Below are 114073 nucleotides of genomic sequence, written 5' to 3' on the forward strand. Positions count from 1 at the left end.
TGCCAACTTCCTCGGCTTCGTCAAGCTTGCTGCCATCATGCTCTGGCTCAAATGATTAAATTGTCACTACAGCCTAGAGCGTTTCACCGTTTCACGGAAACGGCGAAACGCTCTATCTCTTTGTTTTACGCAATTCCGGACGGAAAACCGCTCACACTTTTCCTGGAATTGCTCTAGGCGCTAAGATATTCGACCAGTTCCCCGATAAGGGATGAAAGGTCCGCGGAACTGGTCCCGCTCCCGCCTGCGCCATGAAGCTCAGCCGCCGTCGAGCGACTTCAACAGATTGTCAATCGTGAACGGGTTGGCCTTCGGCTTCGCCGGCGCCGGGGTCGAACCGTCATTGACGCCGGGCAGCGACCCGTCGACCTTCCGTGCTTGCTCGGCCGCCTTGCGTGCGGCTTCCAGCTTCGCCTGCTCCGCCTTCTTGCGATCGGCCTCGACCTGCGCTTTGGCCGCCTGGTCCGCGGCCCGCTGCTCGGCCTCGGCCTTGGCCTGCGCATCAGCCTCCGCCTTGGCCTGCGCGTCGGCCTTCGCCTTCGCGTCCGCTTCGGCCTGCGCCTTGGCATCGGCTTCCGCTTTTGCCCTCGCCTCTTCGTCGGCCTTGGCTTTTGCCTCGGCTTCCGCCTGTGCCTGCGCTTCCGCTTCGGCCTTGGCCCTAGCTTCCGCCTCGGCCTTCTGCCGCGCCTCTTCCTCTTGCCGACGCAACTCCTCGGCCGCCTTGTCGCGCTCCGTCTGCAGCGCCGCGTAATAACGCACCTCGCGCCGCAGCCGCTGCTTTTCGAGCAGCGCCGCCTGCATCGCCTCGACCCGCTGCTGTTCCTTCTCCAGGGCACGCTGCGTCAGAAACTGCGCCAGCGGGCCGCTGTCGAATTGGGGCGCAGTCGCTCCGAGCGGGCCGGCCAGGCTGAAATTCACGGCAGGCTCCGAACCGACCAAAGCTTCGTCGCCGGGACGGTAGGTCAAGGCTCCCTTTGCGGTGACCGTGCCCGTGTTTAGATCGGCGGTCACGTCGGCGGACAAGGTCGCACCGGGATTGTCGAGACTGATCGGCGGCGCCCGCAGCGTGCCATTGGCGACGGTGAAGGCGACATCGGTGTCACCGGCGGCGAAGCTGCCGTCGCCTGCGATCTGCGGCGCGAACTCCGCCGTCTTGGCCGTGTCGATATCGCGTCCGATCGCATCGGCCTTGGCGATGATGGCGGCAAAGCCGTCCGGATTAATGCCGTCCACATGCAATCCCTTCAGCGCCGCCGTGCCGGATCCCGACAGAGCTGCGATCATGGCGTCGACCGATTTGCCGCTGGTCGACAGCGCTGCCGAAAGATCGCCGCGGCCGCCGATACCGGCGCCGGGCAGAGCCGAGGAAAGGTCGCCGTCGGCCAGCCTCATCTGGCCGGAGAACAGGCCGGTGCCCTCCGTGTTCTTCAGGTCGAACAGGCCGGTCAGATCGCCGCCATAGAGCTTCGCCTTGAGGTCGGAGACATGGATGCCTTCGCGATCGAGCTTCAGCGAGAAGGCGGCGTCATGCGCCGTCGCGAACGGCCCCACGGCGAGCGCCGAGGTGTTGAGATCGAGGTCGGCGGTGAACGGCAGCGTCGACTTCTGGCTGAACGGCGTCGTCGGCCATCCGCCCTTGGCGGGAGCGAAGGACTGGTCGCCGAACAGCGAGACCGCCAACGGATCGAGGTCGAGCTCGTCGAGCGCCAGCGCCCCTGCAAGATGCGGCAGCCCATCCTTGGCGTCGATGTTGATGTCGCCGGACACCGCAGCCTTGTTGATCGAACCGGTGAGGCCGCTCAGCACCAGGAGCCCGTTGCCGAAATCGGCATCGGCCGCCAGCGCCGTCGATGTCCCCGTTCCCATGCCGGGCAAGCCTACCCCCGTCGTCATCAGCCACGGCTCGATATCGGCGGCACTAAGATTGACCTTGCCCTTGGCGGTGACACCCTGCGCCGTCTCGGCGACGGTTCCGTCGAAGCTTGCCCTGAAGTCGTCGGCCGTCAGGTTGAAGCTGGTCGCGAGACCGCCGGCGACCGAGCCCTTCGCCGAGATGTCGGTGTTGGCGTGGCCGAGCATACCGAGCGGCAGCGCCGGCAGGCCGTAAAGCGCAAGCAGCGTGGTGGCGTTGTCGTTGCGGGCGTTCAAGGTGATCGACACCGGCGCCTCGGAAAGCTTGTCCGCGGTCCCCTTGCCGGAGAGCGAGGCCGAGAAGGCCGAGCCGCCCGCTTTACCCTGGGCTGAGAGCGCCAGGCCCGTGGTGCCGTCGCCATTGTCGGCGGCGCTGGTCAAGAAATCGATGCGCGCGTCCTGGAACAGTTCGGGATAGGCCGCCGCGCGGCTGGCCAGGCCTTTGAGCACGCCATTGTCGGGATAATGCTGAGCCGCGACATCGATCAGCGGCTTCAGATCCACCGCCACCACGGAAGCGTTGAGCTTGCCTGTCGGACTCTGCGGAAAATCCTTGATCCGGCCCGTGGCGCTGATCGAGGCGCCGGCCAGGCCGCCGATCGAAAGCCGATCGATCTCGAGCAGGCCCTCGCGCAGCCGCAGCGCCGTGTCGACGGTGTCGGCGCTCAAGCCGCCGGCGCTGACCGGACCTGCCTTGATCTGGAAATCGAGATCGCGGTCCGAAAAGCGGTTGGCGCCCTTGTCGCTGATAAAGATCGAGGCGAAGGCTGCGAGCCCGTCGACATCCATTTCGCCGCCCGTGAGCCGCATCAGCACCGAGGGTCGGGCGCCGTCCGGCTGGCTGGAATCGATGCTGCCCGAAAATTTCGCCTTGCCGAGGATGAGCTCGAGATCGCTGAAGGACTGCCGGTTCTCGCTGAGATCGACCTTGGCCTTGAAGCCTGCGGCGGGCAGCCGGCGGATGGCCTCGTCGACATCTTTGGACAGCCAGGCGGCGAAACCGGAAGGCTGTCCGACGGCGAGCAGCAACGAGCCGGTGAAGCCGAAATGGTCCTCGACGCTCAGCATGCCGTCGGCTTCGAGCGTCGTGCGGCCAGGCAGCGTCGCGGCAAGCGACTTGAGCGACCAGCCGCCCTCGACCGGCTCGGCCGACAGCCGCACGTCGCGCACCGTCGTGTCGCCCGCCACCACCGCCGGCAGCCTTACCTCGAGCGTGCCCGGTATCGTCGGCTTCGGCATATGCTGCAGCGTCTGCTCCAATGCCGCGATACGCTGGTCGAGCGTGAAACCAGAGCCGGCGGCTCCGCCGACGGCCTCGTCGAACTGCACCTGCGCCCCGCTGGCCTCGACCGAGAAATGCGGCTTCAGGCCGAGATCGACCGACGCTTTGCCGTCGGCAGTATAGGGATTGTCGAGCGGCCCGGTCTCGAAGCGGAACTCGTCGACATTGAGCTTCTGGTGATCGAGCGCGAACTTGCCGTTCAGCCGGAAGCCCGGATCGGGCTTGCCGGTGCTGACCTTGACCGGCTCGCCGTCGTTGCCGCGCAGCTCGACCGAATTCCTGTCGACACCGGTTTTGTCCGCGCCCGATATCTTGAACTGGCCGGAATAGACAGCGGCGCCCTTGACAATGCCGGCATTGCCGTCAGCCTCGATGATCAGCGGATAGGCATCGGGATCGGCTTTCAGCCTGAGCCGCATCTGGCCGTCCGGTTCCACCTTGCCGGTTGAAGCCGAGACGTCGGCGCGCAGGCCGTCGAAGCGCAGCGTTCCGTCCATCCGCCATGGACCGGTGAGCGCCTTGGCTGAAACGGTCGAGTTGATCTCCGAAATCAGGTGGCTGCGTCCGCCGGCGGCATGGCGCAGCTCGATCTGCCCCTCGGTTACCGACAGCTTCTCGATGGCGATCTGGCCGGGGTGGAAGGGTGTCGACGGCCGGAGCGCCCAGTCGACGGTGCCGTCGTCGGCGATATTGATGATCGCCCTGGGATGCACCAACCTCATGTCGAAGATCAGCACTTCGCCGCGCAGGAATGGCGCGAGCTCCGCATCCATGGAAAAGGTCTCGACCGTCATCGCCGGCTTGCCTTCCGGCCCGCCCGCGACCTCGACATTCGAGAAGGTCACTGACGGAAACGGCAGCAGCCGCGCGGTGGCATCGCCCTTCACCGTCACTTTGCGGCCGAGGACGGCGCTCGCCTCGCGCTCGAAATCGCCCCGGTAACCCGTCCAGTCGATGAAATACGGCACCACCAGCGCCGCGCACAGCACCAGCACGAATAGGCCACCGAAGATCACGAACAGGCGGGCGAGCATCTGTTTCCCGAGTTGAAAGACAGCCGCACTCTACCCGCATCCGCGTGTCGATAAAGAGGCAATTCAACGCCTGGCGCCGCCAATCTCTCCGGTTGCGCGACCGATCGCGCTCGCGATATCTCTTTTGCGGATTCCCGCCCTTCCGGTCACGTCCTTGGCCGCGACAATCTGAACCCAACACGGAGCGTTCCCGATGTCAGGCAAGAACTGGGACAGACTGCCCATCGACGCGCAGAGCGTCGACGCTCCATTGTCGACGGCTGCGATTTTCCTCGTCGTGGCTGTCGGCAGCGACGAGGCAGCGCTTTCGAATGTCGCACCGGTGCTGGGCGAGCTCGACGATCTCGTCAAGAATGTCGGCTTCCGCGACTTGTCGGGCCGGCTGTCCTGCATCGCCGGCATCGGCGCCGGGCTCTGGAACCGCCTATCGCCTGGCCGCCGGCCGCGCGAGTTGAAACCCTTCGCGCCGATCGAGGGAGCGGCGCATTCGGCGCCCTCGACGCCGGGCGATCTCCTGTTCCACATCCGCGCCGAGCGGCCCGACATGTGCTTCGAGCTCGAGCGGATCCTGCTGGACCGCCTGGCCGGCAGCGTGACCGTCGCTGACGAGGTGTCCGGCTTTCGCTATTTCGACGCGCGCGATCTCCTGGGCTTTGTCGACGGCACCGCCAATCCGACCGGCCTCGACCTGCCGGCCTCGGCCCAGGTCGGCGACGAGGACGGCGATTTTGCCGGCGGCAGCTATGTTGTCGTGCAGAAATACCTGCACAACATGGCCGCCTGGAAAGAGACGCCGACGCATGTCCAGGAAGAGATCATCGGCCGCACCAAGATCGACAACATCGAGATCGATGACGACGACAAGCCGCGCAAGTCGCACAAATCGCTGGCCACGATCGAGGACGACGCCGGCAATGAATACGACATCCTGCGCGACAACATGCCGTTCGGCCGCCCGGGCCAGAACGAGTTCGGAACGTATTTCATCGGCTACACGCGCTATCTGTGGGTGATCGAAAAGATGCTGCAGCGCATGTATGTCGGCGAGCCGCCCGGCGCCTATGACCGGCTGCTCGACTTCTCCGCCCCGCATACCGGCACGACCTTCTTCGCGCCGACGCGGCCCATGCTGCAGAAGCTGGTCGAAGGCGTGGGAGAATAGCTGCCGACCGGCGTATCAGCCCGCCGCCGGCAAGATCTTGCCAGGATTCATGATGTTGAGCGGATCGAGCGCCTGCTTGATCGTGCGCATGATATCGACGCCATGGCCGAGTTCATGGCGCAGGAAGCCGACCTTGCCCTGGCCGATTCCGTGCTCGCCGGTGCAGGTGCCTTCCATGGCGATGGCGCGCATGTTGAGCCGGGCGACGAATTTCTCGGCAAGCGCGATCTCGGCCGGGTTGTCGACATCCATCAGCACCAGCACATGGAAATTGCCGTCGCCGGCATGGCCGACGATCGGCGCGATAAGCCCCATCTCGGCAATGTCGGCCTCGGTCTCCGTGACGCATTCGGCAAGCCGCGAGATCGGCACGCAAACGTCCGTCGACAGCCCTTTGGCGCCGGGACGCAGCGTCAGCGACGACCAGTAGGCGTCATGCCGGGCCTTCCAGAGCTTCGTCCGCTCCTCCGCGACGCTGGTCCACAGGAACGGCCCGCCGCCATTCTCCTCAGCGATCATGCCGAAAGTCTCGGCCTGCTCGGCAACGCCGGCGTCGCTGCCGTGGAACTCGACGAACAGGCACGGGCTCTCCGGATAATCGAGCTTGGAATAGTTCTTCATCGCCCGCATCTGCAGCGCGTTGACTAGCTCGATGCGCGCCACCGGGATGCCCATCTGGATCGTCGCGATCACCGTGTTGCAGGCGGCCTCCAGGCTCGGAAACGGGCAGACGCCGCCGGAGATCGCTTGCGGAATGCCCTGCAGCCTCAGCGTCAGCGACGTGATGACGCCGAGCGTGCCTTCCGAGCCGACCAGAAGCCGCGTCAGGTCGTAGCCGGCCGAGCTCTTCTTCGCCCGCTTGCCGGTCGTCACCGTCTCGCCGTCGGCCATGACGGCGGTCAGCGACAGCACGTTCTCGCGCATTGTCCCGTAGCGCACTGCGTTGGTGCCGGAAGCCCTGGTCGCCGCCATGCCGCCGAGCGAGGCATTGGCGCCCGGATCGATCGGAAAGAACAGGCCGGTGTCGCGCAGGTGCCGGTTGAGGTCCTCGCGCGTCACGCCGGGCTCGACGGTGCAGTCGAGGTCCTGCGGGTTGACGGCGAGAATCCGGTTCATGCGCGACGTATCGATCGAAATGCCGCCGCCCGGCGCATTGGTATGGCCCTCGAGCGAGGAGCCGACGCCGAAGGCGATGACCGGCACGCGGTGCGCGGTGCAGACGCGCACGATCTCCTGCACGTCCGCCGCCGTCTCGACGAAAGCGACGCCGTCCGGCGCCTGGGTCGGGATATAGGTGGTGGTGTGCGCGTGCTGGCCGCGTATCGCCTCGCCGGTCTGGAAGCGCTCGCCGAAGCGCTGCTTGAGTATGCCGAGCACGGCAGCGATGCCTTCCTCGTTGCGTTCGACGGGGTTGAGGTCGCTCAAAGCCATGAATTCCTCCGCGAATGGACCAGCGGCCACTCTTGTTATGCAGCTATGGATGATGCCTAAAGCAATTCGAGGAAAAGTGCCAAGCGGTTAGGTTAGGCGACTTTTGCGCCAGAACGACGAGAATCTCAGCAGCCACGCCCTGTCCAGCGACGATCAAGGAAAGCAATGACGATCCCCGCACCCATCATATCCCGCCCATTGGCGATCGAGAAAGACTGGATCGACTATAACGGCCACCTCAACATGGCCTATTACAACGTGCTGTTCGACCGAGGCACCGACGAAGCGTTCGCCATGATGGGAGTGGACGCAAGCTATACGGAGGAGCGCCGCCTGAGCGTCTACACCGCGGAAGTCCATGTCTGCTACGTGCGTGAGCTGCATCTTCACGACACGGTCAAGGTGTCATTCCAGCTCATCGATCATGATGACAAGCGGTTGAGGACCTATCAGGAAATCCGCCATGTCGACGGCTGGCTCGCCGCCACGTCGGAAACGCTGTCGCTGCATGTCGACATGGAAGGACCGAAGGTCGCCCCTTTCCCCGCCGACGTGATGGCCAAGTTGGATGCCGTGCGCGCCGCCCATGCGGCGCTGCCGATGCCCGAGCGCGCCGGCCGCTCGATCGGCATCAAGCGCAAGAGCGCTTGAAAACCCGCGCGCCCGCGTTAACCTTACCAAGGTTTTAACGTGAACAAGTCGGTTGAGTCCGTTGAACGACTCACCGGCGCGTTCGACAAACCGCCCTACCGGGTTTGCGCACGGGGCGGCTGGCGGAATGCGGTGCGAGGACAGTGCATGAAAACCGACATCAAGGTCGAAGTGGAGCGCTTGGCGGCCGATCCACGCATCACCGACTATGATTTCTGGCGATCGCTGAAGAACGTCAACAACGAGATCTTCCACATCGCCAACAACAACGAACCTATCCCGTTCGACATGATCCGCTGGCGTGCGATTCTGAAACAGGCGCGCATGAAGCGTGGCCACGCTTAAGGCATGTCTCCCGAAAGTGCGAACCGGTTTCGGGACGAAGACATGCGTAAAATCAAAAACCTAAAGCGCATGGAGCGAACCTGAAGGATCGCGACGCGCTTTAGCCGTCACGTTTGTCTGAACCCGCCAAGCGGCGAGCGCGGCTCGACCGGTGACGACTGGATGATGGCGGTGTTGGTCATCGCATGGGGAATGACCCGGTCGATCACGCGCTCGAGCTCGCTCACCGAGCCGACATGGGCGAGCGCGATGAAGCAATCCTCGCCGGTCACCCGGTCGCATTGCGCGATTTCCGGCAGCTCGCGAATGATGTCCGCCACCACGGAAAGCTGTCCGGGCACCGGCCTGATTCTGAGCCATGCCGACAGCTTCATGCCGAGCGCGGCCGGATTGATCCTGACCGTATAGGCCTCGATCACGCCGTTTTCCTGCAGCTTGCGGATGCGCTCCGCCACGCTCGGCGCCGACAGCCCGACGGCGCGCGCCAGTTCCGCCGTGCTGATGCGCGCGTCCTTTTCCAGGAGCCGCAGGAGCTTCAGATCGATCGCGTCCAGATCGGCATTTTCACTTCGAAGGTTTTTCAAGCCGAACCTCTTCTATCACAAAGCGAAAGCGGCATATCGCCGTCTATTACGTATATAGTCGGCGAGTTTCGCCTGCGATAATGCGCAGATGAAAACGCAAACGCAAATTCCAGCTGCAAACCGGGCCAGCGGTGATACCGAAGCGCGCGCCGCCCTCGCCGGCCCCACCAAACTTGCCAGGACGGCGGACGCGTTGCCGCCGCATGTCTGGTTCTGCGTCAGCGCGGTGTTCCATTATCTCGGGCCGGCCTTCGCAGTCCTGCTTTTCGCTCAGGTCGGCGTGCTCGGCATGGCGTGGCTGCGCATCGCCACCGCCGCTCTCATCTTCGCCCCTTTGACCATGCCCTGGCGCGTTTTCGCGCGCGCCGATCGCGGTCGCCGGCTGCTGCTGCTGGCCTTCGGCGCCTGTCTGGCGGTGATGAACTGCTCGTTCTATCTGGCGCTCGACCGCCTGCCGATCTCGCTGGTGGCGGCGAGCGAATTCGTTGGCACGATCGCCGTGGCGCTGGTCGGCCTGCGCAGCCGGCGCAACTTCGCCGCGCTGGCCGTTGCAGTGGTCGGCATCTTGCTTCTCATCGACGTGAAATGGTCGAGCGATCCGATCGGCCTGTTCTGGGCGTTTTTGAATGGCGCCCTCTTCGTCGGCTATATCATGATCGGTCACCGCGTCGCGCAGGCAGGTTTCGGCATCGCCGGCCTCGGCGCCGCCATGGCGGTCGCATTCCTCATCGTGTTGCCGATCGGCTTCCGCCAGGCGCTGCCCGCTTTCTCATCGCCGCAACTGCTTGCCGCGGCGATCGGCGTCGGTGTCTGCTCCTCGGTCATCCCCTACATCTGCGACCAGCTCGCCATGGCCAGGCTGCCGCGCGCGAGCTTCGCGCTGATGCTGTCGCTCCTGCCGCTCACGGCGACGCTGATCGGCGTCATCGTGCTGCGCCAGGTGCCGGGCGGCACTGATTGCCTCGGCGTCACTCTGGTGATCGCCGGCGTTGCCATGCATAAGCCGGCGGCAAATACATGAATTGTTCGACTAGGCGAGCTTCTCTTTGAGAAATGCCACCGTGCGGGCCCAGGCGAGATCGGCAGCCTTCTTGTCGTAACGCGCGGCCGAGGTGTCGTTGTTGAAGGCGTGATTGGCGCCGTCATAGACATAGACCTTGTATTCGACATGCGCGGCGTCGAGCGCCTTCTTGTAGGCGTCGATGCCGGCATTGGTCCTGCTGTCCAGCCCGGCATAATGCAGAAGCAGGGGGGCCTTGATCTTGGCGGCGTCCTCGGCCTTGGGCTGCATGCCGTAATAGGCCACGCCGGCGTTGAGGTCGGGCGCGTGGACGGCAAGCTGGTTGGCCGCGCCGCCGCCCCAGCAGAACCCAACCGCCCCGACCTTGCCGTTGCCGTCCTTGAGGCTCTTGAGGTAGGCGACCGTCGCCACGCCGTCGGCCGCGACCTGGGCAGCATCGAGCTCGCTGAACATGTCGCGCGCCTTGTCCTCGTCGGACGGCGTGCCGCCAAGCGGCGACAGGAAGTCCGGCGCGAGCGCAACGAACCCTTCTAGCGCCACGCGCCGGGCGACATCGCGGATATGCGGGTTGAGGCCGCGGTTCTCATGAATGACGATGACGGCGCCGAGCTTGCCTGACTGGTTCGCCGGCTTGACCAGATAGCCCTTCATCTCGCCGCTCGAGCCGGGATAGGTGACGTCCTCGCCCTTAACGCGGCTGTCGTCCTCGGCGACGATCGCCGCCTTTGCGGAATTGGCTGCCAGCATCGGCGCGATCGCGGCCGCCGCGGCGCCCGAGCCCGCCAGCTTCGTCAACTGCTCCATGAAGCGGCGGCGGTCGAGCGTCAGGTGCGTGTATTCGTCATAGGCATCGATCATCGCCTGCGTGATGACAGGTTGCGTCGTGATGGCCGTAGCGGCGGGTTCGGTCATGGCTATCCTCGAGGATTGGCGGTGATCCGCAAGATAGGGTCGAGAATTAGACGGTCCAGTCACGTTCCGGATGACGATCCCCATGGGATTGAGACAGCCCGCCACACGCCGACAAGCCGGTTTGATTCATCACATTTTGGTTATTTCAAAAAGGCTTGACGATGCTGTCACATTAGGGCGCGAAGTTGCCGGAGCCGCCCTGCTGATACGAATGACGAAAAGGGGAATGCCATGAACGTCCAGGACATCATCAACACCGTTTCCTCGAAGGCTGGCCTCGACGAGCCCACCACCGAAAAGGTCGTCGGGACCATCTTTTCCGTTCTGGAGCACGAGGCGGAAGGCACCACCGTTTCGTCTTTCTTCGCCCAGATACCCGGCGCCGATGCTTTGGCCCAGAAATATGACGTGATGGCCGCCGGCGCGACCAATTCGGGCGGTGGCCTTTTGTCGTCGCTGCAAGGCGCGCTTGGCGGCGTGCTCGGCGAAAAGGCCGGCGCCCTGATCAACGGCGTCGCCGCCCTCAAGGCCTCCGGCCTCGACATGGCCCAAATCCGTCAGGCCGGCGAGACCTTGATCAAGCAGGCCGAGGCCGCCGCCGGCCCTGATCTGACCAACCAGGTACTAGACCAGGTGCCTAGCCTGCGGGGCCATCTCGGACTTTGAAGCTTGACGCCGTCCTGCCTTATTTGGGCAGCGTGTAGGCCATCACGTAGTCACCCGGCTTGGTGCCGACCGAGCCATGCCCGCCGGCGACGATGACGACGAACTGGCGGCCGTCGGCGACCGTGTAGGTCATCGGCGTGGCCTGCCCGCCCGCTGGCAGCCTCGCCTGCCAGAGCTGCCTGCCGGTGGTGAGGTCGTAGGCGCGCAGATAGTCGTCGACTGCCGCGCCCAGGAAAGCGACGCCGCCCGCCGTGATCATCGGCCCGCCAATGCCCGGAACGCCGACCTTGAGCGGCAGCGGCAGCGGCGTCATGTCGTAGACGGTGCCGTTGCGGTGCTTGTAGGCGATGTTGCCCGTCTTGAGGTCGACGCCGGCGACATAGCCCCAGGGCGGCGCCTGGCAGGGAATGCCGAGCGGCGACAGGAACGGCCCCATCACCACCGCGTAAGGCGCGCCTTCGTTGCGGTTCAGCCCCTGCTCGCTGCCCTTGGTATCGCCCGGCGGCGGCACGTCCGCGCGCGGGATAAGCTTGGACGTGAATGCCAGGTAGGTCGGCATGCCGAACATCACCTGCCGCACCGGATCGACCGCGACGCCGCCCCAGTTGAAGACGCCGAAATTGCCGGGATAGATCAGCGAGCCCTGCAGCGAGGGCGGCGTGTAACGACCCTCATAGCGCAATCGCTTCAGCTCGATCCGGCAAGCCAGCTGGTCGAACATGGTGATGCCCCACATGTCGGCGCCGGTCAGCGGCTTCGGATTGAAGGACAGGTCCGAGGCCGGCTGCGTCGGCGAGGCCTGGTCGCCCTCTATCGCGCCGCCGGGCGCCGGCACTTCCTTGACCGGAATGATCGGCTCGCCGGTGCGCCGGTCGAGCACGTAGAGGTCGCCCTGTTTGGTCGGCCCGACCAGCGCCGGCACGACGCCGTTAGCCGTCGTGATGTCCACCAGCGACGGCTGCGCCGGCACGTCCATGTCCCACAGGTCGTGATGCACGGTCTGCCGCACCCAGCGCAATTGCCCGGTGTTGAGGTCAAGCGCGGTGATCGAGGACGAGAACTTCTCGACATTGGCGCTGCGGCCCATGCCGAGCTGGTCCGGCGTCTGGTTGCCGAGCGGCACGTAAAGCAGTCCGAGCTTCTCGTCGGCGCTCGCCGTCGACCACATGTTGGGCGAGTTGTGGGTGTAGGTGTGCCCGGCGGGCAGCGGCGTCGTCACGTCCGGATTGCCGGAATCCCAGTTCCACAGCAGCGCGCCGGTTCCGACATCGAAGGCGCGGATGACGCCCGACGGCTCCTCGGTCGAGTAATTGTCGTTGACCGCGCCGCCGACGATGATCTTGCCGGCGACGATAAGCGGCGCCGAGGTCGAATAATAATAGCCCGACTTCGGATAAGGCATGTTGGCCATCAGGTTCAGCGTGCCGCCCTCGGCGAAGGACGGACACACCTGCCCGTTCGCGGCGTCGAGCGCGATCAGCCGGGCGTCCGACGTCGGCAGGTAGACGCGCTGCGCGCAGGGCTGGCCGGCGGCGATCTTGGGGTCGGCGTAATAGGACACGCCGCGGCAGGTCTGGTGCTGCCGATTGGGGTCGAGCTTGATCTTCGGGTCATATCGCCACTTTTCCTTGCCGGTCGCGGCATCGATGGCGATGGCGAAATTGTGCGGCGTGCAGATGAACAGCGTGTCGCCTACTTTCAGAGGCGTCACCTGATAGGTCGTCTCGCCGACATCTTCGGGGCCCTTCACGTCGCCGGTGCGGTAGGTCCAGGCCGGCTGCAGCTTGGCGACGTTGTCGGGCGTGATCTGGTCGAGCGGCGAATAGCGCTGGCCGAAAGGCGTGCGGCCGTAGAAGTGCCACTCGCCTGCCGGCATGTCGCCACCGAGATTGGCCGCCGCCGCGACCTTTTCGGTGCCGAGCGTGCCGCCGATGTCGTAAGGATCCGCGGTCATCGAATAACCGGCGACCGCAAGCGAGGCGAGCACGGCCAGGATCAGCGGCGCGCGCCCGTCTGGTCCCCGCAGGCCTCGCCTTGCCCATGGCGTCAAAAGCCACAGGGCGATGAGCACGATGACGCCGCCACGCGGGCCGAGCTGCCACCAGTCGAAGCCGATTTCCCAGACCGCCCAACATAAAGTGGCGAGCACGAACAGCGCGTAGAGCCAGAGCGAGATCGACCTGCGCCTGAAAAGCAGCCAGGCGGTGACCAGGAAGACCAGGCCGGCGACCAGGTAATACCAACTGCCGCCCAGCGCGACGAGCCAGATGCCGCCGCCGCCGAGAATGAGACCGATGAGGAAGAGGACGAGGGAGGTGATGGTGGTGGCCACGAAAGACTCCCGCAGTTATGCGCAGCAGAAAGATCCCCGCCGCAAACCTGGAACCAATATGCTTCCGATTCTGTTCCAACCGCAGCGGCAGTTTCGGTTGGCCCGTGCGCCATGTCAATTCATGGCGCCGGACCTCCCGCTGCGCAATCAGCGTTTCGATCCCGCTGGCGGTACATGGAGCGGGCACGGGCGCATGCCGGACGGTCTTTCGGAAATCGATCGGCCGGTGGTATGTCTAGTCGATGGACAGCGCTGCCACAATGCTCCGACGCGCCCGCGCGGCCTATGAGAGGCGGGCCTGGGCGGATGCGCTGGAATTGCTGCGGGCCGCGGACGCAGTCACCGCTTTGGAAACAGACGATCTGGAGCGCATGTTCTGGTCGGCTGGAATGCTTGATCGCGATCCCGATATCCTTGCCGCAGCCGAACGCCTGGTCAAAGCGCACAGCGATGCGGGGCGTGACGACAGGGCGGCATATTGGGCCTGCTTCCATGGTTCCCGGCTTCTGGCATTGGGTGAGCATGGCCGCGCAACCGCATGGCTGCAGCGCGCGCAGCGTCTTGTGGAGAGCTTTGGTCGCGAATGCTCGACACAAGGCTATCTGGCTTTGCAGGCGGCACAGAAAGATCTCAGGGCAGGCAGTGATGAAACATCCGCTGCGCATGCAAGGCAGGCGCTTGCGATAGGCGAGCGCTGTCGCGACATCGACCTGATCGCTTTCGCCAGATGCGTTCTGGGTCGCGCCTTGGTACGGCAAGGGCGCGTCGAGGAAGGCATCGCCTCTCTGGACGAAGCCATGTTGCCCGTCATCGGCGGCGAGCTCTCGCCGGTAGTCACCGGGCTGGTCTATTGCAATCTCATTGCCGAGTGCCGCCAGGTGTATGCGCTCGATCGCTCCCGCGAATGGACGGATGCGCTGTCGGCCTGGTGCGGAGCGCAGCCGCAACTGGTTCAGTTCAACGGTGCCTGCATGCTGCACCGGGCAGAAATCATGGAAATGAACGGCAATTGGCTGGAGGCGATCGCGGAGTCGCGCCGTGCGGCATCTTCTCCTGTTGCCAAGGCGGCTCGCGACAACACGATCGGGGGCGCCGCCTATCAAGAAGCCGAAATCCTCCGCCTGCGCGGTGAATTCGCCGCCGCCGAGGAGATGTACCGGAATGCCAGCCGGCTAGGACTCGAGCCGCAGCCGGGCATGGCCTTGCTGCGGCTGATGCAAGGGCGCACGGAGCGGGCGGCAGCGACCCTGCGCCGTGTGCTCGCCACCACTGAAGCGCCGCTCAGCCGTGCCCGCCTGCTTCCAGCGATGATCGAAATCGCAATGGCGGCGGGAGCGATCGAGGAGGCCCGCAACGCCTGCCGTGAGATGGAAGCGACCGCCAGCCGGTTCGCGACCGAGATACTGGGTGCGATCGCTTCTCAGGCAAAAGGCGAAATCGAGATGCACGACGGCAACGCCGCGGCTGCGCTCGGCCACTTCCGCGCGGCGCTCGCGATCTGGCAACGTGCCGGCGCTCCCTACCTGGAGGCGCGGCTGCGCGTGCTGGCCGGCCAGGCCTGCCGTATGCTCGCGGACGAGGATGGCGCGGGACTCGAATTCGACGCCGCGCGTTCGGTTTTTGTGGAACTCGGCGCCGCGCCCGATCTCGATCGGCTCAACGCATTGGCCAAGCCCGTCACGCCATCGGGGCACGGACTGACGCGGCGCGAGATAGAGGTGCTGACCCATATCACCACTGGAAAGACAAACAGGACGATAGCGGCCGAACTTGGCCTCAGCGAAAAGACCGTCGATCGCCACGTTTCCAACATCTTCGACAAGCTCGCGGTCAACTCGCGTGCCGCGGCGACCACCTACGCCTTCCAGCATGGCCTGCTCTAACGCATATCGTCCAGGTTGCGCAGTGTCTTGGGGCAACGACAGGTGTCGAAACAAACACTTTAGATCGTCGACCATTCGTCGCGACGCGCTCCGCGTCACTACTGGCGCCCGTGGGGAGAAATCCCCATCACTTTTCCTTTGCCGCATGGGGTCTATCCCCGAAGCGCGTCGACGGGCCGGTTCGCTACTCTTCTCCGATAGCTCACCAAGCCGATGGAGACAGAGATGAACGAACGAACGGAAGTGAAGTCAATTCACCAGGCAAATCCGCAAGGCACGGGCGTGATCGGCATAGCGGAGACCAAGGCGCGTGCAGGTGCGCTGCTCGAACTCGGAACAGCCTTCTTGAGACTTCAGGCTGACACCTCACAGTCGCAGCCGGGCGAAGTGAACATCGACAGCGAGCCGCGCCCCGCGCCACGAGAGGAGCATTTCGACGTCGTCATCGTCGGCGCAGGCCAGAGCGGCCTTTCCGTCGGTTACTATCTCGCCCGCAAGGGAATAAGGTTCGTCATCCTGGAAGCTCGCCAGCGCGTTGGGGATGTTTGGCGCGCGCGATGGGATTCGCTGCGTCTTTTTACGCCGGCGCGCTTCGACCGACTGGCGGGCATGCGTTTCCCGGCCCCCGTTCATTCCTTCCCGACCAAGGATGAAATGGGCGATTATCTGGAAGCCTATGCCGAGAAATTCGCCTTGCCGGTACGCACGGGCACCAGGGTTGACGAGGTTAGTCGCCACGGCGAGCGTTATGTCGTCACCGCGGGCGCGAGCCGTTTCACCGCCGATCATGTCGTCATTGCCGCCGCGAGCTACCAGAAGCCGAAGCTTCCGGATTTCGCCGCGCTGCTTGATCCGGCGATACGACAATTCCACTCATCCGCCTATCAAAACCCGTCGCAGCTCAGGCCGGGCGGGGTACTTCTGGTCGGGGCCGGCAATTCAGGGGCGGAGATTGCCATGGACCTGGCCGGCACGCACCGCGTCTGGCTGGCCGGCCGGCATCCAGGCCATATTCCCGTGGCCTACAATAGCGCCATCGCTCTCCGTTTGGTGATACCGTTCGTCTTTCGCGTCCTTCTCCACCGTCTGCTTTCCGTGGATACTCCGATCGGGCGCGGGGCAAGGCCAGGACATCTCATTCACGGCCTGCCGTTGATCCGGGTAAGGCCGCAACAAATGGACTCTGCCGGGATAAACCGGGTTGCGCGCATCGCCGCCGTCAAGGAGGGCAAGCCGGTGCTCGAGACCGGCGAGGCTCTCGATGTCGAGAACGTTATCTGGTGCACCGGCTTCCGGCCCGGACTGGATTGGATCAAACTGCCGATTTTCGATGAAAGCGGGCGGCCGGGGCAATATCGCGGGGCCGTTACCGGCGAACCTGGGCTCTATGTCTGCGGCCTGCCATTCCAGCACTCCCCCTCCTCGACAATGATTCACGGCGCGGAAAGGGACGCCGGCTACGTGGCGCATACGATAAGCGAGCGGATGCGGATCGCCAAAACCTAGAACAAAACGTAGACAGTTCTGGTCTTTCGCTCCCGAATCACTACATTCGGGGGCGATGTCGGGCTTTTCCGAAGACATGCCTTTTTTCGATGAACCGAATGCGCGGCCGGCGGCGGCCCCATCGGGCATAGCCGCGCGCGCCATGGCGGCGCGCAGCGGCCAGAACAGCGCGCCCGATTATCTGAAGGGCCTGAACCCCGAACAGCGGCTCGCGGTCGAGACGACCGAAGGCCCGGTTCTGGTGCTGGCCGGCGCCGGCACCGGCAAGACGCGGGTGCTGACGACGCGCATCGCCCACATCCTCGCCACAGGCAGGGCCTTCCCTTCGCAGATCCTGGCCGTCACCTTCACCAACAAGGCCGCGCGCGAGATGAAGCAGCGCATCGGCTTCCTGATCGGTGAAGGCAACGTCGAAGGCATGCCCTGGCTCGGCACGTTCCATTCGATCGGCGTCAAGCTCCTGCGCCGGCATGCCGAATTGGCCGGGCTGAAATCCGACTTCACCATCCTCGACACCGACGACGTGGTGCGGCTGATCAAGCAGCTGATCCAGGCCGAGGGGCTGGACGACAAGCGCTGGCCGGCCAAGACCTTCGCCCAGATGCTCGACAACTGGAAGAACAAGGGGCTTGGCCCCGACGAGATTCCGGAAGGTGATGCGCGCAGCTTCGGCAACGGCAAGGGCCGCCAGCTCTACAAGGCCTATCAGGAACGGCTGCAGACGCTGAATTCCTGCGACTTCGGCGACCTGCTCTACCATCCGATCCGCATCTTCCGCGCCTATCCGGACGTGCTGAAGGAGTATCACCGCAAGTTCAAATACATACTGGTCGACGAGTACCAGGACACCAACACCGCGCAGTACATGTGGCTAAGGCTGTTGGCGCAGCGGCCCAATTCTGGGCGCGGCCCATTGGCCGAAGGCCGCAAGCCCGACCGGGCGTCGGTCGGTCAGACCGCCCCCGCGGAGGCCAGCGAGCGAAGCGAGCGCGCGGCCGTGAGCGAGAACAAAGTCAACATCTGCTGCGTCGGCGACGACGACCAGTCGATCTATGGCTGGCGCGGCGCCGAAGTCGACAACATCCTGCGCTTCGACAAGGATTTTCCCGGCGCCACCATCATCCGGCTGGAGCGCAACTACCGCTCCACCGCCCATATTCTGGGCGCTGCCTCGCACCTCATCGCCCACAATGAGGGCCGCTTCGGCAAGACGCTGTTCACCGACCGCGACGACCCCGAGGACGATAAGGTGCATGTCCACGCCGCCTGGGACTCGGAGGAAGAGGCGAGGGCCATCGGCGACGCTATCGAGGCCTATCAGCGCCAGAAGCACAATCTCAACGACATGGCGATCCTGGTGCGCGCCTCCTTCCAGATGCGCGCCTTCGAAGACCGCTTCATTACGCTCGGCCTCAACTACCGCGTCATCGGCGGCCCGCGCTTCTACGAGCGCCTGGAAATCCGCGACGCGCTGGCCTTCTTCCGCGTTGTCGCCAATGGCGGCGACGACCTCGCTTTCGAGCGCATCGTCAACGTGCCGAAGCGGGGACTCGGCGAAGCCACCATCCGCCAGATCCACGACACGGCGCGCGCCATGCGCGTGCCGATGCTGGAAGCGGCCGCGACGCTTGCCGAAAGCGACGAGCTGAAGCCGAAGCCGCGCGCCGCACTGCGCGAGGTCGCCGCCAATTTTGAGCGCTGGCAAAAGGCGTTGGAAACCACCCCGCACACCGAACTCGCCGAGACCATCCTGGAGGAGAGCGGCTACACCGACTTGTGGAAGAACGACCGTTCGGCGGAGGCGCCCGGACGGCTGGAAAACCTCAAGGAGCTGATCCGCTCCATGGAGGAGTATGAATCGCTCCGTTCCTTCCTCGAGCACGTGGCGCTGGTCATGGATGCCGAGCAGAATGCCGAGCAGGACGCCGTCTCGATCATGACGCTGCATTCGGCCAAGGGGCTCGAATTCGAGACGGTTTTTCTCCCCGGCTGGGAGGAAGGCCTGTTTCCGCACCAACGCGCGCTGGACGAAGGCGGCCGTTCCGGCCTGGAGGAGGAACGCCGGCTCGCCTATGTCGGCCTGACGCGGGCGAAAAAGAACCTGCATATCTGGTTCGTCTCCAACCGCCAGATTCACGGCCTCTGGCAATCGACGATCCCGTCGCGCTTCGTCGACGAATTGCCCGAAACCCATGTCGATATCGCCGACGGCGGTAACAGCTACGGCGGCTACGGCAATCCCTATGGCGGCGGCACCTTCGCTTCCGGGCGCGGTGGCGGCCGGCAGAATCCCTACGGCGCCTCGCGCTTCGACAATGTCGGCGCCAAGGACCAGGGCAGTTTTTCCAACACCTATGCCACGCCCGGCTGGCAGCGCGCGCAGGCGAACCGCACCGAGGCGACCGACCGCAACTGGGGCACCCGCTCCGGCCACCAGGTCGAACGCATCGGCTATGGCGAGACCGATAGCGGCTACGGCGCCGGCCGCACCTCGGTGAAGGGCCGCACCATCGAGGGCGAGCTGGTCGCCAAATCCGTCGCCGACACGCCCTCCGCCTTCAATGTCGGCGACCGCGTCTTCCACCAGAAATTCGGCAACGGCAACATCGCCGCCATCGACGGCAACAAGCTCACCATCGACTTCGACAAGGCCGGGCAAAAGCGCGTGCTGGATGGGTTTGTCGCGCCGGTGTGATCGGCCTCCTCACCTGTACCTTGCCTGGTTCCATTTATGGCCGAGCAGCGACAGGATGATGATCAGCCCGTTCAAGAACTGCACGTAGAGCCGCTCAGGCCCGCCGCCGCTTGAGCCGTCTTTTTCCTTCTCCACTTGTGGGAGAAGGAAAGTGTCACGCAACCATCACGTTCACGTCCTAGACCGCTCGACGGCAAGGGCTGCCCGCATCGTCGATGCCGCGCCCTTTTCAGCCAATGGCCGCTCTGCTCGTCAAGAAGGGGATATCCATGAAACATCTCACCCGAATCGTCGCACTCGGCGCGGCACTCGCGCTGTTCAGCGCCATGACGCCGGCGCTCGCCGATGGCGTCGCCTGTGTCAACAAGGGGCTGGTCGGCGTCGGCCGCATTCCGGCGAGCCAGAAGGACAAGTTCGGCGAGACTTTCGGTTCGGGTTCCGGCATGTCGATCGACACCAAGTCCTGGGCCCGCGACGGCGCGGGCTACAAGGGTTCGCTCTGGCTGCTGCCGGACCGCGGCTACAATGTCGTCGGCACTACGGACTACCGCCCGCGACTCAACACCATTTCGATCGAGCTGACCCCGACCGCTCCCGGCGCGGCGCCCGCCGCCGGACAGGAACAGTCCGGCGTCAAGGCGACGCTCGCCGACACCATGCTCCTGACCGACGACAAGGGCGCCGACGCCACCGGCCTCGATCCGCTGAACGGCGTGCGCGAAGCCGCCGGCGGCATGCCGATCCTGCCGCAGGCCGACAACGGCAAGCTGGCACTGGATGACGAAGCGATCGTGCGCCTGCACGATGGCACCATGTTCATCTCCGACGAATACGGCCCCAATATCTACCGCTTCTCGGCCGACGGCCGCCTGATGTCCGCCACCCAGCCGCCCGCGGCACTGGTGCCGATGCGCCACGGGAAGCCGAACTTCGCTTCCGACAATCCTGGCCCGGGCGCGGTCGAGCCCGATCCGAAGGATCCCGAGACCGGCCGCCAGAACAACCAGGGCCTCGAAGGCATGTCGATGACGCCGGACGGCAAGTTTCTGATTGCTGTGCTGCAGTCGGCCGCCCGCCAGGACGGTGGCGATTCCGGCTCGACGCGCCAGAACACCCGCGCGCTGGTCTATGACGCCTCCGATCTCGCCCACCTCAAGCTGGCGCATGAATATGTCGTCCCGCTGCCGGTGTTCAAGGACGCCAAGGGCAAGACCAAGGTGGCCGCGCAGAGCGAGATCGTTGCGCTTTCCGACAAGAGCTTCCTGATGCTGGCGCGCGACTCGGGCAACGGCCAGGGCCGGAAGGGCGACGAGTCGCTCTACCGCAAGATCGAGATCGTCGACCTTTCCGCCGCCACCGACATCGCCAACGGACCGTTCGACGCCGCCGACAAGCCGGTCGCGCCGAAGGGCGTGCTCGACCCGTCGGTGACGCCGGCCAAGCTGACCTCCTTCATCGACATCAACGACAAGGGCGAGCTCGGCCGCTTCGGCCTGCACAACGGCGCGCCGAACGACAAGAACAACCTCTCGGAGAAGTGGGAGGCGATGTCGCTGGTCAGCATGCTCGATCCGAAGCTGCCCGACGACTATTTCCTGTTCGTCGCCAACGACAACGACTTCCTCACCCAGGACGGCTTCCAGGTCGGCGCGCCCTACAAGGCCGAGGACGGCGCCGATGTCGACACCACTTTCCTGGTCTATCAGGTCACCCTGCCTGGACTTTCCGGGAACAGCCTCGCCGCGAACTAGTTCTGCTTCGGTCGCATGCCGGGCGGCATGCGGCCGAGCGCGGAAGGGATGCATGAGCGTCAGGCCTGCGGTAGCATCGCGGGCCTGATTCATTTTCGGTGCTGCCATGGATGACAAAAAGCCCGCTCGCCGGCGGACCCACGACCTGACCAGCGGCCCTATCCCGCGCACGCTGCTTTTGTTCGCCCTGCCGGTGCTGGGCTCCAACGTGCTGCAATCGCTCAACGGCTCGATCAACGCGGTCTGGGTCGGCCGCTTCCTCGGCGAGGCGGCGCTGACGGCGACGTCCAACGCCAATCTGGTGCTGTTCCTCATTCTCGGCACCGTCTTCGGCATCGGCATGGCGGCGACCATCCTGGTGGCGCAGTCGGTCGGCGCCCGCGACCTGCCCGAGGCGAAGCGCATCGTCGGCACCAGCGCCACCTTCTTCTTCCTCGTCTCGGTCGTGTTCGCCGTCTGCGGCTGGATCTGGGTCGACGCCATCCTGACCGGGCTCGGCACGCCGGCCGATGCCTTGCCGCTGGCGCGCGCCTATCTGCGCATCATCTTCGTCGCCGTGCCGATGATGAACCTCTTGTCCTTCGTCATGACCGTGCTGCGCGGCGCCGGCGACTCGCGAACCCCGTTCGTCTTCATGGCGCTGGCGGTCGTGCTCGACGTCGTACTCAATCCGCTGCTGATCCGCGGCATCGGCCCCTTCCCCGCGCTCGGCATCGCCGGCTCGGCGACCTCGACACTCATTGGCCAGACGGTGAGCGTCATCGCCATCCTGATCGTGCTTTATGCGCGCAAACATCCGCTGCGGCTGGCAGGCGCCGATCTCGCGCTGCTTAGGCCAGACCCAGCCTTGTTGCGCATCGTGGTCTTCAAGGGCGTCCCGATGGGCCTGCAGATGATCGTCATCTCTGCCGCCGCGCTCACCGTGATGGGCATCGTCAATTCCTATGGCTCGCAGGTCGCCGCCGCTTACGGCATCGCAGCCCAGCTCTGGACCTATATCCAGATGCCGGCTCTGGCGATCGGCGCCGCCGTTTCCTCTATGGCGGCGCAGAATGTCGGCGCCGGCCGGTGGGACCGCATCGGCAAGGTCGCGGCATCCGGCGTCGGCTTCAACCTGGTGCTGACAGGCGCGCTGGTGGCGCTGCTTTTCGCTTTCGACCGCCCGGTGCTCAGCCTCTTCCTCAGCAACGACAGTGCGGCGATCGACATCGCCGCCCACATCAACAAGGTGGCGTCCTGGTCGTTCATCCTGTTCGGCGTCACGATCGTGCTGTTCGCCACGGTGCGCGCCACCGGCGCCGTCATGCCGCCGCTCATCATCCTGATCATCTCGGTGTTGATCATCCGCACCGGCTTTGCCTATTCCATGCGCAGCGTTATCGGCCAGGAGGCGCTGTGGTGGAGCTTTCCGGCCGGCTCGATCGCCTCGCTCGTGCTCGCCGCAGCCTATTACCGCTTCGGTCGCTGGCGCACGATGCATATGATCGAGGACCGGCCGGCCGCCGGCGAGCCGCCCGACACCGGCCTCGGCGTGCCGCGGCAGCGTGCGCAACTCCTGCCGGAAACCGAATAGCTAAAACCTACCGCGCGTATCTGGCGCCGAAGCCAAGCGCCACCAGCGAAAAGACGATGATCATGCCGGCAAAAGCCAGGCTTGCCACGGTGGCGCTCGCCAGGCTCGACAGGATGCCGATGCCGATCACCGGCAACGCGTTGCCGCAGAAACAGCAGATGAAGAAAGCCGAGACCACCTCGGCGCGGCGGTCGGCCGGCGCGATCTGATTCACCACCTGCAAGCCGCCGCGATAACCGAGCGCCGCCGCCACGCCGCACACCGCCGTCGCCGCGATCATCAAGGCCATCGAGGCATAAACCTGTGCCGCCACGACCAGCGCCACGGCCGGGATCATCATCGCCAGCGCGGCAAGCATGGTGGAGCGGGCGGACAACCGGGCGGTGCCGACAATCGTCGCCGCCGCCACGACTGACAATTCGAAGAACAGGCCACCGGCCTCCGCGTGATTGGTTGCATGGAGCTGCTGCGCCAGGATGCTCGGCGCCAGCGCCGCATAAAAACCGACCAGCGCCATGGCGCCGAAGCCGGTCACCGCCGGCGCCACGAATTGCGCGCGGATATCGTCGGGCACCGAGAGCCGTGGCCGCAGCGAAACGGCCGAGAACCGTCCGGGTCTGGAGACCGTTTCCCGCGTGCGCCAGATCAGCACGGTGACCAGCGCAAGCAGCACGAGATAGACGGCGAATGTCAGCCTCAGCGGCCAGGGCGCGTACTGGGCGAGCAGCCCCGCCATGAGTGCGCCGACCCCGAGACCGATGAAGTTGGTGCTGGTGGCGATGATGGCGGCGCGCGACTTGTCCTTGCCTTCGATCAGTTCGGCAAGCCAGGCGGTGCCCGCACCCGCGCCGACACCGATGCCAAGCCCGCTGAGGACGCGTGCGACATCGAGCCAGGCGAGGTTCTCGGCAAACAGGAAAAACAGCGCGCTGACCACGGCAACACCCATCGCGGCGAGCGCGGCGGGACGGCGGCCGACGACGTCGGAGACCCGTCCGAAAAACAGCAGCGCCGCCAGGTTGCCGACGACGTAGACGGCATAAACCAGCGTCAGCGTGATTTGCGAGAAACCGAAGGCCTGCTTGTAGATCACGTAAAGCGGGGTCAGCGCGGTGCTGCCGGCGAACAGCGCGGCGATCATGGCGGCGACGGCGGCCATCGCGGCGCGCCCGCCAAGTTCGTTGTCACGCGTCAGGGTTTGAGCGTAGCTGGTCATGGCGAGCTCCGAGGTTGCAAGCCCAACGCCGATATAATGGCGCCGTTCCAGCCGGCGAACGCCCTCCTGACAATTCCGGCAGGATGGTCAGGCGCGGCATCCTCTCGTAACGTCTACGCAGAGCGAGGAGGAATCATGGGCAAGGGACGGGTCGAGGCATTCACCGATGGCGTCGTCGCCATCATCATCACCATCATGGTGCTGGAGCTGAAGGTGCCGCACGGCGAGGATTTTTCCGCCCTTTTGCCGCAGTGGCCGATCTTCTTCTGCTATGTGCTCTCCTTTATCAATGTCGGCATCTACTGGAACAACCTGCACAACATGTTCCACACCGTGCAGCGTGTCGACGGACGCGTGCTCTGGGCTAATCTCAACCTTCTGTTCTGGCTGTCGCTGATGCCGGTGACCACCGCCTTCATGGGCGAAAATGAATTCGCACCGGCGCCCGTGGCGGTTTACGGCATCGACCTCGCGCTTTGCGCCGTCGCCTACACCATCCTGGTCATTAAACTGCGCCATCTGCACGGCGCCGACACACCCTTTGCCAAGGCGGTGGGCCACGACAACAAAGGCAAGATCTCGCTGGCGCTCTACATCGCCGCGGTCTTGCTCAGCTTCCTCAACCAGTGGATCAGCGTGGCGATCTACGTGCTTGTAGCGGCGATCTGGTTCGCACCAGACAAGCGCTTCGAGAGACTGATCGAAAAATAGAGCTTACTTGCGCATCGCCTTGAGCTTCTCGGCGGCCGAGGCGGCAAGGTCGGCATAGCGTTCCTCCAGCCGCTCGGCCGCCTTGATGATCGAAAAGTCATGGCCGAACTTCTCCAGCGCCAGCCGCAGCTTTTCGGCGAAATCCGCCTGCTTCTCCAGCGCCTCGAACAGTGTTTTCACCTGCGCCTCGCTGATATCGGGATTGGCGAGCATCTTCGGCACCTCGCGACTCATCTGGTCGCCGTCGGCGGTCTGCTCCTTCAGAATTTCGATCCAATCACTCAAATGCCGAGCTCCTTTTTCAGGACAGCATGCGCGGCAGGCGCAGCGATGGTCAACCCGTTGCGGCTGTCGCCGTCACCCGTTGCGGCTGTCGTCGTGAACCCGTTGCGGCAATCGCCGTCGCTGTCGGGACGAACCAGCCTTGCCTCTGCGGCGCCCGACGCTAAGTTCGGCCCGACCCGAGCAAGGATGGAAATCATGACCAGCGACGCCGAAATCCAGACCGTCCTTCCCGCCTTCGCTTCCGGCAACGTCGCAGTCGTCACCGGCGGCGCCAGCGGCATCGGCCTTGCCGCCGCGAAACGGTTCGCGGCGCTGGGCATGAAGGTGGTGCTTGCCGACATCGGCGGCGTGCGACTTGATCAGGCGAAACAGGCGATCGCCGCGATCGCCGGCGACGACGCCGTGCTGCCAATTCCCACCGACGTCTCCAAGGCGGGAGAGGTCGACCGGCTGGCGGAACTCGCTTACGGGGCCTTCGGCGCGGTGTCGGTGCTGATGAACAATGCCGGGGTCGGCAACAATCCAGGCAAGCCCTGGGAGAACCGCGACGCCTGGAAGCGGCTGCTCGACATCAATTTCTGGGGAGTCGTGCATGGCGTCGAGGCCTTCGCGCCGCGCATGCTCGCCGCCGGGAAACCAAGTCTCATCATCAACACCGGCTCCAAGCAGGGCATCACCACCCCACCCGGCAACCTCGCCTACAACGTCTCCAAGGCCGGCGTGAAGACTTTTACCGAAGGGCTGGCGCACGCGCTGCGCAACGAGCCTGGCGCGAAAGTGTCGGCGCATCTGCTGATCCCCGGTTTCACCTATACCGGCCTGACCGAGGGCGCGGCCGAAAAGCCCGCCGGCGCCTGGACTGGCGAGCAGGTGATCGACTTCATGCTGGAATCGCTGATCGACGACGATTTCTACATCCTGTGCCCCGACAACGAAGTCGCGCGGCCGACGGATGAAAAGCGCATGGCCTGGGCGATCGGCGACATCATCGAGAACCGCCCTGCGCTGTCGCGCTGGCATCCCGATCACAAGGACGCATTCGCGGCCTTCATGAACCGCTGACAGCCGCCTCAAGCCGCCGCTTTCTTCTTGGAGGCGTTCTTCCCGGCCGTCGCCTTCTTTGTGCCCGCGCCAGCGGTCTTGGACGGATGTTTGGAACCGTTCCTCCCGGCCACCGCCTTATCGGCCGCCTTTTCGGCGATCTCGCGATCATGGCGTTTTGCCGCCGTTTCGCATTTCGAGCGAATCTCCTCGACCTCGGATTCCGTCAGATGTTCGATGCCGATGAAGTGGTTATGGGCGCGGCTGACCCTGATCAGCTCGTCCAACTTCGCCTGGATCGCCGCGCCGTCGCGATTTTGCGTGTTCTGGATCAGGAACACCATCAGGAAGGTGATGATGGTGGTGCCGGTGTTGATGACCAGTTGCCAAGTGTCCGAGAAGCTGAAGAACGGTCCACTCAACGCCCATGCAACCACGATCGCCACGCAAATGGCGAAGGTGGACGGCAGACCCGCCAGATGTGCCACCTGGTTGGCTATCCGCGTAAAAACTTTCTCGATCATGCAACTCCCTCGAACCGTGAATGCGCAGGCATTTGCACAGAAACAAGCTGCCGCAAGTTCCGGTTCCGCGGGATCGAGTTTTCGTGCCCGCACGCTGCTGCAATCGGCTACACGCAGAAAGCGCAGGCACACTAAAAAACATCTTATCCGTTTGTTTGCAATAGTGCCGATGCAGGCCAGAAAGCCTGTTCCTTCCGCTTCACGGCGGTTTACCTCCAGCCCCTTCCGCTGCGCCACCCCCGCATGGCGGAAGGGGCACTCACGATCAGAGCGCGGAGCATGACCATCGAAACGCCCCGTCCTGTCACGCGCTATCTTTCCTCCCGATTGCTTGGCGGCGCCGCGTGTCTCGGCCTTCTGCTGGCCAGCGCTGGGGCAAAGGCCGATCCCGGAACGGATCCGAAGATCACCGGCAGCATAGAACAGCACTGGACCACCAACGCGCTGGACAGCGATCGCGCCGTCACCGACTGGTACACGCAGCTGCGCGGTTCGATCGACCAGCAATGGGGCGACGCCGACGCCAATGCCAGCGTCCATGCCGATTTCGAGGCATCCCGCTACAACAGGGCCTCGATCGAGGACGACCGCTCTCTGGCGCTGTCGGCGCAAGCCTTCCGTCGCCTGGAAGCAGGTTTCGAGTTGCGCGGAACGCTCGGCTATCGCGTGCTGAGCACCGGCGACGATCTCGAGATCGGCCCGCTCATCATCGGCACGCGCGAGCTGAAGCAGATCCTCAGCGCGCAAGGGCAGCTCGGCATCGATCTAGGCAACGCGACTTCGCTCACCATCGAGGCCATGGAAAGCATCGAAAAGGTCGGCGATACCCATTTCCAGGACGATCTCATTTCGCCGACCAAGCTTCACGCCGACCGCATCCTTTCCCAGATCGCGGCAAGATTGACGCGGACCTTCGGCGAATATGCCTTCGGCGGCTCTACATCGGCACTGCTCGCCTCGGTCGAACGCGTCGGCTTCCCGCCGCTCCAGCTTTCCTTCTTCCAGTACACCGCGCAGGCCGAGGCGGCTTTCAAAGGTAAGGACGGCTCGAGTTTCGGCCTGGCGCTAGGCGCGCAGTATTTGCGTGGCGCGGACGGCATCTATGAGCGCGTTTTGCCGGCCTGGCAGGCAAATTTCGTCCAACCGCTGCCGAAGGGATTCGAGCTGCGCGGCACCTGCTTTGGCCGCTACGAAACGTCCGACACCGACGATCCGCTCGCCTCATGGCTGCGCCGCGCCGAGCTCGAGCTTGGCTTGAAGCTGCGCGAAAATCTTGCCGTCGGCACCGGAATCTTTGCCCAGCTCAAGGACAATCTGCTGCTTGAGAATGTCGAGCGCAGCAAAGGCGTCTATGCCGAGGCGACGTGGGGCGCCACCAAGACGCTCAACATCGTGTTCCGTATCGATTACTCGCAGAAAGTAAAGACCATTCTCGACGAGCATGAAAACACGGTCGACGCCTTCGTCGGCGTGCGCACGAACATCTGACGTTGGCGGCCAAGGCCGCCAGTCAGCGATCAGAAATGACAGACAGGAGGGTGTGCGAGACCCTCCTGCCCGTTATTGCGGATGCTAGCTGTCCGCGCTTCTGCTCAGTGCTTCTTCAGCGAGTAGTTGTTGCTGCCGACGTTGACGCCGATCCCGCTGAGGATACCGGAAACGACATTGGTCTTGTTGCCGTTCAGAATGCCCGAAACGACGTTACCGTTGAGGATGTTGTTGCCGTTGAGCACGCCATTCAACGCGCCGAGATTGACGTTCGGCGACACGTTGATGAGGCTGCCCGAGCTACCACCCCAGCCACCGGCGTAGGCGCCGGCGGGCGAGAAGGAAACAACAACAGCTGCCGTGAGTGCAAATACGAACTTCTTCATGACTACTCTCCTTTGTTGCTTGCGGTGTTCCTTCAACTTCACCCCTGTATTACCTCCGAATTGATTTGTACATTTTGCGGAAATGCTTGCAACCGCAGAGTGGTGAATCCGATCTATACACGCCGTTTTACAATTTTTAACGCTAATCTTTTACGTTAAAAACCTTGGTTACGGACAATGGTAAATCGATGGGGTGCAGGTAGATCAGGGGGTATCGTGTTCCCAGCGATCGAGAAAGACTTCGATCGGCATGGCCTGCATGTCGGGAATTGCGCGCGCCAGTTTCTTGGGCGCCCAGTCCCACCAGGCGAGGGCTTCGATGCGTGCCGCGATTGTGGCGGAGAAACGCCGGCGCAGCGGCTTTGCCGGAACGCCGGCCGCGATCGTGTAAGGCGCGACGTCATGCGTCACAACGGCATTGGCGCCGATGACAGCGCCATTGCCGATCGCGACGCCCGGCATGATGACCGCGCCATGGCCGATCCAGACATCGTGGCCGACACTGACCGATTTTGCCTGCCGGCGCGCGCGGAATTCTGTGTCGACGCCCAGCCAGCGGAAATACTCGTTCGGCCGGTAGCTGACCTTGTGCTGCGTCAGCCGCTCGATCGGATGCTCGAGCGCGTTGATGCGGCTGTTGGCGGCGATCGAGCAGAACTTGCCGATCGTCGTGTAGATCGCCTCGCAATGGCGTTCGAAATAGGTAAAGTCGCCGACACTCACCTCGCGCAGGATCACCCGCTCGCCGATCGAGGCATAGCGGCCGAGCTTGCATCCCTTCAGCTCCGCGGTCGGGTGGATGCGCGGCTCAGGGTCCTTGAGGACGAGGTTTTCAGGACGGTCCATGAAGCGGCTTTACGCCGGCGGGGACCGCCCCGCAAGCGCGACCTGTCCCCGGATAAACCCTCGGAGCCTATTGCGGCTTGCCCTTGGTCCACACCACGTTCTGGCCGTAAAGCGGTACTGTCGTGACCGACATCTTCGCCGAGCCGTTCTGCACCTGGCGCGAATGCGACAGATAGATCAGCGTCTCGTTCTTCTTGTCGTAGATGCGGTTCACCACCTGCTTCTTCCATATCAGGCTGAGGCCCTGCTTGAACACCTCCTCGCCGCCCTCGCTCATGTCGATGTCGCCGACGGTGATCGGCCCGGTCTGGCGGCAGGAGATCGAGGAATCGGAAGGATCCTCGAACCAGTTGCCCTTGTGCAGCCGGTCGATGATGCTGCGGTCGAAATAGGCGACGTGGCAGGTGACGCCGTCGACTTTCGGGTCCTTGATGGCGTCGATCATGATGTCGTTGCCGACCCAGTCGACACCCACTTTACCCACCTCGTCAGCCATCGCAGCGCCGGCGCTGAGGGCAAGAGATGCGGCGAACAAGCTGATCAGTTTTCGCAATGGTTGCCTCCTCGGTTGGCATTTGCCGATGTCAGGTGGGACAGGATCGTGGCGTTTGCAAGCCGCCGATGACTTACAACGAGGCTATGCCTGCCGGAAGGCCAACATCTGCCGCAGCACGTTTGACTTCAGCACGAAGTGCTGGACGAGCGCGCCGACCACGTGGAGCAGCACAAGATAGAGCAGCGCATTCTTGCCGACGACATGCACGAGACCCGCGCCTGGCACCTGCAGGAACCACGCCGCGGCGCCGGAAAGCGGAACGATGAAGATGAGCGCGTAGATCACCAGATGCGTCGCCCTGGCGAGCAGCCGCAGCGCCGGATGCTCCATCCCCGACACCGGCGGGACGCCGCGCATTGCCCGCAGCCACAGCCGCCAGGCGGCGAGCACCAGCACCGCAAGGCCGAGCACGACATGCATATAGGCGAGCGGCCAATCGCTGGCGGCGGCTTCCTGCCCACGCCGCAGCGCGCGCCACACATGCTCCATGCCGTCATGGGCAACGAACTGGACCAGGATGAGCGCCGCGATGCTCCAATGCAGCCATATCTGGGTCTTCGAATAAGATATCGGCGCGCCGCCCATCGGGTTACTCCATCACCAACGTCTACGGAACATAGTTGGGAAGCCACACCGTTCAAATTAAGGATCGGTAAGGCTCCGCGCCGCGATCCGCCTGCCTGGCCGCTTGCGGCAACGCGACATCTTTGCGCCCACGGCGCCGACCCGTTAAGACTGTCGCCAAACTGGCTTTTAGCCTGAGCAATGGCGGCGGACATTCACTGATGATGCGTTCAATCCTGATCGGCATTCTCGTCCTGATGGCGGCGGGAATCGGCTGGCTGACATTCGACTGGTACCGGGGCCATTATGGCGGCGAGCCCTTCGGCGCGCCCTTCACCCTGGTCGACCAGAAAGGCGCGCCGATCACCGAGGCCGCCTTCAGGGGCCACCCAAGCGTCGTCTTCTTCGGGTTCACCCATTGCCCCGAGGTCTGCCCGACGACCCTGTTCGAGCTCGCCGGCTGGCTGAAGACGATGGGCGACAGCGGCAAGAACCTCAACGCCTATTTCGTCACCGTCGATCCGGAGCGTGACACGCCGGAGACGATGAACACCTATGTCAGCAACTTCTCCGACCGCATCACCGGCATCACCGGCGATCCGGACAAGGTGCATGCCATGGCCAAGGCCTTCGGCATCTATTGGAAGAAGGTCGACACCGGCGACGGCGACTACACGATGGATCACACGGCCTCGGTGCTGCTGCTCAACGCCAAGGGCGATTTCGCCGGAACCATCGCCTACGGCGAGAGCGCCGACACCGCCATCGCCAAGCTGAAGCGCCTGGCAGCCGGCGGCCAAACCTGATGGCGCAGACCAGGCTCCACCTCACCGCCAACAAGGTCGAGGCCGACCGCATCTTCGCGGCGCTTGAGGCCGCCTTCGAGGAGGACGGCCTGCCGCTCGCCGTGCTGGAGCTCGATGAGGAAAAAGACATCCACGAAGTGTCGCTCTATGCCGATGGCGACGTCGATCCCGTCGAGGCGCAGGTCAGGGATATCCTCGCCGGTCTCGGCCTGCCGAAGGCCGTCGAGCGCGAGGTCCTTCCCGATGTGGACTGGGTGTCGCGCTCGCTGGAAGGCCTGAAGCCGGTGCGCGCCGGCCGCTTCCTCGTCCATGGTTCGCATGACCGCGCCAAGCGCCACGCCGGCGACCTCGCCATCGAGATCGAGGCGGGCCTTGCCTTTGGCACCGGCCATCACGGCACCACCGCCGGATGCCTCGAAATGCTGGAGCAGGTTGTGCTGCGCGAACGGCCGCGCAACGCGCTCGACCTCGGCACCGGCAGCGCGGTGCTCGCCATCGCGCTGGCCAAGCTGGCGCATATCCCGGTGCTCGCGACCGACATCGATCCGGTCGCCGTCCGCGTCGCCGCGGCCAACGCCCGCCTCAACCATGTCAAGGCGCTGGTCGAGACGGTGACGGCGCCGGGCTTCCACAACCCGATCTTCGCCAGGCGCGCGCCTTTCGACCTCATCGTCGCCAACATCCTGGCCCGGCCGCTGATGCGGCTGGCGCCGGAAATGGCCAGGCACGTCAGGCTCGGCGGCTCGCTGGTGCTCTCCGGCATCCTCGACCGGCAGCGCGACGCGGTGATCTCGGCCTATGTCGGGCAGAGCTTCCGCCACGTCCGCACGCTCCACCGCGAAGGCTGGGTAGCCATCCACCTCAAGCGCTGAGGCCGGGTTGCATCCAGCCGATCTGGCCCTGCCGAAATCGATTCCGGTTTTCAAGATCATGCGCTACGGTCGCCGCAAGAGCATGATCCCGAAAAGTGGGAACCGGTTTTCGGAGAAAGATCATGCTCCAACAAAGAGTTAGATCGTGAAGGCGATTCAACGAAACGCCATCGCGATCTATCCACTCGAGGGAGCCAAAAATGTTCCAGACCTTTGATTCCGCTGGTGATCCGGCCGTCGGCAAGCCGCGCGTGGCGCTGCTGCGGCAATGGCTGGCCGAGAACGGCCTGGACGGCTTCATGGTGCCGCGTGCCGACGAGCACCAGGGCGAATATGTCGCCGACCGCTCGGCGCGGCTGAAATGGCTGACCGGCTTTTCCGGTTCGGCCGGCGTCGCGATCGTGCTGCGCGACCGCGCCTTCATCTTCGTCGACGGCCGCTACGCGCTGCAGGTGCGAAATGAGGTTGATCTCTCGATCTTCACCGTCGAAAGCCTCATCGACAATCCGCCGGCCAACTGGATCAAGGACAATCTCGGCAAGGGCGCAAGGATCGGCTTCGACCCGTGGCTGCACACGATCGGCGAGATCAAGGCGCTGAAGGCGTCGGCCGAGCAGTCCGGCGCGACATTGGTGCCGCTCGACAGGAACCCCATCGACATCATCTGGAAGGACCAGCCGGAACCGCCGCGCGCGCCGGTCGAGATCCACCCGCAGAACCTTGCCGGCGAACTCGCCAAGGATAAGCTGGCGCGGCTGGCGAGGGCGATCGAGAAGGATGGCGCCACCCATGCGGTGCTGACCGATCCCTCGTCGATCGCCTGGGCCTTCAACATCCGTGGCGGCGACGTGCCGCATACGCCGCTGGCGCTCGGCTTTGCCATCCTCGCCGCCGACGGCAAGCATCAGCTGTTCATGGACCAGCGCAAATTCTCGCGGCAGGTCGCGGCCTACCTCACCCAGCTTGCCGATCCGCACGATCCAGGCGAGTTCGAAGCCGCGATCATCGAGCTCGCCAAGGGTGGCGCCAAGATCGCGCTCGATCCCGTGCTGGCAGCGGAGAAGCTCCGCATGCTGGTCGAGGACAATGGCGGCAAGGTCGTGCTGGCCGCCGACCCGGCGCGCATTCCCCGCGCCACCAAGAACCAGGCCGAGATCGCCGGCAGCCGCGCCGCGCATCGCCGCGACGGCGCGGCTGTCGCCAAGCTGCTGTGCTGGCTCGACCGCCAACCGCCTGGCTCACTCGACGAGATCGCCGTCGTCACCAAGCTTGAGGAAGTGCGCCGCCAGACCGGCGAGGAAACGCAGATGCCGCTGCGCGACGTCTCCTTCGACACGATTTCCGGCGCCGGCCCGAACGGCGCCATCATGCATTACCGCGTCTCGCGCGCCACCAGCCGCAAGCTTGAGAGCGGCGAGCTGTTCCTGCTCGATTCGGGCGGCCAGTATCAGGACGGCACCACCGACATCACCCGCACCGTGCCGATCGGCGAGCCGACCGAGGAGATGCGCGAGCGCTTCACGCTGGTGCTGAAGGGCATGATCGGCATCTCGACGCTGCGCTTCCCCGCCGGTACGCGCGGCTCGGAAATCGACGCCGTTGCCCGCATAGCGCTGTGGAAGCATGGCTGCGACTTCGCCCATGGCACCGGTCACGGCGTCGGCTCCTATCTCGCCGTGCACGAGGGGCCGCAGCGCATCGCCCGCACTGGTACCGAAAAACTGCTGGCCGGCATGATGCTGTCCAACGAGCCCGGCTACTACAAGGAAGGTGCCTACGGCATCCGCATCGAGAACCTGATCCTGGTGACGCCGGCGGAGCCGGTCGAGGGCGGCGACATCGCCATGCACGGCTTCGAGACCCTGACGCTGGCGCCGATCGACAAGCGGCTCATCCGCACCGATCTTCTGACGCGCGATGAGTTGCACTGGCTCGACCAGTATCATGCATGGGTGCTTGCCGAGATCGGCCCGATGGTGGACGGCGAAACGCTGGCCTGGCTTGAGAAGGCCACGGCGCCGCTGCCGCACGACGCCAAGATTTGATTACGTCGAAGCTATGGCTCGCTATCTAGTTCTGCACGATCTGCGCTCGGATCAATACGGAGCCTACGACACGCTTATATACTGTGGAGTTACGGGATTCTTTACCTTAAAAATCGGCTCAAAGCAGAGAACACACCGATTCTTTCACTTGGAACACAAGGTCGGCGACGTTAGTCAGTCTAACGATACCATAATTTCAAATTACATAGCAAAGAAGGCAATACGAAACGCTTCCGCAGAACAGTTCAAGGTATCCGAGCTTTTGACGACTCCTGGGTATACAATCGGCCGCATTGTTAGACCAGCAAATGGATTCGGAGCGGTTTATGCGTATAAAACTGACGAGAAATCAACGAACGAGTACCTAGACCTTTACGCTCAAATAAATGCTTTCATGAATCGACTTTCGGAAATTTCAAGGGTCGTCCATCCAACGAAGGAAAATTTTTCGGCGCACGGATATGAGATACGAAGCTTGTTAATATTGGCATGCACTGAAGTTGAACTTCTATTCAAACGAATCCTTTTCGAAAGACCCAGCCGAAATAACCAAAATATGGCAAATTTTTTTAAGTTAACAAAATTGGCAAAATTGGATGAATACAGCGTGACTTTCAATTTCTTTCGAGAATTTGGAAATATAGAGCCGTTTTCCGATTGGTCAGGAATACCACATTATCAACCACTATGGTGGTATCAATCATACAACAAAACAAAGCATGACAGGCATTCTGAATTTACTGCCGCTAGTTTAAAATCTCTCATTTACTCTATTGCAGCTTGCGCCATATTATTGAAAGCACATTCCCCCCTCTCTGTTTTTGGGTCTAAAAGGCACCCCCTTGTCGAAAATTTCGAAACGAACTTTACCTTGAAATCCCCCAATTGGGCAAAAAATGAGCAATATTGGATGATACCAGGACGTCCATTGAAAATGATACCTGTTTCCGAGGCGAAAATAATCTGACTTTACGGGCCATGAAATCTACCCGACGAACTGCCGCGCGATTATCAGCACGGCCGCGCCGGCCAAGAACATCGCCATCAACCCGCCGCGCAGCGAGACCAAAGCAGTGACGATCAGTGCCGCCCATTCGGCCGGCCCGGCACCAAGGACGGCCGGCGCGACCAGCGTCGTCAGCACCGCGGCCGGCACGGCGTTGAGGCCGGCTTCGACGCGCGGGTGGATATTCTCGAAGCGCGATATGACGAGGTGGCCGCCGATGCGGGTCAGATAGGTGGCGATCGCGCCGGCGAGGATGATCCAGAAGGTCGTGCTCACGGCCGCTCCCCTATTCCGCTATGGTGCGGCGGCAGGATCACCGCCAGGAGGACGCCGGCAAGCGCGCCAATCGAGACATGCCAGGGAGAGCCGACGGTTCTGTAGGCGATGATCGATGCGGCCGCGCTTGCGGCGACGACTGGCAGCCACAGCGGCCGCTTGCGGAAACCGAGGACGAGGCCGAGGAAATAGATTGGCAACAGGAAATCGATGCCCAGCGCATGCGTATCCGGGATCATCTTGCCGAACACCGCGCCCAACCCGCTTTCGATCACCCAGAACACGTAGACTGGCAGGCCAAGCCCAAGATACCAGACAAACCCGACCGGTTTGCCCGATACGGCCCTCGCCTCCGCTACGGCGAATTGCGGGTCGGTCAGGATGAAATAGCCGGCGGCCTGCTGCAGCAGCGGCCAATGCGCGATGCGCCGGCCGATCCCGGCCGAATAGAGCACATGGCGGAAATTCACGGCGAAGATCGACAGCACGATCAGCCACGGCGCGACATGCTGGCCGAACAGCTCGATGCCGACCATTTGGCTCGCGCCGCCATAGATCATGGCGCTCATCAGGAATGCCTCGAGCACCGAGAAACCATTGTCGACGGCGATCGCGCCGAACAGGATCGCGAACGGCGCCGAGGCGACGACCACCGGCATCGACAAGCGCACACCGTCCCAGAAATCGCCGCCGGCCCTGCTCTCAGAGATTGCTTCCGCCGCCATCAAGCCGCTCCCAATGCATGTCGCCCAGAAGTGCGCAGCGGTTCTGGGACAACGACATGCATCAACAAAAAGACTTGAAGCGCATCGCCCGAATCCGTTCAGCGCGACGCGCTTCAAGTGCGGTTTGATTTAGGGAGCGTCGCCCTCAATGTCACACCAATTCGCTTGACCCAGCGATCAGCGGAACTGATCGCCGGGGGCTTGGGCCGCTCGACCGTGGCCTTGGGTCAGATCTTGACAGCTGTCCCCTGGATCGCCCTGCCCCAGTCGAGCAGCGGCTTGGCGCGAAGCGTGAAGCCGACGAGATCGTCGACCAGCGCCGGCGAATGGATCGTCGCCGGATCGATGTCGTGCCTGACCACGAAATGCCGGTTGCGCACCGCTTGGGCGAGATCCTCGTCGCCGACATCCTCGAAACCGCGCGGTGCCCGCTTCAGGCGGTCCTCCGCATCGAGCTCCAGGCCGGCCTTCTTGAGCGATGAGACCATGGCCCGGAACGCAGCCGGTTTGGTCACGATCGCCTTGCGCATCGCCTGCAGCAGTTCGGGCGCCGGCTGCCACCAGGCAACGCCGGCGAAGCAGCGCTCGAGCCCGATATGCACATAGAAGACGCCCTGCTCCATCTTGGTGCCGTCGGGCGAGAGGATCGCCGAGAGGTGCCGGTTGTAGGGCCGCTTGTCCTTGGAGAAGCGCACGTCGCGATTGATGCGGAACAGAGACCTCTTGCGGTCGCCGCGCAAGCCGAGCTTGGCCGCCTCGAAGCGTTCGCTGAGTGTCTCGACCAGATCGCAGAACGGCCCATGCAGCTCGCTGTCGAAGAGGTCGCGGTTCTCCTGGAACCATTCACGGCTCTGGTGGAAATCGAGCGCCTTCAGGAACGGGATGGCCTTTTGCCCGAAACCTTTGAACGCGCCCGTCATCAGCCGCCCCTGCCGATGCGCCGCAGCCAGGTATCCTCGTCGATGACCTCGATGCCGAGGTCGCTCGCAACTTTGAGCTTCGAGCCGGCGCCGGGACCCGCCACCACCAGGTCGGTCTTGGCCGAAACGGAGCCCGCCACCTTGGCGCCGAGCCGCTCCGCCATCGCCTTGGCTTCCGAACGTGTCATCTTTTCCAGCGAGCCGGTGAACACCACCGTCTTGCCTGAGACCTCGCTGCCGGCCGAGATTTCCATGACATAGGGTTTCGGGTGGACCTGCGCGAGCAACGCATCCAGCACGTCGTCATTGCGCTCATTGCCGAAGAAGTCGCGCAGCGCGTTGATCACCGTGTCGCCGATGCCGTTGATCGATGGGAAGACGGTATGCGGATCCTCTGCCTTTGCCGTCTCCTTGCCGATCCGGATGAGCTCCTCGATGGTCGAGAACTGGCGGGCAAGCACGGCCGCCGTCGTCTCGCCGATATGGCGGATGCCGAGCGCGAAGATGAAACGGTCGAGCTCCGGCTCGCGCCGCGCGTCGATGGCGGCGAAGAGTTTGTCGAGGCCTTGATAGTTGCGCTCCTCGACGCTGCGCACATTCTTGCGCGTCTTGCCTGAAGCTTCCTCGCGCAGCCGCGCCTGCTCTTCCCGCCGCTCGGCCAACGCCCTGGTGACCGCCGGACGGCGATCCTTCAGCGTAAAGATGTCGGCGGCGGTCTTCACCAGCCCCGCATTGAAGAAGAGGTCGATGTTCTCCGCGCCGAGGCCCTCGATGTCGAGCGCGCCGCGCGACACGAAATGGCGCAGCCTTTCCACGGCCTGCGCGGCGCAGATCAGCTCGCCTGTGCAGCGGCGGCGCGAATCCTCCTTGCCCGTCTTCTCGTTGATCTCGCGCGTCGCCGGCGAGCCACAGACCGGGCAGGTATGCGGGAATTCGTAAGGCACGGCATCGGCCGGCCGCTTGTCGATGACGACGCTGACGATCTGCGGGATGACATCCCCTGCCCGCTGGATCACCACCGTGTCGCCGATGCGCACGTCGATGCCGTCGCGGATTGGCTGGCCGTTGCTGTCGAAGCCTTTGATGTAGTCTTCATTGTGCAGCGTGACATTCTCGACCACCACGCCGCCGACGGTCACCGGCGCCAGCCGCGCGACCGGCGCCAGCGTGCCGGTGCGTCCGACCTGAATGTCGATCTTCTCGACCGTCGTCATCGCCTGCTCGGCCGGAAACTTATGCGCGACGGCCCAGCGCGGCTCGCCGGTGACGAACCCCCAGCGGCGCTGCAGGTCGAGCTGGTCGACCTTGTAGACGACGCCGTCTATGTCGTAGCCAAGCGAGGAACGCTGCTCCTCGATCCGGTGGTAATGCGCGATAAGTTCGTCGATCGACTTCGCCCGCACCATCAGCGGGCTGACCTTGAATCCCCACTCCTTGAACTTCTGCACGGAATCGTACTGGGTCGGAGCCGGATCGGCAGTGGTATAGCCCCAGGCATAGGCGAAGAATTTGAGATTGCGGCTTGCGGTGACCGACGGGTCCTTCTGGCGCAGCGATCCGGCCGCCGTGTTGCGCGGATTGACGTAATCCTGGCCGCCTGTAGCCGCCGAGCGCTGCTTCAGCGCCTCGAATTCGGCATAGGTCATGTAGACCTCGCCGCGGATTTCAATGACCTCCGGCCAGCCCGAGCCCTGCAGCTTCTTCGGGATGTCGGCAATGGTCTTGAGATTGGCGGTGATGTCCTCGCCGACCGTGCCGTCGCCGCGCGTCGCGCCCTGCACGAACACGCCGTTCTCGTAGCGCAGCGAGGCCGACAAACCGTCGATCTTCGGCTCGGCGGTGAAGGCGATGTCGAGGTCCTTGTCGCGGTCGAAGAAGCGTCTTCCGCGCTCGATGAAATCGGCGACGTCCTGGTCCGTATAGGCCTTGGCGAGGCTGAGCATCGGCACCGCGTGGCGGACCTTGGCAAAGCCTTCCGCCGGCGGCGCGCCGACCCGGCGCGACGGCGAATCCTCGCGCACGAGATCGGGGAAGCGCGCCTCGATCGCGAGATTGCGCCGCGCCAGCGCGTCATACTCGGCGTCGGAGATCGTCGGCGCGTCCTCGGTGTGATAACGCCGGTCGTGCTCCGCGATGTCCGCGGCGAGCCGCTTCAGCTCCTCCGCGGCCTCGCTTTCGCTCAGCGATTCGACTGGTTTTTCCGACATGGAACGCGGTCCTCGATCAATGCATGTCGCCCAAAAGTGTCGTGCGGTTTTGGGATAACGACATGCATAAAACAACAACCCAAGCGCAGCGCGCTTGGCGGCGGGCCACTATAAATCAGGATTCGCCGGCATGAAGTCGGCTTGCGCAAAAATCATTCCCGAACAGCAAGATGCAGCCATCTGCTGACTCAACCTGCAGGCTGGGAGGACCAAGCTCCAAGGATGTGTTGCGATTCAGGTCAGGCCGCGTCGAGAAGGCTGATTTCTGAGAACCGGAGCGGAGCGTACTTGAAGTACGTGAGCACCGGAAGCGCAGGAAACCACCGTTCGCAGACCGGCCTCACCGGAATATCAGCACATCCTAAGCTGCTGCCGTGTTCTCGCGTAGCAGCCGCTCCGCCGCCGCGCGCGCCTCGTCGGTGATGACGGCGCCGGCCAGCATGCGCGCGATCTCTTCCTGGCGCGCGGCGCGGTCCATTTCGGCGATGCCGGTGGCGACACGGTCCTTGCCGCCGGATTTCGAGATCAGGAAATGCGTCGCCGCGCGTGCCGCGACCTGCGGCGCATGCGTGACCGAGAGTACCTGCACCCTTTTCGACAGCCGCGCCAGTCGCTGACCGATGGCGTCTGCCACCGCGCCGCCGACGCCGGTGTCGATTTCGTCGAACACAAGCGTCGGCGCCGAGCCACGATCGGCAAGCGCCACCTTCAAAGCCAGCAGGAAGCGCGACAGCTCGCCGCCCGAGGCGACCTTCATCATTGGCCCCGGCCTGGTGCCCGGATTGGTCCGCACCCAGAATTCGACCTGGTCAATGCCTTCTTCCATGCGGCTTTCGGCATCGCTTCCCATTTCGACGATGAATTCGGCCCGTTCGAGCTTCAGCGCCGGCAATTCCGCCATGACAGCCTTGGTCAGGCCCGCAGCCGCCGCGTGGCGCAGCGACGAGAGCTGTGCGGCGGAAATATCGTAAGCCTCGCGCCCGGCAGCCGCCTGCTTCTCCAGCGCATGCAGCCGATCCTCGCCGGCATCGAGGTCGGCGAGATCGGCCATCATCGTGTCGCGCAGCTGCGCCAGGTCGTCGACCGCGACATTGTGTTTGCGCGAGGCGGCGCGCAGCGCGAAAAGCCGCTCCTCCGCCTTCTCCAAGCGCTGAGGATCATATTCGGTGGCGCGAAGCGCGGCCTCCACGCCGGACTGCGCGGCGTCGAGCGAGATCATCGCCTCGTCCAGCGACTTCACCACGTCTTCGAGCAGGCCCGGCGCTTCGCCCGACTTGCGCTGCAGCCGGCGCAACAAGCTGGCAAGCTGCGGCAGGGGCGAGGACGGCCCCGACAGCACATCCTGCGCGTCATGGATCTCGGCGGCGATCTTTTCCGCGCGCATCATCGTCGCGCGCAACTCGGCCAGATCGGTCTCTTCCCCAGGCTGCGGATCGAGTTTAGCGAGCTCGGCCACGGAAGCGCGCAGATAATCGGCCTCGCGCGCCGCCGCCTCGACCTTGGCGCGGTGCCGGGAAAGCTCCTGCTCGCAATTTCGCCAGTAGCGCCAGGCTTCGCTCGTGCCGCGCACGGCGCCCAGATGGCCACCGAAACTGTCCAGCAACTCGCGATGCGCGCCGGGATCGACCAGGGCGCGCTCGTCATGCTGGCCATGGATCTCGACCAGCGCGCGGCCGACATCGCGCATCAGCGTGACGCTGGAAGGCTGGTCGTTGACGAAGACGCGGGTGCGGCCGTCGGCCGTCTGCACGCGGCGCAGGATAATGTCGCCATCGTCCTCGATGTCGTTTTCGGCGAGCAGCGCGCGTGCCGGATGATTGCGCGGCACGTCGAACACGGCAATGACCTGGCCCTGCGCGGCGCCATGGCGGACGAGCGAAGCATCGCCGCGTGCGCCGAGCGCCAGCGATAACGCATCGAGCAGGATGGATTTGCCGGCGCCGGTTTCGCCGGTCAGCACCGAAAGCCCAGGCAGGAAGTCGATGTCCAGCTTCTCGATCAGGACGATATCGCGGATCGACAGTCTGGACAGCATCGCTAGCTTCAGGCGCCGGTGATCAGCTTCCCGGCCTTAGAGATCCACGAACCGGCATTTTCGCGCGGCTCAAGCCCGTTGCTCTGCAGGAGCTTGTAGGAATCCTTGTACCACGGGCTGTCCGGATAATTGTGACCAAGCACTGCCGCGGCCGTCTGCGCTTCCGAGGTCAGGCCCATCGCATAATAGGACTCGGTCAGGCGCGCGAGCGCCTCCTCGACATGGCGGGTGTTGGAATAGTTTTCGACCACGGTGCGGAACCGCTTCACGGCGGCGATGTATTCGCGGCGCTCGAGATAATAGCGGCCGATCTGCATCTCCTTGCCGGCAAGCTGGTCGTTGGCGAAGCGGATCTTGTCCTTGGCGTCCGGGACATATTCGGAGTTCGGCCAGCGCGTCACCAGATCCTGCATGGTCTGGATGGTCTGGCGCGCCTCCTTCTGGTCCTGGGTGACGTCCTTGATCTGCCGATAGTAGCTCAAGCCGATGATGTATTGCGCGTAAGCCGCGTCGTCGGTCGACGGATAGAGCGTCAGATAGCGCTTCGCGGTTCCGATCGCCTCGTCGTAATTGCCGGCGCGATAATCAGCGAAAGCGCCCATCACCATCGATTTGCGCGCGAATTCCGAATAGGGATGCTGGCGATCGACGGCGTCGAACTTCTTGCTGGCCTCATCGAGGCGGCCGGCATTCATGTTGGCCAGGCCTTGGTTGTAGAGAACGTCGGCCGGTTCGGTCTGGTCGACATAGGTCGCCAGGTTGACGTCCTTCTCGGAGGACATGCAGGCCGACAGCACGAGCGCGGGAGCAACCACCGACAGCGCCAGCAAAACACCCCGACGCGGCGCTACCGATTGACCAACTCGCGAAAAAAACATGTTTGGATTCCGCCCCTTCGGCGTCGTTTCGGTCCGGGCCGAAGCCTTAAACCATTATCCCCTTGCCCGGCAACGCTATGTCCGGCCAATCGCACATTTTTGTGGCGGGCTGACGCCACGCCGGAGGTTGTACAATTTCAGCGATTCGTGATGCAATCATGCAACACAAGCCGTCCTACGAAACCAGAAAACGGTTAAAAATCAGATCACCCAAGGTGCGTAGACCGGCCGGCTGACGGCAATCATCTCGGCGACGCGGCCGCGCTCGCGGCGCCGGGTCTCGACGATTTCGAAAGCCGTGTGGTCGGAAAGCAGCCGGCGCAACGCGGACGCGTTCATCCGGTGGCCACCGCGATAAGAGCGGAAGCAGCCGATGAAGCGCGCGCCGGCCAGCGCCAGGTCGCCCATGGCATCCAGCGTCTTGTGGCGGGCGAATTCATTGGGATAGCGCAACCCGCCGACATTGATGACGCGGTTGTCGTCGCCGATGACCAGCGAGTTCTCCAGCGACGAGCCGAGCGCATAGCCGGCGGCCCAAAGCCTCTCGACGTCCTTCATGAAGCCGAAGGTGCGGGCGCGGGCGATGTCGCGGCGGAAGATGTCAGGATTGATGTCGGAGGCGAATTGCTGGCGGCCGATCGCCGGGCTTTCGAAATCGATCTCGACCTCGAATCGCGTGCCGTCATAAGGGCGGAACTCCGCCCAGGAGGCGCCGGCTTCCACGCGCACCGGCTTGACGACGCGGATATAGCGGCGCTTAACCGTCAGCGTCTCGATGCCGGCCTGGTCGAAGGCTTCGACGAAAGCCATGGCGCTACCGTCGAGAATGGGGACTTCCGAACCGTCGATCTCGATGACGAGATTGTCGATGCCGAGGCCGAACACCGTGGCCATCAGATGCTCGACTGTGCCGATATGCTCGCCGGCCGGATCGCCAAGCATGGTGCAAAGATCGGTGGCACCGACTTCCGCGACCAGGGCACGGATCTCGCGGGTCTGGCCGCCGTTCGAAAGATGGAAGACGATGCCCGTATCGGCATCGGCGGGGAGGAAATGAACGGTGACGGTTTTGCCGCTATGGACGCCGATGCCAGCCAGCGTCGCGCGCGATTTCACTGTCGTCTGATAGTCGTGCAAGAGTAACCCCATAGCCCCAAATGCCTGCGTCCGCTCTATCGGCCTTGGGTATCTTGCAGCCAGGTGAACCTGGCGCTCGCATAGGATGCGGCAAAATAAGCAAGAGCATGCGGCTCTGTGTGATCGGCAGGCAGGGCTACTCCCCGAATCCCAGCGAACCGACTTTAGTCCGTGGGGAAGATAATGATCCGCCCTGGAGACTCCAAATCACGGTTTCTTACCCCGTGTAACTGCGGGGTGCTGTCAAAAATAGCCAATAAGCCATTGTTTTTAACCAGCTTTGCAAAAACAACAGGCAGACGATTTCTCGTCTGCCTGTTAACAACTGTTATATATCGTTAACGATCGGCGGTCGGCCGTATCGACGATAGTCGGTTCGCCGGATCACGATCGGCGATCCGCCGGATCGATCAGTTGGCCTGGCGGCGCAGGAAGGCCGGAATTTCCAGCTGGTCGTCCTCTTGGACCGTGCGGGCCTGCGGCGTCAGCCGGCCCTGATCGTCGAGCTGCCCGCGGCGCGGCGCGTAGAGCTGCGGATCCTGGCTGGCGAGACGGCGCATCTCGGGCGCGGCCTGGCGCAGCTTCGGTTCGCGCGGCTGCGCCGGCTGGAGACGGGCCGGTTCTTCCTCGCGGCGGGTAAGGCCGTTGGTCAGGCGCTTGATCAGCCCCATCGGACCGCTGTTCTCATGGTCCGCCGGCCGGGTCTTGGCTTCAACCTCAGCCCTCACCACCGGCGGAAAGTCTTCCACGCGCGGCATGCGTTGCGGCGCCGCGGCGACCGGCTGCGGCATCTCGCGCTGGGGCGCGGGCTGCTGCATGACCTGCGGCTGCATCATCGGCTGCGGCTGTGGCTGCGGCTGGGCCGGCGGAGCCTGGAAGATCTTGCTCTGCGGCCGGAAGTCGTCGACCGGCGCGGGGCGCGGCTGTGCCATGGCGGCGGCATTCGCCTCGGCAAGCTGGATAGCCTCTGCGACCGGATCGACCGGGCGCGGCTCATAGACCTGAGGCTGAACCGGAGCGGGACGGATCTCGGCGGCCGGAGCCGTCGCCGGACGGGCGGCCGGCTTCTGCGGCGCCCGGATCGAGATCGGCGCAGCCGCGATCTCGGCCGCCGACTTGTCGATGCCAGTGGCGACGACCGACACGCGGATCACGCCTTCCAGCTCCTCGTCGAAGGTGGCGCCCAGGATGATGTTGGCGTCCTGGTCGACCTCCTCGCGGATGCGGGTCGCTGCCTCGTCCACCTCGAACAGGGTAAGATCGCGGCCGCCGGTGATCGAGATCAGCAGGCCCTTGGCGCCCTTCATCGAGGTTTCGTCGAGCAGCGGGTTGGCGATCGCGGCTTCCGCGGCGGCCATCGCGCGGCCTTCGCCCGATGCCTCGCCCGTGCCCATCATCGCCTTGCCCATCTCGCGCATCACCGAGCGGACATCGGCGAAGTCGAGATTGATCAGACCTTCCTTGACCATCAGGTCGGTGATGCAGGCAACGCCCGAGTAGAGCACCTGGTCGGCCATGGCGAAGGCATCGGCGAAGGTGGTCTTGTCATTGGCCAGCCGGAACAGGTTCTGGTTCGGAATGACGATGAGGGTGTCGACGCATTTCTGCAGTTCCTCGATGCCCATGTCGGCCGTCTTCATGCGGCGCTGGCCCTCGAAATGGAACGGCTTGGTGACGACGCCGACAGTAAGGATGCCCTTCTCGCGCGCCGCGCGGGCAACCACCGGAGCCGCACCCGTGCCGGTGCCGCCGCCCATGCCGGCGGTGACGAAGCACATATGAGTGTTGGAGAGGTGATCGATGATCTCGTCGATGCACTCTTCCGCCGCCGCGCGGCCGACTTCCGGCTGCGAGCCGGCGCCGAGGCCTTCGGTGACATGCGCGCCGAGCTGGATCAGCCGCTCGGCCTTCGACATGGTCAATGCCTGTGCATCGGTGTTGGCCACCACGAACTCGACGCCGCGCAGGCCGGCTGTGATCATGTTGTTCACGGCATTGCCGCCGCCGCCGCCGACACCGAACACGGTGATGCGTGGCTTGAGCTCGGTGATGTCCGGCTTCTGCAGATTGATGGTCATTGTCTCCGTCCTTTGCCTTTCCCGCCGCCTCGCCGCTGCGGCCGCCTATGGGGCTGTCCCCGTCAAATTAAAAACTGTCTCTCAACCACTGACTCATGCGATGCAGTTTTCCGCCTGTTCCGGTCATCCTGAAACCGGAAAGTCCTTTCGCCGAATGGCTCTCGAAGCTCGCCATCTGCGGATAGATCATCAGTCCGACCGGGGTCGAGAACGCCGGCCCCTTGGCCGCCTCAGGCAGGCCTGCGACGCCAAGCGGACGACCGATGCGCACATTGCGCCCGAGAATGCGGCGCGCTGCTTCGGGCAGGCCGGCGAGCTGGCTGGCGCCGCCGGTGAGCACAACGCGCTTGCCGACGGCATTGCCGTAGCCGGACTTGTTCAGCCGGTCGCGCAGAAGCTCCAGCGTCTCGTCGATGCGGGCGCGGATGATGCGCGTCATCACCGAGCGCGGTATCTGCAGCGGCACATCGCCCTCCTCGCCGATCGGCTGGATCGAGACGAGGTCGCGGTCGTCGGCGCTGCCGGGCAGTGCCGAGCCATGCATCACCTTCAGCCGCTCCGCGGCATCGAGCGAGGTCGACAGCCCCTTGGCCATGTCGAGCGTCACATGGTTGCCGCCGATGGCGATGGCGTCGCCATGCACGAACTTGCCTTCCGAGAAGACCGAGATGGTCGTCGTGCCGCCGCCCATGTCGATGCAGGCGGCGCCCATTTCGAGCTCGTCATCGACCAGCGAGGCAAGCCCGCTGGCATAGGGCGTCGCCACCATGCGTTCGACCGACAGATGCGAGCGGTTGATACAGAGTTCGAGGTTGCGCATCGGCGCTGCGTCGCCCGTCAGCACATGCATGTCGACGCCGAGCGCATCGCCCACCATGCCGCGAGGGTCGCGCATGCCGCGCTCGCCATCGAGCGAGAAGCCGACGGGCAGCGAATGGATCACCTCGCGCTCGGCCCGAAGCGCCTGCTTGGCGCCGGCGGCGAGCACGCGCTTGATGTCGACTTCCTCGACCTGATGACCGCCGAGATTGATCGTCGCCGAGAAGGCTTCGCTCTTCAGCCGGCCGGCCGTCATGTTGACGATGAGGGAATCGACGGTGAGTCCGGCCATGCGCTCGGCCGCGTCGACGGCAAGCCGGATGGCATGCTCGGCGCGGTCGAGGTCGACCACCACGCCCGACTTCACGCCTTGCGACTTCTGATGGCCGATGCCGATCACCTGGATGCGGTGCGAACGCCCGCGCAGGAGCTTGCCGTCCTCGTTGGGCTTCAGCTTCGCCACCACGCAGCAAACCTTGCTGGAGCCGACATCGAGCACGGTGAGCGTGCCCGACCGGCGCGAAGATTGATCACCGCTGCCACCAAGCCAGCTCATATCTTCGTCTCCGCCTTGCGCTTGGCCAGGTTCTTCGGCTTGTCGCTGAGCGCGGCTTCGCGTTGCGTCGCCGCCTCCGGCGAGAGCTCCACCACAAGCCGGTCGGAGAGCCGCATGTCGACGGCAGCGATGTCGCGCGTCAGCAATCCGTTGTCATGATCGATCTTGACCAGCTCGGCGATCGCCTGGTCCTCATTGTCTTCCGGCAACTTGATCGTGATGCCGTTCTCCAACCTCAAGTCCCAGCGCCGCTCGCCGACCCGGATGTAGCCTTTGACCCGCGCCGCGATCTCGGGATAGCGCTTGATCTTGTCGAGAAAGGCCGGCGCCATCGCCGGTGCGCCTGCGCCGATGATCAACGGCAGCAGCGCCTGCTTGCCGCCCGAGAACGGCGCGATCACCTCGCCCGACCGCTCGATGACCGAAACCGAAGTGCCCTGTTGCCAGAGCGCGAAGGGCTCGCGCTCCTCGATGCGCACTTCCAGCGTATGCGGGTAGATCTTGCGCACTGCCGCGCCCTCGACCCAGGGCAGCGTCGCGATGCGCTCGCGCGCGGCCTCGGCATCGAAACCGATCAGCGAGGTCCAGCCATCGAGGCCGAGCCGGTCCAGCACGTCGATCTCGGAGGTCTGGCGATTGCCGACCACCTTGATCTGGTCGACGGCAAAGCCGGTGCGGGCCGTAATGCCCTGCACGATGCTGTCGGTGTAACCGCCGAGAAAGGCGCCGTAGGCGCTGCTCGATGCGATCAGCGCGGCGGAAAGGATCGCCGCAGAGAAGCGCGGCGCTTCGTACTCGCCGTCGCACAGGCGCGCCAGCACGCGCATCGGCCGGCGGAACTGACGCGGCAACACGAAACGGTCGAATGACAGCGACATGCCAAACAGCGCGGGCCGAGCCGCGCCGCCGCCATTACCCTGTCCCCACCTCAACGCAGACACGAAGCGTCCTCCACCATCCAACTCAACAAATCGCCGAACGAGTGTCCCGCTTGCGCGGCGATTTCAGGCACCAGAGACGTCGGCGTCATGCCCGGCTGAGTGTTGACCTCGAGCCAGACAACCTCGCCGTTTTCGGAGTGACGGTCGTCGTAACGGAAGTCCGATCGGGAAACGCCCCGGCAGCCAATGGCAAGATGAGCCTTGAGGGCCAGTGTCTGTATTTTTTGGTAAATATTCGGTGAAATTTTAGCAGGGATTTCGTGTTTTGATCCGCCGGGAACGTATTTTGAATCGTAATCGTAGAAGGAATGCCCGGTCGGGATGATCTCGCAGACGCCGAGCGCCACATCGCCCATCACCGCGCAGGTCAATTCGCGCCCATGGATGTAGCGCTCGACCATGACGGTCTCGCCATATTGCCATTCGGTCGAGCCGATCACCTGCGGCGGATGCGACTGCCCCTCATGTACGATGACCACGCCGAAGCTCGACCCCTCATTGACCGGCTTGACCACATAAGGCGGCTTCATCGGATGCTTGTTCTGGACGGCGAAGCGGTTGACCACCTTGGATTCCGCGACCGGGATGCCGGACGCCTTGGCGATCTTCTTGGCCTGCTCCTTGTTCATGGCGAGCGCCGAAGCGAGCACACCCGAATGAGTGTAGGGAATTGCGAGATATTCGAGAATTCCCTGAATGGTGCCGTCCTCGCCGAACGGACCGTGCAGCGCATTGAAGGCGACGTCGGGCTTGAGCTCGGCAAGCATAGCTCCGACATCGCGCGAAACATCGACACGGGTGACCTGATAGCCTTCACTCTCGAGCGCATCCGCACACGCCTTCCCCGAGGACAGAGACACGGGCCGCTCCGAGGAGAATCCACCCAGGAGGACAGCCACATGCTTCTTCTTCATTCCCGTCATCCCCTCTCACGCCGGGCCTGCAACCGATATTCCCGCACCGCATTTCGGCGCATTGAGTCCGAGTCTTCCGGCAGGTTGCCCCCCAGACGGAAAACGCGGCTGAACGCGTCGAACGACTCAAATCAGGAAACGCTTTAGGGCAGAGAATCAGAGAGTTGATTCGCTGGCAAGTACCTACGATTCCGAGAGATTCACTTTCCGCGAAAACGGCCGCAAAAAGTGATTTGTGAGTCTTTAAGGCAACGCTTTCGCGGCCTTTTCAAACCGCTGGAAGTTCAAGCATCACATGAACTTGAGCCTGGGCTCAAAGGAGTTGGCCAAGAAACTCCTGCACGGCGTGGCCGGGGCGGAAATTGCCGAGGCGCTTGATCTCCCAGTGCAGCCGGATGCCCGAATTCTCGAGCACGCGCGCCCGCACCGTCTCGCCGAGATATTCGAGGTCGTAGCCGGTGGCGGTGCCGGTGTTGATCATGAAGTTGCAATGCATCGGCGACATCTGCGCGCCCCCGATCATCAGACCGCGACAGCCCGCCTTGTCGATTTCCTTCCAGGCCGAGGTGCCTTCCGGATTCTTGAAGGTCGAGCCGCCGGTTTTTTCGCGGATCGGCTGCACCGTCTCGCGGTGGTTCTGCACCGCATCCATCGCAACCTTGATCGCCGCCTTGTCTTCGGAAAACCCTTCGAAAACGGCCGAGGTGAAGATCAGCCCGGAAGGCGCGGACGAGTGGCGATAGGCATAGCCCATATCGGCGTTGCTGAGCGTATGGAGATTGCCCTTACGGTCCAGCGCCCTCACCTCGACGATCCGCTCGCGGGTCTCGACACCGTTGGCGCCGGCATTCATCCTGAGCGCGCCGCCAACGGCGCCGGGGATGCCGTGGTAGAAGTGAAAGCCGCCGATGCCGGCTTCGTAAGCCACCGCGGCGACACGTTTGTCCGGCGTTGCCGCTCCCGCCTTGATCGTGGTCGGCCCGGTGGCCTCGGCCTCGCCAAAACCCTTGGCCGAGAGCCTGACGACGAAACCGGGAATGCCGCCGTCGCGCACCAGCAGATTCGATCCGACGCCGACCACCATGACTGGTATTTCTTCCGGCACGGCGCGCAGGAAGGCGGCGAGGTCGTCCTCGTCGGCCGGCTGGAACAGTGCCTCCGCCAGGCCGCCGGCCCGGAACCAGGTGATCTTGTCCATCTCGGCGTTCGGCGTGATGCGGCCGCGCAGGCCGGAAAGCTTGTCGCCGAGCTTGTCGATCAAGTCCTGGCCGCGCATCATGAGGGCGTCCCCCCAAGTTCCTTGGGCAGCGCATAGGCCCATTGCGTGATGTTGCCGGCGCCGAGGAAGACGACGAAATCGCCGGGCTTGGCAAGCTCGCGAATGGCGGGCGCGATCGCCGCCTGACCATCGATATAGCGTGCGTCGCGGTGGCCGCCAGAGCGGATGCGCGACACCAGCGCGTCGGAAGTCGCGCCTTCTATGGGCTCCTCTCCGGCCGCGTAGACCGGCGCGACCATGACCGTATCGGCATCGTTGAAGCAGACGGAGAACTCATTGAACAGATCGTGCAGCCGGGTGAAGCGATGCGGCTGCGCGATGGCGATGACACGTCCCTTGGTCGCGCTCCGCGCGGCCTTCAGCACCGCCGCGATCTCGACCGGATGGTGGCCGTAATCGTCGAACACCTCGACGCCGTTCCACGAGCCGGTATGGGTGAAGCGCCGCTTGACGCCGGCGAAGGACGACAGGCCCTTCTTGATCGCCTCGGCCGAAAGGCCAAGCTCATGCGCGACCGCGATTGCCGCCGTCGCGTTGGAGACGTTATGCCGGCCGGGCATCGGCAGGCGCAGATCCTGGATCGTCGAGGTACCGCGGCTCTTGCGGTCGCGGATGACTACATCGAACTCCGAGGTCGCGCCCTGCATGCGGTGGTTGGTGAAGCGGACATCGGCCTGCGCGTTCTCGCCATAGGTGATGACGCGCCGGTCCTCGATACGGCCGACCAGCGCCTGCACTTCCGGATGGTCGGTGCACATCACCCCGAAGCCGTAGAACGGCACGTTCTCGACGAACTGGCGGAAGGCTTCGCGCACCTTGTCGAAGCTGCCATAGTGGTCCAGATGCTCGGGATCGATGTTGGTGACGACGGCGATGTCCGCCGGCAGTTTCAGGAACGTGCCGTCGCTCTCGTCGGCTTCGACCACCATCCACTCGCCATCGCCCATGCGCGCATTGGTGCCGTAGGCGTTGATGATGCCGCCATTGATGACGGTCGGGTCGAGCCCGCCGGCCTCAAGCAGCGTCGCCACCATGGACGTGGTCGTCGTTTTGCCATGCGTGCCGCCGATGGCGATGGCCTGGCGGAAACGCATCAGCTCGGCCAGCATCTCGGCCCGGCGCACGATCGGCAAAAGCCTTTCGCGCGCGGCTTTCAGTTCCGGGTTGGACTTCTTGATTGCGGTCGAAACGACCACGACTTCGGCGTCGCCGAGATTCTCGGCCTTGTGGCCGACGAAACATTCGATGCCCTTGTCGCGCAGCCGCTGCACATTGGCGCCGTCGGCCTGGTCGGACCCCTGCACCTTGTAGCCGAGATTATGCAGCACCTCGGCGATGCCGCTCATGCCGATGCCGCCGATGCCGATGAAATGCACAAGGCCGATCGTCTGCGGCATCTTCATGGGCGCGTCCTCCTGTAGTCCGAAACCGTTTTGCCGGACGCAATAGCCTCTGTCAGATCGGCGAGCAACCGCGCCGCGTTCGGTTTCCCGGCCGAGCGGGCCGCGGCGGCCATGGTCGCCAGCCGGTTCGGATCCTTGATCAGCCCGCCGACCAGTTCGGCGATCCGTTCCGCCGACAGAGTCGACTGCGGATGGAGCTCGGCGCCGCCGGCGGCGGCGAGCGCCGCGGCATTCGCCGCCTGGTCGTGGTCGAGCGCGTGTGGGTAAGGCACCAGCAGCGCCGGCCGGCCGATGACGGAGATTTCCGAAACCGTCGAGGCGCCGGAGCGCGACATCACCAGATGCGCCGCCCCAATGCGCGCCGCCATGTCGGTGAAGAACGGCGAAACCTGGACGTCGACGCTGAGATCGGCATAGACCTCCTTCACCCGCGCCACATCCTCGGCGCGCGCTTGCTGCGTGATCACCAGCCGCTTGCGCTGGTCTTCGGGCAAAAGCGCGATCGCCGCGGGCACGGCATCGGAAAAGAACTGAGCGCCCTGGCTGCCGCCAAACACGAGCAAGCGGAACGGCTCGCCCTCGTTCGAAGCGACATACGGCGTCTTCGCCGCTTCGAGGACCTGGGGCCTGACCGGATTGCCGGTGGTCACGGTCTTTGCGCTGGCGGCGCTCTCCCCTTCCGGCAGGAAGCCGCCGGCTATCGCGTCGACGCGGCCGGCGAGCGCCTTGTTGGCGCGGCCCATGACGGCGTTCTGCTCGTGGATCAGCGTCGGCACTCTTCGCCTTGTCGCGGCATAGAGAGGCGGCAGCGTCGGATAGCCGCCGAAGCCGACGACCGCCTCCGGCTTGATTTTGGCGATCACCCGGCTGGCTTCCCGCACGCCCTGCCAGATTTTCCAGAAGGCCGAGAGCATCGCGACCGGGTTCTTGGAACCCAGCGTGGCCGAAGGGATCGTGTGCGTGTCGGCTGCCGGGAAATGGCGGGAATAGCGCTCGGCGCGGTGGTCGGTGGCAAGATGCACCTTCCAGCCGCGGTCGATCAATTCATGCGCGAGCGCCTCGGCCGGAAACAGATGTCCGCCCGTTCCACCGGCGGCAAGCAGGATGACACCCTTTGACATCCTGCCTCATTCCGCCGGCATTGCGCGCTGCGCGAGGACGAAGCCCATCTGCTTGCGCTTTTCCGGCCGCTTGCGCGTCAATGCGAGCACCATGCCCATTGAGACGGCGATGGCGATCTGCGAGGAGCCGCCATAGGAGATGAAAGGCAGCGTCATGCCCTTGGCCGGCATCAGTTGCAGGTTGACGCACATATTGATGGCCGATTGCAGGCCGAAGACGGTGACGAGGCCGCCGACCGCATAGCGGGTGAAATCATCGTGTTCCTTGAGCGCGATGCTCAAGCCGCGCAGCACGATGAAGGCGAAGATCGACATGATGAAGAAGCACATGATCAGCCCGAACTCCTCGCCGGCGACCGAGAAGACGAAGTCGGTATGAGCATCCGGAACAATGCGCTTGACGGTTCCCTCGCCTGGCCCGACGCCGAACCAGCTGCCGTTGATCAGCGCCTCGCGGCCCATGTCGACTTGGAACGTGTCGCCTTCGCCGGTCAGAAACTTGTCGATGCGCAAGGCGACGTGCGGGAACACCGAATAGGCAGCGAACAGCCCGCTTGCCCCAACGAGGCCGAGAGCCACGATCCACAGCCACGGCAGGCCAGCCATGAAGAACATCACACCCCAGGTGCCGGTTACCAGCATAGTCTGGCCGAGGTCGGGCTGCGCCACCAGAAGCGAGATGACCAGCGCAAGCAAAAGCATGGCGAACAGATTGCCGGGAATGTCGGGCTGGCGCTTGTGCTCGGCAAAGAGCCACGCGCAGATGATGACGAAGGCGGGTTTCAGGAATTCGGACGGCTGGATGGAAAGGCCGGCGAGCGACACCCAGCGCCGCGCGCCCTTCACCTCGACGCCGATGTAAAGCACCGCCACCATCAGCACCAGCATGATGCAGAGCATCACCAGCGACATGCGCCTTATCTGCCGCGCCTCCAGGAAGGAGACCGCAAGCATGACGAGGAGCGCCGGGATGGTGAAGATGACCTGTCTGGTGGCGAAGTGAAAGCTGTCGAGGCCGATACGCTCGGCCACCGCGGGGCTCGCCGCGAAGGATAAAATGATGCCCAGCCCCATCAGCGACAGGAACGCGGCCAGGAACCAGCGGTCGATCGTCCACCACCAGGTTGCAACAGGACTTTTGTCGAGACGGCTTTGCATCAACGTGGCCCTCCGATGGGTTTCACACCATCAATAGCAGTCGCAGCTTGCCTGAAGGCTTCGCCGCGAACTTCGAAATTCTTGAACTGGTCGAAACTGGCGCAGGCCGGCGACAGCAGCACCACCGCCTCGCCGCCGGCGTCGTTTGCCGCGTCATGGGCGGCATGCTCGACCGCCGCCGCCAGCGTTCCCGATATCTCGTAGGGCACCGCCTCGCCGAGCGTCGCGGCAAAAGCGGGCGCCGCTTCGCCGATCAGATAGGCCTTGGCGATGCGCGGGAAGAAGCCGCGCAGCGGCTCGATGCCGCCTTCCTTGGGCAGGCCGCCGGCGATCCAGTAGATGCGCTTGGCGAAGCTCGACAGCGCGGGTGCGGCCGCATCGGCATTGGTGGCCTTGGAATCGTTGACGAACAGCACATGGTCCTTGCGGCCGACCTGCTCCATGCGGTGCGCGAGCCCGGGGAAGCTTTCCAGCCCGGCCTGGATCTCGCCGAGATCGAGCCCGACTTTCAGGCACGCGACGACGGCGGCCAGCGCATTCTGCGCATTGTGCTGGCCGCGCAACGAGCCGATGCCTTCGAGGAAGGCGACGCGGCTATAGCGGCCATGCACCGCTTCCATCAGATTGGTGCCGTCGGCGAAATAGCCGTCGGTCAAAGGCAGGCGCTTGGAAATACGAACCACCGGCCGGCCGGCGCGTTCCAGCCGGTCGGCGATCTGGGCGCACCAGGAATCGTCGACGCCAATGATCGCGGTGTCCGAGCCGGCGACCAGCCGCTCCTTGATCGAGGCGTAATGCGCCATCGTGCCGTGCCGGTCGAGATGGTCGGGCGTGAGATTGAGCAGGATGCCGGCGGTCGGGTTGATCGAGGGCGCAAGGTCGATCTGGTAGGACGAGCACTCGACCACATAGTGCCGCCGGGGCTCGGGCGGATCGAGCGTCATGATGGCGCGGCCGATATTGCCGCCCATCTGCGTGTCGCGGCCTGCCGACTTCAGGATATGCGCCGTCAGCGCCGTTGTCGTCGACTTGCCGTTGGTGCCTGTGATCGCGATGAAAGGTGCCGCCGGGGCGCGGCTGATGCGCTCGCGGCAGAACAGCTCGATATCGCCGATCACCTCGACCCCGGCGCCGCGCGCCAGTTCCACGGTCCAATGCGGCTTCGGATGCGTCAGCGGCACGCCTGGCGACAGCACGAAGGCGGCGAAACGCGGCCAGTCGGCTGCACGCAGATCGCCGGTCGCAATGCCCGCGGCGGCCGCCTTGGCGACGCTGTCCGGATTGTCGTCCCAGGCCAGCACCTCGGCGCCCCCCGCGATCAGCGCATGCGCGGTGGCGATCCCCGAGCCGCCAAGCCCGAAGAGCGAAACGCGTTTGCCGGAAAAGGAAGCGGCCGGGATCAAGCAGCGAGTCCTATCTGAGCTTGAGGGTGGAGAGGCCGACCAGCGCCAGGATGACGGCGATGATCCAGAAGCGGATCACCACCTGGCTTTCGGTCCAGCCGAGCTTTTCGAAATGGTGATGGATCGGCGCCATCAGGAAGACGCGCTTGCCGGTCATCTTGAAGTAGCCGACCTGGATGATGACCGACAGGATCTCGACCACGAACAGGCCGCCGACGATGACCAGAACGATCTCATGCTTGGTGGCGACCGCGATGGTGCCGATCAGCCCGCCCATCGCCAGCGAGCCGGTGTCGCCCATGAAGATCGCGGCCGGCGGCGCGTTGAACCAGAGGAAGCCGAGACCCGCGCCGATCACCGCGCCGAGCACGACGGCGAGTTCACCGGTGCCGGGCACGAAATGGATCTGCAGATATTCGGCGAAGACCGCGTTGCCCGAGAGATAGGCGATGACGCCGAAGGACGCCGCCGCGATCATGATCGGCACGATCGCCAGCCCGTCGAGGCCGTCGGTCAGGTTCACCGCATTGCCCGCGCCGACGATGACGAAGCAGGAGAACGGCACGAAAAACCAGCCGAGGTTGATGAGGAATTCCTTGGCGAAGGGAAAGGTCAGCGACGACGAGAACGGCGCCTGGCCATTATGCATGATCACCCAGGCGGCGATCGCCGCAATGATGAACTCGATCGCCAGCCGGGCCTTGCCGGAGAAGCCCAGATGCGACTGCTTGGTGACCTTGAGGTAGTCGTCGTAGAAGCCGATCGAGCCGAAGCCGACGGTGACCAGAAGCACCACCCAGACATAGATCGAGGAAAGATTCGCCCACAAGAGCGACGAACCGATGATGCCGGACAGAATCATCAGGCCGCCCATGGTCGGCGTTCCCGCCTTCTTGAAATGCGTCTGCGGGCCGTCGGCGCGGATCGGCTGGCCCTTGCCTTGCCGCAGGCGCAGCGAATTGATGATCGTCGGCCCGAAGATGAAGACGATCAGCGCCGAGGTGATCAGCGCGCCGCCGGTACGGAAAGTGATGTAGCGGAAGACGTTGAAGAACGAGATCTTGTCCGCGAAATCGACGAGCAGTGTGAACATGGTCCTTCCGTCCCCCGGAATCCGACCTCAAGTCGGCTTAATGTTTGTGGCTTCCGCCGGAAATTTGCCGAGCAATGCCTCGACCAGCTTCGAAAGCCCGATGCCTTTCGACGATTTGACCATCACCACGTCGCCGGGCCTGAGCGCGGAGATCACGATCGGCTTCAGCTCCTCGGCTCCCGCCCGATACTCCGTCTGGACGTCGGACGGCAGAACCTTGGCCAGCGCCTGCATTTCCGGCCCGCCGAGAAAGACGTTGTGCGTGCCCGTCCCGACGATCAGCTCGGCGAGCGCCGCGTGCAGCTTGGCCGAATGGCTGCCGAGCTCCAGCATGTCGCCGAGCACCGCGATGCGCCGGCCCTCGCCCGAGACCGGCGTGGCGTTGAGCAGCGCCATCGCCGCCGCCATCGACGCCGGATTGGCGTTGTAGCTCTCGTCGATCAGCGTGATCGGCCCATCGGGATGATGCAGGACATGGCGCCGGCCCCGCCCGCGCTCGGCCGCAAGGTCCGCAAGCGCGGCCGCGATCTTGTCGATGTCCGCGCCGACCAGTTGCGCGGCGCCAAGCACGGCCAGAACGTTCTGCACGATGTGGCGGCCGGGCGCCCCGACACGGGCGGCCAGGTCCCTCTTGCCGATCTTGACGGCGATGTCGGAATGGTCGGCATAGAGTTCGCAGCCGACAAGGCGGAAGGCCGAGCGGGGATTTTCGCCGAAGCCGAAGACATGCTCGACGCCTGCGTCTTTCGCCATTTTCCCGAGCAGCTTCCAGCGTGGATCGTCGCGGTTGAGCAGCGCGGCGCCGCCGGGCTCGATCCCCTCGAAAATCTCGGCCTTGGCCATGGCGATCTCGTCGAGATTCTTGAAGAAGCCGAGATGGGCGGCGGCAATGATCGTGACGATGGCGACATGCGGCCTGACCATCTTGACCAGCGGCCTGATCTCGCCCGAATGGTTCATGCCGATCTCGAAGACCGCGTAGTCGCAGTCCTGCGGCATGCGCGCCAGCGTCAGCGGCACGCCCCAATGGTTGTTGAACGACTGCGCCGAGGCATGCACCCTGCCGACCGCCGACAGCACATGGCGCAGCGCTTCCTTGGTGGTCGTCTTGCCGGCCGAACCGGTGACCGCGATGATTCTGGCCTTCGAGCGGGCGCGGGCCGCGACGCCGAGCTTCTCCAGCGCCGCAAGCACATCCTGCACGACGATCATCGGCGCCGTCAGCCGACCGAGCGAGGGCAGCTTTCCCTCGGCGACGACCAGCACGGCCGCTCCGGCCTTGACCGCCGCCGTCGCGAAATCATGGCCGTCCATCGCCTCGCCCTTGATGGCGAAGAAGGCGTCTCCAGGCTCCAGGCTGCGGCTGTCGATCGAAATGCCGATGATGCCCTCCGGCAGCGAGCCGATCGGCCTGCCGCCCATCGCCTCGACCAGCGCTTCCGACGTCCACAGCAGGTTCATGCGGCGCGCTCCTTCAGCGCATCGCGCACTTCCTCATGGTCGGAGAAGTGGAAGGTTTCACTGCCGATGGTCTGGCCTTCCTCATGCCCCTTGCCGGCGACGATCAGCGTGTCGCCGGCGCGCAGCATCGCCACCGCCTCGTGGATTGCCTTGCGGCGGTCGCCGATCTCGATGGCGCCGGGCGCTGCGGCAAGAATCGCCGCCCGGATGGTTTCGGGCACCTCGCTGCGCGGATTGTCGTCGGTGACGATGACGATGTCGGCGAGCCGGGTCGCGATCTCGCCCATGATCGGCCTTTTTCCCCGATCGCGGTCGCCGCCGCAGCCGAACACCACGACGACGCGGCCCGTGGTGAAAGGCCGGACCGAGGTCAGCACGTTTTCCAGCGCATCGGGCTTGTGGGCATAGTCGACATAAACGGGAGCGCCGGCGGCTGTGGTGCCGACGAGGTCGAGCCGGCCAGGCGCCCCCTTCAATTTCTCCAATGCCGCCAAGGCCTTGGCCGCGGGCGTTCCAGTTGCGATGGCAAGGCCTGCCGAGACCAGCGCGTTGGCGATCTGGAAATCGCCTGCCAAAGGCAGGTCGATCTCGTGCAGCACGCCGTCAGCCATGATTTCGGCGCGCTGGCGATGGCGCTCATGCTCGACCCGCTTGAGCGTCAGGAAATCGCCATGGCGCCCGACGGTAAGCACTTTCAGCCCCGCCGCCTTCGCGGCCTTGATGGTCGGCTCCGACCACGGATCGTCGGCAAAGACGATCGCGGGCGCGCCCTTCGGCAGCAGCGTGTCGAACAGACGCAGCTTGGCGCGGTGATAATCCTCGACCGTCGGATGATAATCCATGTGGTCGCGGCCGAGATTGGTGAAGGCTCCGGCTGAGAGCTTCACGCCGTCGAGGCGGCGCTGGTCGAGGCCGTGGCTCGAGGCTTCCATCGAGGCGTGGGTGACGCCGGCATCCGCCAGTTCCTTGAGCAATCGGTGCAGCGCCACCGGATCGGGCGTCGTCAGCGAGCCATATTCGTTGCGGCCGGGCGCCACGACACCGGTCGTGCCGATCGAGGCGGCGGCAAAACCCGCCTGCTCCCAGATCTGGCGGGTGAAGGCGGCGACGGATGTCTTGCCGGCGGTGCCGGTGACGGCGACCATGGTTTCCGGCTGGCGGCCGAAGAAGCGCGCCGCGCTGAGCGCCAGCGCCAGGCGCGGATCATCGACGGCGAGAACCGGGATCGATATGCCGGAGACGGTCGTGCCCTTGCCGGTGACGATCGCAGCGGCGCCGCGGCTTGCGGCGTCGGCCGCAAAGACCGAGCCGTCGGCCTTGCTGCCGGCAAGCGCGAAGAAGACGACGCCGGTCTTGACCGCGCGGGAATCGGAGGAAAGTCCGGTCACCTCCAGATCGGGGAAAGCTGTTCCCTCGACAGGCAGGATACCGGCTAGATCTTTTAGATGCATTGAGTCCCGTTCACCGCAACAAAATAGCGCGCAGTTGCCGGCGCGCCCCAAGAATCACTGATAGGAAACCAGCGTTGCACCATTTTCATGGCTGAAATCTGGCTTCACGCCAAGCATGGCCGCTGAGCGCCTGATGATATTGCCGGCCATAACCCCCGCATTGTTGGCGGCGACGTCCGTCATCCCGGGTTTTTCCGGATGCGGAGCGTCGGCGATCGTGAACACCAGGAATTGCGGATCGTCCATCGGAAAGGCGGCGACGAAGGTGTTGAAATTCAACTCCTTGGAGTAACGACCGTTGATGACCTTCTCGGCCGTTCCGGTCTTTCCGCCGACCCGGTAGCCCGGGGCCCGAGCGTTTCTGGCCGAGCCCTTCTCGGCGTTGAGCGTATAGAGGTAGCGCATGCCTTCGACCGTCTTGTCGGTGACCACTCTCTTGGCCACCGCCACGGCCTCCTCCTCGCTGCGGACCAGGAATGTCGGCTCGATCAGATAACCCTGCATCAGCGCCGCGCAGCCGACAGCGGCCTGCAGAGGCGTCGTCGACACGCCGTGGCCGAACGCAATGGTGAACGAGTTGACCTGTTTCCAGACCTTGGGTTCAGTCGGGCGCGCGACCTCCGGCAATTCGGTCTGCATCCTGTCCAGGATGCCGAGGCGGTGCAGGAATTCGCGGTGCCCCTCGATGCCGACCAGCTCAGCCTCCCTGGCCGACCCGATATTGGACGAATAAAGGAACACCTCCGGCAAGGACAACACGCGGTTCTTGCCGTGGAAATCGTGGATGGCCTGATGGCCGACCCGGATCGGATGCGACGCGTCGAAGCGGCTGTTCATCGTCGCCTTGCCGGAATCGAGCGCCATGGCCGAGGTGAAGCTCTTGAAGGTCGAGCCCATCTCGTAGAGACCGGCCGACATGCGGTTCAGCCGGTCTTTTTCCTGTGCGTTGTACGGATTGTTCGGGTCGAAGTCCGGCACCGAGGCCATGGCCATCACTTCGCCAGTCTTGATGTTCAGCACGACCGCGCCGGCGCCCAGCGCGCGATAGCGCTCCAGGCCGGCGGCGATCTCGTCGCGCACCACATGCTGGACGCGCAGATCGATCGAAAGCTTGACCGGCTTGAGATCCTTGGCCACGGCCAGACCCGACGCCTGCAGGTCGCTCAACCCCTGCTCGTCGATATACTTCTCCATGCCGGAGATGCCCTGGTTATCGATGTTGGTCAGGCCGACGATATAGGACGAGGTCTCGCCGCTCGGATAGAAGCGCCGCTTCTCGGTGCGAAAGCCGAGGCCGGGAATGCCGAGCGCCAGGATGTCGGCCTGCTGTTTCGGCGTCAGTTGGCGCTGCAGCCAGACGAAGCCGGCGCCGCTCTTGAGCTTGCGGTAGGTCTGCTCGTAGTCGATCTCCGGCAGCACGGTCGACAATTTCTCGATGGCTTCGTCGGCGTCAACGATGCGGCGCGGCTCGGCAAACAGCGATGCCGTCTTGATGTCGGTCGCCAGCACCTCGCCGTTGCGGTCAACGATATCCGGACGCGATGCCGTGACCCGGCTCTCCGGACCGCCCGAAAGATCCGGGTCCTGCATGCCGAGATAGACGAGCCTGCCGGCAATGGTCGAATAGATCGTAAAGAACACCGCCATGGTCATGACGATGCGCGTCCTTGCCTTGCCGCCTGTCGCCTTGCGGGCGGCATCGACGACGATCGAGCCGTCTTCGGCCCGCTTCTTCCGGCGCTTCAGCAGGTCACCGATCCTTGGAAGCCTGCTGATCATCGAACGGTGCTCCCGGTGACCACTGGATCCTCGCCGTCCGCTGGCTCCTTCCCCGAATTGTCGGCCATGCCGCCAAGCCGCTGCGAGGAGAGGTCCTCGATGGTCACGGGTTTCACGGGAATGTCGTCGAGGCTGCCTATCTGGTGGGCGTTGACCGGCTCGAGTCCGAGCTGGCTCTTATAGACATCGGCAAGCTTCTGCAGCCGCGACGGCTGCGTGAGCAGGCTCCAGTCCGCCTTGAGGAGATCGATCGTTTCCTCCTCGTAGTGGATCTGCGCCTGGATTTTCTGCACCGCCGCCAGTTGCTCTTCGGCTTCCCGCTTCGTCTTGTAGGTCAGGGCCGCGGCCGAGACCATGACGGCGATCAGGACTATGTCGCTGGTACGAAACACGTGCTCACCTCTCCCCCGGCCGCTCGACGGCGGGAAGCTTTGGAAGGCCGAAAATCGAAAAATCGTCGGGGCGCGCCGGCGCATCGGTGCGGATCGCCGCGCGCAGCCTGGCCGAACGCGCGCGCGGGTTGGCGTCCAGCTCGGCCTCTCCCGGCGTCACGCCGCCGCCTGCCTTGCGGAAAGTCGCGACGCGCGCCGGCGCATCAGGCATATGCCGAGAGCCGCCGGCAACTTCGGAACGGTCGGCGATGAAGCGCTTGACGATGCGGTCCTCCAGGGAATGGAATGTCACCACGGCAAGCCGACCGCCGGGTTTCAGCACATGCTCGGCAGCCAGCAGCGCCCTTGCCAGTTCGCCAAGCTCGTCATTGACGAAGATGCGCAGCGCCTGGAAGACGCGCGTGGCCGGATGGATCTTGTCCTTCGGCCCGCGTCCGATATGCGTCTGGATGGCGTCGGCGAGATCGAGCGTGCGCTCGAAAGGCTTCTTCTCGCGCCGGCTCTCGATCATGCGCGCAATGCGCCCGGCGTGACGTTCCTCGCCGAGAAAGCCGAAGATGCGGGCAAGGTCGCCCGTCTTGAAGGTATTGACGACGTCGGCCGCGGAGAGACCCGCCTGCGCCATGCGCATATCGAGCGGCCCGTCGGCGCGAAAGGAAAAACCGCGCTCGGCCTGGTCGAGTTGCATGGACGAGACGCCGATGTCGAGCACGACGCCGTCGGCGCTTTCGACATGCTCGTCCAGCGTCGAGAACGGCGCCTGGACCAGCCTCAGCCGGCCACCGGCCTGCTCCTCGAGCGCCCTGCCTGCCGCGATCGCGTCCGGATCGCGGTCGATGGCGACGACTGAAGCGCTGCGAGCGAGAATGGCGCTGGTGTAGCCGCCGGCGCCGAATGTCCCGTCGATGATAGTGTCGCCCGCTTTCGGCGCGAGTGCCTCGATCACCTCGGCAAGGAGGACCGGAATGTGACGGGCCAGTCCGCCATCGGCGTGAGGGTCATCGCCGTGGCCAGCCATCATTCCGATCGCTCCCCGGGCTTCGTCCCCTGCCGAAGCTGCAAAAGCCTGGCCCGCGCCTGCGCCCCATAGGCGGCAAGCCGCCCCGGCTCCCAGACTTGAAAGAAATTGCCGCGGCCGACAAAGGCCACCTCGTTCGAGATGCCCGTATGCTCGCGGATGAAATCGGTCATGGTGATGCGGCCGTCCTGGTCCAATTTCAGAAACGTGCCGTCGCCATGGCAGAAGAACGACATGTCGTCCGCCGTCTGCAGGAACGGGTCCTCCAGCGCGATCCGCTGCTCGTACCGGTCGAGCAGATCGAGGCCGCCCACATCCATGGCCGGCAGGTCCAGGCAGCGCAGCGCGTAAAGTTCCGAATAGCCGCGCTTCTGCACCACGGCGCGGAAATGCGCCGGAACGGACACCCGCCCCTTCGCATCGATCCTGTTCACCGCGTTTGACAGAAATCGGTCCAATGAACGCTACAGCCGCTTCCGCCGCCGTACCCCTTCCCATGTTGTTCTCCGCGCCCCCGCCGTGCTTGCGGCAAATCGCTTCATTCACCGGGGAGAAAACGGGCAAACGCGCAGCCGCCTCGGCTGCCCGATTGGCGTACGCTTCACCCTGACGCGGAACGAAAGCTTGATCTGAATGGGATATCATGGGGTACTTTGGGCGTCAACGGGAACAGACATCACAAACATGCGTCCCACAACCAGAAAGCGCAGGCTGAAGGCGCGTCTCGTTTTATCCTCTATTAAGCCTAACGAAGCGTTTAGAGCCTCTGGCCCAAAAAGACGCAGCTTGCTGCGGACGGCCGGCGCGCATAGCGTCGGTTGAAGTTTTCTGCCCCGATCGAGGATCGAATTGATGTCCGACACTGCGAAGTCACGCGCCGCGACGCTTACCCATTTGCGCAGCGCCGGTTTCGCCAAGGGCGATCCCATCCCCTTGCCGCTGACCATGGCCTCCATCTTCCACGCGCCGGGCGACGCGACCGGCTTCGATCAATATGGCCGCTTCAGCAACCCGACCTGGCATGCCGTGGAGCATGCGCTCGGCCATCTGGAAGACGCGCAATGCGTTGCCTTCCCGTCGGGAATGGCGGCGATTTCCGCCGCTTTCTTCGCGCTCGTCAAATCGGGCGACAGCATCCTGTTGCCGTCGGACGGCTATCACACGACGCGGGCTCTGGCCGAGCGTTTCCTGAAACCGCTCGGCGTCGCCTATGAGGTGAGGCCGACGGCAAGCATGCTCGATGGCGGCTTCGCCGGCTACCGGGCGGTCTTCGTCGAAAGTCCGTCGAACCCGCGGCTCGACATCTGCGACATCACCGCCGTCGCCGAGGCCGTCCATGCGCAAGGAGGGCTCCTGATCGTCGACAACACGACGATGACGCCCTTCGGCCAGCGCCCGCTGGATCTCGGCGCCGACATCGTGGTCTCGGCCGACACCAAGGCGATCAACGGCCATTCGGACGTGCTCTTTGGCCATGTCGCCAGCCGTGATCCCGACATTGTCGCCAGGGTGAAGGATTGGCGCGAGACGGCCGGCGGTATCCCCGGTCCGTTCGAAGCGTGGCTCGTGCATCGCGGCCTCGAGACGCTCGAAGTGCGCTTCGACCGCATGTGCTCGTCGGCCGAGACCATCGCGCGACGCTTGAAGGACCATCGCGCCGTCAGCGGCTTGCGCTTTCCCGGGCTCGAGGGCGACGCCTCGCACAATCTGGCGCGCGCCCAGATGGATCGCTTCGGCTTTTTGATCTCGTTCGAGCTGGCTTCGGAACAGAAGGCCGAGGCGTTCATCGACAATTGCGCGCTGATTGAATCGGCAACCTCATTCGGCGGCGTGCACACGTCGGCCGAGCGGCGCTCGAAACGCGGCGACGCCGTGTCGCCGGGCTTCGTTCGCCTAGCGATCGGCTGCGAGCCGGTCGAGGAGCTTTGGCAGGCGATCGAGGCGTCGCTGGACAAGATCGGCCCCTAATCCCGCTATATCAGATCGTCAGCCTCGATCTTGCGCCGGCCATGAAGTACGCGGAGGATTTCGATCGCATCCTCGCGGACGCGGTAAAAGGTGAGATATTCGCCAACGACGTGCTCCTTATTCACCCTCAAGGTACGATTTAATCGCATCGGCTCCAAGAATTGACCACGTCGAAGAGGCCGCTTCGCGGAGAAATGCTTGAATCAGAGCTCTCGCCCGTCGGCGTAACCTCCTGATCCCGTTCAGCTATCGCTACGAGAAATTGCCAGCTGGCCTGTAAGCCGGGTTCTGTATGGCCCTCGCCTTGCGACGAGAACGTGGCGGCCATTCATCTTGGGCGCATGTTGCCACGCGCCTCACGCAACCTACCCGGACGGTGGGCCGGAAACAGCCCTCGAAGGTTTCCCTTCGCACCGCCCCTATTCGGTTTTGCTCCCGGTGGGGTTTGCCCTGCCGCTCCTGTTGCCAGTCGCGCGGTGGGCTCTTACCCCACCCTTTCACCCTTGCCCCGGCAATGCCGAGGCGGTTTGCTTTCTGTGGCACTTTCCCTAGGGTCGCCCCCGCCGGCCGTTAGCCGGCACCGTGTCTCCATGGAGCCCGGACTTTCCTCACCCGCAACCTTTCGGTTCTCGCGGGCGCGGCCGCCCGGCCAGCTGGCAAGGGCGTATAAAGGGATTCCCGCTTGAAAACGCAAATGAAAAAGCTGGCGCAGGCACCCGAGGCAGTGAATCTGGGGCAACGACATGCCTAGACAGCACGCGTTGCCCAAATCCACTTCGGCTTAAGCCGGCGAGCCCAATGCCGCCATCTGCACCTTCACCTTGCTGCAATAGGCGGCCGAAACCGGATTCATCCTCGTCGCGCCATGGCCGGCATTGTATTTCAGGATCGTGCCGCAGGTGGTGCCGCCACCGAGACCCTGCGCCATGGCGAGATATTTCATGCCGTATTTGATGTTGGTGTCGGGGTCGAACAGCCCGTTGGCCGAACCGGTATAGCCCATCATGCGCGCTGTGGCCGGCTTGATCTGCATCAGGCCGATCTCGCCGGCGCTGCCGACCATGTTCGGCCTGTAGTTGCTTTCGATCTTGATAACGGCCCTGGCCAGCGACACCGGCACGCCATAGCTCGCGGCATAGCGGGCAATGATCGCCGAATATTGGCCGCCGCCCGTCGCTGGCGACGACAACGCCGGCTTCTCAGGGCGGATGGAGGCTGTCGCGGTCAGGTCGACAGTCTGCCTGTTGCGCTTCGAATTGCGCGTTGCCGTTCTTTTCCCCGCCTTGGCTTCGGCAACCTTCTCCACCTTGGTCGGAGTGGTTCCCTTGATCCTGGAGCCCTTGGCTGTCGGGCTTGCCTTCGGTGCCGCGGGGGCAGCGGCGAAGCCATTGTTAGCCCGCAAGCTCAGAGGGGCACTGTTCGCTGGGTTAAAGGCAAGAGTCATCACTCCGGCAGCAACGGCTGCCGCTACAACGGTCAATCTTTGCATCTAGTCCTGTTCTGTTAGGGCCGCGCGAAGAACTTCGCGAGGTTGGGTCAACTCAACACCGGGCATATTTGGGGGGATAGACGCCCGACAACTTGCAGGGCGGGCATTTGAAGGTGAAATTGGCGGCAATGAAGGCGGCGCAATTCACTTTAAATGACAGATTGTAATTTAAGGAACCTGTCGAGATTGTCTGACGGTGACTGCCTATACGGCAGCCAGGAGCCGTTCCAGCGTGCGGATGGTCGATTTATCCGCCACGCCATCCACCAGCCGCCTCCGGAAATGTCGCTGGAACGCCGCCACCACGATCTCCGTCTGCCGGTCGTAGACACCCGATATCTCGACGCCGTAGCCGTAGAGCGCCAGCATAGACTGCAGCGCCTCGACGTCGGCGCCGGTGTCGCCGGCCTTCAGCGCGGCGCCCGGCTTTATCGGCGCCGCAGGCACGAGGTGGCCAACACCGGCCGCGAAGAGCGCCTTCCAGGGAAATTTTTCGCCGGGATCGACCTTGCGACCTGGAGCCACGTCCGAATGCGCGAGCACCCTTGCCGCGGGGATCGAATAACGGCCAACGATCCCCACGCACAAGCCGATCACGGCATCGACCTGCCGCCTCGGAAAAGCCTTGTAGCCCAGCGAATGCCCGGGATTGACGATCTCGATGCCGACGGAACAGGAGTTGATGTCGGTGCGGCCGAGCCAGGAACTCTTGCCGGCATGCCAGGCGCGGTCGCTCTCGCGCACCATCTGCACGATGCGGCCATCCTCGTGGACAAGATAATGCGAGGAAACTTCGCTCGCTGGATCGCACAGCCACGCCTCGGCGCCGGCGCCGCTTGCCATTCCGGTATAATGCAGCACGATCATGTCGGGCCGGAGCGTCTCGCGACGCGGACCGAAATTGGGCGACACCCGGACCTCGGCACCTGGCTGGTCGGGCAAAAAGCCGCTCATACGTGCCTGAGGCCCCGCTCGATCATCTCATAGGCGGCATTGATCGCGGCGACCCTGGTGGTGGCGATCTTGATGAATTCCTGCGGCAGGCCGCGCGCGATCAGCCTGTCCGGGTGATTGTCGGAAATCAGCTTGCGATAGCGTTTCCTGACTTCCTCGAACGGCTTGCCGCGCTCGATCCCCAGAACGACGTAAGGATCGGCGGCGCCGAGATTGACGTGCCTGGACAGGATCGCCTCGTAATGCACCTCGTCGATCCGAAAGATCTCGGCGATCCGGTGCAGGAACTGACCTTCCCGCTCATGGATGAGCCCGTCCGCCTTGGCGATGTGAAACAGTCCGTCGAGTATGTCTTCCAGCATCATGCAGTTGGCGTGGCCGGAACCGCAGAGTTGCGCCATGCGCTGGGCATAGGTCTCGAAGCCGGCGACGTCCTGCTTGGCGATATCGTAAAGCCGCGCCACGTTGCGCGTCTCGCTCGCCGGCACTTCGAAGATTTCCTGGAAGGCGCGCACCTCGTCCTGCGTGACAATGCCGTCGGCCTTGGCCATCTTGGCCGAAAGCGCGATCATCGCCACCGAGAAGGCAACGCGCCGGCGCAAGTCCGGATCGCCGGAAAACACGGTGCGCACGGCTTCCACGACATCCGCGACACCCGAGGACGCCGACGACGAAACACGAGCGATGAAGTCGCCAAGGCGGTCCCAAATCGACATGTCGGCTTCATAGAGCGAACCGGGCGGTTCTATCAAGCCGGGACAATGCCGCAGGCTGCCGGCGTGATGTGGGATCGACGCAAAGAAGGCCGGCAATGCCGGCCTTCCTCAAGATTGTGGGTCGGTCCTTACTGCGCGGGCGCGGCAGGAGCCGGTTTTGTTGCCGGAGCCGGTTCGGCAGGCTTCGAAGCATCGGGCGAAGCCGGCTTCATGGGCTGCTCGTTGGCCGGCGGATTGGTGCTCTGGGTCGTGGTCTTGTCGGTACCGCTGTCGCTGCAAGCCGCCACCCCCAGCAGGGCGACCGCCGAGACCGACGCCAGAATGAGCTTCTTCATGGTATCTCTCCTTCAGCAGACGCTCACATTTCGGTGAGCGGTCGCAGGGGAAATGCATCAGCAAGCTGCCGGTTTCGTAACGTTGCATTTCGATGTGTAACATCAACTTACGATTGCTGGCGCCAAAAATCCCAAACCAGCAGAACATGCGCTCGAAGACATGAATGGATAAGCAGAATGCCGGCAGCCGCAGGAACTGGGAAATGGGACTTCTGGATCGACCGCGGCGGCACGTTCACCGATATCATCGGCCGTGATCCGCAGGGCCGCCTGCACCCACGAAAACTCCTGTCCGAAAATCCCGAGGCCTATGCGGACGCCGCTATTCAGGGCATCCGCGACCTGTTGGGTCTCAAAGCGGGCGCAGCCATTTCCGCCGAGGCGATCGGCGACATCAAAATGGGCACGACAGTTGCCACCAATGCGCTGCTCGAGCGCAAGGGCGATCGCGTGCTGCTGTTGATCACCAAGGGTTTTCGCGACGCATTGCGGATCGCCTATCAGGCAAGGCCGGACATCTTTGCCAAGGAGATCATCCTGCCGGAACAACTCTACGAGCGCGTCATCGAGATCGACGAGCGCGTGCGCGCCGACGGCTGCGTCGAGCGCCTGCTCGACATTGCGGCCTGCCGCCCGGCGATCGAACAGGCAAAGGCCGACGGCATCGACGCGGTCGCCATCGTCTTCATGCATGCCTGGAAATACCCGGACCACGAAAAAGCCGTGGCAAAAGTCTGCCGCAAGATCGGCTTCAGCCAGATATCGGTCTCTCACGAGATCTCGCCGCTCATCAAGCTGGTCGGCCGCGGCGACACCACCGTGGTGGACGCTTATCTGTCGCCGATCCTGTCGCGCTACGTGCAGCGTGTGGCCGGCGAACTGGGCGCCGGCCCGCGCCTGATGTTCATGATGTCGTCGGGCGGCCTCACCGCCGCCGACATGTTCCAGGGCAAGGACGCGCTGCTGTCAGGGCCGGCGGGCGGGGTCGTCGGCATGGTCGAGACGGCGAAGCTCGCCGGCTTCGACAAGGTCATCGGCTTCGATATGGGCGGCACCTCAACCGACGTCGCCCATTATGACGGCGAATATGAGCGCGCCTTCGACACCGAGGTCGCCGGCGTGCGCATCCGCGCGCCGATGATGCGCATCCACACGGTCGCCGCCGGCGGCGGCTCAATCCTGCATTACGAGGCGGGCCGCTTCCGCGTCGGCCCGGATTCCGCCGGCGCCAATCCCGGCCCGGCTGCCTACCGGCGCGGCGGTCCGCTCGCCGTCACCGACGCCAATGTCATGCTCGGCAAATTGCAGCCCGATTTCTTCCCGGCGATTTTCGGCGCCGGCCAGGACCAGCCGCTCGATGCCGGCACCGTTCGCGAGAAATTCGCGGCACTTGCCGCCCAGATCGGCGACGGCCGCTCGCCCGAGGCGGTCGCCGAAGGCTTTGTCACCATCGCCGTCGAGAACATGGCCAACGCCATCAAGAAGATCTCGGTGCAGCGCGGCTACGATGTCACGGAATATCTGTTGAACTGTTTTGGCGGTGCCGGCGGCCAGCACGCCTGCCTGGTTGCCGACGCGCTCGGCATGGAAGCCGTGCTGATCCACCCCTTTTCCGGCCTGCTTTCCGCATACGGCATCGGCCTCTCGTCGGTCTTCGCCTCGCGCCAGCAGGGCCTGCTGCAGCCGCTTGCCGACGAATCCGGCGCGGCGATCGAGGCACTCATCGCGGCCTTGCGCACGGATGTCATCGCCGAGCTTGGCGAGCAAGGCATCGCCGAGGACGAGGTTTCAACCAAGCCCGTCCTGCACATCCGCTACGACGGCACCGACACGGCGCTGCCGGTGAATTTCGAGCATGGCTCGATCTTCCGGGCCAGGAGCGACTTCGAGGCCGCGCACAAGGCGCAATTCGGTTTCGTCTATGACGACAAGCCCATCGTCGTCGAGACCGTCGCCGTCGAAGGCATGGAAGCCGCGCGACAGGGCAAGGCTGAAATCTCCGCCCGTGCCGGACTTGCAGGGGTCGAGCCTAAGCCTTCGGAATGCCGGCAGATTTATACCGAGGGCCGCTGGCACGAGGCCGGCGTCTACCATCGTGAGAACCTGCGGCCCTCCGACACGGTCGCCGGACCCGCGCTGATCATCGAGCCGAACCAGACCATCGTCGTCGAGCCTGGCTGGCGCGCCGAAATCACCAGTCTCGACCACGTCGTGATCCGCCGCACGGAACGAAAAGCGCGTGCCGCGGCACTCGGCACCGAGGCCGATCCGGTGATGCTGGAGGTCTTCAACAACCTCTTCATGTCGATCGCCGAACAGATGGGCGTGACGCTGCAGAACACCGCCTATTCGGTCAACATCAAGGAGCGGCTCGATTTTTCCTGCGCCGTGTTCGACCGCCATGGCGCATTGGTCGCCAACGCGCCGCACATGCCGGTGCATCTGGGCTCCATGGACCGTTCCGTCGAAACCATCATCCGCCTGAATTCCGGCGATATCCATCCGGGCGACGTGTTCGCGCTCAACGCGCCCTATAATGGCGGCACGCATCTGCCCGACATCACCGTGGTGACGCCCGTCTTCGACGATGCGCGCAACGAGATCCTGTTCTGGGCGGCCTCGCGCGGCCACCACGCCGATGTCGGCGGCACCGCGCCCGGCTCGATGACGCCGCTTGCGACGACGGTCGATGAGGAAGGCGTTCTGTTCGACAATTTCCGCATCGTCGATCGCGGCCGCTTCCGCGAGAAGGAGCTGGAGACGCTGCTGACCGATCATCCCTACCCCGCGCGCAATCCCGTCCAGAACATCGCCGACCTCAAGGCGCAGATCGCCGCCAACGAAAAGGGAGTGGCGGAGTTGCGCAAGATGGTCGCGCATTTCGGCCTCGATGTCGTCGAGGCCTATATGGGACATGTCCAGGACAATGCGGCCGAAAGCGTGCGCCGCGTGATAGAACGGCTTCCAGACAGCGCCGCTTACGAATATCCCACCGACACCGGCCAGGTGATCAAGGTGAAGATCACCGTCGACCGGCAAAAGCGCGAGGCGACCGTCGATTTCACCGGCACCTCTCCCGTCATGAAGAACAACTTCAACGCGCCGGAGCCCGTTGCCCGCGCAGCGGTGCTCTACGCCTTCCGCGTCATGGTCGAGGACATAATCCCGATGAATGCCGGCTGCCTCAGGCCGATCAACATCGTCATCCCCGATGGCTCGATGCTGAAGCCCGCCTACCCTGCCGCCGTCGTTGCCGGCAATGTCGAGACCTCGCAGCATGTCACCAACGCGCTGTTCGGCGCCATGGGTGCGATCGCCAACGCGCAAGGCACGATGAACAACCTCACCTTCGGCAGCAGGAAATACCAGTATTACGAGACGATCTGCTCCGGATCGCCGGCCGGCCGGATGAATTCGGGGCGTGGCTTTGCCGGCACCTCCGGCGTGCACACCCATATGACCAACTCGCGCCTTACCGATCCGGAGGTGCTGGAACTGCGCTTCCCCGTCGTGCTGGAAGACTTCCACATCCGCGAAGGCTCCGGCGGCAAGGGCAAATGGAATGCCGGCGACGGCACTAGGCGCACCATCCGCTTCCTCGAAAAGATGGAATGCGCGATCCTGTCCTCGCACCGCAACCGCCCGCCCCAAGGCCTAGAAGGCGGCGGCGACGGCGAGGCCGGATCGACCAAGGTCAGGCGCAATGACGGCTCGATCGACATCCTGAAGGCCTGCGACCAGACCACGCTCGATGCCGGCGAAGCCGTCATCGTCACCACGCCGACGCCTGGAGCATTCGGAAAATCGTAAGAATTTGTGACGGCCTGCCGTCAACAGGTTGTCACCCGCCTGTCATGACGCTGCGCTACCCGCTTGCGCCAACGCAAACGGGGAATCACCTTTCCATGTCAGACGTATCCGGAGAACTCGTTTATCGTCGTGGCAAGGAAGTCGGAAGGGCGGTCTATCAGAACCGGGCATTGTCGAAGGACGGCATTTCCGAGCGGCTCTTTGCCTTCCTGTTCTCAGGTCTGGTCTATCCGCAAATCTGGGAAGACCCGGATGTCGACATGGAGGCCATGCAGCTCGGCGCCGGTCACCGCATCGTCACGATCGCGTCGGGCGGCTGCAACATTCTGGCTTACCTAACCCGCTCGCCCGCCCGGATCGATGCCGTCGATCTCAACGCCGCGCACATCGCGCTGAACCGCATGAAGCTGGAAGCGGTGCGACACCTGCCTTCGCAGGGCGACCTGTTCCGCTTCTTCGGCGCCGCCGGCACCAGCCACAACTCCGACGCCTATGATCGCTTCATCGCGCCGCATCTCGATCCGGTGAGCCGTCATTACTGGGAGCGCCGCAACTGGCAGGGCCGCCGCCGCATCTCGGTCTTCGACCGCAACTTCTACCAGACCGGCCTGCTCGGCCTGTTCATCGCCATGGGCCATCGCGTCGCAAAACTGTTCGGCGTCGATCCGGCCGGCATCATGAAAGCCGAGAACATCGGCGAGCAGCGCCGCTTCTTCAATGAGGAGCTGGCGCCGATCTTCGACAAGAAGCTCTTGCGCTGGGCGACCTCTCGCAAGGCTTCGCTGTTCGGCCTCGGCATCCCGCCGGCCCAGTACGATTCGTTGATCACCTCCGGCGACGGCTCGATGGCGAGCGTCTTGAAAGCACGGCTGGAAAAGCTCGCCTGCGATTTCCCGCTGAAGAACAACTACTTCGCCTGGCAGGCCTTTGCCCGTCGTTATCCGCTGCCTGGCGAGGCGGCGCTGCCCGCCTATCTGGAACAGCGCAATTATAAGACGATCCGCGACAACATCGACCGCGTCGCCATCCATCATGCCAACCTGATCAAGTTCCTGGCCGCCAAGGAGGCGGGCAGCGTCGACCGGTTCGTGCTGCTCGACGCACAGGACTGGATGACCGACGACCTGCTCAACGCGCTCTGGACCGAGATCACCCGCACCGCCTCGGCGGGCGCCCGCGTCATCTTCCGCACCGCGGCGGAACCCAGCCTGCTACCCGGCCGTGTCTCCGATTCGCTGCTCGACCAATGGACCTACGAGGCCGACACCTCGCGCGAATTCTCGGCGAAAGACCGCTCCGCGATCTATGGCGGCTTCCACCTCTATGTGAAGCGCGCCGCATGAGCACGACGGAGCTGCCGGCCAGCCATGCCGATCTGATGGACGGCGTCTACCGCTGGCAGCGCCATATCTATGACCTCACCCGCAAATACTACCTGCTCGGCCGTGACCGCATGATCGACGGGCTGGACGTGCCGCGGGGCGGCGCCGTTCTGGAGCTCGGCTGCGGCACCGGCCGCAACATCGCGCTTGCCGCCCGCCGCTATCCGGACGCCCGCTTCTTTGGCCTCGACATCTCGGCCGAGATGCTGGAGACGGCAAACGCGGCCATTGCGCGTGAAGGTCTGTCCGGCAAAGTCAGCCTTGCACGCGGCGATGCCACCGATTTCGATGCCAAGGATCTCTTCGGCATCCAATGCTTCGACCGCGTCTTCATCTCCTATTCGCTGTCGATGATCCCCGGCTGGGAGAAGACCGTATCGGCCGCGCTCGCCACGCTCGCCCCCGGCGGTTCGCTGCACGTCGTCGATTTCGGCCAGCAGGAAGGACTGCCACGCTGGTTTCGCGGGCTGTTGCGCGGCTGGCTGCGGAAATTCCATGTTTCACCGCGCGCCTCGCTGCGCGACGTGCTTGAATCGGAATCGCAGCGCACCGGCGCAACCTTCCGTTTCAGAACGCTTTATCGCGGCTATGCCTGGCTGGCCGTGATCGGATCCCGCAAATAGCAAAGCGATCAGTGCAGCGCCTTCACCAGCGCCCCAACCATCCTCTGCGGACGATAGCCGAGCTTGGCCGGCGTCAGCCCAAGCCGCACCACGACCAACTGCTCCGATGGAACGATCGCCACCGTCTGGCCGTCATGGCCTTCCATCCAGTATGTGTCCTTGGGCAGTCCCGCTGAAATGCCAGCGCCGGGTTTTTCCTCATCGCCCGGACCTTCGATCCAGACCTGGCCCTTGCCATAGACTTTTGAAGCCGGCGCCGGCTCGCGCATCCAGTCGACGAAACCGGCGGGCAGGATCTGGGTGCCGTTCCAGACGCCGCCCTGCAGCAGAAATTGGCCAAAGCGCGCCCAGTCACGCGCCGTGGCGTAGAGATAAGACGAGCCGACGAAGGTGCCCTGCTCGTCGGTCTCGAGCACCGCGCTATGCATGCCGAGCGGCTCGAATAGCGCCGTGCGCGGCCAGGCCAGCGCCTTGGTTTTGTCGCCGATCGCGTCCTGCCACAGCCGCGACAGCATCACCGCCGTGCCGCTCGAATAGGAAAACACCTTGCCGACCTCGCCGGTCAGCGGTTGGGCCTCGGCGAAACCGGCCATGTCCGGCTCGAGATAGAGCATGCGCGTCACGTCGGCGACGTCGCCATAATCCTCGTTGAACGCCAGCCCGCTCGACATCGCCATCATGTCGGCAAGACTGATGGCGGCGCGGCCGTCGGCCTTCCACGGCGCGAAAAGGCCCTTTTTGTCGAGCGCGAGCTTGCCGTCCTTGACCAAAGTGCCGACGATCGCGGCATTCACCGTCTTGGTCATCGACCAGCCGAGCAGCGGCGTCTTGGCCGAAAAGCCCTCGCCATAACGTTCTGCGACGATGCGGCCGTTCTTCACCACCACGATGGCGCGCATGCCGATGCCGGCCATGGCGACATCGTCGACGATCTTCGCGACTTCGGAGTTCTGCGAAGCATCCACGCGGTCGCCATCGGGCCACAGCGTATCGGGTTGCGCCGCGGCAGGCGGCACCGCGCGTAGCGAGGTCTGCCGCGCTTTGCCGGTATCGCCGTCGGGAACCGATGCGCAGCCGACCCCGAAGCGTTCTACGGCAACGCTCTTGCCGAAAACCCAAAACAGCCCGGCCGAAACCATCCCCCTTTTTCTGTCGACCGACACTTTCATCAGCCTGAGCAGCGGATGGCCGGGCGCCTGCACGTCGACCGCCAGCACTTGGTTCGGGTCGCGGCCGGCGATGAAGACATTCGAGCAGACGATCTTGGCCGAATAGCCGGAGCCGACGCGGATCAGTTCGGGCGGGGCGAAATAGAGCCAGGCGAAGAGCCCGATTACCGCCAGGATCACAAGACCAAGCAGCCATTTGATGAACTTCGCGACAGCCCGCATCTTTCCCCGCCTTTTGGATTCGCCGGCCCGATTTATGTCATCGATTTGCCGCCATTGCTTCCGCAAAATCATCGGCGTTGTCGAGCGCCGTCAATGGATTATCAACCATGTTCGGCGATCAACATGCTCCATGTCGCCCAAAAGTGCGCAGCGGTTTTGGGACAACGACATGGACAGACAAATGAGAACTTGGACGATCTCGTGGGGCGATCGTCCGGAGGGGGCCCGCGTAAGCGACCACCATCAGTGAAGGACCCATCAGCGGCCGGCTGAACCCGGCCTGGGGAACGCCATGCGCCGTCTCGCGGCCATTCTGATGCTGACGCTGCTCTGCGCCTGCTCGACCGTCGACGATCTCTCTCCGCTGTCGCCGTCCTCGCAGACGGTTGCCGTGCGCGCGCCCAAATTCGAGGACTCCAAGCCGCATCAATGGGATAGCGGCGCGCCGTGGACTTATGCCATCCACGGCACGGATGTTTCCAAATACCAGACCTCGGTCGACTGGCCGACAGCGAGAGCCAGCGGCATCTCCTTCGCCTTCATCAAGGCGACGGAAGGCGGCGACCGCTTCGACGACAATTTCAACGAGCACTGGTCGCGCACGAAGGCAGCCGGAATTCCGCGGGCGGCCTATCATTTCTTCTATTTCTGCACGCCGGCGGAAACCCAGGCGCGCTGGTTCATCGCTAATGTCCCCAATGACCCGTCGGCAATGCCGCCGGTGCTCGACATGGAATGGAACCCGAAGTCGCCGACTTGCCGGCTGCGCCCGGACCCGGCCACGGTGCGCAGCGAAATGAGCGTCTTCCTGCAAATGGTCGAGCGTCATTACGGCAAGAAGCCGATCATCTACACCTCGCTCGATTTCTTCGACGACAACCAGCTGGCGAGTTTCCGCGGCTATCCCTATTGGCTGCGCTCGGTCGCCGGACACCCGCACCAAAAATACGGCGGCCACCCCTTCACCTTCTGGCAGTACACCGGCACCGGCATCGTGCCCGGCATGACCGGCAAGTCGGACATCAACGTCTTCAACGGCTCGGAAGCCGCCTGGAAGAAGTGGCTGCGGCAGAACACCCGTTGACAACCGTGCCCCCGCCTGCTTTTCGACACAGCGGGCGGCGAGACATGCAACCGCTGGTAATCCGGAGCGGCGCATTCGCGCGAGTGCTTGGCGCGGCTCCCGAACTTTGAAATCCTCGCATGCGCCTGTCCGATCCCGATCCGGGATCACGATGGGGTCATGCGCCGGTCTCGAAAGGAAAACGATGCGATTGCGCGTTGAAATCCTGATGGCGCTTTTCCTCGGCGCGTCGGCGCTGCCCGTCGCGGCACAGGAATGCGGTGGCGATTTCGAGGCCTGGAAGCAGGGCGTCGCGGCCGAAGCCAAAGCGGCCGGTGTCGGCGCCGTCGGGCTCGACGCGCTGGAGGACGCCACCATCGATCAGCGGGCGCTGGCGCGCGACCGCGCCCAGGGCGTCTTCACCCAGACCTTCACCGAATTCGCCAATCGCATGATCTCAGCCTACCGCCTGAAGCAGGGCGCGGCCAATCTGAAGAAATATGCCGATGTTTTCGCCCGCGCCGACAAGGAGTTCGGTGTCCAGCCGGCCATCATCGCTGCTTTCTGGGGGCTGGAGACCGATTTCGGCGCCGTGCAGGGCGATTTCCATACGCTCAATGCGCTGGTGACGCTTTCGCATGACTGCCGCCGCCCTCAGCTCTTCCGGCAGCAATTGGTGCCGCTGCTCACCTTGCTCGACCGCGGCGTGCTGCCGCCCGACGTCAAGGGCGCCTGGGCCGGCGAGATCGGGCAGACGCAGATCCTGCCGACCGACTATCTTGCCAAAGGCGTCGATGGCGACGGCGACGGCAAGGTCGACCTCAGGAACAGCGTGCCGGATGTCATCATGACGACCGCCAACAAGATCATGTCGCGCGGCTGGAAGCGCGACCAGCCCTGGGTCCAGGAAGTGCGCGTCCCCGACCAGATGCCGTGGGACCAGACCGGCCGCACCAACAAGCTGCCGCTGTCGCAATGGGCTCAATGGGGCGTGACCAACCCGGACGGCACGCCGCTCGTCGACAATGGGCTCAAGGCCGGCCTCGCCCTGCCGATGGGCCGCAAGGGCCCCGCCTTCCTGACTTACGACAACTTCGACGTCTATCTGGAATGGAACCAGTCCTTCACCTATGCGCTGACGGCCGCCGTGCTTGCCACCCGCCTTGCCGGCGCGCCGCAATTCGATCCGCGTATGCCCGAGCAGGGCCTGAGCGGCGATCAGATGAAGGCATTGCAGACCAAGCTCGAGGCCAAGGGCTACGATGTCGGCACGGTCGATGGCATCCTCGGCACCAACACGCGCGAAGCGGTCCGCAAGGAGCAGACGCGGCTAGGGTTGCCGGTCGATGGCTGGCCGACGCCGGAGTTGCTGGCAAAGCTGTAGCGCCCTTCCCTTCTCCCACAAGAAGGGGAGAAGAGGGAGCTCAATCCGCCATCGTTTCCAGACTCGCAAACCCAACCGGCGCATCGCCCTCGTCGAACGGCGTCGTCACCTCGACGAACGTATCGGGATAAAAGCCGTTGAAGCGGGTCCTGAGCGACAGTGAGTAGGCGCCGATATGGCCGATCTCGATCCAGTCGCCGGTGTCGACCGTTTCCGGCAGCCAGAACGGCCTGGACAGGATGTCGACGGAATCGCAGGTCGCGCCGCAGACCTTGAACGGCACGATGTTTTTCTCGTCGCCATTGCGCGTGCGGATCGCGGGATCCGGGATGAAGCGCGCCGGCAGCGTGATCTTGCCGGTCCAGGAGTCCGACAGCGACGCCCAGATGCCGTCATTGATGTAGAGCCGCTTGCCCTTGCGCAGCAGCACCCGCACGATCAGCGACAGGCACCGCGCCACGATCACGCGGCCAGGCTCGGCCACCAGCGGCATCTGGTCGAACTGATACTCCTTCAGGTCGCCGGCAAGCCGCGACATCAGCTGACCGAGCGAAGGCATCTCGACCTGTTTGCGGTTGGGATCGTTGCCATACTCTGCCGGAAAGCCGCCGCCGACATCGAGCCCGGCGATCTCGAATGTCAGGCGGTTGCGCACCCAGTCGGCCGAGGCGAGCGCGCGCTCATAGGTGTCGGGATCCTCGATCTGGCTGCCGACATGGAAGCAGAGTCCAACCTTGTAGCCGGTGCGGTTCAGCCGCTCGGCGAGTTCGACGGCATTGGCAGGCCCGGCCCCGAATTTCTTCGACAATTCGTAAGCCGCATGGCCCTTGGTCTGGATGCGCACGAAGACGCTGATGGCGCCCGGGTCGATATCGAGCGCCCGCACCACGCGCGTCAGCTTGGTGATCTCATCCTCATGGTCGAGCGAAATCACGCGGATGCCGTATTTCTCCAGGGCCAGCTTGATATCCGACTGCGCCTTGACCGGGTGCATGTAGAGCATCTCGGCATCTGCCGAGACTGCCCGCACGGCGGCGAATTCGCCGGGCGAAGCGACGTCGAAGGTGCTGACGCCGGCTTCCACCAGCGTTTTCAGCACGATCTGCTCGCCATTGGTCTTCACAGCGTAGGCGGTCTTGCCTGGAAACATGCCCATGAACTGCAACGCGTCCGCCTTCAGCACCTGCGGGCGGAAACAATAGACCGGATCGTCGGGACGAAGCGCCAGTGCCGCATCACGGGCATTTTCGAATCGCTGCATGGACGAATCCTCGGGGTCTGGAGCGCAATTAATCCTAGCTAGCCGCCAAAGAAAACAGTTCTGTGTCTGGCGACCCGGAGCGGCCGGTTGCACATTTTGCCAACGCTAAACCACCAGTCAGGTTTCGGGTGGCCCTTGTCTGCGGACGCGATATCGGTTGGTGAGGTGCAACGGCTAGGATTGCGACCGGCCGGGAGGAACAAGAGATGTCCACTATAGCCGGCGCCGCGCCGACGCGCGGACCGATGACGTTCAAGGATTGGGCGCAGCTTCTCTTGCTCGGCGCGATCTGGGGCGGCTCGTTCTTCTTTGCCCGCATTGCGGTGTCCGAGATCCACCCGCTGGCGCTGGTGCTGTTTCGCGTCGCCATCGCCGCGATCGCGCTTCAGCTCTATTTGGCGGTCCGCGGCCCGTCGTTCCGGCTCGCCTTCCCGCATGCCGGCCTGTTCTTCCTGCTGGCGCTCTCCAACAACGTCGTGCCTTTCTCGCTGATCTTCGCCGGCCAGACGCAGCTCGGCGCCGGCGTCGCCTCGGTGCTCAACGCTACGACGCCGTTCTGGACGCTGGTGCTCGCCAACGCGCTCACCACCGACGAGAAGCTGTCCTGGAACAAGCTGGCCGGCATCTTCCTCGGTGTTGCCGGCACCGCCGTCATGATCGGCCCGGGTCTTGTTGCCGGCCTCGGTGGGCCGGTCTGGGCCAAATTCGCGCTGATCGGCGCTTCGGTATCCTATGCGATCGCCTTGATGATCGCGCGCCGTTTCAAGGGCGTGCCCTCGCCCGTTGTCGCCACCGGGCAGTTGACCGCCTCGACCATCATCATGATCCCCATCGTGCTCATTGCCTATGGACCGACGGGACTGTTCTCGGGCTCGCCGCCGGTCTGGGCCGCGGTGCTGGGACTCGCGCTGCTGTCCACCGCCTTCGCGTACATCCTCTATTTCAACCTCGTCGCCTCGGCCGGCGCCACCAACGCCTCGCTGGTCACCTTGATCGTGCCGGTCAGCGCGGTGCTGCTCGGCTTCCTCTTCCTCGGCGAGCGGTTGGCGCTGTTCGAGATCGGCGGCATGACGCTGATCGGTTTAGGCCTGATCACCATCGACGGGCGGTTGTTCGGCAAATGGTAGCGGTGTCATGCCACGCCGCCGCCACAATTTATTCACAACGGCGAAGCCGGCTTTTGCCGAAGAGTTTCAAAGGCTAACGACTAATTCCAGGTCGCGAATTTCACAATCATGTCGCATTGCAGCACGTTTTCCGCTTGCCTGTGGCACAAATGACCCTAGACTCCTGCCATAGCTCTGAAGAGGAGGCTATGACATGGGACTGACGAGGCCGATCAACGCTTTGATGATTTGTGCCGCATTCGCATTCATCGGTGCCCTTATTATAGGAGTTCTTCCCTGACCCGCCAAAGCCGGGAAGACTAAGCGCCGAGAATAGTCCAACAGTTCGAAAAGGCCGGGTTTCCACCCGGCCTTTTCCATTGCAGATCTGGCTCACGGCTTGGCTTAAGCCGCGGCCGATCCGGTCGCCTCCGCCTCATGCGAGCGGATGCCGATCATGTGGCAGACGGCAAAGACGAGATCGGCACGGTTCATCGTGTAGAAATGGAAGTCGCCGACGCCGCGCTCGACGAGGTCGAGCACCTGTTCGGCCGCCACCGCCGAGGCCACCAGCGCATGTGTCTGCGGGTCGTTCTCCAGCCCTTCGAAGCGCTCGGCGAGCCATGCCGGCACCAGCGCGCCGCAGCGCAACGAGAAATTGGCGACCTGCGTGAAATTATGCACCGGCAGGATGCCCGGCACGATCGGGATATAGATGCCGGCGCGCCGCGCCCGCTCGACATAGCGCTCGTAGAGATCGTTGTCGAAGAAGAACTGGGTGATCGCCCGCGTCGCGCCATTGTCGACCTTGCGCTTCAGCATGTCGATGTCGGTGGCGAAATCCGGGCTTTCCGGATGCTTTTCCGGATAGGCCGAGACCGAGATGTCGAAATCGCCGACGCCCTTCAGCGCGCCGACCAATTCGGCGCCGTTGGCGTAGCCGTCGGGATGCGGACGGTAGCTTGTGCCCACACCGGCCGCCGGATCGCCGCGCAACGCCACGAAGCGTTTAACGCCCATGTCGGCGAACTCGCGGATGACGCTGTCGACCTGATCACGCGCGGCGTCGACGCAAGTCATGTGCGCCGCCGGCGTCAGCGACGTCTCGTTGAGGATGCGCTTGACGGTGCGCGCCGTGCGCTCGCGGGTCGAGCCGCCGGCGCCGTAGGTCACCGACACGAATCTCGGCTTGAGCGGCTCGAGCCTCGTGACGGTATCCCAGAGCCTTGCTTCCATCTCATCCGTTTTCGGCGGGAAGAACTCGAACGAAACCCTGACCTTGTCGCCGATGTCGCGGCGGCGGGAAAAGCGGAACTGGTTCATCAGGCTGTTTCCCTTGCTGGAAGTGCCTCATTGGACGGATCGGCGATCAGCAGGCGGCGGTCGCGGCCGAGCCAGAGCTTGACGGTGAGCCTTGCTTCGTTGCCGCCGCGCGGCTCGAACTCCTGGCTGTCCTCAAGGTCGAGGCCGGCCTCCGCGAACCAGTCGGACATCTGCCGATCGGAGAAGCCCAGCCGCATATGCGCGTGCTGGTCGCGCAGGAATTCGAGATTGTGCGGTGCGAAGTCGACGACGATCAGCCTGCCGGATGGCCGCAGCAGCCTTGCCGCCTCGGCGATGGCGCGGGCGGGATCGTCGAGATAGTGCAGCACCTGGTGGATGGTCACGAGATCGAAGGCGTTGCGCTCGACCGGCGGCGAGAAAATGTCGCCCTGGCGAACCTGCGCATTGGCGATGCCGGCCTTGTCGAGATTGGCGCGCGCCACGGTCAGCATCTCGCGCGACATGTCGATGCCGACGCCGCGCCGGTAGAGCGGCGCGAAGATTTCGAGCAGCCTGCCCGTGCCGGTGCCGAGGTCGAGCATCGACTGGAACGGCCGCTTGCCGACGAGCCTGATGAGCGCCGCCTCCACCGCGCGGTCCGGCACATGCAGCGAGCGGATATGATCCCAGCTCGCGGCGTTCTCGGAGAAATATTCGGCGGCCCGGTCCTGCCGCTTGCGCTTCACCGCCGCCAGCCGCTCGAGATCGCGCACCACCTGCGCATCGGCCTCGCTGATGCCGGAGACGAGGCGCTGCACGAAGTCGCGCGAATTGTCCGTATCGGTCAGCCTGAAGAAGGCCCAGGACCCTTCCTGGTAGCGGCCGATCAGCCCGGCATCGAGCAAAAGCTTCAGATGGCGCGAGACGCGCGGCTGCGACTGTCCAAGAATCTCGGTAAGGTCGGAGACGGTCAGGTCGCCGCGCGAAAGCAGCACCAGGATGCGCAGCCGGCTGGATTCGGCCGCCGCCTTCAATGTATCTACCATTGTATCGAGCGAGACATGCATGAGCGGACTCTCGTTGAAAGATATAAAGATATGTTTATGTCGATTTCGGAACCCTGGCAAGCGCCATGTCGCTTCCGGACAACAAAATGGCGCAGCCGTGATCCGCGCCGGGCGGACGGTTCTTGGGCGGAGTAAAGAGGATGTTCGAGACGCGCGAAGGTGAAACGCTTCTTGCGGCCGATCCGGCGCAACAGCGTCCGGACGGTCATATCGTCTTTGTCGGCCGCATCGTCTCACCCTGGACCAGCCGCGAGGATTGCCCCAAGAACATGCGCGCCGCCCGCGAAACCGGGAAAGCCGCAACAGTCCTGATCGACGAGCTCTATCGCCCGGGGTTGCAAAACCTGGAACGCGCCAGCCACATCGTCATCCTGTCCTGGCTCCATCACGCGCCGCGGAATCTGATCGTGCAGAAACCCCGCCATGCGGCTGAACCGAAAGGCGTTTTCTCGCTGCGCTCCCCTGCCCGTCCGAACCCTGTCGGCTTGCATGTGGCGAAGCTCGTCGCTCTCGACATCGAGGCCGGGCGGATCGGGATCGACGCCATCGATGTGCTCGACGGCACGCCGGTCATCGACATCAAACCCTATTACGCCTCGGTCGAGGCCTTCCCCGAAGCGACGATTGCCGGGCGCGACGGGAAATGAGCGCCCTCACCGGCCGCCGCCGCGCCATCGCTAAGGCGCTGACCGCGCTTCTTCCCCTCGCGCCCTATGCCGACATGGAAAAAATCCGTGCCGACGCCGGTTCCGTGCACATGAAGACCCTGCCGCCGTCGATCGCGGTGTGGCTTGCAACCATCGCCCATGTCCGCCACGCCCACACCGACTACGAGAAGTTGCTCGCAGAGGGCTATGATCGGGATTCGGCGCGTTTCTTCGTGATCGGGCGGACCAATGAGGTGCTAACCCGTTGGCGCGCGACGAGGCTGCTCAAGGAGGACGAGGAGGACGAGTGAGGCCGGCGCCGAACGTCCGATGGGCCCCTTTGCTAGGGAGGCATGACGATCCGGCCTGGTCGAACGCCCTGGCTATCCCTGACCCGTGCTCCAAATAAATCCGGCGGCGCCTCTGGAAAAACGCCGAAAGCGCCGTACATCAAGCAAACGGAGTATCCTCCGCTTATCTTCGGAATTCTCGCCCTACAGCAATTCAGGAAAAGTGCTTAGCGGTTTTCCATCGGAATTGCGCAAAAACAATGACTTGCAGCGGCTTGGCGAAACGTTGAAGCGCTCCAGGAGCAAGGATCACAGATTATGACAAACAAGGTTTGGTTCATCACCGGATCGTCGAAGGGCTTTGGCCGCGTCTGGGCCGAGGCAGCGCTCGCCCGCGGCGATCGCGTCGCCGCAACCGCGCGCGATGCCGGCACGGTTGCCGATCTCGTCGAGAAATACGGCGACAGGATCGCGGCCCTAAAACTCGACGTCACCGACAAACAAGCGGTCGATGCCGCCATAGCCGAGGCACACAAGCGCTTCGGCCGGCTCGATGTCGTGATCAACAATGCCGGCTACGGCCATTTCGGCGCCATCGAGGAAGTCACCGAGAAGGAGGCCCGCGACCAGATCGAGACCAACGTCTTCGGTGCGCTCTGGGTCACCCAGGCCGCGTTGCCCATCATGCGCGCGCAGCGCTCGGGCCATATCATCCAGATCTCGTCGATCGGCGGCGTCAACGCCTTTGCCTCGATCGGCCTTTACCACGCCTCGAAATGGGCGCTGGAAGCCTTCAGCCAGTCGCTCAGCCAGGAAGTCGCGCAGTTCGGTATTCACGTGACCCTTGTCGAGCCGGGCGGTTTCTCGACGGACTGGGCCGGCCCGTCGGCCAAGGTCTCCAAGCCGATGGAGGTCTATGAACCGGTCCGCGCGGCGATGGCCGAGCGCCGCAGCCGCTCGGTCGCCGGCGATCCGCAAGCGACCGGCCCGGCGATGCTCGCCATCGTCGACGCTGCCGAGCCGCCGCTCAGGGTCTTCTTCGGCGATGGCGGCCTGCCGATGATCAAGCAGGAATATGCCAGCCGTATCGCCACCTGGGAAAAATGGGACCATGTCTCGGTCATGGCGCAAGGCGCCAACAAGAACCGCAAAGCCTGAACCAAAGGCCGGGCCACGCCGTTCTCGCGGCGTGGCCTTTTGGTCAAGCCGGGTATATCCACTGCTCTGGCACCCGCACCGAGATCTCCTCGCCGGCCCTTACGACGCCCGGCTTTTCGACCCAGGCGACAAGCCCGCGCAGGCGCTTCGCCTCCTTCGGAAAGAGCAGCGCGGCGGCGTTGATATCCGGGGCGCCGACATGCTCGGCGATTGATTGCCCGGCAACGCGGCACGGCTTGTTCTGGCCGTCGACCTTGAGCGTCGCGCCACCCTTGAAGAACATCAGCGAGCCGGCCGGCAGCATCGACAGATGCGGCACGCCTTCGATCACAAGATTGGCGCCGATCCATTCCGGCTTGATCTCCTTGAGCCCCATGCGTTGGGCGACGGTCGCAAGCTCGTCCGCCGCGACCAGCGACAATTGCCGCTCGTTGCGCATTTCGGTGCCGCGCGGATACCAGGGCTCGCGCCCGCCCGAGCGCCGCGTCGTTCCGCCATGGAAGTCGCCGGCGATACCGCCGAAGCCGAGCAGCAGTTCCTCGACCGCCCGCGTCTCGAAATGATCGTGCGGGGCGGCATAGAGCGCCGCTGCCTTCGCCGTCAGCTTGCGGCTGGGCACGATGTCGACCGTCGGTTCCGCCGCGGGAAAAAGCTCAAGGTTCGTTTCCTGCATGCCGCTGGTCTAAAGGTGCCGAAGAAGGCGGTCCAGTCGAAAGCGCTGATGATCCGATCACACCGTTTGATGGCGATCACGATCTTCTTACCGCCAATCCCTTTCGCCGGCCGACGCGAGCCGCAATGCTGCCGTGCCGGCGACATAGACGATCGCGCGCAATCGGGAGGAGGTTCGATCATGCAGGTTGGACACGCCGTCGCGGCGCTTTGGCTGGTCTGGGTGATATCCTGGGTGCTTGCCGCGGCCTGGGCCGATCCGGCGCAAAAGCGCGCCGATCTCAAGTCGGAGGCGCGCTATCGCGTCCTTTGGCTGGCCGGCACCGTGCTGATGTTCGTGCCGGCACACGGCTATGTCGGCCGGCTCAGGCTCTGGACGCCGACGCTCACCGAGGCCTGGATCTGTGTTGCGCTTGTCGCCATCGGCATCGCCTTCGCCTGGTGGGCGCGCCTTCATCTCGGTCGGCTGTGGTCGGCCAATGTCACCGCCAAGGCCGATCATCGCGTGATCGATACCGGCCCCTATGGCCTGGTGCGCCACCCGATCTACACCGGACTGATGCTGTCCGTCCTCGCGACCATGGCGGTCAAGGGCACGGTTTGGGGTATAGCAGGCGCCGCCCTGCTGCTCGTCGGCGTCGTCGTCAAGGCGAGACTGGAAGAGAGCTTCCTGCGCGGCGAGCTCGGCCCGGCCTATGACGATTACGCCAGGCGCGTGCCGATGCTGGTGCCCTTCGCACCGGCGTGAAGCCGCATCCTCAAAGCATCCTGAGCAGCGCACCGCCGATCGAATAGCCGGCGCCGAAGGCGCAGATCAGGCCGAAATCGCCGGCCTTCATGTCGGCATGGTTCTCCGACAGCGCCACGATCGCGCCGGCGCCGGCAGTGTTGCCGAGCCGCTCCAGCACCATCGGCGCGCGGTCGTGATCGACATCGTGGCCGAAGGACAGTTTCAGGATCATCGCATTCATGCGCGCATTGGCCTGATGCAGCCAGAAGCGGCGGATGCCTTCCGGCGTCAGCCCGTGCTCGGCCAGGAACTCGACGATGAATTTCTGCCCGGCGACGGTGACTTCCTTGAACACCTTGTTGCCGACCTGCTTGATAAGGTTGCCTTCCAGGTTGATTATATAGGGATCCTCCTGGGCCGTGCGCGTGTGGTAGCCGAGATTGGTGCGGATGTTGTTCGACATCTGCGTCCAGGTGCGCGTGTCGAGCACCTCGAAACGCCCGGGCCGCTTTTCGCCCTGCGCCAGCCCCTCGACGACCATGGCGACCGAGGCGTCGCCGAAGATGAAATGCGTCTGCCGGTCGCGGAAGTTGAGATGACCGGTTATGATCTCCGGCGTCGACACCAGGATGCGCTTATGCGCCCCTGCCCTCACCAGGTTGACCGCGACATGCAGTGCTGCCGCCGCGGAAGAGCAGCCCAGTCCCATGTCGAAGCCGGCGCCCTTGGTGCCCAGCGCCTCCTGCATCTCGATGGCGATGGCTGGATAGGGCCGCTGATGGTGCGAGGCCGAGCAGATCACCAGGTCGATATCCGACCCGTCGACCTCGGCATGGGCAAGCGCCTTCCTCGCCGAAGCGAGACCGAACTCCGCCTCCAGCGACAGCGCGTCGTCAGGCCGCGCCGGAATGCGCGGCGCCATGCGCGTCGGGTCGAGGATGCCCTCGCGCTCGATGACATGGCGGCTCTTCACGCCCGAGGCATGCACGATGAAGTCGCTATCCGATTTCTGCAAAAGGGGCTCGCCAGTGTCGGCGCGGCGCGCATTCTCGGCGTCCACCCAGCTGTTGAAGCTTGCGACCAGCTCTTCATTGGTGATGACGGGTTCAGGGATTTCGGCGCCGATGCCGCTGATGATGACGCGATGCATGTCCAATCCATCCGAGAGGCGGCAAGGTGTGCCGAGGCGAGGCGCTACACTTGTCGCATTTGCCCGGTTTATTCCAGCTTAATTCGACAACCGCCGCTGGCATTCAATTGGTGGATGCTCAAGCTCGTTTGGCGACGATGAAGATCCGTGGGAAGCGCAGCAGCACCTTGCCGTTCGCCGTCTTCGGATAGGCCTTGGCGATCTTGGCGGTGTAGCTTTCGAGAAATAGCACCTTCTCATCCTCATCGAGCGGATCGAGAAAGGGCTTCAGCCCCGTCGCCTTGACCCATTCGACGATCGCTTCGGCATCGGCCAGCGGATGGTTATAGATCGTGTGCCAGATGTCGAGCCGGTCGGCGAGCGGCGACAGAAGATCGTAATAGAAGGACACCGGCGGCAGCGGCCCGCGCGCGGCGCCCTTGAGCTTGGCTGCGAACGGCGCTTCCGCCGCGGTCTCGCGCATCAGTTGATGCGAGGGCTCGCCGAGATTGTCCGGCATCTGCACGGCCAGGGCGCCACCCGGCGCCAAAACCCCCGTCAGCCGCTGGAACACGGCCGGATGCTCCGGCAACCACTGGAAGACGGCGTTGGCGAAGATGACGTCGACGGGATGCTCGGGTTGCCATCCGGCGGCATCCGCCAATTCGAAATTGACACTCGGCAGCCGCACCCGCGCCTTCTCGATCATGTCCGGCGAGGTGTCGAAGCCGCTCACCTGGGCATCCGGCCAGCGCTCGACCAGAAGCTCGGTCGAGTTGCCCGGACCGCAGCCGATATCGACGACGCAGCGCGGAAAATCGACCGGTACCTGCGCAACCAGATCGCGCGCGGGCCGCGTGCGCTCGTCCTCGAACTTCAGATATTGGGCGGCGGACCAGTCAGCCATGTCAGAACCTCGCTCTGTTCGCCGCCCCTCCGGACCGATGCTACCGCGTCAGCCGCTTGTGCGTCATGCGGTGCGGGGTCGCCGCTTCGGCGCCGAGGCGGCGCAGCTTGTCCTTCTCGTATTCCTCGAAATTGCCTTCGAACCATTCGACATGGGCGTCACCCTCGAAGGCGAGCATGTGGGTGGCCATGCGGTCGAGGAACATGCGGTCGTGGCTGATGATGACGGCGCAGCCGGCATAGGCTTCGAGCGCGTCTTCCAGCGCGCTCAGCGTCTCGGTGTCGAGGTCGTTGGTCGGCTCGTCGAGCAGCAGCACGTTGCCGCCGCCCTTCAGCATCTTGGCCAGGTGGACGCGGTTGCGCTGGCCGCCTGACAGGTTGCCGACCTTCTGCTGCTGGTCGCCGCCGCGGAAGTTGAAGGACGAGCAATAGGCACGGCTGTTGACCTCGTGCTTGCCGAGCTTGATCACCTCGGCGCCGCCCGAAATCTCTTCCCACACCGTCTTGTTCGGGTCGAGCGCATCACGGCTCTGGTCGACATAGCCGAGCCGCACGGTCTCGCCCTTGCGGATCGACCCGGCATCCGGCGTTTCCTGGCCGGTGATCATCTTGAACAGCGTCGTCTTGCCGGCGCCGTTCGGGCCGATGACGCCGACGATGCCGCCCGGCGGCAGCTTGAACGACAGATCCTCGATCAGGAGCTCGTCGCCGAAGCCCTTGCTGAGGCCTTCGACCTCGATGACGAGGTTGCCGAGTCGCTCGCTCGCCGGGATGACGATCTGGGTGTCGGTCGGCTTGCGGCTCTGCGACTGCTCGACCAGTTCTTCATAGGCCTTGATACGCGCCTTGGACTTGGTCTGGCGCGCCTTGGGCGAGGATTGGATCCACTCGCGCTCGCGCCAGATCGACTTCTGGCGGGCGTCGTCCTCGCGGCCTTCCTGGATCAGGCGCTTGGCCTTGGCGTCGAGATATTTGGTGTAGTTGCCCTCGTAAGGGATGCCGCGGCCGCGATCGAGCTCGAGGATCCAGCCGGTAACGTTGTCCAGGAAGTAGCGGTCGTGGGTGATGATCAGCACCGAGCCGGGATAATCGCGCAGGTGCTTTTCCAGCCATTGTGTGGTCTCGGCGTCGAGATGGTTGGTCGGCTCGTCGAGCAGCAAGAGGTCGGGCTGCTCAAGCAGCAGCCGGCACAGCGCCACGCGGCGGCGCTCGCCGCCCGACAGGTTGGTCACTTCGGAGTCCGCCGGCGGGCACTGCAGCGCATCCATCGCCATCTCGACCTGCTGTTCGAGGTCCCAAAGATTGAGGCGGTCCATGTCGTCCTGGAGCTTGGCCGACTCGTCGGCCGTCTCGTCGGAATAGTTCATCATAAGCTCGTTGTAGCGCTCGATGATGGCGGTCTTCCTGGCGACGCCGTCCATGACGTTTTCACGCACGGTCTTGGTGTTGTCGAGCTGCGGCTCCTGCGCCAGGTAGCCGACGGTGGCGCCCTCGGCCAGCCACGCCTCGCCCTGGAATTCCTTGTCGAGCCCGGCCATGATGCGCAGGATCGTCGACTTGCCCGAGCCGTTCGGGCCGAGAATGCCGATCTTGGCATCCGGATAGAAGGACAGGTGAACGTTATCAAGCACCTTCTTGGTGCCGTAGGCCTTCGACAGGCCGGACATGTGATAGATGAACTGGCGAGCCACGCGCGCTTTCCCTGGAAACTGAAGTGTCAAGTGGATGGGGGTTGGGCGCTATGTAGGCGATGAAGCGCCCAACGGCAATCGCTTTCGGCGCGAAACGGCCAATCCACGCGCATTCGCCGGTCTGCGCCACCCGACCAGGCCTCTACAAGGCCAAGCTCAGCGGCCGCGACCGGTCGGCGAACCCGGCAGCGAGGCGATCATCCTGCGGGTGGCCCCCGATCAGCCTGAAAAGATCAGCGTGACCGGAAACGACCTGACCAAGTAACTTCCGCCTACTGGAAGCCGATCGCGTCGACCGTGCCCTTCGGGCAACCGGCTTTGGCTGTCGGGGCGGACGCCATCAAGAGATCGGCGAGCTTGCTGTCGGGGCCGATCGGGCCGGACAGGCCGAGCGTGATTTCGCCGATCATGCGCCGGCCGCTCGACGGGTCGACCAGGCAGGACACGCGCACCCGGTCGCCCGCACCCGCGCCGAAGGCTTCGTTGAAGGCGCCGCGGATCTGGTCCGAGGTCAATTGTTTGCCGATGTTCTTGTTGAAGAGATCGCGCACCTCGGAAGCGTTCACGGCACGCATCAGATTGAGCGCGTCCGAGAAATATTCCTGCTGGTTCTTGCCGTAGCAGGTGCCGTGCTTGATCCATTCGTGCCGCTCGAGCTTGGACGCCGTGCCCGGCATCACCTGGTCGAGCTCGGCGCGCGTTTTTGCGTCGAGATCGACCGGCGGCAGGTCTCCCCAATGCGCCGGATTGTCATTGGCCTTGTCGCCTGCAGACACCTGGCAATAGAAATTGCCGTTCGGCTGCGGCCACAACCCATGCAGCGTGAAGTGCGAGGCGTCGAACTCGCTCGGGCTCTGGGCCTTGCATTCGGACTTGCTCGCCTTGGTCTCGCAGAAAGCCGGCTGCCAGCTCAGCGCAAAGACATATTCGGGTTTTCCGGAGGCTGACGACGGCTTTGTCTGGCTGGAGGGCGCTGGCGTGGCGGAAGCGCTGCCGCCGCTGACATGGCCGCAGCTGATCTTCACCCAGCGCCGCTCGGGATCGGCGCCCGGCACCTGGATAAGGTAGTGGGTGGGCTCGTCCTTGTTGCCGGCAAGGAGATCGTAGCTCTGCCCGGCCTGCGTCGAGATATTGCCTGGGTTCTTGCCGCTCTTGATGGCCTGCGTCGCCGGACAGGCGCTGTCGGACACGAAGGTCCCGCTCATCTTCACGTCGGCATGCGCCGCCCCGGCACCGGCGAGAGCCAGCACCATCGAACCCCACAATGCCCAAACCCGCATCCCGCTCTCCCCGCGATCATTGAACCGTATTGGATTCGTCACACTAGAACAGTCGACGTGTCAGAATTGCGATCTTTTTCGTCGCGCGAAAAAACAATCCCCAGCTGAGCGCTTTCATCGGCGTGTCCGCAAGCGCGCTCGTCCACTTGACGCGGGCAAAGCCCTCGCCCAACAATCGACCAGAGCATGATGCCGAAAAGTGTGAAGCGGTTTTCGGGCGCCATCATGCTCTATCTCTAGGGGTTTGGAGTCGGACATGCCATTCGACAAGCAAACCAGCCTGGCCTCACCGACCGGGGCCGAGCTCAATCTGTATGTGAAAGAAGCCGCGGGACGTCCGCGCGCCGTGGTCCAGATCAATCACGGCCTAGCCGAGCATGCGGCGCGCTATGCCCGCTTTGCCGACTTCCTCAGCCAAAGAGGTTTCCACGTCTACGCCCATGACCATCGTGGCCATGGCGCGACGAAGGCGCCCGACGCGCCGCTCGGCAAGTTCGCGGACGTGGACGGCCTCGCCAAGGTGATCGCGGATGTCAACGCCGTGCACGATCTGATCGCAGGGGAACGCCCAGGCCTGCCGGTGATCGCTTTTGGACATTCGCTCGGCGCCTCGGTAACGCTGAACTTTGTCCTGCGCCACTCGCAACGCATCCATGCTGCCGCGATCTGGAACGGCAATTTCTCGCAAGGCCTGCTCGGCCAGTTGGCGCTGCTCATCCTCGGTTGGGAGCGGATGCGGCTGGGCTCCGACGTGCCGTCGCGGCTTCTGCCCAAGCTCACTTTCCAAGCTTGGGGCAAGGCGGTGCCCAACCACCGGACCCTGTTCGATTGGCTGTCGCGCGATCCCGTCGAGGTCGACAACTATGTCGCCGATCCGCTCTGCGGCTGGGATGCCTCCATCTCGATGTGGCGCGATGTGGTCAACTTGGCGCAGCACGCCGGCAAGGATTCCAGTTTCGCCGGCGTCCGGCGCGATCTCCCCGTCAACCTTGTCGGCGGGGAGAAGGATCCCGCGTCGGACTACGGCAAGGCCGTCCATCACCTGGCAAAGCGCATGCGGGCGATGGGCTTTTCGAATCTGGTTTCAAAGGTTTACCCGGAAACCCGCCATGAAAGCCTGAACGAGATCAACCGCGACACCGTCATGAACGATTTTGCCGCTTGGGCTGACAGGGTGCTGAAATCCTGACGCGGTGGCCTATCGCATGGGTCGTGACACGGGCGGCCCCGATTGCTAGAGGCTGCGCTTTGTTTAACCACGGTGATCCATGGCCGAACCTCCGCTGAAAGGCATCCGCGTTATCGAACTCGCCCGCATCCTGGCCGGTCCCTGGGCCGGGCAGTTGCTCGCCGATCTCGGCGCCGATGTCATCAAGGTCGAGAGCCCGGATGGCGGCGACGATACCCGCAAATGGGGTCCGCCCTTCGTCATCAGCCATGACGGCGATAACCTCTCGGCCGCTTATTATCATTCCTGCAACCGCGGCAAGCGTTCGATCGCCGTCGACTTTTCCAAGCCCGAGGGCGCCGAGACGCTGCGCAAGCTGGTCGCCACCGCCGACGTGCTGATCGAGAACTTCAAGCTCGGCGGCCTGAAGAAATACGGCCTCGACCATGAAAGCCTGAAGGCGATCAATCCGCGCCTCGTCTATTGCTCGATCACCGGCTTCGGGCAGGACGGCCCCTATGCGCCGCGCGCGGGTTACGATTTCATCATCCAGGCCATGGCCGGCATGATGTCGATCACCGGCGAGCCCGGCGGCGAGCCGCAGAAGGCCGGCGTCGCCATCTCCGATCTGTTCACTGGCCTCTATTCGGTGGTCGCCATCCAGGCGGCACTTCGCCACGCCGAAAGGACCGGCGAAGGCCAGCACATCGACATGGCGCTGTTCGACAGCCAGATCGCGGCGCTCGCCAACCAGAACCTCAACTATCTGGTCTCCGGCAAGTCGCCGGTGCAGATGGGCAATGCGCATATGAACATTGCCCCTTACGAGGTGCTGCCGGTGAAGGACGGCCACATCATCCTGGCGGTCGGCAATGACGGGCAATTCGGCAAGTTCTGCGCCGTGGCCGGGCTCACCGATCTGGCCGCCAATCCGGACTTCGCTACCAACCCGGCCCGCGTCGCCAACCGCGTGAAACTGCGCGAGCGGATCGTCGAAACCCTCGCTACCTGGGACCGCGATCCGCTGCTGGCTAAGCTCGAGGCGGCCGGCGTCCCGGCAAGCCCGATCAACACCATCGGCCAGATGTTCGACGATCCTCAGACGATCGCGCGCGGCATGCGGCTCGACCTCGATGACGGCCACGGCAACCGCCTGCCCTCGGTGCGCGCGCCGATGGTGATGTCGGGCACGCCGCTCGTCTACGAGCGTCCTTCGCCGCGTCTTGGCGAGCATACGCAGGAAATCCTTGCCGAACTGGAGAAATCGAAATGAAGACCGGTGGACAACTGATCGTCGAGGCGCTCGAGGCGAACGGCACCGACCGCATCTTCTGCGTTCCGGGCGAATCCTATCTCGCGGTGCTCGACGCGCTGCATGATTCTTCGATCCGCACCATCGTCTGCCGCCAGGAAGGCGGCGCCGCGATGATGGCGGACTGCCAGGGACGGCTGACCGGCAAGCCCGGCATCTGCTTCGTCACCCGCGGCCCCGGTGCCACCAACGCCTCGGCCGGCGTCCATATCGCCATGCAGGATTCGGTGCCGATGATCCTCTTCATCGGCCAGGTCGCCAGCCACGCCAAGGAACGCGAAGCCTTCCAGGAGGTCGACTACAAGCGTTTCTTCGGCGACATCGCCAAATGGGTGGTCGAGATCGACAATGCCGCGCGCATCCCCGAATTCGTTACCCGCGCCTTCGCCGTCGCGACTTCCGGCCGTCCTGGCCCGGTCGTCATCTCGCTGCCGGAGGACATGCTGACCAGCGAGGTCGACGCTCCGGCAGCGCTGCCGCACACGCCTGTCGAGACGCGCCCGGGCGAAGCCGAGCTCGATGCGCTGCAAATGCTGCTCGCCAACGCCAAGCGGCCGTTCGTCATCCTCGGCGGCACGCGCTGGAACGAGGAAGCCGTGGCCCAGATGCGCACGATCGCCGAGACCTGGTCGCTGCCAGTCGGCTGCTCCTTCCGCCGCCAGATGCTGTTCGACCATCTCCATCCGAACTATGCCGGCGATGTCGGCATCGGCGTCAATCCGAAGCTGGCAGAGCGGATCAAGCAGGCCGACGTCGTGCTTTTGGTCGGTGGCCGCCTGGGCGAGATGCCGTCTTCCGACTACACGTTGCTGAAAAGCCCCTACCCCGACCAGGCGCTGGTGCATGTTCATGCCGATGCCGGCGAGCTCGGCCGCGTCTACCGGCCGGCCATAGCCATCAATGCCTCACCCGCCGCCTTCGTCGAGGCGTTCGCAAGGCGCAAGCCCGCCGCCAAGCCTGTCTGGGCTGGCGAGATCGAAAAGGCGCATGCCGCCTATCTCGAATGGTCGACCCCGCCCCAGACCGGCCCGGGCGCCGTCCAGATGGGCCCGATCATCGAACATCTGGGAAAGGTCCTGCCGGAGGACGCCATCCTCACCAACGGCGCCGGCAACTACGCCACCTGGGTGCATCGCTTCTATCGCAACCGCCGCTTCGGCACGCAAGCGGCGCCCACCTCCGGCTCGATGGGTTACGGCACGCCGGCCGCCGTCGCCGCCAAATCATTGTTCCCGGATCGCACCGTGATTGCCTTCGCCGGCGACGGCTGCTTCCTGATGAACGGCCAAGAGTTCGCGACGGCTGTCCAGTATGACCTGCCGATCGTCGTGATCGTCGTCAACAACGGCATTTACGGCACGATCCGCATGCATCAGGAGCGGGAATATCCGAGCCGCGTCGTCGCCACCGAGCTCAAGAACCCAGACTTTGCAGCACTTGCCCGCGCCTATGGCGGCCATGGCGAGACGGTGGAAAAAACCGCCGACTTCGCGCCGGCCTTCGAACGCGCGCTGGCCAGCGGCAAGCCGGCGATCATCGAGATCAAGCTCGATCCCGAAGCGATCACGCCGACCCGCACGCTGACGCAGATCCGCAACAAGAGCTGAGCGCCGACAAGAGTTTAAGCCGAGTTCCTCGCGCCAGCCTTCAAAGTTCGCCGCGCTTCAGCCTACATCGCCTTTTCGATCTGGCCGCGGATCTCGCCGTCCTTGTTCTTGGCCGTGTGGACGTTGACATAGTATTTGCCGGCTTCCAGATCGGCCGCCTGCGCGTCGGTGAGCGTCGCGGAGCCCTTGATGGGACTCTTGAGCTTGCCTTTGAACGGGATCACCGGATCGGCATTCGCCCCCATATCCGCCGGACCGTGGATGTGAGCGGCAACTGCCGGCCCGCTGAGGCCGGAATATTTGACGTTCCAGCTGAGCTTCTTGCTGGTGGTGTTGAAGGTTAACGTCGCTGTGCCCTTGCCCTTTGTGGTGACGGGTGGGCTCTGCTGGCTGCCGTCGAGCGTCGCCTTGTACTTTACCATCTCCGCCATCGCCGGCGATGCGAGAAGGAAGGCGGTCGAAACGGCCAAAGCCGAAAGCATCGGCACGGATAGGATGCGCATGAAGAACCTCCGTTGATTGCAGCATCCTTCGCGGCTCCCCGGCGCGCGGATGCGCCCATTCAACGGCTGGGAGGCCGGATGTATCCCTGGGCGCACGATTATTTTACCTCAGCCAACGAAAAGGGGCGGTCGCCCACCCCTTTCCACCTTCCGAGTTGAGAGCGGAGCTTACTTGATCGCCTTGTCGGTGATCGCGGTGGTGTAGGCGCCGCTCGCCTCCTTGCTGATGATCTTCTGGTCGAGCAGCGCCTTGGCGGTGCGCTCGTAAGCGGCGGGGATCAGCTTGCCGTCGGCATTGTCAATCAGCTTGGCCACTTCCTTCATCATGAACTTCTGGTGGTTCTCGTCCTGGCCGCCGGCATCGACGACGATCTCGGCCGCCTCGTCGGTGTGCTCCGTGGCATATTTCCAGCCCTTCATCGAGGCCCGCACGAAGCGCACCATCTTGTCCTCGAAGGCCGGATCCTTGAGCTTGTTCTCGAGCGTATAGAGCCCGTCCTCCAGAAGGTCATTGCCCATGGCGGAGTAGTTGAACACGACCAAATCTTCCGGCTTATAGCCGGCGTCCAGCACCTGACCGTATTCGTTATAGGTCATCACCGAGATGCAGTCGGCCTGCTTCTGGATCAGCGGCTGCACATCGAAACTCTGCTTGAGCACGGTCACGCCGTCCGGGCCGCCATCGGTCTTGAGGCCGATCTTGTTCATCCAGGCGTAGAACGGGTATTCGTTGCCGAAGAACCAGACGCCGAGCGTGTGGCCCTTGAAGTCGGCTTCCGTCTTGATCGGGCCATTCTTGGGGCAGACCAGCTCCATGCCCGCCTTCTTGAACGGTTGGGCAATGTTGACGAGCATCACGCCCTTGTCGCGGGCGGCGAGCGCGCCGCCCATCCAGTCGACGATGACGTCGGCGCCGCCGCCGGCGATCACCTGCTCGGGCGCGATGTCCGGGCCGCCCGGCTTGATGTCGACGTCGAGACCTTCGGCGTCATAGAAACCCTTGGCCTTGGCGACATAATAGCCGGCGAACTGGGCCTGCGTGACCCATTTCAGTTGTAGTGTCACCTTGTCGGCGGCCATCGCCTGGAAGGCGGCCAGCGACATGGCGCCGGCCAGAGCAGAAATCAGCAGTCTTTTCATCTTATTACCCTCTGAAGTTAGCATCCAAACCCACCGCCCCTATCCACCACGGACAGAGGGATGCCAAAATGTGACGGCTCTCTCGACGAGAGCGACCACGCCATAAAAGACCGAACCCGCAAGTGCTGCAACTGCGATTTCGGCCCACACCATGTCGATGTTCATCCGCCCGACTTCCGTCGAGATGCGGAATCCCATGCCGACCACGGGCGTCCCGAAGAACTCCGCGACGATGGCGCCGATCAGCGCCAGCGTCGAGTTGATCTTCAGCGCATTGAAGATGAACGGCATCGCCGCCGGCAGCCTGAGTTTCAGCAAGGTCGGCCAATAGCCCGATGCATAGGTGCGCATCAGGTCGCGCTCCATATGGCCGGATGCCGCCAGCCCCGCGACCGTATTCACCAGCATCGGGAAGAAGGTCATGATGATGACCACCGCGGCCTTGGACGGCCAGTCGAAGCCGAACCACATGACCATGATCGGCGCCAGGCCGATGATCGGCAGCGCCGAGACCATGTTGCCGATCGGCAGCAGCCCGCGCCGCAGGAACGGCACGCGGTCGGCGAGGATGGCGACGACGAAGCCGGCAAGGTTGCCGACGACATAGCCGACGAGCACCGCCTTGAAGATCGTCTGCCGCACATCCGAGCCCAGGATCGGCAGCGAATTGACGATACGCGCCCCGATGGCGCTCGGCGGCGGCAAAAGGATGAAGGGGATGCCGGCGCCGCGCGTCACCGCTTCCCAGATGATGAGGATCCAGGCGCCGAAGATCGCCGGGATAATCAGGCGCAATGCGTTCCTTGCGGCGCTTTGGCTCGGACGCAATGAGGAGAGCAAGGCGACGCAGCGCCAGGCAAGCAGCCAGGCAGCGGCGAGCAGCAGGAAATATGGCGCCAGCGCCGTGCCTTCGAAACCGGCTATGCCCTTGATCAGGAGCCAGGCGGCGGCATGCGCACCGACGAACAGCACGATGGCCTCAACGACCGGCGTCAGCCTTGCGGTCGAGACCAGCGCCGCAATGAGCAACAGCACGATGATTAGCCCCTTCGCGCCCATATAGGGATAGGCCAGCGTCGCGGCCGGCTCCGCCAACGCGGCTGCTTCCGGCTTCGTCATTGCGCCAAGCGCAAAGGCGACGAGGCACAGCACGACTGCCAGCACTGATTGCCATGATGACTTCAGCCAGGTCATGCCGGCCTCCCGCCCATGGCGCGGTCGACGAGGCGTCCGGCGATGCCGACCACCATCACCAGTAGCGCGGCGACGACGGAACCCGCGACCAATGCCGACCAGATATCGATGGTCTGGCTGTAATAGGCGCCCGCGAGCAGCTTCGCGCCGATGCCGGCGACGGCACCCGTCGGCAACTCGCCGACGATGGCGCCGACCAGGCTCGCCGCCACCGCCACCTTCATCGAGGTGAACAGGAACGGCACCGAGGCCGGCACGCGCAGTTTCCAGAAAATCTGCGAGGCGCTGGCATTGTAGGTATGCATCAAATCGAGATGCATGAGCTCGGGCGAGCGCAGGCCCTTCACCATGCCGACGGCGACCGGGAAGAACGACAGATAGGTCGAGATCAGCGCCTTCGGGATCAGGCCGGTGATGCCGATCGCCGCAAGCACCACGATGATCATCGGCGCCACCGCCAGGATGGGAATCGTCTGCGAGGCGATGATCCAAGGCATCAGGCTGCGGTCGAGCGTCGCCACATGCACGATGCCCACCGCGATGACGATGCCGAGCGCCGTGCCGAAGGCGAAGCCGAGCAGCGTCGAGGACAATGTCACCCAGGCGTTGTAGACGAGGCTGCGGTTCGAGGTGACGGACCGCAAAAAAGTGTTTTCGAAGAAATTCACCGCCACCTGGTGCGGCGCCGGCAGCGTCGGCTTCGGCTGCGACAGCGTCTTGCCGACGAACTCGACCGCGCCCGGCGTTTCGTTGCTTCGTTGATCGAGATCGCGCTGGAACGGCGCGTTGAGGATGACGGCGAACACGTACCAGAGCACCACCACGCCGGCGAGGATGGTGGTAACGGGGATGATCTTGGAGCGGAAGGAGTCCATCTAGCGCCGCCTTTCCCCTCTCCCCGCCGGGGAGAGGGTGGCCGGAGCGAAGCGAAGGCCGGGTATCTTGGTTGCCATTGCGGCTGTGCCCGCACTCTTCGTCATCCTAGGGCGGAGCAAGGAGCGAAGCGACGCAGCGCAGACCCTAGGATCCATGCCGTTACTTCTGCGCTCCGCAGCGGTGCAGAACAGGGCTTTGTGTGCCAAGCCTCGGACGGACGTTCTCGACCGCTTGCACGCTTCGGCCGAGGTCACGGAATTGATCCTAGGGTCTGCACTCCGCTTCGCATCGCTCCGCCCTAGGATGACGAAGGCGTGGGGGCCTCGTCCGCACTCATCCTCCCTCCCCTCAATCATCATAGCTGTGCCCTGCCCTTAGGCCATCCCGCACGCGCGCTCCGATCGCCAGGAACTCCGGGGTCTCGCGAATGTCGAGCGGCCGCTCCTTCGGCAGCGTCGATTCGATGACATCACTCACCCGCCCCGGCCTTGGCGACATCACGACGATGCGCGTCGAGAGATACACCGCCTCGGGAATCGAATGGGTGACGAAGCAGATCGTCTTGTTGGTCCGCTTCCACAACTCCAGAAGCTGCTCGTTCAGATGGTCGCGAACGATCTCGTCCAGCGCGCCGAACGGTTCGTCCATCAAGAGCAGATCCGCATCGAAGGCGAGAGCGCGCGCGATCGATGCGCGCTGCTGCATGCCGCCGGAAAGTTGCCAGGGATATTTCTTCTCGAAGCCGGAAAGATTGACCAACTCCATCGTGCGCTTGATGCGCTCCGCCTGCTCGGCCTGGCTGAGCCCGATGACCTCCAGCGGCAGCGCCACATTGCGCTCGATGGTGCGCCACGGGAACAAGGCCGCCGCCTGGAAGACGTAGCCATAGGCGCGTTTCTCGCGCGCCTGCTCCGGCGTCATGCCGTTGACCGAGATCGTCCCGGATGTCGCCTTCTCCAGGTCGGCGATGACGCGCAGCAAGGTCGTCTTGCCGCAACCGGACGGGCCGATAAAAGAAACGAACTCTCCCTTGCCGATGGTCAGATCGACATTGGAAAGCGCCTGCACCGGACCGTCATTGGTCTGGAAGGTGAGGCCGAGCTTGCTTGCCGAAACGACGGCTGGCGGCTGTTCGGTCATTGGCTGCAGCCTGCCATAGGCGGCCGCGGCCGCGCCGTCCGCAATCCGGCTGATTTTATGATAGCGTTGCTTTCCACTCGTCCTGTCCCACTCGATCGACGCCGCCCGGAGCCTTGCCGATGTCGCCTAAACCCACCTGTCATCTCGTTCACCCCGAAAGCACCTATCAGGGCAAGCAGGGGCTGAGCTATTTCGCCGGCATCGCCGCCGAGACCGTCGGCTCGTCCGGCATCTGCATGCATCTTCTCACCATGCCGCCCGGCGCGCGCGCCAAGGCGCATATGCATGAAAGCCACGAAACAGCCATCTACGTGCTCTCCGGCGAAGTCCACACCTGGTACGGCGACCGGCTCGAGCATCACATCGTCGTCAAGGCGGGCGACCTGTTCTACATTCCGGCCGGCGTGCCGCATCTGCCCGCCAATCTGAGCGACGCGCCCTCCTCGGCGGTGATTGCCCGCACCGATCCCAACGAACAGGAAAGCGTCGTCCTGCTGCCGGAACTGGATACGCTGGTCGCCTGAAGCAGACGGGATCGCCGTCATTTGCATCGCGCGACTTCGCCCATCACATTGCCGTCCTCGTCGGCCACCACCAGCTTCTTCGCATCCTTGGCACTGCGCTTGATGGTGAGCTTGGCCGGCGCCTGTCCCTCTTCGCCCTCCGCCTCGCATTTCGCCGTCACCACCAGCGAGCCGTCGGCCTGGGGGTGCTTGTCGCTGAAGGTGCAGGCGCTGGCCGCCGTGATCAGTTCCTTGCCGGTCAAAAGCAGCATCTTGTCGGCGGCGACCTGCTGGCCGTTGCGGTTGATACAGCCATATTTGTCGCCATAAGGCTTGCTGAGGTCGATGCCCGCGGCAAGCGCCTGGCCGGCGGCCAGCACAGCAGTCGCCGCGATCGCCGGATGAAGAGCCCGCATGGTCAGACCCCGGTGGCCGGAATGCCGGTGCGTTCCACCTTGCGCGGCGCGGAAATCTCCTTCCAGGTCGACAGCGCCCGGTTGACCGCCGGGTTGGGCTCGCGGGCGACGAACTCGCCATGGCCGGCCTTGGCCTTCACGTCCGCCTCCTCGATCGACAATTCGCCGCGCGAGAAGACGAAGCGCGGCAGGCCGGTCACCTCGACGCCTTCGAAGACATTGTAGTCGATCACCGACTGCTGCTTCTTGGCCGAGATCGTCTTCTTGCGCTTCGGATCCCAGACGATGATGTCTGCGTCGGCGCCTTCAACGATCGCGCCCTTCTTCGGATACATGTTGAGGATCTTGGCGATGTTGGTCGAGGTCACCGCGACGAACTCGTTCATCGTCAGCCGTCCGGTGTTGACGCCTCTCGTCCACAGAACCGGCAGGCGGTCCTCGAGACCGCCCGTGCCGTTCGGGATCTTGGTGAAGTCGCCGATGCCGTTGCGCTTTTGGCTAGTCGTGAAGGAGCAATGGTCGGTCGCCACCACCTGCAGCGAGCCGGCCTGCAGGCCGGCCCACAGCGAATCCTGGTGCCACTTGCTGCGGAAGGGCGGGCTCATCACGCGGCGCGCCGCATGGTCCCAATCCTTGTTGAAATATTCAGTCTCGTCGAGCGTCAGATGCTGGATCAGCGGCTCGCCGTAGACGCGCATGCCCTTCTGGCGCGCGCGGCGGATCGCTTCATGGCTCTGTTCGCAGGAGACATGCACGACATAGAGCGGCACGCCGGCCATATCGGCGATCATGATGGCGCGGTTTGTCGCCTCGCCCTCCACTTCCGGCGGGCGCGAATAGGCATGGCCTTCCGGGCCGTTGTTGCCGGCGGCTAAAAGCTTTTGCGAGAGCGCTGCGACCACGTCGCCATTCTCGGCATGGACCAGCGGCAGCGCGCCGAGATCGGCGCAACGCTGGAACGACGAGTACATCTCGTCGTCGTCCACCATCAGCGCGCCCTTATAGGCCATGAAATGCTTGAACGAGGTGATGCCCCGGTCGACGACTTGAGCCATCTCGTCGAACACCTGCTTGCCCCACCAGGTGATCGCCATGTGGAAGGAATAATCGCAGGACGCTTTCGAGGTCTTGTTGTCCCACATCTGCAGCGCTTCCAGCAGCGATTGCTGCGGCGCCGGCAGACAGAAATCGACCACCATGGTGGTGCCGCCGGAGAGCGCCGCGCGGGTGCCGGATTCGAAATCGTCGGCCGAATAGGTGCCCATGAAGGGCATTTCGAGATGCGTGTGCGGATCGATGCCGCCCGGCATGACATAGCAGCCCGTGGCGTCGAACTCATGGTCGCCGTGCAGGTTCGAGCCGATGGCGACGATCTTGCCGTGCTGCATCAGCACGTCGGCCTTCCACGTGCGGTCGGCGGTCACGACGGTGCCGTTCCGGATAACCTTGGTCATTGTCTGTTCCCCTGTTCTTTCGCGCTTCTTTGCGAGCGGTGTTGCGAGGTGACTGTGTGGAGCAATTTCAGGAAAGGTGTGAAGCGTTTTCCGTCCGAAATTGCGTTGAAACAAAGAGATAGAGCATCTCACAGTTCCGTGAAATGGTGAGATGCTCTATCGGTCATTCGACGATTCCCGCCGTCTCGACCACCGCGTGGAAGAGCACGTCGGCGCCCGCCGCGGCCCATTCCTTGGTGATCTCCTCGGCCTCGTTGTGGCTGAGTCCGTCGACGCAGGGGCACATCACCATCGCGGTCGGCGCGACGCGGTTGATCCAGCAGGCGTCGTGGCCGGCACCGGAGACGATGTTGCGATGTGAGTAGCCCAGCCGCTCGGCGGCGTCGCGGATCGCCTTGACGCAATTCTTGTCGAAGGTGACCGGGTCGAAATGGCCGACCTGCTCGATCTCGTATTTGATGTCGAGCGCATCGCAGATCGTATCGATGCCTTCGCGGATGCGCGCGTCCATCGCGTCGAGCACTTCCTTCTCCGGCGAGCGGATGTCGATCGTGAAGACCGTGCGGCCGGCGATGATGTTGCGCGAGTTCGGATAGGCCTGCATGTGGCCGACCGCGCCGACGGCGTCGGGCTGGTAGTCCATGGCGATCTCGTGCACCAATTCGATCACGCGCGCCATGCCGAGCCCGGCATTGCGGCGCTTCGGCATCGGCGTCGAGCCGGTATGCGCTTCCTTGCCGGTCAGCGTCACCTGCAGCCATTTGAGGCCCTGGCCGTGGGTGACGACGCCGATGTCGATGCCCTCGTCCTCCAGGATCGGTCCCTGCTCGATATGCAATTCGAAGAAGGCGTGGATCTTGCGATCGCCGACCTTCTCGGTGCCCTTCCAGCCAATGCGCTCGAGCTCCTCGCCGAACTTTTTGCCGTCCTTGTCGACGTGCTGGTAGACGTCTGCCTGGTCGAGCACGCCGGCGAACACGCCGGAGGCCATCATGGCCGGCGCGAAGCGTGCGCCTTCCTCGTTCGTCCAGTTGGTGACGACAATCGGATGTCTCGTCTTGATGCCGAGATCGTTGAGCGAGCGCACGACTTCCAATCCGCCCAGCACGCCGAGCACGCCGTCATATTTGCCGCCGGTCGGCTGCGTGTCGAGGTGGCTGCCGACATAGACGGGCGGCAGGCTGGGATCGGTACCCTCGCGGCGGGCAAACATCGTGCCCATCTCGTCGACGCCCATTTCGAGCCCGGCGGCATCGCACCAGCGCTTGAACAGATGGCGACCCTCGCCATCCTCGTCGGTCACGGTCTGGCGATTGTTGCCGCCGGCGATGCCGGGGCCGATCTTCGCCATTTCCATGATGGAATCCCACAAACGGTCTGAATTGATTCGCAGATTTTCGCCGGGTGCGGCCATTTGCGGTTCCCATTTTCACCAGGGGTCTTGTCGCCCCTTGAGTGGTTTGCATCCTGACCGTATGGTCAGCTTTCAGACTACACAAGCTGACCAAGCGGTCAACGAGAATCTTGGGGGAGACATGACCGAACCCAGCCGTCCCATGCGGCGACAGGACATAAGGCGGGAGAATGAAAAAGCTATCCTGCTCGCCGCCGAAAAGGTGTTCGCGGAAGCCGGGTTCGGTGGCGCCACGATGCAGTTGATCGCCGACCTGGCGGGGCTGCCCAAGGCAAATCTCCACTATTATTTCGCCACCAAAGAGGAGCTCTACCGGTCCGTCGTCCAGAACATCTTCGAGATCTGGCTGCAGGCCGCCAATTGCTTCGACGCCGCGCGCGGCCCGGTGGACGGCATCAGCGCCTATATCGACGCCAAGATGGAAATATCGCGCCGCCACCCGGACGGCTCGAAGGTCTGGGCCTCGGAAGTGATGCACGGCGCGCCGGTGCTGCAGGACTATATGGAATCGACCCTGCGCGAATGGACCGACGGCCGCGTCGAGATCATCAGGCGCTGGATCGAGGAGGGCAAGATGGACCCGGTGGACCCGCGTCATCTGCTCTACATGCTCTGGGCCACGACCCAGCATTACGCCGATTTCGGCCATCAGATCGAGACGCTCAACGGTGGCAAGTCGCTCTCCGACCGGCAATGGCGGGAAGCCAAGGAAAACATCAAACGGGTGATCCTGACCGGCATCGGCGCGCAGCCGGCCTGAACCGCGCCGCTGTCGAGGTCGGCGCTTGTTAGCCGACCTCGCTCAGCCGCTTCACGGACACCCTCCCCTCGACGGGAAGGATGTCCGCCCCGGCTTATCAGTCGATCGACCTCAGAACATCGCGAACGTGATCGATCAGCTCGTTGATCTGGCCCTTGGTGATGATCAGCGGCGGCGACAGCGCGATGATGTCGCCGGTGGTGCGGATCAGCGCGCCGCGCTCGAACGCCTTCACGAAAGCCGAGAACGCCCGCTTGGTCGGGCTGCCGGCGATCGGCGCCAGTTCGATCGCGCCGATCAGGCCGATGTTGCGGATGTCGATGACATGCGGCTCGCCCTTGAGCGAATGCAGCGCGTCTTCCCAGTACGGCGCCAGTTCCTCGCCGCGGGTCAGCAGGCCCTCTTCCTTGTAGGTGTCCAGCGTGCCAAGGGCCGCGGCGCAGGCGATCGGATTGCCCGAATAGGTGTAGCCGTGGAAGAACTCGATCATGTGCTCGGGGCCGGTCATGAAGGCGTCGTGGATCTCCTTCTTGACGAACACCGCGCCCATCGGGATGACTCCGTTGGAAACGCCCTTGGCGGTGGTCATGATATCCGGCGTGACGCCGAAATAGTCCGCCGCGAACGGCGCGCCGAGGCGGCCGAAGCCGGTGATCACTTCATCGAAAATCAACAATATGCCGTGCTTCGTGCAAATTTCCCGAAGCTTCTGCAGATAGCCCTTCGGCGGCAGGATGACGCCGGTGGAGCCGGCGACCGGCTCGACGATGACGGCCGCGATGGTCGAGGCGTCATGCAGCGCGATAAGCCGCTCGAGATCGTTCGCCAATTCCGCGCCATGCTCCGGCACACCCTTCGAGAAGGCGTTCTTCTCAGGCAGATGCGTGTGCGGCAGATGGTCGACGCCGCCGAGCAGCGTGCCGAACATCTTGCGGTTGGACACGATGCCGCCGACCGAGATGCCGCCGAAGTTGACGCCATGGTAGCCGCGTTCGCGGCCGATCAGGCGGGTGCGCGAGCCCTCGCCGCGAACGCGGTGATAGGCGATCGCCATCTTGAGCGCGGTCTCGACCGATTCCGATCCGGAATTGGTGAAGAAGACATGGTCCATGCCCTTCGGCGCGATGTCGACGAGGCGGTTCGCCAGCTCGAACACGATCGGGTGGCCCATCTGGAAGGCCGGCGCATAGTCGAGCTCGGCGGCCTGGCTCTGGATGGCCTCGGTGATCTTCGGCCGGCAGTGGCCGGCGTTCACGCACCACAGGCCCGCGGTGCCGTCGAGCACCTTGCGGCCGTCGCTGGTGGTGTAGTGCATGTCCTTGGCGGACACGAACATGCGCGGCGCCTGCTTGAACTGACGGTTTGCCGTGAACGGCATCCAGAATGCGCTGAGATCGTTCGGCGTGACTTTCAACCGGTTGGACATAGCCAAGACTTCCCCTTGTAACCCTGTTTCGGTGCGGCCAACGCTTGGTCTTTGCTGCGTTTTCGTGCTACGCAAATTTTTGACCGGTTGGACAAACGTTAGCGCCGCCTGCCGGCGGTCAGGGGATTACTAGCGGAAATGCGGCATAAAAAGCGCGCTCCACAGCCCAAGGAAAAACTGGTCCAGACAATTGGTCCAGAGAGCCCACGCGAAGACGGCCGGCAAGGATGACGGGCACGACAGAAGGCTCCGCTCCCCGCCGCACCCGCATCCAGCAGGAAAAGCGCGAGCTGATCCTGGAAGCCGCGCTCGAAGTCTTCTCCGCCAACGGGTTTCGCGGCTCGACCATCGACCAGATCGCCGAAGCCGCCGGCATGTCGAAGCCCAACCTTCTCTATTACTTCCGCCGCAAGGAAGACATTCACGAGACGTTGATGCAGCGCCTGCTCGACACCTGGCTGGCGCCGCTGCGCGAGCTGGACGACATCGGCGACCCGCTGACGGAGCTCAGGAGCTATATCCGCAGGAAGCTCGAAATGGCGCGCGACTTCCCGCGCGAAAGCCGGCTGTTCGCCAACGAGATCCTGCAGGGCGCGCCGCGCATCAGGCCGATGCTGGAGGGCGAATTGAAGACGCTGGTCGACGAGAAGGCCACGGTCATCAAGGGCTGGATGCGCGCCGGCAAGATCGCCCGCACGGATCCCTGGCACCTGATCTTCTCGATCTGGGCGACGACGCAACACTATGCCGATTTCGATGTCCAGGTGCGCGCCGTGCTCGGCGCCGACCGCGGCGGCGACGGCCGCTTCGAGGACGCGGCGCGCTTCCTGGAGCAGCTGTTCCTGGATGGGCTGAAGCCGAAGAGCTGACCCTGCCCTAGTCGCCTACGCGCTGCGCCGCTCGGTTGGAAGCCCCTCCACCAGCTTCTTGAGCTTCGCAACCGAGTTCTGCTCGGCAAGCGGCGTGTAGACGATCAATCGCATGTCCGAACCGTCGTCGATCGACAGGCTCATATGCTCGAACGTCATCGCGCCGGCGATCGGATGCCGCAGGTGCTTGAGGCCGGAGAGCCGGTGCACGACATCGCGCTGCGGCCACCATTCGCGGAACTCGGGACTTGAACGCATCATCAGCGCGATCAGCCGCTCGAAATCAGGATCGCCGGTGTATTTCGCGCTCTCGGCGCGGAACGCGGCAAGGGTCGCGCGCGCCAGCTGCTCCCAATCCACCAAAAGGTGCCGCCGGCGCGGATCGGTGAAGACACCATGGATGATGTTGCGGGCATCGCCCTCCAGCAGGCCGTAATCGCCGAAAATGGCGACGGCCGCGTCATTCCAGGCCAGCACGTCCCAGCGCGGTCCGACGACATAGGCGGGCTGCAGGACCAGGCTCTGCAGCATGTGCAGCAAGGGCCCCTCGACCTTGCCCGCAACGATGCGCCGCCGCTCCGGTTGCTGGCGGCCGGCGAGCGTGAACAAATGCCGCTGCTCGGCGGCGTCGAGCCTCAGGGCCTGGCAAAGCGCCGACAGCACCTCGACCGAAGGCCGCACGTCCCTGCCCTGCTCAAGCCACGTGTACCAGGTCGTGCCGAGGCCGGCGATCATCGCCACTTCCTCGCGCCGCAGCCCGGGCGTGCGTCGCCGCTGGCCGGCGGCGATGCCCGTATCCGAAGGCGAAAGCCTTTCGCGGCGCGAGCGCAGGAAGGCGCCGAGCTCGCGCCGGCGCTGATCTTCGGGGGAATGAGCGATGGCATCCATGCGCTTATTATAGCAGTACTGATACCAGGATAAAGTTTGAACTGTTTGAGATACACGCCGTGTCCCATCTTTCCGTTCACAGCAGCGCAAGGAGGCTCTGGACATGGAACTCAAGGACAAAACCATTCTCGTCACCGGCTCGACCGACGGCGTCGGCCGTGTGGTCGCCGAAAGGCTCGGCGCCGCCGGCGCCCGCGTGCTGGTGCATGGCCGCGACGAAGGCCGCGGCGAGGCAACGGTCGCCGCGATCGAGGCAAAGGGCGGCAAGGCCGAGTTTCTCGCGGCCGACCTCGCTTCGCTCGCCGAAGTGCGCCGCCTGGCCGAGACCGTGCGCGCAAGGACCGACCGGCTCGACATCCTGATCAACAATGCCGGCGTCGGCACTGGCGGCCAGACCGCTAAGCGGCAGGTGAGCGCCGACGGCTACGAGCTGCGCTTCGCCGTCAACTATCTTGCCGGCTTCCTGCTGACGTCGGAGCTTTTGCCTTTGCTCAAGGCAAGCGCGCCGGCGCGCATCGTCAACGTCGCCTCGGCCGGCCAGCAGGCGATCGACTTCGACGACGTCATGCTGACGCATGGCTATAGCGGCGTGCGCGCCTACTGCCAGAGCAAGCTGGCGCAGATCCTGTTCACCGTAGATCTGCCGGAGCAGCTCGACGGCACCGGCATCACCGTCAACGCGATCCATCCGGCAAGCTATATGGACACCACCATGGTCCGGCAGGCGGGCGTCACGCCATGGAGCTCGGTCGAGACCGGCGCCGACGCCATCGTCAACCTCGCGACGTCGCCCGCGCTCGAAGGGCGCAGCGGCCGCTATTTCGACGGCCAGCGCGAATCGCGCGCCGACGCACAGGCCTATGACGAGAAGGCTCGGCGCCGGTTGCGGGCACTTAGCCTCGAGTTGACCGGACAATCCTCCACGACATCCAAGGAATAACATCCATGAGCGAGACCATCGAACACTGCGTCGTCATCGGCGGCTCATCCGGCATCGGCCTTGCCACGGCCAAAAAGCTGGTCAGCCCCACGATGAAAGTCACAATCACCGGACGCAACGAGGAGAAGCTGAAAAGCGCCTGGAAGAGCCTCGGCGGCATCGTCGGCAAGGCCGCCTTCGACGCCACCAAGCCGGACGAGGTACGGCAGTTTTTTGCCGAGCTCGGGCGGTTCGACCACCTGGTTCTCGCCGCGAGCGGCGGCAAAGGCTTGGGGCCATTCGCGACGCTAGACCTCGCGGATATCGGCAGCGGCGTCGACGAGAAGATCCGGCCGCAGCTAGCCTGCTTGCAGGCGGCCCTGCCGACCTTGAACAAGGCCGGGTCGGTCACCTTCATCTCGGCCGTCTCGGCCCAGATCGCGGCGCCCGGCGTTGCCGGCATCGGCGCCATCAACGGCATGCTCTTGACCGTCGCGCCAATCCTGGCGGTCGAGCTGAAGCCTTTGCGCGTCAACGTCGTGGCGCCCGGCGTCATCGACACGCGCTGGTGGGACTTCTTGCCGGACGACCAGCGGCAGGCGGTGTTTGCCGAATATGCCGGCAAGACGCCGGTCGGCCGCATCGGCCGCGCCGAAGACGTCGCCGAGGCGATCGCCTTCCTGGTCTCCAACAGCTTCATGACCGGCCAGGTGCTGACTTGCGACGGCGGCCTGCGCTTTGCTGCGTGAACAGGCGCGCGGATCTCTTATCCGCGCGCCAAGCCGTTCGATCAGGCAGCCTTGGCGGCTGGCATCGGATGGATGGCGTGGAAGGGAATACAGAGCCGGTTCCACGTGTTGATCATGCCGAGCGCGACCGAGAGCTTGACCAGTTCCTCCTCCGAGAAATGTTCGAGCGTGCGGGCGTAGAGCTCGTCCGAGACGCCATTGTCGGCGATCAGCGTCACCGCCTCTGTCCATGCAAGGGCGGCGCGCTCGCGCTCGGAAAACAGCGGCGATTCCTTCCAGGCGGCGACCAGATAGAGCCGCGTTTCGGTCTCGCCGTCGCGCCTCGCCTCACGGCTGTGCATTTCGACGCAATATGAGCAGCCATTGATCTGCGAAGCCCTCAGCTTGATCAGGTGCAGCAGGCCCACTTCCAGCCCGCACTCGTCCACGGCCTTGTTGAGCGCCGACACCGCCTTCATGATTTCCGGCGCTTTGGCAAAGAACTGCAGTCTCGGTTTCATCGTCTTTCCTTCCAGGGTTTTTGGTGGGGTTAGGGGGGATCTAGATCTGCTTGGATGAAGCGGATTTCTGCGGCCGCTGGTGGCGCTCGACGAAGGCGCAACTCGCGGCATAGGCGCGAGGATCGCCTTCGGCCGCATACTCCGCCACGACGTCGGACAGCTTCACCTCGGCGAGCGCGGCCCGATAGGCGCGCTCGGCCTTGAGCATCGCGACATTGATGCCGCAGGGCTTCACATAGGCCGACGCATCGATCTTGACCGGGCCATGCTGGCGGATCTCGCCGCAGCGGAATGCCGGCTCTCTGCCCTCGATGGCGAGCACGATATCGAGCAGAGTGATTTGTTCGGCCGACCGCGCCAGCCGGTAGCCGCCGGCCGGCCCCGGCACCGATTCAAGAATATGCGCCGCCGTTAGCTGATTGAGATGCTTCAGGAGATAGCTCGGCGACAGCCCGAAGCACTCGGCGAGCGCGGCACCGGGCATCGTGCTGTTGCCATCGACGCTGGCCAGCGTCGCCGCGCAGTGAATGGCCGCCTCGACGCCATCGCCCAGTTTCATGGTGCCGACCTCCTATCGTGGGTATATATTATCCTGGATATTTTTTATCTGCAATAGAAAAATGGAGGTTTGCCATGTGCGCGATGACTTCCGAGCGCTTGGGTTCCTCGCACCCCGCGAAGCGGGGGAGAGGTGGCCCAACGAAGCCGGGACGGAGAGGAGACGACCTCTGTGTGGTCAGAGCCGGTGAAGAATGGGGTGTCAGCAGATAAACAGGCGGCAGGAGCCTGGGACTAGTTCCCAGCCGTCCCGAACGCCCCTCTCCGTCCCGGCGTCGCCGGGCCACTTCTCCCCACTGCGTGGGGCGAGGAACCTAAACTCTGCGAAGGCAACCCTACTCCGCAGCCACCTTGGCCATCGGATTGTTCGGGTGCGTCGTCCAGTTGGCGTAGATCGGCGACACCGGCTTGCCGGTGCGCTGGTCGAGCACGCCGGCCGCCAGCGGCTCCATGGTGATGCAGCCTTCGACCGGGCAGACATTGACGCACAGATTGCAGCCGACGCACTCGGCCTCGATCACTTCGAAATGTCGCACACCATCAACCATGCTGGTGATCGCCTGGTGCGAAGTGTCCTCGCAGGCGATGTGGCAGCGGCCGCACTTGATGCATGCGTCCTGGTCGATATGCGCCTTGGCGATGTAATTGAGGTTGAGATACTGCCAGTCGGTGACGTTGGGCGTGGCGCGACCGATGACGTCGGAGAGCGAGGCGTGGCCCTTTTCGTCCATCCAGTTCTCAAGCCCCGCGATCATCTCCTGCACGATCTTGAAGCCGTAGGTCATCGCCGCCGTGCAGACCTGCACGTTGCCGGCGCCGAGCGCCATGAATTCGGCCGCATCGCGCCAGGTGGTGATGCCGCCGATGCCGGAGATCGGCAGGCCATGGGTTTCGGGATCGCGCGCGATCTCGGCCACCATGTTCATGGCGATCGGCTTCACCGCCGGGCCGCAATAGCCGCCATGCGAACCCTTGCCGTCGATGGTCGGCTGCGGCGCGAAATTGTCGAGATCGACGCCGGTGATCGAGTTGATGGTGTTGATCAGCGACACTGCGTCGGTGCCACCGGCCTTCGCCGCGCGGGCCGGCTTGCGTATGTCGGTGATGTTGGGCGTCAGCTTGGTGATGACGGGCATGCGCGTGTACTGCTTGCACCAGCGCACCACCATCTCGATATATTCCGGCACTTGGCCGACCGCCGAGCCCATGCCGCGCTCGCTCATGCCGTGCGGGCAGCCGAAATTGAGCTCGATACCGTCAGCGCCGGTCTCCTCGACCAGCGGCAGGATCGCCTTCCAGCTTTCCTCGACGCAAGGCACCATGATCGACGCGATCAGCGCCCGGCCCGGCCAGTTCATCTTGACCTGCTTCATCTCGCGCAGGTTGGTCCGCAGGTCGCGGTCGGTGATCAGCTCGATGTTGTTCAAGCCCAGCAGCCGGCGGTCGGCGCCCCAGATCGCGCCGTAGCGCGGACCGTTGACGTTGACGACCGGCGGTCCCTCTTCGCCCAGCGTCTTCCACACCACACCGCCCCAGCCGGCCTTGAAGGCGCGCTCGACATTATAGGCCTTGTCGGTCGGCGGCGCCGAGGCCAGCCAGAACGGATTGGGCGACTTGATGCCGATGAAATTGTTGCGGATGTCTGCCATGCTCACGCCCTCCCGTTAGAGGTCAGTGCCCGGTGGATGCTCTCGGCCGCATCGCGCCCTTGCGCCACCGCCGAGACCGTCAAATCGTCGCCACCGAAGATGCAGTCGCCGCCGGCCCAGACCTTTGCCAGCGAGGTGCGGCCTTCGGCATCGACCTTGATGCGGCCGCCTTCGAGCTCGATCTGTTCCGCGCTGCCGTTGAGATGCGCCGGCACGAAGCTCTGGCCGATTGCCTTAAACACCTGGTCGGCGTTGAGCCGCAGCCTTTCGCCGGTACCGACAAGCTTGTCGCCGCTCATCGCGGTGTATTCGAGCTCGATGGCCGACACCTTGCCGTTCTCGGCAATGACGCGCTTCGGCTGCAGCCAGTGGCGGATGGTGACACCATTGGCGGCGGCCAGATCCTGCTCGAACTCCGAAGCGTTCATGTGCTCCTGGCCCCGCCGGTAGCAGATCGTCACCTCTTCCGCGCCGAGCAGCTTCGATTGAACCGCCGCGTCGATCGCTGTCATGCCGCCGCCAATGACGACGACGCGCCGGCCGACTGGCAGGCTGGAGAGATCGCTTGCCTGGCGCAGTTCCGAGATGAATTCCACCGCATTGGTAACGCCGTCGGCATCCTCACCCTCGGCGCGCAGCGCATTGACGCCGCCAAGCCCGAGCCCGAGGAACACCGCATCATAGTTGCGCATCAGGTCAGCCAGCTGGAAGTCGCGGCCGAGCGCCTTGCCGTTCTGGATGTCGATGCCGCCGATCGAAGTCACATAGTCGACCTCGGCCTGCGCGAAATCGTCGACGCTCTTATAGGCGGCGATGCCGTATTCGTTGAGGCCGCCGGCCTTGGGACGCGCCTCGAGGATGGTCACGTCATGGCCGTGACGGGCAAGGCGATGCGCCGCCGCCAGCCCGGCCGGCCCGGCGCCGACCACGGCGATGCTCTTGCCCGTCGGCTCGGCGCGCTTGTAGAACTGCTTGCCTTCGCCCATCGCCACATCGGTGGCGTAGCGCTGCAGCCGGCCGATCTGCACCGGCTTGCCTTCGGCCACCTCGCGCACGCAGACCTCTTCGCACAGCGTCTCGGTCGGGCAGACGCGGGCGCACATGCCGCCAAGGATGTTCTGGTCGAAGATGGTCTTGGCGGAGCCCAGCGGATTGCCCGTCGCGATCTGACGGATGAACAGCGGGATGTCGATCGAGGTCGGACACGCATTCATGCACGGCGCGTCATAGCAGAAATAGCAGCGGTCGGCCTCGACCAGCGCCTCGTGGTGATCGAGCGGCGGATGCAGGTCGGAGAAATTGTCGGCATATTGCTCGGAAGACAGCCGGCCGCCGGCAATGCCCTCGATGAAATGACCAGTCGCCATTCCAGTTCCCCTTGTTGTCGTTTTGGGGAAGGCTAGCACGTTTTATTTTTTTATCAATTGGTCAATTTTCGGCCAAGTCACTGAAATGGCTGGCCAAAAATATGACAAATGGAGTCATGTTATGGTCATCTCGGCAACCTTCACGGTGTCGTGGCTTGTGACCCTGTGGCTGCGGATCGACCGGATCTCTTCCGCCACCAGTTCCTGCAACCGCCACAGATTGCGGTCATGGATGCCGAAGGTCTCGAGATGGCTGACGGTGTTGTAGAGATATTCGGCGCCGGAGCCGACATGGCCGCAGGCGCGTGCCAGCACCCAAGCCACCTTCTCCAGCGGCTGCCTGAGCGACGTCCCCCTGCCGGTCACGCCAACCCAGAAGCCCAGCGCTTGCAGCCGGCCTTGCGCCGTGCGCACCGGAACCCACCTGACCGAGGCAACGGCTTCGTGATCGTCGATCCCGCGTCGCAACAGCCTTCGATCTGGGCGGCCTCGTCGCCGTCCGGCAGGCGGTAGATGACACCGTCGCAGCGTCCGCCGCGTTCGAGCGCCATCATCAGTCCGGGCTGCGCGGCGCTGCCTCTCCAGCGCACGAGATCCAGGCAGAAGGAGCGATGCCAGCCATGCGCCGAGGCGCGCCGCTGCTCGACCGACTCGAAGGCCGTTTCCAGATCAGCGAGCGAACACCCAAAGCGTCCCGCGTCGGCTTCGCCGGCAAGACGCGTGGCGATTGCGCTGAAATCGTCGTCGCTGAGTTGCGTCCACTCCCCGCTCGGGCCGGGATCGATCTGGTCGCGATGGCAAAGAGCGACAAGCTCGGGCGTGAGCGACATCTGGCGCATGGAAAACGCGCCCCCCTTTGACGGCAGCAAAGTCGAAGGCGCGGGCTATGCAAGATCGGGGGCGGAGCGCCTTGCCGACCGATATTTTCGGCCCATGTCGGATTTCTGTCGCCAGGATCGTCCTAAGGTGTGTTGAGGTTCAGGTCAGGCCGCGCCGAAAACGGCGGCTTTCGAGAACCGGAGCGGAGTACTTAAGTACGTGAGCACCGGAAGCGCACGAAACTGGCGTTTGCAGGCCGCATTACCTGAAGCTCAACATACTTAGGATGGATCGAACAACGATCGCGCCTGAACCGGTGAGGAGACCGACCATGCCGAAATCCCCGCAACCTTTCTTTTGGTACGAGCTGATGACCACCGACCTCGACGCCGCCGAGG

Annotated in this window: 103 protein-coding genes, 1 other RNA gene and 1 pseudogene (1 of these 105 cut by a window edge); 37 read left to right on the plus strand and 68 right to left on the minus strand. The window is 64.0% G+C overall.

All coding sequences use genetic code 11. The features are described 5' to 3' along the window. Positions 1-258: 258 nt before the first annotated feature. Positions 259-4227 (minus strand): AsmA family protein, encoded by a 3969-nt coding sequence (locus tag FJW06_RS10225; RefSeq protein WP_140751171.1) that lies wholly within the window; start codon positions 4225-4227, stop codon positions 259-261. A 193-nt stretch (positions 4228-4420) separates the two neighbouring features. Here FJW06_RS10225 and FJW06_RS10230 point away from each other — a divergent pair, with 193 nt between their 5' ends. Next, positions 4421-5389, plus strand: coding sequence for a Dyp-type peroxidase (locus tag FJW06_RS10230; RefSeq protein ID WP_140751173.1), 969 nt, complete (start codon positions 4421-4423; stop codon positions 5387-5389). Positions 5390-5404: 15 nt separating this feature from the next. On the opposite strand, the gene FJW06_RS10235 is transcribed toward FJW06_RS10230, so the two are convergent. Then, the gene (locus FJW06_RS10235) at positions 5405-6820 is read right to left on the minus strand and encodes an FAD-linked oxidase C-terminal domain-containing protein (protein ID WP_140751175.1); all 1416 of its coding nucleotides are present in this window, start codon (positions 6818-6820) and stop codon (positions 5405-5407) included. Positions 6821-6985: 165 nt separating this feature from the next. Between FJW06_RS10235 and FJW06_RS10240 the strand changes: the two genes are divergently transcribed. After that, positions 6986-7471: a thioesterase family protein gene (locus FJW06_RS10240; protein ID WP_140751177.1), complete on the plus strand. Its 486-nt coding sequence runs from the start codon at positions 6986-6988 to the stop codon at positions 7469-7471. Positions 7472-7618: 147 nt separating this feature from the next. After that, positions 7619-7816 (plus strand): hypothetical protein, encoded by a 198-nt coding sequence (locus FJW06_RS10245; protein ID WP_027168755.1) that lies wholly within the window; start codon positions 7619-7621, stop codon positions 7814-7816. A 107-nt stretch (positions 7817-7923) separates the two neighbouring features. Here the strand turns inward: FJW06_RS10245 and FJW06_RS10250 are convergent, their stop codons facing one another. Next, on the minus strand, positions 7924-8400 hold the full coding sequence (locus FJW06_RS10250) for an Lrp/AsnC family transcriptional regulator (protein ID WP_140751179.1): 477 nt from the start codon (positions 8398-8400) through the stop codon (positions 7924-7926). Between the two features lie 88 nt (positions 8401-8488). Between FJW06_RS10250 and FJW06_RS10255 the strand changes: the two genes are divergently transcribed. Next, a complete protein-coding gene (locus tag FJW06_RS10255; protein ID WP_140751180.1) occupies positions 8489-9421 on the plus strand; it encodes a DMT family transporter in 933 nt (310 codons plus the stop codon). A 9-nt stretch (positions 9422-9430) separates the two neighbouring features. On the opposite strand, the gene FJW06_RS10260 is transcribed toward FJW06_RS10255, so the two are convergent. Then, positions 9431-10333, minus strand: a complete 903-nt coding sequence (locus FJW06_RS10260) for a dienelactone hydrolase family protein (protein ID WP_140751182.1) — start codon at positions 10331-10333, stop codon at positions 9431-9433. Between the two features lie 231 nt (positions 10334-10564). On the opposite strand from FJW06_RS10260, the gene FJW06_RS10265 reads away from it, so the two are divergent. Continuing rightward, positions 10565-10999 carry a hypothetical protein gene (locus FJW06_RS10265; RefSeq protein ID WP_140751184.1) on the plus strand — a complete coding sequence of 145 codons (435 nt, stop codon included), beginning with the start codon at positions 10565-10567 and terminating at the stop codon, positions 10997-10999. 19 nt (positions 11000-11018) lie between these two features. Here the strand turns inward: FJW06_RS10265 and FJW06_RS10270 are convergent, their stop codons facing one another. Beyond that, positions 11019-13331 (minus strand): glucose/quinate/shikimate family membrane-bound PQQ-dependent dehydrogenase, encoded by a 2313-nt coding sequence (locus FJW06_RS10270; RefSeq protein WP_140751186.1) that lies wholly within the window; start codon positions 13329-13331, stop codon positions 11019-11021. Positions 13332-13573: 242 nt separating this feature from the next. On the opposite strand from FJW06_RS10270, the gene FJW06_RS10275 reads away from it, so the two are divergent. The 3 genes from FJW06_RS10275 (at position 13574) to FJW06_RS10285 (ending at position 19415) form a co-directional block, all read left to right on the plus strand. Then, a complete protein-coding gene (locus FJW06_RS10275; protein WP_140751188.1) occupies positions 13574-15214 on the plus strand; it encodes a helix-turn-helix transcriptional regulator in 1641 nt (546 codons plus the stop codon). A 225-nt stretch (positions 15215-15439) separates the two neighbouring features. Next, entirely contained in the window at positions 15440-16720 is a 1281-nt protein-coding gene (locus tag FJW06_RS10280) for an FAD-dependent oxidoreductase (protein ID WP_181178209.1), read from the plus strand. 55 nt (positions 16721-16775) lie between these two features. Continuing rightward, the gene (locus FJW06_RS10285; protein WP_140751190.1) at positions 16776-19415 is read left to right on the plus strand and encodes a UvrD-helicase domain-containing protein; all 2640 of its coding nucleotides are present in this window, start codon (positions 16776-16778) and stop codon (positions 19413-19415) included. 9 nt (positions 19416-19424) lie between these two features. Here FJW06_RS10285 and FJW06_RS30065 read toward each other — a convergent pair whose 3' ends face one another. Further along, positions 19425-19577 (minus strand): hypothetical protein, encoded by a 153-nt coding sequence (locus tag FJW06_RS30065; protein WP_181178231.1) that lies wholly within the window; start codon positions 19575-19577, stop codon positions 19425-19427. A gap of 107 nt (positions 19578-19684) precedes the next feature. Here FJW06_RS30065 and FJW06_RS10290 point away from each other — a divergent pair, with 107 nt between their 5' ends. Beyond that, a complete protein-coding gene (locus FJW06_RS10290) occupies positions 19685-21166 on the plus strand; it encodes an esterase-like activity of phytase family protein (protein ID WP_140751192.1) in 1482 nt (493 codons plus the stop codon). A 106-nt stretch (positions 21167-21272) separates the two neighbouring features. After that, entirely contained in the window at positions 21273-22739 is a 1467-nt protein-coding gene (locus tag FJW06_RS10295; protein WP_140751194.1) for an MATE family efflux transporter, read from the plus strand. A gap of 7 nt (positions 22740-22746) precedes the next feature. Here FJW06_RS10295 and FJW06_RS10300 read toward each other — a convergent pair whose 3' ends face one another. Continuing rightward, positions 22747-23955 (minus strand): MFS transporter, encoded by a 1209-nt coding sequence (locus FJW06_RS10300; RefSeq protein ID WP_140751196.1) that lies wholly within the window; start codon positions 23953-23955, stop codon positions 22747-22749. A gap of 135 nt (positions 23956-24090) precedes the next feature. Here FJW06_RS10300 and FJW06_RS10305 point away from each other — a divergent pair, with 135 nt between their 5' ends. After that, entirely contained in the window at positions 24091-24666 is a 576-nt protein-coding gene (locus tag FJW06_RS10305) for a TMEM175 family protein (protein WP_140751198.1), read from the plus strand. Positions 24667-24669: 3 nt separating this feature from the next. Here FJW06_RS10305 and FJW06_RS10310 read toward each other — a convergent pair whose 3' ends face one another. Next, entirely contained in the window at positions 24670-24951 is a 282-nt protein-coding gene (locus FJW06_RS10310; RefSeq protein WP_140751200.1) for a hypothetical protein, read from the minus strand. Further along, positions 24948-25148 (minus strand): hypothetical protein, encoded by a 201-nt coding sequence (locus FJW06_RS10315; RefSeq protein ID WP_140751203.1) that lies wholly within the window; start codon positions 25146-25148, stop codon positions 24948-24950. The genes FJW06_RS10310 and FJW06_RS10315 overlap by 4 nt, the downstream gene beginning before the upstream one ends. Here FJW06_RS10315 and FJW06_RS10320 point away from each other — a divergent pair. Beyond that, complete coding sequence (locus tag FJW06_RS10320; protein ID WP_140751205.1) at positions 25147-26013, plus strand: SDR family NAD(P)-dependent oxidoreductase; 867 nt, start codon at positions 25147-25149, stop codon at positions 26011-26013. The genes FJW06_RS10315 and FJW06_RS10320 overlap by 2 nt on opposite strands. Before the next feature lie 8 nt (positions 26014-26021). Here FJW06_RS10320 and FJW06_RS10325 read toward each other — a convergent pair whose 3' ends face one another. Continuing rightward, entirely contained in the window at positions 26022-26516 is a 495-nt protein-coding gene (locus FJW06_RS10325) for a low affinity iron permease family protein (protein WP_181178222.1), read from the minus strand. Positions 26517-26795: 279 nt separating this feature from the next. Between FJW06_RS10325 and FJW06_RS10330 the strand changes: the two genes are divergently transcribed. After that, complete coding sequence (locus FJW06_RS10330; protein WP_140751207.1) at positions 26796-28004, plus strand: hypothetical protein; 1209 nt, start codon at positions 26796-26798, stop codon at positions 28002-28004. A gap of 104 nt (positions 28005-28108) precedes the next feature. On the opposite strand, the gene FJW06_RS10335 is transcribed toward FJW06_RS10330, so the two are convergent. From FJW06_RS10335 to FJW06_RS10350, 4 genes are all read right to left on the minus strand, one after another. Next, positions 28109-28390 carry a hypothetical protein gene (locus tag FJW06_RS10335; protein WP_140751209.1) on the minus strand — a complete coding sequence of 94 codons (282 nt, stop codon included), beginning with the start codon at positions 28388-28390 and terminating at the stop codon, positions 28109-28111. A gap of 204 nt (positions 28391-28594) precedes the next feature. Continuing rightward, positions 28595-29236: a DapH/DapD/GlmU-related protein gene (locus FJW06_RS10340; RefSeq protein WP_140751211.1), complete on the minus strand. Its 642-nt coding sequence runs from the start codon at positions 29234-29236 to the stop codon at positions 28595-28597. Between the two features lie 67 nt (positions 29237-29303). Further along, the gene (locus tag FJW06_RS10345; protein ID WP_201415521.1) at positions 29304-29732 is read right to left on the minus strand and encodes a CreA family protein; all 429 of its coding nucleotides are present in this window, start codon (positions 29730-29732) and stop codon (positions 29304-29306) included. Positions 29733-29873: 141 nt separating this feature from the next. Continuing rightward, positions 29874-30377: a cytochrome b/b6 domain-containing protein gene (locus FJW06_RS10350; protein WP_140751215.1), complete on the minus strand. Its 504-nt coding sequence runs from the start codon at positions 30375-30377 to the stop codon at positions 29874-29876. A 200-nt stretch (positions 30378-30577) separates the two neighbouring features. Between FJW06_RS10350 and FJW06_RS10355 the strand changes: the two genes are divergently transcribed. From FJW06_RS10355 to FJW06_RS10370, 4 genes are all read left to right on the plus strand, one after another. Next, positions 30578-31162 carry an SCO family protein gene (locus FJW06_RS10355; RefSeq protein WP_073985492.1) on the plus strand — a complete coding sequence of 195 codons (585 nt, stop codon included), beginning with the start codon at positions 30578-30580 and terminating at the stop codon, positions 31160-31162. Further along, complete coding sequence (locus FJW06_RS10360) at positions 31162-32034, plus strand: 50S ribosomal protein L11 methyltransferase (protein WP_140751217.1); 873 nt, start codon at positions 31162-31164, stop codon at positions 32032-32034. Before FJW06_RS10355 ends, FJW06_RS10360 begins: the two co-directional genes overlap by 1 nt. Before the next feature lie 200 nt (positions 32035-32234). Beyond that, complete coding sequence (locus FJW06_RS10365; RefSeq protein ID WP_140751219.1) at positions 32235-34079, plus strand: aminopeptidase P family protein; 1845 nt, start codon at positions 32235-32237, stop codon at positions 34077-34079. Positions 34080-34092: 13 nt separating this feature from the next. Continuing rightward, a complete protein-coding gene (locus tag FJW06_RS10370) occupies positions 34093-35046 on the plus strand; it encodes a hypothetical protein (RefSeq protein ID WP_140751221.1) in 954 nt (317 codons plus the stop codon). An 18-nt stretch (positions 35047-35064) separates the two neighbouring features. Here the strand turns inward: FJW06_RS10370 and FJW06_RS10375 are convergent, their stop codons facing one another. From FJW06_RS10375 to mraZ, 23 genes are all read right to left on the minus strand, one after another. Further along, positions 35065-35361 (minus strand): AzlD family protein, encoded by a 297-nt coding sequence (locus FJW06_RS10375; RefSeq protein ID WP_140751223.1) that lies wholly within the window; start codon positions 35359-35361, stop codon positions 35065-35067. Further along, positions 35358-36086 (minus strand): AzlC family ABC transporter permease, encoded by a 729-nt coding sequence (locus FJW06_RS10380; RefSeq protein WP_140751225.1) that lies wholly within the window; start codon positions 36084-36086, stop codon positions 35358-35360. Before FJW06_RS10380 ends, FJW06_RS10375 begins: the two co-directional genes overlap by 4 nt. A 227-nt stretch (positions 36087-36313) precedes the next feature. Further along, positions 36314-37006, minus strand: a complete 693-nt coding sequence (locus tag FJW06_RS10385) for a TIGR02453 family protein (RefSeq protein WP_140751227.1) — start codon at positions 37004-37006, stop codon at positions 36314-36316. Continuing rightward, positions 37006-39213 carry an NAD-dependent DNA ligase LigA gene (ligA, locus tag FJW06_RS10390; protein ID WP_140751229.1) on the minus strand — a complete coding sequence of 736 codons (2208 nt, stop codon included), beginning with the start codon at positions 39211-39213 and terminating at the stop codon, positions 37006-37008. Before ligA ends, FJW06_RS10385 begins: the two co-directional genes overlap by 1 nt. A 361-nt stretch (positions 39214-39574) precedes the next feature. Then, entirely contained in the window at positions 39575-41248 is a 1674-nt protein-coding gene (recN, locus tag FJW06_RS10395) for a DNA repair protein RecN (RefSeq protein ID WP_140751231.1), read from the minus strand. An 8-nt stretch (positions 41249-41256) separates the two neighbouring features. Next, the gene (locus tag FJW06_RS10400) at positions 41257-42126 is read right to left on the minus strand and encodes an outer membrane protein assembly factor BamD (RefSeq protein WP_140751233.1); all 870 of its coding nucleotides are present in this window, start codon (positions 42124-42126) and stop codon (positions 41257-41259) included. A gap of 201 nt (positions 42127-42327) precedes the next feature. After that, the gene (gene lpxC / locus FJW06_RS10405) at positions 42328-43275 is read right to left on the minus strand and encodes a UDP-3-O-acyl-N-acetylglucosamine deacetylase (RefSeq protein ID WP_140751235.1); all 948 of its coding nucleotides are present in this window, start codon (positions 43273-43275) and stop codon (positions 42328-42330) included. Positions 43276-43673: 398 nt separating this feature from the next. After that, entirely contained in the window at positions 43674-45341 is a 1668-nt protein-coding gene (gene ftsZ / locus FJW06_RS10410; RefSeq protein WP_140751237.1) for a cell division protein FtsZ, read from the minus strand. A gap of 67 nt (positions 45342-45408) precedes the next feature. Continuing rightward, complete coding sequence (gene ftsA, locus FJW06_RS10415) at positions 45409-46716, minus strand: cell division protein FtsA (RefSeq protein WP_140751239.1); 1308 nt, start codon at positions 46714-46716, stop codon at positions 45409-45411. Then, entirely contained in the window at positions 46713-47657 is a 945-nt protein-coding gene (locus tag FJW06_RS10420; protein ID WP_140751241.1) for a cell division protein FtsQ/DivIB, read from the minus strand. Before FJW06_RS10420 ends, ftsA begins: the two co-directional genes overlap by 4 nt. Beyond that, positions 47645-48571 carry a D-alanine--D-alanine ligase gene (locus tag FJW06_RS10425; RefSeq protein ID WP_140751243.1) on the minus strand — a complete coding sequence of 309 codons (927 nt, stop codon included), beginning with the start codon at positions 48569-48571 and terminating at the stop codon, positions 47645-47647. The genes FJW06_RS10420 and FJW06_RS10425 overlap by 13 nt, the downstream gene beginning before the upstream one ends. 313 nt (positions 48572-48884) lie before the next feature. After that, a complete protein-coding gene (gene murB / locus FJW06_RS10430) occupies positions 48885-49850 on the minus strand; it encodes a UDP-N-acetylmuramate dehydrogenase (RefSeq protein WP_140751244.1) in 966 nt (321 codons plus the stop codon). Continuing rightward, positions 49847-51253 (minus strand): UDP-N-acetylmuramate--L-alanine ligase, encoded by a 1407-nt coding sequence (murC, locus tag FJW06_RS10435; protein ID WP_140751246.1) that lies wholly within the window; start codon positions 51251-51253, stop codon positions 49847-49849. The genes murB and murC overlap by 4 nt, the downstream gene beginning before the upstream one ends. After that, positions 51250-52374, minus strand: coding sequence for an undecaprenyldiphospho-muramoylpentapeptide beta-N-acetylglucosaminyltransferase (gene murG / locus FJW06_RS10440; RefSeq protein WP_140751248.1), 1125 nt, complete (start codon positions 52372-52374; stop codon positions 51250-51252). The genes murC and murG overlap by 4 nt, the downstream gene beginning before the upstream one ends. A 6-nt stretch (positions 52375-52380) precedes the next feature. After that, the gene (gene ftsW, locus FJW06_RS10445) at positions 52381-53532 is read right to left on the minus strand and encodes a putative lipid II flippase FtsW (protein ID WP_140751250.1); all 1152 of its coding nucleotides are present in this window, start codon (positions 53530-53532) and stop codon (positions 52381-52383) included. Then, positions 53532-54935, minus strand: a complete 1404-nt coding sequence (gene murD / locus FJW06_RS10450; protein ID WP_140751252.1) for a UDP-N-acetylmuramoyl-L-alanine--D-glutamate ligase — start codon at positions 54933-54935, stop codon at positions 53532-53534. The genes ftsW and murD overlap by 1 nt, the downstream gene beginning before the upstream one ends. 10 nt (positions 54936-54945) lie before the next feature. Continuing rightward, positions 54946-56028 (minus strand): phospho-N-acetylmuramoyl-pentapeptide-transferase, encoded by a 1083-nt coding sequence (gene mraY, locus FJW06_RS10455; protein WP_140544456.1) that lies wholly within the window; start codon positions 56026-56028, stop codon positions 54946-54948. Between the two features lie 27 nt (positions 56029-56055). Further along, positions 56056-57489, minus strand: coding sequence for a UDP-N-acetylmuramoylalanyl-D-glutamyl-2,6-diaminopimelate--D-alanyl-D-alanine ligase (locus tag FJW06_RS10460; protein ID WP_140751254.1), 1434 nt, complete (start codon positions 57487-57489; stop codon positions 56056-56058). Beyond that, entirely contained in the window at positions 57486-58940 is a 1455-nt protein-coding gene (locus FJW06_RS10465; RefSeq protein ID WP_140751256.1) for a UDP-N-acetylmuramoyl-L-alanyl-D-glutamate--2,6-diaminopimelate ligase, read from the minus strand. The genes FJW06_RS10460 and FJW06_RS10465 overlap by 4 nt, the downstream gene beginning before the upstream one ends. Before the next feature lie 54 nt (positions 58941-58994). Then, the gene (locus FJW06_RS10470) at positions 58995-60719 is read right to left on the minus strand and encodes a penicillin-binding protein 2 (protein ID WP_140751258.1); all 1725 of its coding nucleotides are present in this window, start codon (positions 60717-60719) and stop codon (positions 58995-58997) included. Further along, complete coding sequence (locus FJW06_RS10475; protein ID WP_140751260.1) at positions 60716-61111, minus strand: hypothetical protein; 396 nt, start codon at positions 61109-61111, stop codon at positions 60716-60718. The genes FJW06_RS10470 and FJW06_RS10475 overlap by 4 nt, the downstream gene beginning before the upstream one ends. Positions 61112-61115: 4 nt before the next feature. Continuing rightward, positions 61116-62132 carry a 16S rRNA (cytosine(1402)-N(4))-methyltransferase RsmH gene (rsmH, locus tag FJW06_RS10480; protein ID WP_140751262.1) on the minus strand — a complete coding sequence of 339 codons (1017 nt, stop codon included), beginning with the start codon at positions 62130-62132 and terminating at the stop codon, positions 61116-61118. Further along, positions 62129-62587 carry a division/cell wall cluster transcriptional repressor MraZ gene (gene mraZ / locus FJW06_RS10485; RefSeq protein WP_040982276.1) on the minus strand — a complete coding sequence of 153 codons (459 nt, stop codon included), beginning with the start codon at positions 62585-62587 and terminating at the stop codon, positions 62129-62131. The genes rsmH and mraZ overlap by 4 nt, the downstream gene beginning before the upstream one ends. 394 nt (positions 62588-62981) lie before the next feature. Here mraZ and FJW06_RS10490 point away from each other — a divergent pair, with 394 nt between their 5' ends. Further along, on the plus strand, positions 62982-64097 hold the full coding sequence (locus FJW06_RS10490; RefSeq protein ID WP_140751264.1) for a cystathionine gamma-lyase: 1116 nt from the start codon (positions 62982-62984) through the stop codon (positions 64095-64097). 5 nt (positions 64098-64102) lie between these two features. Here the strand turns inward: FJW06_RS10490 and FJW06_RS10495 are convergent, their stop codons facing one another. The 6 genes from FJW06_RS10495 to FJW06_RS10520 form a co-directional block, all read right to left on the minus strand. Further along, entirely contained in the window at positions 64103-64246 is a 144-nt protein-coding gene (locus tag FJW06_RS10495; protein ID WP_140751266.1) for a type II toxin-antitoxin system RelE/ParE family toxin, read from the minus strand. Between the two features lie 112 nt (positions 64247-64358). Then, an RNA gene (gene rnpB / locus FJW06_RS10500) (RNase P RNA component class A) lies at positions 64359-64754 on the minus strand. A gap of 124 nt (positions 64755-64878) precedes the next feature. Beyond that, a complete protein-coding gene (locus tag FJW06_RS10505) occupies positions 64879-65586 on the minus strand; it encodes a transglycosylase SLT domain-containing protein (RefSeq protein ID WP_140751268.1) in 708 nt (235 codons plus the stop codon). A gap of 204 nt (positions 65587-65790) precedes the next feature. Continuing rightward, entirely contained in the window at positions 65791-66540 is a 750-nt protein-coding gene (locus tag FJW06_RS10510) for an N-acetylmuramoyl-L-alanine amidase (protein ID WP_140751270.1), read from the minus strand. Continuing rightward, entirely contained in the window at positions 66537-67256 is a 720-nt protein-coding gene (locus FJW06_RS10515) for a DnaJ family molecular chaperone (protein ID WP_140751272.1), read from the minus strand. Before FJW06_RS10515 ends, FJW06_RS10510 begins: the two co-directional genes overlap by 4 nt. 128 nt (positions 67257-67384) lie before the next feature. Further along, entirely contained in the window at positions 67385-67591 is a 207-nt protein-coding gene (locus tag FJW06_RS10520; RefSeq protein ID WP_140751274.1) for a hypothetical protein, read from the minus strand. 177 nt (positions 67592-67768) lie between these two features. Here FJW06_RS10520 and FJW06_RS10525 point away from each other — a divergent pair, with 177 nt between their 5' ends. The 3 genes from FJW06_RS10525 to FJW06_RS10535 are packed head-to-tail and all read left to right on the plus strand — an operon-like array spanning position 67769 to position 73406. Further along, entirely contained in the window at positions 67769-71401 is a 3633-nt protein-coding gene (locus tag FJW06_RS10525; RefSeq protein ID WP_140751276.1) for a hydantoinase B/oxoprolinase family protein, read from the plus strand. 44 nt (positions 71402-71445) lie between these two features. After that, the gene (locus FJW06_RS10530) at positions 71446-72744 is read left to right on the plus strand and encodes a DUF3419 family protein (RefSeq protein WP_140751278.1); all 1299 of its coding nucleotides are present in this window, start codon (positions 71446-71448) and stop codon (positions 72742-72744) included. Further along, complete coding sequence (locus FJW06_RS10535; RefSeq protein WP_140751280.1) at positions 72741-73406, plus strand: class I SAM-dependent methyltransferase; 666 nt, start codon at positions 72741-72743, stop codon at positions 73404-73406. The genes FJW06_RS10530 and FJW06_RS10535 overlap by 4 nt, the downstream gene beginning before the upstream one ends. 8 nt (positions 73407-73414) lie before the next feature. Here the strand turns inward: FJW06_RS10535 and FJW06_RS10540 are convergent, their stop codons facing one another. Next, complete coding sequence (locus tag FJW06_RS10540) at positions 73415-74797, minus strand: serine hydrolase (RefSeq protein WP_140751282.1); 1383 nt, start codon at positions 74795-74797, stop codon at positions 73415-73417. Positions 74798-75089: 292 nt separating this feature from the next. On the opposite strand from FJW06_RS10540, the gene FJW06_RS10545 reads away from it, so the two are divergent. Then, complete coding sequence (locus FJW06_RS10545; protein ID WP_140751284.1) at positions 75090-75881, plus strand: GH25 family lysozyme; 792 nt, start codon at positions 75090-75092, stop codon at positions 75879-75881. A gap of 184 nt (positions 75882-76065) precedes the next feature. Further along, on the plus strand, positions 76066-77244 hold the full coding sequence (locus FJW06_RS10550) for a lytic murein transglycosylase (protein WP_140751286.1): 1179 nt from the start codon (positions 76066-76068) through the stop codon (positions 77242-77244). Positions 77245-77284: 40 nt separating this feature from the next. Here the strand turns inward: FJW06_RS10550 and FJW06_RS10555 are convergent, their stop codons facing one another. Continuing rightward, positions 77285-78505, minus strand: coding sequence for an alanine racemase (locus FJW06_RS10555; RefSeq protein ID WP_140751288.1), 1221 nt, complete (start codon positions 78503-78505; stop codon positions 77285-77287). A gap of 206 nt (positions 78506-78711) precedes the next feature. Between FJW06_RS10555 and FJW06_RS10560 the strand changes: the two genes are divergently transcribed. Beyond that, a complete protein-coding gene (locus FJW06_RS10560; protein WP_140751290.1) occupies positions 78712-79632 on the plus strand; it encodes a DMT family transporter in 921 nt (306 codons plus the stop codon). Between the two features lie 384 nt (positions 79633-80016). Here FJW06_RS10560 and metF read toward each other — a convergent pair whose 3' ends face one another. Together metF and FJW06_RS10570 are read right to left on the minus strand one after the other, a co-directional pair. After that, positions 80017-80934, minus strand: coding sequence for a methylenetetrahydrofolate reductase [NAD(P)H] (gene metF / locus FJW06_RS10565; protein WP_140751292.1), 918 nt, complete (start codon positions 80932-80934; stop codon positions 80017-80019). Beyond that, positions 80934-81941, minus strand: coding sequence for a metalloregulator ArsR/SmtB family transcription factor (locus FJW06_RS10570; RefSeq protein WP_140751294.1), 1008 nt, complete (start codon positions 81939-81941; stop codon positions 80934-80936). Before FJW06_RS10570 ends, metF begins: the two co-directional genes overlap by 1 nt. Before the next feature lie 140 nt (positions 81942-82081). On the opposite strand from FJW06_RS10570, the gene tsaA reads away from it, so the two are divergent. The 3 genes from tsaA (at position 82082) to FJW06_RS10585 (ending at position 84036) form a co-directional block, all read left to right on the plus strand. After that, a complete protein-coding gene (gene tsaA, locus FJW06_RS10575; RefSeq protein ID WP_140751296.1) occupies positions 82082-82588 on the plus strand; it encodes a tRNA (N6-threonylcarbamoyladenosine(37)-N6)-methyltransferase TrmO in 507 nt (168 codons plus the stop codon). Further along, positions 82585-82899, plus strand: a complete 315-nt coding sequence (locus FJW06_RS10580) for a DUF2293 domain-containing protein (RefSeq protein ID WP_140751298.1) — start codon at positions 82585-82587, stop codon at positions 82897-82899. Before tsaA ends, FJW06_RS10580 begins: the two co-directional genes overlap by 4 nt. A 297-nt stretch (positions 82900-83196) precedes the next feature. Beyond that, the gene (locus FJW06_RS10585; RefSeq protein ID WP_140751300.1) at positions 83197-84036 is read left to right on the plus strand and encodes an SDR family oxidoreductase; all 840 of its coding nucleotides are present in this window, start codon (positions 83197-83199) and stop codon (positions 84034-84036) included. 43 nt (positions 84037-84079) lie between these two features. Here the strand turns inward: FJW06_RS10585 and FJW06_RS10590 are convergent, their stop codons facing one another. Next, positions 84080-84709: an MOSC domain-containing protein gene (locus FJW06_RS10590; protein WP_140751302.1), complete on the minus strand. Its 630-nt coding sequence runs from the start codon at positions 84707-84709 to the stop codon at positions 84080-84082. A 180-nt stretch (positions 84710-84889) separates the two neighbouring features. Here FJW06_RS10590 and FJW06_RS10595 point away from each other — a divergent pair, with 180 nt between their 5' ends. Beyond that, on the plus strand, positions 84890-85456 hold the full coding sequence (locus tag FJW06_RS10595; RefSeq protein WP_140751304.1) for an isoprenylcysteine carboxylmethyltransferase family protein: 567 nt from the start codon (positions 84890-84892) through the stop codon (positions 85454-85456). A gap of 10 nt (positions 85457-85466) precedes the next feature. On the opposite strand, the gene FJW06_RS10600 is transcribed toward FJW06_RS10595, so the two are convergent. The 5 genes from FJW06_RS10600 to FJW06_RS10620 all read right to left on the minus strand — a co-directional run bounded on the left by FJW06_RS10600 (position 85467) and on the right by FJW06_RS10620 (position 90671). After that, a complete protein-coding gene (locus tag FJW06_RS10600; protein WP_140751306.1) occupies positions 85467-86588 on the minus strand; it encodes a beta-ketoacyl-ACP synthase III in 1122 nt (373 codons plus the stop codon). A 118-nt stretch (positions 86589-86706) separates the two neighbouring features. Continuing rightward, positions 86707-87474 (minus strand): trans-aconitate 2-methyltransferase, encoded by a 768-nt coding sequence (tam, locus tag FJW06_RS10605; RefSeq protein WP_140751308.1) that lies wholly within the window; start codon positions 87472-87474, stop codon positions 86707-86709. Between the two features lie 40 nt (positions 87475-87514). Continuing rightward, positions 87515-89164 (minus strand): energy-dependent translational throttle protein EttA, encoded by a 1650-nt coding sequence (ettA, locus tag FJW06_RS10610; protein WP_140751310.1) that lies wholly within the window; start codon positions 89162-89164, stop codon positions 87515-87517. Between the two features lie 272 nt (positions 89165-89436). After that, positions 89437-90444 carry a ribonuclease gene (locus FJW06_RS10615; protein WP_140751312.1) on the minus strand — a complete coding sequence of 336 codons (1008 nt, stop codon included), beginning with the start codon at positions 90442-90444 and terminating at the stop codon, positions 89437-89439. 38 nt (positions 90445-90482) lie between these two features. After that, positions 90483-90671 (minus strand): hypothetical protein, encoded by a 189-nt coding sequence (locus tag FJW06_RS10620; RefSeq protein WP_140751314.1) that lies wholly within the window; start codon positions 90669-90671, stop codon positions 90483-90485. 29 nt (positions 90672-90700) lie between these two features. Between FJW06_RS10620 and FJW06_RS10625 the strand changes: the two genes are divergently transcribed. From FJW06_RS10625 to FJW06_RS10635, 3 genes are all read left to right on the plus strand, one after another. After that, positions 90701-91633 (plus strand): alpha/beta hydrolase, encoded by a 933-nt coding sequence (locus FJW06_RS10625; protein WP_140751316.1) that lies wholly within the window; start codon positions 90701-90703, stop codon positions 91631-91633. Positions 91634-91712: 79 nt separating this feature from the next. Next, on the plus strand, positions 91713-92885 hold the full coding sequence (locus FJW06_RS10630) for a CaiB/BaiF CoA-transferase family protein (protein WP_140751318.1): 1173 nt from the start codon (positions 91713-91715) through the stop codon (positions 92883-92885). Continuing rightward, a complete protein-coding gene (locus tag FJW06_RS10635) occupies positions 92882-94531 on the plus strand; it encodes a thiamine pyrophosphate-binding protein (protein ID WP_140751320.1) in 1650 nt (549 codons plus the stop codon). Before FJW06_RS10630 ends, FJW06_RS10635 begins: the two co-directional genes overlap by 4 nt. A gap of 62 nt (positions 94532-94593) precedes the next feature. Here the strand turns inward: FJW06_RS10635 and FJW06_RS10640 are convergent, their stop codons facing one another. The 5 genes from FJW06_RS10640 to FJW06_RS10665 form a co-directional block, all read right to left on the minus strand. Then, entirely contained in the window at positions 94594-95034 is a 441-nt protein-coding gene (locus FJW06_RS10640; RefSeq protein ID WP_140751322.1) for a CHRD domain-containing protein, read from the minus strand. 168 nt (positions 95035-95202) lie between these two features. Then, positions 95203-96174 (minus strand): ABC transporter substrate-binding protein, encoded by a 972-nt coding sequence (locus FJW06_RS10645; protein WP_140751324.1) that lies wholly within the window; start codon positions 96172-96174, stop codon positions 95203-95205. A 39-nt stretch (positions 96175-96213) separates the two neighbouring features. Next, the gene (locus FJW06_RS10650; protein WP_140751326.1) at positions 96214-97368 is read right to left on the minus strand and encodes an ABC transporter permease; all 1155 of its coding nucleotides are present in this window, start codon (positions 97366-97368) and stop codon (positions 96214-96216) included. Further along, positions 97365-98243, minus strand: coding sequence for an ABC transporter permease (locus tag FJW06_RS10655; protein ID WP_140751328.1), 879 nt, complete (start codon positions 98241-98243; stop codon positions 97365-97367). The genes FJW06_RS10650 and FJW06_RS10655 overlap by 4 nt, the downstream gene beginning before the upstream one ends. 349 nt (positions 98244-98592) lie before the next feature. Beyond that, on the minus strand, positions 98593-99384 hold the full coding sequence (locus tag FJW06_RS10665; protein WP_140751332.1) for an ABC transporter ATP-binding protein: 792 nt from the start codon (positions 99382-99384) through the stop codon (positions 98593-98595). Between the two features lie 113 nt (positions 99385-99497). Here FJW06_RS10665 and FJW06_RS10670 point away from each other — a divergent pair, with 113 nt between their 5' ends. Continuing rightward, positions 99498-99908, plus strand: a complete 411-nt coding sequence (locus FJW06_RS10670; protein ID WP_181178212.1) for a cupin domain-containing protein — start codon at positions 99498-99500, stop codon at positions 99906-99908. 17 nt (positions 99909-99925) lie between these two features. On the opposite strand, the gene FJW06_RS10675 is transcribed toward FJW06_RS10670, so the two are convergent. The 3 genes from FJW06_RS10675 to FJW06_RS10685 form a co-directional block, all read right to left on the minus strand. Beyond that, positions 99926-100303, minus strand: a complete 378-nt coding sequence (locus FJW06_RS10675; RefSeq protein WP_140751336.1) for a hypothetical protein — start codon at positions 100301-100303, stop codon at positions 99926-99928. 2 nt (positions 100304-100305) lie between these two features. Continuing rightward, a complete protein-coding gene (gene hydA, locus FJW06_RS10680) occupies positions 100306-101757 on the minus strand; it encodes a dihydropyrimidinase (RefSeq protein ID WP_140751338.1) in 1452 nt (483 codons plus the stop codon). 163 nt (positions 101758-101920) lie between these two features. Beyond that, complete coding sequence (locus FJW06_RS10685; protein ID WP_041007891.1) at positions 101921-103171, minus strand: Zn-dependent hydrolase; 1251 nt, start codon at positions 103169-103171, stop codon at positions 101921-101923. A 121-nt stretch (positions 103172-103292) separates the two neighbouring features. Here FJW06_RS10685 and FJW06_RS10690 point away from each other — a divergent pair, with 121 nt between their 5' ends. Beyond that, positions 103293-103931 carry a TetR/AcrR family transcriptional regulator gene (locus FJW06_RS10690; RefSeq protein ID WP_140706439.1) on the plus strand — a complete coding sequence of 213 codons (639 nt, stop codon included), beginning with the start codon at positions 103293-103295 and terminating at the stop codon, positions 103929-103931. A gap of 97 nt (positions 103932-104028) precedes the next feature. Here FJW06_RS10690 and FJW06_RS10695 read toward each other — a convergent pair whose 3' ends face one another. Further along, complete coding sequence (locus FJW06_RS10695; protein WP_140751340.1) at positions 104029-105357, minus strand: aspartate aminotransferase family protein; 1329 nt, start codon at positions 105355-105357, stop codon at positions 104029-104031. A gap of 227 nt (positions 105358-105584) precedes the next feature. Between FJW06_RS10695 and FJW06_RS10700 the strand changes: the two genes are divergently transcribed. Beyond that, positions 105585-106226: a TetR family transcriptional regulator C-terminal domain-containing protein gene (locus tag FJW06_RS10700; RefSeq protein WP_140751342.1), complete on the plus strand. Its 642-nt coding sequence runs from the start codon at positions 105585-105587 to the stop codon at positions 106224-106226. A 15-nt stretch (positions 106227-106241) separates the two neighbouring features. Here the strand turns inward: FJW06_RS10700 and FJW06_RS10705 are convergent, their stop codons facing one another. Further along, a complete protein-coding gene (locus FJW06_RS10705; RefSeq protein ID WP_140751344.1) occupies positions 106242-107114 on the minus strand; it encodes a helix-turn-helix transcriptional regulator in 873 nt (290 codons plus the stop codon). Between the two features lie 103 nt (positions 107115-107217). Between FJW06_RS10705 and FJW06_RS10710 the strand changes: the two genes are divergently transcribed. Together FJW06_RS10710 and FJW06_RS10715 are read left to right on the plus strand one after the other, a co-directional pair. Then, entirely contained in the window at positions 107218-108054 is an 837-nt protein-coding gene (locus tag FJW06_RS10710; protein WP_140751346.1) for an SDR family oxidoreductase, read from the plus strand. A 5-nt stretch (positions 108055-108059) separates the two neighbouring features. Beyond that, a complete protein-coding gene (locus FJW06_RS10715; RefSeq protein WP_140751348.1) occupies positions 108060-108782 on the plus strand; it encodes an SDR family oxidoreductase in 723 nt (240 codons plus the stop codon). A gap of 41 nt (positions 108783-108823) precedes the next feature. On the opposite strand, the gene FJW06_RS10720 is transcribed toward FJW06_RS10715, so the two are convergent. The 5 genes and pseudogenes from FJW06_RS10720 to FJW06_RS30785 form a co-directional block, all read right to left on the minus strand. Next, positions 108824-109282, minus strand: a complete 459-nt coding sequence (locus tag FJW06_RS10720; RefSeq protein ID WP_140751350.1) for a carboxymuconolactone decarboxylase family protein — start codon at positions 109280-109282, stop codon at positions 108824-108826. Between the two features lie 40 nt (positions 109283-109322). Further along, complete coding sequence (locus FJW06_RS10725) at positions 109323-109841, minus strand: Rrf2 family transcriptional regulator (RefSeq protein WP_140751352.1); 519 nt, start codon at positions 109839-109841, stop codon at positions 109323-109325. A gap of 334 nt (positions 109842-110175) precedes the next feature. Next, positions 110176-111489, minus strand: coding sequence for an NAD-dependent dihydropyrimidine dehydrogenase subunit PreA (preA, locus tag FJW06_RS10730; RefSeq protein ID WP_140751354.1), 1314 nt, complete (start codon positions 111487-111489; stop codon positions 110176-110178). Positions 111490-111491: 2 nt separating this feature from the next. After that, positions 111492-112856 carry an NAD(P)-dependent oxidoreductase gene (locus tag FJW06_RS10735; protein WP_140751356.1) on the minus strand — a complete coding sequence of 455 codons (1365 nt, stop codon included), beginning with the start codon at positions 112854-112856 and terminating at the stop codon, positions 111492-111494. A gap of 114 nt (positions 112857-112970) precedes the next feature. Continuing rightward, a pseudogene (locus tag FJW06_RS30785) lies at positions 112971-113695 on the minus strand (gamma-glutamylcyclotransferase). A gap of 311 nt (positions 113696-114006) precedes the next feature. Between FJW06_RS30785 and FJW06_RS10745 the strand changes: the two are divergent. Next, positions 114007-114073: the 5' end (the start) of a VOC family protein gene (locus tag FJW06_RS10745; RefSeq protein WP_140751358.1), read on the plus strand. It continues 710 nt past the right edge of the window; the window shows 67 of its 777 coding nt (coding positions 1-67); it begins with the start codon at positions 114007-114009; its stop codon lies off the right edge, out of view.

Source organism: Mesorhizobium sp. B4-1-3, assembly GCF_006439355.1.
GTDB lineage: Bacteria > Pseudomonadota > Alphaproteobacteria > Rhizobiales > Rhizobiaceae > Mesorhizobium.

Coding starts and splice junctions, on each gene's coding strand:
- FJW06_RS10530 (WP_140751278.1), top strand. CDS start 71,446: ATGACGCTGCGCTACCCGCTTGCGCCAACGCAAACGGGGAATCACCTT.
- FJW06_RS10510 (WP_140751270.1), bottom strand. CDS start 66,540: ATGAGCGGCTTTTTGCCCGACCAGCCAGGTGCCGAGGTCCGGGTGTCG.
- FJW06_RS10710 (WP_140751346.1), top strand. CDS start 107,218: ATGGAACTCAAGGACAAAACCATTCTCGTCACCGGCTCGACCGACGGC.
- ftsZ (WP_140751237.1), bottom strand. CDS start 45,341: ATGACCATCAATCTGCAGAAGCCGGACATCACCGAGCTCAAGCCACGC.
- FJW06_RS10495 (WP_140751266.1), bottom strand. CDS start 64,246: ATGCGATTAAATCGTACCTTGAGGGTGAATAAGGAGCACGTCGTTGGC.
- FJW06_RS10635 (WP_140751320.1), top strand. CDS start 92,882: ATGAAGACCGGTGGACAACTGATCGTCGAGGCGCTCGAGGCGAACGGC.
- tam (WP_140751308.1), bottom strand. CDS start 87,474: ATGGCTGACTGGTCCGCCGCCCAATATCTGAAGTTCGAGGACGAGCGC.
- murG (WP_140751248.1), bottom strand. CDS start 52,374: ATGTCAAAGGGTGTCATCCTGCTTGCCGCCGGTGGAACGGGCGGACAT.
- FJW06_RS10700 (WP_140751342.1), top strand. CDS start 105,585: ATGACGGGCACGACAGAAGGCTCCGCTCCCCGCCGCACCCGCATCCAG.
- FJW06_RS10550 (WP_140751286.1), top strand. CDS start 76,066: ATGCGATTGCGCGTTGAAATCCTGATGGCGCTTTTCCTCGGCGCGTCG.
- FJW06_RS10365 (WP_140751219.1), top strand. CDS start 32,235: ATGTTCCAGACCTTTGATTCCGCTGGTGATCCGGCCGTCGGCAAGCCG.
- FJW06_RS10355 (WP_073985492.1), top strand. CDS start 30,578: ATGATGCGTTCAATCCTGATCGGCATTCTCGTCCTGATGGCGGCGGGA.
- FJW06_RS10665 (WP_140751332.1), bottom strand. CDS start 99,384: ATGACCGAACAGCCGCCAGCCGTCGTTTCGGCAAGCAAGCTCGGCCTC.
- FJW06_RS10655 (WP_140751328.1), bottom strand. CDS start 98,243: ATGGACTCCTTCCGCTCCAAGATCATCCCCGTTACCACCATCCTCGCC.
- FJW06_RS10245 (WP_027168755.1), top strand. CDS start 7,619: ATGAAAACCGACATCAAGGTCGAAGTGGAGCGCTTGGCGGCCGATCCA.
- FJW06_RS10345 (WP_201415521.1), bottom strand. CDS start 29,732: ATGGCTGACGAGGTGGGTAAAGTGGGTGTCGACTGGGTCGGCAACGAC.
- FJW06_RS10650 (WP_140751326.1), bottom strand. CDS start 97,368: ATGACCTGGCTGAAGTCATCATGGCAATCAGTGCTGGCAGTCGTGCTG.
- FJW06_RS10580 (WP_140751298.1), top strand. CDS start 82,585: ATGAGCGCCCTCACCGGCCGCCGCCGCGCCATCGCTAAGGCGCTGACC.
- FJW06_RS10600 (WP_140751306.1), bottom strand. CDS start 86,588: ATGCATCGCGTCATCATCAGCGGCATCGGCGCCGAAATCCCTGAACCC.
- FJW06_RS10735 (WP_140751356.1), bottom strand. CDS start 112,856: ATGGCGACTGGTCATTTCATCGAGGGCATTGCCGGCGGCCGGCTGTCT.
- FJW06_RS10515 (WP_140751272.1), bottom strand. CDS start 67,256: ATGTCGATTTGGGACCGCCTTGGCGACTTCATCGCTCGTGTTTCGTCG.
- FJW06_RS10690 (WP_140706439.1), top strand. CDS start 103,293: ATGACCGAACCCAGCCGTCCCATGCGGCGACAGGACATAAGGCGGGAG.
- FJW06_RS10330 (WP_140751207.1), top strand. CDS start 26,796: ATGACCATCGAAACGCCCCGTCCTGTCACGCGCTATCTTTCCTCCCGA.
- FJW06_RS10570 (WP_140751294.1), bottom strand. CDS start 81,941: ATGCATGTCTCGCTCGATACAATGGTAGATACATTGAAGGCGGCGGCC.
- FJW06_RS10675 (WP_140751336.1), bottom strand. CDS start 100,303: ATGCGGGCTCTTCATCCGGCGATCGCGGCGACTGCTGTGCTGGCCGCC.
- FJW06_RS10460 (WP_140751254.1), bottom strand. CDS start 57,489: ATGAACCTGCTGTGGACGTCGGAAGCGCTGGTCGAGGCGATGGGCGGC.
- FJW06_RS10540 (WP_140751282.1), bottom strand. CDS start 74,797: ATGCGGGCTGTCGCGAAGTTCATCAAATGGCTGCTTGGTCTTGTGATC.
- FJW06_RS10590 (WP_140751302.1), bottom strand. CDS start 84,709: ATGCAGGAAACGAACCTTGAGCTTTTTCCCGCGGCGGAACCGACGGTC.
- FJW06_RS10685 (WP_041007891.1), bottom strand. CDS start 103,171: ATGGCCGCACCCGGCGAAAATCTGCGAATCAATTCAGACCGTTTGTGG.
- FJW06_RS10545 (WP_140751284.1), top strand. CDS start 75,090: ATGCGCCGTCTCGCGGCCATTCTGATGCTGACGCTGCTCTGCGCCTGC.
- FJW06_RS10645 (WP_140751324.1), bottom strand. CDS start 96,174: ATGAAAAGACTGCTGATTTCTGCTCTGGCCGGCGCCATGTCGCTGGCC.
- FJW06_RS10695 (WP_140751340.1), bottom strand. CDS start 105,357: ATGTCCAACCGGTTGAAAGTCACGCCGAACGATCTCAGCGCATTCTGG.
- murC (WP_140751246.1), bottom strand. CDS start 51,253: ATGAAGATGCCGCAGACGATCGGCCTTGTGCATTTCATCGGCATCGGC.
- FJW06_RS10585 (WP_140751300.1), top strand. CDS start 83,197: ATGACAAACAAGGTTTGGTTCATCACCGGATCGTCGAAGGGCTTTGGC.
- FJW06_RS10560 (WP_140751290.1), top strand. CDS start 78,712: ATGTCCACTATAGCCGGCGCCGCGCCGACGCGCGGACCGATGACGTTC.
- FJW06_RS10630 (WP_140751318.1), top strand. CDS start 91,713: ATGGCCGAACCTCCGCTGAAAGGCATCCGCGTTATCGAACTCGCCCGC.
- FJW06_RS10285 (WP_140751190.1), top strand. CDS start 16,776: ATGTCGGGCTTTTCCGAAGACATGCCTTTTTTCGATGAACCGAATGCG.
- FJW06_RS10305 (WP_140751198.1), top strand. CDS start 24,091: ATGGGCAAGGGACGGGTCGAGGCATTCACCGATGGCGTCGTCGCCATC.
- FJW06_RS10525 (WP_140751276.1), top strand. CDS start 67,769: ATGCCGGCAGCCGCAGGAACTGGGAAATGGGACTTCTGGATCGACCGC.
- tsaA (WP_140751296.1), top strand. CDS start 82,082: ATGTTCGAGACGCGCGAAGGTGAAACGCTTCTTGCGGCCGATCCGGCG.
- FJW06_RS10260 (WP_140751182.1), bottom strand. CDS start 10,333: ATGACCGAACCCGCCGCTACGGCCATCACGACGCAACCTGTCATCACG.
- FJW06_RS10425 (WP_140751243.1), bottom strand. CDS start 48,571: ATGAAGAAGAAGCATGTGGCTGTCCTCCTGGGTGGATTCTCCTCGGAG.
- FJW06_RS10240 (WP_140751177.1), top strand. CDS start 6,986: ATGACGATCCCCGCACCCATCATATCCCGCCCATTGGCGATCGAGAAA.
- FJW06_RS10620 (WP_140751314.1), bottom strand. CDS start 90,671: ATGATGGCGCCCGAAAACCGCTTCACACTTTTCGGCATCATGCTCTGG.
- FJW06_RS10555 (WP_140751288.1), bottom strand. CDS start 78,505: ATGCAGCGATTCGAAAATGCCCGTGATGCGGCACTGGCGCTTCGTCCC.
- FJW06_RS10295 (WP_140751194.1), top strand. CDS start 21,273: ATGGATGACAAAAAGCCCGCTCGCCGGCGGACCCACGACCTGACCAGC.
- FJW06_RS10520 (WP_140751274.1), bottom strand. CDS start 67,591: ATGAAGAAGCTCATTCTGGCGTCGGTCTCGGCGGTCGCCCTGCTGGGG.
- rsmH (WP_140751262.1), bottom strand. CDS start 62,132: ATGATGGCTGGCCACGGCGATGACCCTCACGCCGATGGCGGACTGGCC.
- FJW06_RS10725 (WP_140751352.1), bottom strand. CDS start 109,841: ATGAAACTGGGCGATGGCGTCGAGGCGGCCATTCACTGCGCGGCGACG.
- FJW06_RS10470 (WP_140751258.1), bottom strand. CDS start 60,719: ATGATCAGCAGGCTTCCAAGGATCGGTGACCTGCTGAAGCGCCGGAAG.
- FJW06_RS10465 (WP_140751256.1), bottom strand. CDS start 58,940: ATGCATCTAAAAGATCTAGCCGGTATCCTGCCTGTCGAGGGAACAGCT.
- FJW06_RS10335 (WP_140751209.1), bottom strand. CDS start 28,390: ATGAAGAAGTTCGTATTTGCACTCACGGCAGCTGTTGTTGTTTCCTTC.
- FJW06_RS10255 (WP_140751180.1), top strand. CDS start 8,489: ATGAAAACGCAAACGCAAATTCCAGCTGCAAACCGGGCCAGCGGTGAT.
- lpxC (WP_140751235.1), bottom strand. CDS start 43,275: ATGGGGTTACTCTTGCACGACTATCAGACGACAGTGAAATCGCGCGCG.
- FJW06_RS10225 (WP_140751171.1), bottom strand. CDS start 4,227: ATGCTCGCCCGCCTGTTCGTGATCTTCGGTGGCCTATTCGTGCTGGTG.
- FJW06_RS10400 (WP_140751233.1), bottom strand. CDS start 42,126: ATGTTTTTTTCGCGAGTTGGTCAATCGGTAGCGCCGCGTCGGGGTGTT.
- FJW06_RS10340 (WP_140751211.1), bottom strand. CDS start 29,236: ATGGACCGTCCTGAAAACCTCGTCCTCAAGGACCCTGAGCCGCGCATC.
- FJW06_RS10235 (WP_140751175.1), bottom strand. CDS start 6,820: ATGGCTTTGAGCGACCTCAACCCCGTCGAACGCAACGAGGAAGGCATC.
- FJW06_RS10595 (WP_140751304.1), top strand. CDS start 84,890: ATGCAGGTTGGACACGCCGTCGCGGCGCTTTGGCTGGTCTGGGTGATA.
- FJW06_RS10370 (WP_140751221.1), top strand. CDS start 34,093: ATGGCTCGCTATCTAGTTCTGCACGATCTGCGCTCGGATCAATACGGA.
- FJW06_RS10535 (WP_140751280.1), top strand. CDS start 72,741: ATGAGCACGACGGAGCTGCCGGCCAGCCATGCCGATCTGATGGACGGC.
- FJW06_RS10505 (WP_140751268.1), bottom strand. CDS start 65,586: ATGCAAAGATTGACCGTTGTAGCGGCAGCCGTTGCTGCCGGAGTGATG.
- FJW06_RS10640 (WP_140751322.1), bottom strand. CDS start 95,034: ATGCGCATCCTATCCGTGCCGATGCTTTCGGCTTTGGCCGTTTCGACC.
- FJW06_RS10385 (WP_140751227.1), bottom strand. CDS start 37,006: ATGACGGGCGCGTTCAAAGGTTTCGGGCAAAAGGCCATCCCGTTCCTG.
- FJW06_RS10230 (WP_140751173.1), top strand. CDS start 4,421: ATGTCAGGCAAGAACTGGGACAGACTGCCCATCGACGCGCAGAGCGTC.
- FJW06_RS10320 (WP_140751205.1), top strand. CDS start 25,147: ATGACCAGCGACGCCGAAATCCAGACCGTCCTTCCCGCCTTCGCTTCC.
- FJW06_RS10290 (WP_140751192.1), top strand. CDS start 19,685: ATGAAACATCTCACCCGAATCGTCGCACTCGGCGCGGCACTCGCGCTG.
- preA (WP_140751354.1), bottom strand. CDS start 111,489: ATGGCAGACATCCGCAACAATTTCATCGGCATCAAGTCGCCCAATCCG.
- FJW06_RS10265 (WP_140751184.1), top strand. CDS start 10,565: ATGAACGTCCAGGACATCATCAACACCGTTTCCTCGAAGGCTGGCCTC.
- FJW06_RS10625 (WP_140751316.1), top strand. CDS start 90,701: ATGCCATTCGACAAGCAAACCAGCCTGGCCTCACCGACCGGGGCCGAG.
- FJW06_RS10275 (WP_140751188.1), top strand. CDS start 13,574: ATGGACAGCGCTGCCACAATGCTCCGACGCGCCCGCGCGGCCTATGAG.
- ftsA (WP_140751239.1), bottom strand. CDS start 46,716: ATGAGCTGGCTTGGTGGCAGCGGTGATCAATCTTCGCGCCGGTCGGGC.
- FJW06_RS10720 (WP_140751350.1), bottom strand. CDS start 109,282: ATGAAACCGAGACTGCAGTTCTTTGCCAAAGCGCCGGAAATCATGAAG.
- FJW06_RS10300 (WP_140751196.1), bottom strand. CDS start 23,955: ATGACCAGCTACGCTCAAACCCTGACGCGTGACAACGAACTTGGCGGG.
- mraY (WP_140544456.1), bottom strand. CDS start 56,028: ATGTTCACACTGCTCGTCGATTTCGCGGACAAGATCTCGTTCTTCAAC.
- FJW06_RS10705 (WP_140751344.1), bottom strand. CDS start 107,114: ATGGATGCCATCGCTCATTCCCCCGAAGATCAGCGCCGGCGCGAGCTC.
- recN (WP_140751231.1), bottom strand. CDS start 41,248: ATGCTGTCCAGACTGTCGATCCGCGATATCGTCCTGATCGAGAAGCTG.
- FJW06_RS10715 (WP_140751348.1), top strand. CDS start 108,060: ATGAGCGAGACCATCGAACACTGCGTCGTCATCGGCGGCTCATCCGGC.
- murB (WP_140751244.1), bottom strand. CDS start 49,850: ATGATGCGCGGCCAGGACTTGATCGACAAGCTCGGCGACAAGCTTTCC.
- hydA (WP_140751338.1), bottom strand. CDS start 101,757: ATGACCAAGGTTATCCGGAACGGCACCGTCGTGACCGCCGACCGCACG.
- ligA (WP_140751229.1), bottom strand. CDS start 39,213: ATGTCGGAAAAACCAGTCGAATCGCTGAGCGAAAGCGAGGCCGCGGAG.
- FJW06_RS10280 (WP_181178209.1), top strand. CDS start 15,440: ATGAACGAACGAACGGAAGTGAAGTCAATTCACCAGGCAAATCCGCAA.
- FJW06_RS10315 (WP_140751203.1), bottom strand. CDS start 25,148: ATGATTTCCATCCTTGCTCGGGTCGGGCCGAACTTAGCGTCGGGCGCC.
- ftsW (WP_140751250.1), bottom strand. CDS start 53,532: ATGCAAAGCCGTCTCGACAAAAGTCCTGTTGCAACCTGGTGGTGGACG.
- FJW06_RS10615 (WP_140751312.1), bottom strand. CDS start 90,444: ATGCGGGTTTGGGCATTGTGGGGTTCGATGGTGCTGGCTCTCGCCGGT.
- FJW06_RS10325 (WP_181178222.1), bottom strand. CDS start 26,516: ATGATCGAGAAAGTTTTTACGCGGATAGCCAACCAGGTGGCACATCTG.
- FJW06_RS10360 (WP_140751217.1), top strand. CDS start 31,162: ATGGCGCAGACCAGGCTCCACCTCACCGCCAACAAGGTCGAGGCCGAC.
- FJW06_RS10380 (WP_140751225.1), bottom strand. CDS start 36,086: ATGGCGGCGGAAGCAATCTCTGAGAGCAGGGCCGGCGGCGATTTCTGG.
- metF (WP_140751292.1), bottom strand. CDS start 80,934: ATGAACCAGTTCCGCTTTTCCCGCCGCCGCGACATCGGCGACAAGGTC.
- FJW06_RS10490 (WP_140751264.1), top strand. CDS start 62,982: ATGTCCGACACTGCGAAGTCACGCGCCGCGACGCTTACCCATTTGCGC.
- FJW06_RS10350 (WP_140751215.1), bottom strand. CDS start 30,377: ATGGGCGGCGCGCCGATATCTTATTCGAAGACCCAGATATGGCTGCAT.